Here is an 85935-nt window from a genome sequence, read left to right on the forward strand (position 1 = left end):
GAATACTGCATGTTTTTGCCCTCAGCGGTGTTCGGGCCGGCATCCTGCACAAGCTGCAAGGATTTATCCGTGAGCATCGGCGCAAAAAACGCCATCTGCTCACCGGATGAAAACGAATAGCCGTAATACTCCGGATTTGTGCCGGAAACAATCGTGCCGGTCTCATCAAAAATATGAATTTCATCAAGCTCCAGCAGATTCGCATATTTTTTCAGCTTTAAGGTATCGTTTGTTGCCTCCGGGTCTTTTTGCAGCAGAAAGGCAATGGCTTCGGCATCATGCAAACAGGTCTTATCGTATTTTTCCTTGACCTGCTTCAGTTCATTCTCATTTTCTTCGATAATCTGCTCCAGACGCACAAATGTACCGGCAGCGGTGTCTTCCACGCGGCCCTGTTCAATCAGAATTTCCGCAAAGGCGATTACCACAAGGATCACTAAAGCCATCACGATTGCCGCAGAACGAATATAGCGATTGATAATTTGCTTCAGAGATTTCATAGGTTCACCGCCGTTTCGTTTAAGTTTGAATAAAACCAAATTGGTTTTGAGTACTGTATTTGAAATCAAGTATATCACATATATCGTATTTTGTCCAGAAATACAAAGCGAAACAACAAATTTCACTTGTTTTTTGCATGAATTGACGTGTTTCGCAAGGATATCGCAAAAGCGTCAGCCATCGTTTTAAGGATCTCCCGCCCATTTTACAAATAACGCTTGAATTTTTGTAAAAAGCGCACCGCCCACCCGTAAAGCACGGACAAGCGGTGCGCCCAAAATTGATATTTAGCTTTCTGTACGCTTCAAATTGCTTTCGCCGAAATGCAGCAGTTTTTCTTTATGAATGAAGTAATACACCACGCCTGTAACATCCGCGAGGAACCAACCGATCGGCACCGACCACCAGATGCCTGTAACACCGATGATAGCGGATAAAAGATATGCCAGCACCACGCGCGTACCGAGCGAGATGACCGTCAGCACCACGCTCATACCGGGCTTTGCGACCGCGCGGTACAGCCCGTAGAGCAGGAATAAGCAGCCAATGCCGCAGTAGAACGCGCCCTCAATGTGCAGGTAGCGCACGCCCTCGGCGATAATCTCCGTTTCGCCCGCTTCCACAAACAATAGCATAAGCGGCTTTGCGAACACGAACACCAAGGCGGACACAATCACGCAAAACACAACGGATACAAGAACCGCGCCTTTCAATCCCTTGCGGATGCGTTCCTGCTTGCCCGCACCGTAATTCTGCGCGATGAATGTGGAGAACGCGTTGCCGAAGTCCTGCACAGGCATATACGCGAATGCGTCAATCTTCACCGCCGCCGCAAACGCCGCCATTACCGCCGCGCCGAAGCTGTTCACAAGCCCCTGCACCATCAAAATGCCGAGGTTCATCACGGACTGCTGCACGCAAGTCAAAATGGAATACCCGGCAATCTCCCGGATACGGCTCGCGTGGATGGGCGAGCGGCTGCACAGCGCGCGCAACTGCGGACATTTGATGAGCGCGCAGACCATGATGCCGATGCCGGAAACATACTGCGCGATGACCGTGGCCCCCGCCGCACCCGCAACGCCAAAGTTGAGGCCGATGACGAACCACAAGTCGAGCGCGATATTCAAAACCGCCGAGACCGCCAAAAACACGAGCGGCACGACGGAATTACCCACCGCGCGCAGATAAGACGCGAAGTAATTATATAAAAACGTTGCGAAAATGCCCGCGAATACGATTGCGATATACGCACGCATATCGTCCCAAACGTCGTCCGGCACCTGCAAAAAGCTCTTAATGAGGTCAAGACACGCAAATGCGAGACCGTTTAAAAGCAGCGTCACGCCTAAAATGAGCACGAACGAAGCCCGTACACTTTCTTTTAAGGCAGTTTCATCGCGCTGCCCGAAGCGGATGGAAAACAGCGCACCGCTGCCCATGCACAGCCCAAGCAAGATCGATGTTAAAAATGTCATCAGCGAAAACGACGAGCCGACCGCCGCCAGCGCCGTTTTGCCGAGGAAGCGTCCTACAATGAGCGTGTCCGCAATGTTGTAGCACTGCTGCAATAAATTGCCGAGGATCATCGGCAGCGCAAACCACGGCATAGACCGCATCACCGGCCCCCGGGTCAGATCTTTGTTCATATTAAAACCTCCGCAGCGAGTTTTATACATCAAAAAAGCCCGACACAAAAGTGTCAGGCTTTTGGTGCCGGCGACCGGATTTGAACCGGTACGATGTTTCCATCGAGGGATTTTAAGTCCCTTGCGTCTGCCGATTTCGCCACGCCGGCTTAAATTATCTTAATTATAATAGCACATCCCGGCTATAAAATCAAGCCATTTTATTCCGGCATTTCATATTTTTCTGTTCATCCGCGTAAAAAGGCATCCCCCCGGCTAAGCCAGGTACTCGGAAACCCTGAAAAGGCATATTACGGACAACGCGGTCTGCTTGGCCATTCCTTTGCTCCATTCATAACATCGTTATGAAATATATATCCGTAAAATCAAATGTCAACAGGCGAATTGGAAAACGTACACGCAAGCCCGAATTCTGCGCTTTCACTTTCATTCTATTGCCCACAAAAGGCTGATTTCGCAAAAATCGCAAATTTTTCAACTTTTTGCATTTACAAACATGCGCTTTATATTGTATACTATAGATAAAAGACCGGGCGCAAGGCGTGCCGGAATATTCCATCTATAAGGAGTTCGTATTATGTACTATCTTGGTGTTGACGTAGGCGGCACAAACATTGCCGTCGGTATCGTAGACGAAAACAATGCGATCATCGCAAAGGCTTCCCATCCGACGCCCGTTCCGTGCACGGAAGACGCATTCTGCGATGCGATTCTCGCTGTATGCAACGATGCACTGGCAAAGGCCGGCCTGACCCTCGACGATGTACCGTGGATCGGCATCGGCTGCCCGGGCACCGTTAACCGTGCTACCGGCATCATCGAATTTGCTAACAACCTCTATTTCAAGAACTTCAAGCTCCGCGACATGATGGCAGAGCGCACGAACGGCAAGCTCGTCATTCTGGAGAACGACGCTAACGCAGCAGCTTACGGCGAATATCAGGCAGGCGCACTTGCAGGCGCAGACAATGCGCTGGCTATCACACTTGGCACAGGCGTCGGCGGCGGCATTATCATCAACGGCAAGGTCTACTCCGGCAGCAACTTTGCCGGCGGCGAGCTCGGCCACACCGTCATCGTTGTTGACGGTCGTCCCTGCACTTGCGGCAGACACGGCTGCTGGGAGACCTATGCTTCTGCAACGGGTCTCATCAAAACCACAAAAGAGCACATGAAAGATGCCCCGAAGGACTCTCCGATCTGGACAATTGTTGACGGCGACGAGTCCAAGGTTAACGGCAGAACCGCATTTGACGCTATGCGCGCAGGCGACCCGGTCGGCAAGGCTGTTGTTGACGAGTACATCAAGTACCTCTCCGTCGGCCTCACCGATATGATCAACATCTTCCAGCCGGCTATCCTCTGCATCGGCGGCGGTATCTGCAACGAGGGTGAAACGCTTCTCGCTCCGGTCAGAGCATTCATCGATAGAGAGCAGTATGCTATGAACTCCACGAAGAAGACGAAGGTCTGCAAGGCGCAGCTCGGCAACGACGCCGGCATCATCGGCGCTGCACTGCTCGGTAAGCAGGAGGACTGATTTTCCCCATGTCTCTTACAAAATCCGTGTTCGGCACGTTCCCCTGCGGGAAAACGGCTGACGCTTATACGCTGAAAAACGCGTCAGGCGTGACGCTTGTGCTCACAAACTACGGTTGCCGCATTTTACAGCTTTTAACACCGGACAAGTCCGGTAAGCTCGGCGATGTCGTGCTTGGCCACGCCACGCTCGAGGAATACCTCGGCTCCGACTTTCAGGGCACGTTCGTCGGCCGCTACGCAAATCGCATCGGCGGCGCAACGCTCACCATTGACGGCGTAACGTATGCACTCGATCAAAACGACGGCGCAAACACGCTGCACGGCGGCACAAAAGGCTACCATCAAGTACTGTTTGATGTGAAAAAGACAAACGACGGCGACGAACCGTCTGTCACGTTCACACATGTCAGCCCGGACGGCGACGAAAACTACCCCGGCACACTGACCGTTGAAGTGCAGTACACTTTGACAGCCGACAACGCCGTGGAGATTACCTACCGCGGCAAGACCGACCGTAAGACAGTATTCAACCCGACGAACCACTCGTTCTTCAACCTGAAAGCCGACGGCTCCAAAAACGTGCTTTCCACGCTTGTGACGATTCACGCGTCTGAGGTAACGGCGGTCACAGACGACCTCATTCCCACCGGCGAGTTGCTGCCCGTAAAAGGCACGCCGCTCGATTTCACGGCTGCAAAGCCGCTTGGGCAGGATATGTTCGCGGATGACCACCTCATCCAGCTCTGCGGCGGTTTCGACCACAACTTCTGTGTGGACGGCGAGGGCATGCGCGAGATTGCAGTAGCTTACGAGCCGGAGACCGGCCGCGAAATGACCGTCTATTCCGATATGCCCGGCGTGCAACTGTATACGTTCAATCGCACCTCCGGCCTGAAGAACAAAGACGGCAGCGACATGGTTCCCCACGGGGCACTGTGCCTTGAGACACAGTTCTACCCGGATTCCGTGCATCACGAGAACTTCCCGTTCCGCTATGTCACGCCGGAGAAACCGTTCGAGTCCAAAACAATCTATAAATTCACTGTGAAATAATGTGGGAGGGCTGCCGCAGGGCGGCCCTTTCCGATTTCATCGCCTGCGGTTTTCCGCGGCAAATTGCAAGGAGGTCATTTTTTGAAAAAAGAAATTTCCTGCGGCGCGGTCATTGCGCGGCAAACCGAAAACGGACGTGAAATTCTGCTCATCCGCCATGTAAACGGCGGTCATTGGGCGTTTCCGAAAGGCCATATGGAGGGCAATGAGACCGAAAGCGAGACCGCCTTGCGCGAGATCCGCGAGGAGACCGGCCTTACAGTCACGCTTGATACCGGCTTTCGCGCCGTTGTCACCTACTCCCCGAAGCCGGATGTCATGAAAGATGTCATCTATTTTGCAGCCGAATACATCGGCGGCGAAGCGCACCGGCAGGTAGAGGAAGTCACCGAGCTCTGCTGGGTACCGGCAGAAGAAGCTGCGGCACACATTACGTTTGAAAACGATAAAGATGTGCTGAGGAAGTACAGAGAATATTGCAGAGCATAACAAAAAGAGCGTGCAAACTTTCAACTGCACGCTCTTTCTTTATGCTCATGTAGCTTTAAGCGAAATTACTTAACGATCTCGCCCTCAACGGTGCCGCCGAGTGCCGCTGCGTTGGACTCATCGGTGTCGATGTGCATAGCAGCCGCATACTTCGGGCTGACACGTACAACAACGTCACCGAAAATCACGCTGCGCTCGCCTTCCTTGCCGACCTTAACGGAGACGATCTGCTTGTCTTCCACACCGGCTGCCGCTGCCTCTTCCACGTTGAAGTGGATGTGGCGCTTTGCTGCGATGACGCCCTTTTCAATGACGACTTCGCCTGCCGGGCCCTTCAGCGTACATCCCGGGGTGCCCTCAAGGTCGCCGGACTCACGGATCGGTGCTGCAATGCCGAGCTTGCGTGCGTCGGTCAGTGCAACTTCAACCTGCGTCTCCGGGCGCGTCGGGCCAAGGATGGACATAACAAGGGAACCCTTCGGGCCGATGACCTCTACCTTCTCGTTGGAAGCGTACTGGCCGGGCTGAGAGAGTTCTTTCTTAACGGTAAGCTTTGCGTCTGCGCCAAAAAGCGTCTTCAGATCCGCTTCGGACACGTGAACGTGACGTGCGGAGGTTTCAACCATAACTTTCATTTGAAAATACCTGTCCTTTCCGGATTTTGTATTTCTATTTTACTACGAACCGACAGAAAATACAAGTTTTGGGCTATGTTTTTTCTCCGATTTATGATAAACTTAATGCAGAAAAGACCGTAATTTGAAAAAACGCGAAAAGTCGGTGTGAAATATGTTTGAAAACTGGGAAGAATTGAAAGAAAACTGCCTGAACTGCCGCAAGTGCAGCCTGTGCGAAGTGCGCTCCAATGTCGTGTTCGGCGTGGGTAACTCGCGCGCGAAGGTCATGTTCATCGGTGAAGGCCCGGGCCGAAACGAAGATTTGCAAGGCGAGCCGTTCGTCGGTGCAGGCGGTCAGCTGCTCGATAAATACCTCGCCGCCGTCGACCTCGACCGCCGCACGAATATCTACATTGCAAATATCGTCAAATGCCGCCCGCCGCAAAACCGCGACCCCTTGCAGGAGGAACAGGAAGCCTGCATGGACTGGCTGCGCAATCAAACCGCCCTGCTGCGTCCGAAGATCATCGTATGCCTCGGCCGTATCGCCGCCATGCGCATCATCAAACCCGATTTCAAGATCACACGCGAGCACGGACAGTTTTTCAAAAAAGGCAACATCTACATGACGGCAACCCTCCACCCCGCCGCCCTGCTGCGCAATCCCGCACAAAAGCCCGCCGCGTTCGACGACTTTTTAAAGCTCCGCGATAAGATTGACGAGCTTCAGGCAGACATTTCCAAAACATATTAAACATACAAAAGCTGCTCCGTTTTCACGCGGAACAGCTTTTTTCGTTTTAATTATAAACTTGCATGAACCTTACAGCAGCTTTGCGCGGAGCGCTTCGCCGCTTTCCGGGTGGAGATACGCCGGAGCAACGTCAAAGACGGTCTTGCAGCCCACCTGACCTTCACTGTGCATGCGGTATGCCGCGCGGGCAAACGCTACGAGCACACTGGAAGTGAACTCCGGGTTGGAATCAAGCGTCAGCTTATACTCGATGATGTGCTTGTTTTCGCCATTCAGACCCGTCACACCGGTGCGGAACACCATGCCGCCGTGCGGAATGCCTGAATGGTCGCGGTCAAGCTCTTCCTGGCTGATGAAGTGTACGGTCGTATCGTAATCGGAGAAATAGTTCGGCATCGTGACGATGGCTTCCTCAATGGCAGCCTTGTCCGCACCCTCTTTGGCAACGACAAAGCACTCTCGGGTGTGCTTCTCGCGCGTCGTCAGCTCCGGGTTCTCGCCGCGGCGCACACTTTCAAGCGCGCTCTCCACCGGGATAGTATACTGGCGGGCATCCTGTACGCCGGGAATGCGGCGAATCGCATCGGAGTGACCCTGGCTGACACCCTTGCCCCAGAACGTGTAGTCTTTGCCGTTCGGCAAAATCGCCTGACCATAGAGGCGGTTCAGAGAGAACATACCCGGGTCCCAACCGACGGAAATCATGCCGAGGTGGCCGCTCTTCTTGCAGGCCGCGTCTACGTCCGCAAAATGCTCCGGGATCTTCGCGTGCGTGTCAAAGCTGTCGATGACATTAAAATACTGTGCAAGCTCTGCGGTTTGCTTCGGCAGGTCGTTCGCGCTGCCGCCGCACAGGATCATGACGTCAATCTTATCCGTCATGTTTTTTGCCTGCTCCATAGAATAAACCGGCACGCCGGTCTTCGTCTTCACACTGTCCGGGCTGCGGCGTGTGAAAACGCCCACAAGCTCCATATCTTCCGTGTGGGAAAGCGCACTTTCCACGCCACGGCCAAGATTTCCGTATCCGGCAATGCCGATTCTAATCATTTTTATCGCTCCTTCATGTATCTTTCAAAATCATAACAGCGCAAGTTAGTTTACACTACGATTTCAATTTCTTTATCTATTATACGCAAACGCACGATATTTTGCAAGAGAAAATGCAGGGAAACTTGAAAAAGCCGTCACAAAACAGCTATTCTCTGTCTTGTAACGGCTTTTGTCTTTTTAGTTTTAACGCAAAATCAGCGAATGTTATACACGCTGCGCATATGAATACCGTTCGCATCGCCGCTCACAATGCGGATGCGGCGCTCTTTACCGGCTTCGAGGTCGAAGTAGTTGTCTTCAAGCACCCAGTCCTCGTTCTCGTTCAGTACTTCCACGCTCTTCGCGTATGCCTTTGCGGAAACGATAATCTCATCGCCCACCACACGGCAGGAAAGCTGCGGGTCGATGTAATCGTAATACTTCGGCACGGAGAACAGCACGGTGGATTCGGAGATCATCTCGCCGTTCTGGTAGCACGCATAGTGCACATGGTCGGTGAACATGTTCGCTTCCGGCAGTTCTACGGTATCGAGCCACACGGTGTCCATTGCGGGCACGGTGATTTCCACCTCGCCGCCGTCGCGCAGAACCTCGGAGCGGTTATTGCGCAGCTCCCACTTCACGGTGACCGTCTGCGGCTGCATCGTCTCGTTGGAGACGTTCAGGCGGATGCTCTTTACGGTGTCGGTGTTCAAGTCACGACACTCGCGGTTCGGGTTCGGGTCATCCAAGAAGCCCTTTTCTTCGCAGGAGAGCAGCACCGGCGCGAAGAAGCGCTTTTCATAGTAGTGCAGCGCCTTCCAGCGGCCGAAGTAGTCGATAGACGACCAAGAAGCAACCGGCCAGCAGTCGTTCAGCTGCCACACGATCGCGCCCATGCACTGTCCGCGATGACGGCGCCAGTGCTCTACGCCGTACTTCATCGCCTCGGCGCTCAAAAGCTGCGAGGTATACAGCAGCGTGCCGAGGCCCTCCGTCGGGTAACGGTACGTCTGGCCGAGATACGTCATGATCTTGCTATTCGCCGCGTTGTTGCGCTGGTGCTTCTCCATGACATAGGAGAAAATATTTCTGTCTTCCGGCTCCGTGAAGGATTCGACCGTTTTCAGCGTCGGGAACGCCTGGAAGCCGAACTCGGAAACATAGCGGAAGTTGTGGTTGCGGTAGTCCGTAAACGGCAGGCTACCGTGCCAAACGTCCCAGTAGTGCACATCGCCGCGCGTCTCGTCGGTCGGGTTGTCAAAGTCGCCGCCGGAGGACGGGCTTGAGGGCCAATAGTACGTCTGCGGGTCAAGCGCTTTTACGGTCTTCGGCAGAATGTACTCGTAAAGGCGCGTGTAGTTGCCCTTCTGCTTCGGGGTCAGCTCCCACATCGGCGGGTGGCCCGTCGGGTTGTTCGGCATAAGCGCCAAACCGCCGAAGAATGTGAACATCTCCATCTCGTTGTTGCCGCACCACAGGCCAAGGGAAGCGTGGCTGCGGATGCGTTTGATGTTATCGTTGAACTCCGCACGGAGATTTTCTTCAAACTCGTCGCTCAAATTGTAATGTGCGCAAGCAAACATGAAGTCCTGCCAAATGACGAGGCCCAACTCGTCACATACATCGTAAAATGCATCGCTCGGGTAATGGCCGCCGCCCCATACGCGCACGCAGTTGTGGTTTGCCACCACAGCCTGCTCAAGGAGCTTTCTCGTACGCTCCGGGCTCGTGCGCGGCAGAATGTTGTCCTCCGGGATATAGTCCGCACCCATCGCGAAGAACGTCACGCCGTTCACTTCATGCGCAAAGCTCTCGCCGTACCGGTCTTTCTCGATGTGCATCGTCATCGTGCGCAGACCGATGCGCTTTTCCCACGTATCAACGGTCTCGCCGTCACGCTGTAAATCGACACGCACCGTGTAAAGCGGCTGCTCGCCGAGGCCATGCGGCCACCAAAGCTGCGGGTTTTCCACCGCAATCTCCTTCGGGGAGCCTGTGTAGATCTTCTCCTCGCCGTTCGGCATCGTGAGCGTCACGGTGTAGGTCAACTCCGCGCCGTTTACAGTCTCGATCTCCGGCTCAATGCCGAGCGTCACGGTGTTCTCACCGTGCGTCTGCTTCACGTATGTGCTGATGATGCGGCCGCCGTTCACGCCGCAAAGCATAATGTCGCGCCAAATGCCGGCATCAGGCAGGCGGGGACCCCAGTCCCAGCCGAACATGCAGTGCGCCTTGCGCAGGTTCGGGAAGCCGACCATTGCGTCGTCGCTGCCGCCCGCGTGGCAGATCTTATCCTGCTCTTTGATGTACTTTGTCGGCGAGTGAAACACGATCTCAAGCGTGTTGCCGGTCGTTTTCAGGCTATCTTTTACGTCAAATTCCCACGTGCGGTGCATGTTGCACACGCTCGCGATTTTCTCGCCGTTCAAAACGATGTCGGCAATGGTGTCGAGGCCCTCACAGCGCAGTAGGACGCGCTCGCTGTTCAAAACGTCCGCATTCACGTCGAACGTCGTATTGTAGCGGTAGTCCTCGTCCATCAGCGCCAACGCTTTCATCTCGTTGTCGCGCCAATAAGGGTCTTCCATGCGACCCGCGTTCAGCAGGTCATTGTACACGGAGCCCGGCACGGTCGCAGGAATCGTGTCATTTTTTCCGACGGTCGTCAGCTGCCAGCCGGAATGTAAAAGCTGTTTCTTCATTTCTTTTATCCTCTCGTTTTAATCGGTCTTTATGCAGTATAGCACCGGTTCCACAAATTGTAAAGCGACTGCTGCCCCTTTATTCCGGTAAAGCAAAAAATTCGCAAAATACCGAAAAAAGTATTTCTTTTTCGTGTAGTTTTCATGTTAAAAAGTGCAATATCCTTATTCTAAATAAACCGATTTATAGAACTCCCCATTGCCCATGTGTCCGTCAATCGCACGCCAACGCAGCCTAGCTGCACATATGATCGTCCCGTCATAGTCCTCTATGTCATCTTCCGATACACTTTTCTAAAGCAAATTGAACTCTTTTTCAGTTTCATCATATCATATTCGCCTACACTGCACAAGCAAAATATTTCCGGATATAACAAAAAAGCACCTACAAACGTAAGTGCTTTCTTTCTGGAGGTGACACCCGGATTTGAACCGGGGAATCAGGGTTTTGCAGACCCACGCCTTACCACTTGGCTATGTCACCATTTTGAAAAAGACGCCTTGTCTTCAGCGTCTTTTTCTTTTGGAGCGGACGACGAGGCTCGAACTCGCTACCTCCACCTTGGCAAGGTGGCGCTCTACCAGATGAGCTACGTCCGCATATGGTGCCTCCGATCGGAATCGAACCAATGACACGGGGATTTTCAGTCCCCTGCTCTACCAACTGAGCTACAGAGGCAAATGTGGCGACCCGGAACGGGCTCGAACCGTCGACCTCTAGCGTGACAGGCTAGCGTTCTAACCAGCTGAACTACCGGGCCACATTTGGTGGGGACAATAGGACTCGAACCTATGACCCCCTGCTTGTAAGGCAGGTGCTTCCCTTAGCTCGATTGTAATTATTTGTTTAGGTTCATAAAACTAATTCATTTTCAAACAATATAGTAAATCAGTTGACAAAGATTCAGATAAGTAGTACAATGTACTACAAGGAGATGATTATATGAGTTTTTCCATTAGATTGACTACTGAAGAAAAGAATCTTGCAGAAAGCTATGCACGAATTCACGCAATATCTCTCGGTGAAGCCTTCAAGCAAGCTCTATTTGAAAAAATAGAAGATGAGTATGACCTTACGGTTGCACAAGAAGCTTACGATGAGTATGTAAACGATGGCCGCAAGAGCAGACCTATATCTGAGCTCTGGAAAGAGTTGGATTTATGAGTATTTACGTTATAGAAACGACCTCCAGATTCGATAAAGAATTCAAGAAGCTCGACAGGTATACGCAGCGCATGATTAAAGGTTGGATTGACAAGAATCTTGTTGGCGAAGAAAACCCACGCCGCCACGGAAAAGGCTTGGTCGCTAACCGTAGCGGCCAATGGCGGTATCGAATAGGTGACTATCGCCTTATTTGCGAAATTGATGACGGACGTTTAGTCATTCTCGCACTGTCTGTTGGGCATAGGCGAGAAATATATTAAGAGCTACCCTTTGAAAGCAGGCCAAGAATATGTCGAATGAATTTATCCAAATTTATATCGATCCTGATATAGAAAAGCAAGCAAACGACTTATTCAATCGTTTGGGGCTTGATATGTCGAGTGCAGTGAATGCTTTTCTGAACCAATGCGTTCTTTGTGGAGGTCTTCCCTTTGAAGTAAAACTTCCGGATCATTTAATGAACAATGCTTACCGGGAATAAAACAGAGTGATAACACACACAATCATTTACAGGGAGGTGTAAGCGAGTGAGGTCTTTTAATTACTCTGCAATTAGAAACCAAAAATGGGATTCTGAGATTTTGGGATTGATTGCAGCTATATACAAAGAAGCGGGAAAGCAAGAATTGTATTTGCAGCAGCAACCAGAAGATCTAGAAAAACTTATAGATGTTGCAAAAATACAGAGCACCGAAGCATCGAATGCCATTGAAGGCATCGTAACAACGAACACTCGTATTCGCCAACTTGTTGAAGAAAAGACGACACCTAAAAACCGTAATGAACAGGAAATCGCAGGTTATCGTGATGCTTTGAATATTATTCATGAAAGCTTTGATGCAATTCCCATTACACAAAATTACATTCTACAACTTCACAAAATTCTTTATGGTCATATGAACAACCCTCTTGCAGGCCGTACAAAAACCGTACAAAACTATATCAGCGCTACCTACCCTGACGGACATGTTGAGACACTGTTCACCCCTCTCGCACCGTATGAAACACCAGAAGCATTAGATAGAATTTGTGAGGAATACAACCGAGTGATTGGAAACATGGAACTTGAGCCACTTATTGCGATTTCTGTTTTCATTCATGACTTTCTTTGTATCCATCCGTTTAATGACGGCAACGGTCGAATGAGCCGACTGCTCACCACTCTGTTACTATATCAGAATGAATTTTATGTTGGGAAATACATTTCACTGGAGGCTAAGATAGCAAAAAATAAAGATTTGTACTATAATGCACTTGCCGAATCTCAAACTGGATGGCATACTGGGACAGAAGACGTCTTACCATTTGTTAAGTACATCCTCGGCACTATCCTTTCAGCATACAGAGATTTTGGAGATCGAATAGTCATTGTAGAAAAAAAGCTCACATCACGTGAAATGGTACGGCAAGCTAGCAAACACAAGGTTGGTCGATTTAACAAGCAAGATATTCGAGAGTTTTGCCCAACCCTCAGTGATAGCGCCATCGAAAAGGCATTGCGAGAATTGGTTGCCTTCGGTGAGCTTAAAAGAGAAGGTAACGGAAAAAACACTTGTTACTTTAGACTAAATTAGATTCCCGTATCTTAAATTTCATTCCCGTAAAATATGCGTAATTTTACGGGAATGTGTAAAGAAATAAGGGAATCACATCCCGTACAACCATTTAAGACTAAACGAAGGAGCATCCGAAAGGCTGCTCCTTTGTCATATTCAAAAATTGTTACTCAGCCAAAAACCGGAAGTACTTCCGGTTTTTTCATATTTTACCCGTACAGCAATGCGGAGACTTTATTACAGGAGGACATTTACATGTCAATTAAAATTGCTATCACGAACGAAAAAGGCGGCTGCGGAAAAACCACAAGTGCCGTCAACATCTCGGCCATTCTTGCCGAACGCGGCTACCGTGTGTTGCTTGCGGACGTTGATCCGCAGAGCTACGCAACCATGTACTATGGTCTGTATGATGCCGATGATCCGTCCTTATATGACGCCATCACCGGTGTTTGGCCGGTGAATGCCGCCATAGTGAAAACCGATTTTGGTGTAGATGTATTGAGATCGAACACAAAATCCATGAGGCTCGAAGAAATGCTCACTGAATATAAGCTTCGCGGCAGAGCATACAACGATCTGCTCTCTAAGCTCCTTACACCGATAGAGAGCGACTACGATTACATTATTATAGATTGTCCGCCGCAAGGCTATAAACTTCTCGAAAACGTACAGCGCTATGCAGATTACATCTTGATCCCGATGATCCCGGACGAATTTGCACTGCACAGCTTACGCATCAAAGCCGAAAGTCTCATTGAAATTCGCAGAACGATCAATCCGCACCTCCGGTTACTTGGCGGCTTAATTATCATGGATGAAAAAAATGGAACAAAAGCCATTTACCGCGACGCCCTGCAATCGCAGGACGTCATTCCTTTTTTCAGCGCAACCGTGCGTAAGAACATCACTTTGAGCCGCGCCATCAACGCGCACGAGCCTATCAATACATATGCAAAGCACTGCAACGGTAATATCGATTACCAAGCGGTCGTAAACGAAATCATCGGGAGGGTCGAGAAATGAAAAAGCTAAATCTTGGAAACATCAATGCCGGTTTGAGCACCATTAAGGAACTGGCCAACGAAAATGCCGGTATTGCACGTGATGAGCTGATCGACGTCTCCTTGATCGACTTTGCAAACAAAAACACATACGCCGCAAACGACACGGATGACAGCATCCGCGACTTAGCAGATCAAATTGAAACCGTCGGTTTGCTGAATCCTCTCGGCGTGATCCAGTCCGGCAATCGTTACAAGCTGTTTTCCGGTGAACGCAGATACCGCGCCATCACACAGTACCTACACTGGAACAAAATCCCGTGCAGAATTTTTGAAGGCGTTTCGGCCGGACGTGCACAACTCATGCTGCACATCGCAAACGGCGGACGCGATTACACGGCCGAGCAAAAGCTAACACTTTATGAAGAATACCGAGAGTTGCTGAATGAGCTAAAGGCATCCGGTGAATTTAAAGGTGGCATACAAAAGGGTGTCGCCGAACTGATGCATGTCTCTGACCGGCAAGTCCGCACCTACCGCACAATGTCGGAACAGCTTACCGAGCTCGAAAAGGTTGATCTTGCTGCCGGAACGCTCAAATTTGGCGAAGCACAGAATATCGCAGTCGAGCGAGCCGCCAAAGCAACGCAGCCGACAGTAGCAAACGCCACAAAAAGCGGAAGTACTTCCGCTTTTTCGAACAAGACCGAAAGCACAAAGAGCTCTCTAAGCCCGGAAATGCGCGAAGACCTGCTCCGCAAAGTCATCATGAGTGGGTATATTTGGAACTGCGAAGATCTGTTAGATTATTATGTTGAGATGATGCCTACACCGCAGGAAGCCGTGAAAGATATATTAAAACCCAAATACGGCTATCATGGCGGCACTTTAATTATGAAGCATTTAAATGGCAGTTATGAATGCACATCATCAAAGCTTATTTTACAAAACGGTGCAATGCAGACGATTGCCGCCTACACCTATAACGAGGCAGACACCATGATCCGCAAGCTGTACCGAGACGGAGAGCTTTGCCCGGAAAGGCAGGATGCAAAATGAGAGTTACAAAAGTCGATGTTACTATTCCGAGCAGTGGCTATTACCTTGGCTACGTCAGTTTGGTTCTGGATAATGCGTACACCTTAAACGGTGTGCGCATCACCAGACGAGCAGACGGTGGGTTACAAGTCTTATATCCGCATTTGGCCGAACGCGAAGGCAAGCGCCGCCAAATCTTTGCTTTTAAGCCAATGAACCCCATAGCACACAAACGCATCGAACAAGCTGTGCTATCCGCATATAAAGAAGAACTGAGAAAAACCGGAAGTACTTCCGGTTTTTGAACTTTTGAAGAATTGTATATACTCTCTTGATAGATTTTCATAAAATACAGAAAAGTACTTAAAAACATATAGGATGAGGTCTCTAAATGAACACTAAGCGTTACACCCTATCTGATGCGCACAGCACGCAGTTTTATCAACTCCCGAAATGGCTTGTGGCGCTTCGCGTAGAGGCAGAAATCAGCAACGAAGCAATCCTACTGTATACTTACTTGCGAGATCGCGTACAGCTGAGCATTACAAATAAGTGGATCGACGATAACGGTGAAGCTTACCTCTACTTTAAGCGTGAACAAATGGAAAAGCTGCTCGGGTGCAAAAAGGATAAAGTGCAAAAAATTATTAAGGAGCTCAAATCCGTAAGCCTGCTCGATGAAGTCCGGCAAGGGTTAAATCAGCCAAATCGCCTCTACCTGCGCTACCCCGATAATTCTGAACTCATAGAAATGAGTATCGATTTTGAAGATGAAGACGAAGAAAATGGTGAGCAAGAGCCTGAAAGTCATGAAAAACCCAGTGATTATGCGGAGCGCGGAAAAACCGCACTCCAGAGTACTGAAATTCCGCAGTCCGGACTTCTGAAAAACCGCACTCCGGACTGCGGAAAAGCCGAAGTCAAGAGTGCGGAAATATCGCAGTCAAGAGTACTGAAAAACCGCAGTCTTGACTTCTGTAAAACCGCACCTAATAAAACTGAGTATAATAAGACTGAGTATAATAAGACAGACAGTCAGAGCGACGGCAATTTTGATTTTTTGATGAATGCAGATGTTCCGAAGGATTTTGCGAAAGCCTGCATCTCTTTGATCTGCGAAATTACTACTACTCCCTTATCGACTGTCCGCATCGGTAAGCAAGTGCTTCCGAGCACGCAAGTATGCCAAGCGTTGCACAGCTTAACGCCGGAGCATTTGCAGGCCGTCTACCGCATAACCAAATATTCTAACAATGTACGGAAACCTAAAGAGTATCTGCTTGCATTGCTGTACAATGCCGCCCAAACTGCGCCGGAGAGTAATCTCTACGCGCAGTTTTTTGCTATGCCGGAAGAAAACAAGCCCTCGTACGACCTCAAGATCTACGAGAAATACGATTTTTTCGATCACTTAAACGAAGAAAGGAACCCAGAACATGGAACATGATCTTGAAGCCTATCGTAAGCAATGCGCCGGCATTTGTGCGGCAGTGCCCAAGAATCCGACAAATCTCAAGCTCGTCTTTGACCTTGAGACGACGGGCTTAAACCCCGCTGAAGATGAAATACTTGAAGCCGCAATTGTTACGACGGATGGGGACATTTTGTTTGAGTCCCGGTTTAAACCGGCATGCGTAACCGAATGGCCGAAAGCACAAAATGTCAACGGTATCTCACCGGAAATGGTAGCAGATGCACCGGGTATCATCGACAAAATCGGCGAAATGGCGGCGCTGCTGCAAAATGCCGAAACAATTATCGGTTACAACGGCAAGCACTTCGATATTCCGTTTCTCGAGTGCTACGGTATTCGATTCCGACCGGATGCCATGGTTTCCGACCCCATGCTTGATGGCGCTGTCGTGTACGGAGAGCTGCGCACGAACAATGGCGCACCATCAACCTATAAGTGGAAGAATTTAAAAGCCATGGCCGATTTTTGCGGCTATACAGGCTCAAACTGGCACAATGCAGCTGCCGACTGCATTGCTACCGCCTATGTGTGGCAACGGTTACAAGAGCCGGATATGCGAGAACGATACGAGCAAAACATGCAGGCTCTCAAAGAATTCAACGACTGGGAGCTTGGGGCTATTTCCGAATCGCCTATACCGGATTTCGATATATCTCAAGCTATTTCGTTGTAGAAAGCCTGATTAAACGCAATTCTTCGAAATATATCTTTAAGCCCTCTTATTAAATCTATACTCCTTAATGATGGTACGCGAAAAGATATGAAAATAAAACAAAGCAGCAAAAAGGTTTGTTACCTGTACACACAGGCAGCAAACCTTTTTTCATACATTTTTTACGAAAGGAAAGATTTATTTATGAGCTATGAGCCTTTAGAAAATGTCACCATCGTTTTTAGCACAGCGAATATTACCGTTTGTGCCGATGAGTGGGGCGATTTGTATTACACGACCGAAATTCCGGATGAATTTGTAAATCAGGGTGAGCCGTATCCCCGCTTCAGATGCAAGCCGATTATTGATCTGCCACCCGAACAATTTGATCGTGTGTTGGCAATTTACAAGGAATTGCCGGATGACCTACTTGAGCACTTGATACGCGGAGAGGAGCAAGAAGATGCCTAAAAAAAGAACCTTCTACTCCGAAGAAGAACGTAAAGCACATCATGAAAAGAAGCAAAGAGAAGCAGATTTGCAGATTCAGGAGCTCACAAAGCACTGGGAAAACGATCCCAAGGACATCGCAGAATACCTCGCATTCAGCACTCAGTTTTACAAATATTCTTCACGAAACACAATGCTGATCTACCGGCAGCGTCCTGATTCCGTATTTATTGCCTCATACACACATTGGAAAGAACTGGGGTATTATGTGCAGGAAGGTGAGCATGGTGCTAATATTTATCGGCCGGAAACCACGCGCTATTTCAAGCCAAACGTGCCAAATCCAACATGGGTTCTTTTATCTAAAGCCTCGCCGGAGCAACGCCATGAAGTTGAAATCGGCATGCTCGAAAGCCGTGATTTTACCTATTTCAAACCCTGCACGGTGTTCGATATTTCGCAGACAAATTGTCCGCCAGAAGACTACCCCAAGCTCTGCGGCGTAGGATACAACAGTACGCAGCACAAAGATATTTACAACACTCTTTGCCTTTATTCTGAAGAAATCGGCGTGCCTGTATCCGAAGAAGATTTTGAAGGAATCGGCACACGCGGCACTTATAACCCGCGCAACAAGCACATCCATATTAACCAATTACTCGGCGACACACAGAAGCTCGATACATTGTTGCTCGAAATGTCACACCACCTTATGGGGCATAGTCCTAACATAGAAAAGCCTACCATGCAGCGTGAATTTGAAGCCGACGGTCTCTCCATTATGTTTGGAAAAACGTTCGGAATTGAGCCCAGTAACGCCCGAAAAAGCCACCTTGCAGCCTGCTACCAAGAGTTGCTTAAGGCACAGCCGGAAGTAAAAATCGATGCACTTTTAGCACCGGTTCGCGAAAAATTTCAGCAACATATTGAGACAATGGAACAGGAACTTTCTCTCGCAGGCGTAATACCGCAGCAGATCATTTCTTCCCAAAAAGCTGCTGAACTGAAGCGTGAACAGGCTATGAAAAAGGAGCCGACCGTAACCGTTATATGGACGGAAAGCAAGCGTCTGCACGACGGCCAGACCATGCGATTATCGCGTGCAAACGAACTTTTTAAAGCAATCGATAAGGCGCAACAGAAGTACCCGAACTGCTACCACAAGGCAGCTTTTCGCATTGATTATATGCTGCACGGAGAACCGAGCAGCTATGAAGGCCGACAGAGTTTCGGCACCGGTGAAGGCAGTCTGATCGACCATATCAATCGGCTAAATACGCTGTGCAACGAGAACCCTCAGTGGGAAAATTACTTGTTAGAAACAGGCGGCAGCGATGCACTTTTACAGGACAGACACGAAAAAGAATACATCTTAAACGAGTTCATTCCTTACTTAAATCTGCATGTTACGCTTTCCGAAATCGAACAGAGCGTTTCGGAAAAGCTCGGTGAAACCGATGAGCTCACGCTCGAAAGAAGTGAGCAATTCGCCGCCTTGCAGCAAAATGTGCGTACTGCCCGTGCTATGCTGAACCAAGGTAATTACGATTTTTCCGTGGCACAAATCAATGAACTCTCTCCAAAATTCGCAGAATGGATGCGTCAAATCTCGAAAAAATCCATTCAGCAAAGCTCTGAAAATACGCTTACAAAAGAAGAAATCATACACGATTTTGAGCAAATCGCAACACAAAATCGTGCAGAAATCAGGCAAGAACAGCATGAAGAATTTGAAATCACAATGCTATAAAACCGGAAGTACTTCCGGTTTTTCGGAGGAAAAATGGCAAACCCGGTTTTAATTGCGAAGCTCGCTTTGGTCGCAGCCGACCCCAAAACATGGCAAAAAATCATTATTGCCTGCATCTCTATTTTTATCGTTTCCGCTGCACTGCTCGGCAGCTGCGGTGCAATGACTTTTACCGATTTAGGCTTCGACTGCTCGCAGCTTTTCTCTGCAAAACTGAACGAATACAGCGCTGTTTTTGACTCCGGTGCACGCATAAACGATAAGCTTCTCTATGCTGTGTACGCCAAAATCTTTACGGATAACGACCGATTAAAGAACCAAACCGATGAGCTGATTGACTGCTTTGTTTCAGATGATAAGCTCTCCCCGCTAACCGATTCCGATGAAATTTTTGATAAAATCGAGCACACGTTTGATCTCAAAATCAACGCATACATGCGCTCGCAACTGCTACGGCTTGCAGAGCAAATGCCCACCGGTTATGCCGACCGTTCTACGCTGATCCGTAACTTAAAAAGCAGCGACGGCAAAACAAATATCGGTCTCACCAACTTCGCAATAAACGCTCTGGATGCCGGTTCCGGCTACATCTATGGCGGTTACGGCCAAGACGTAACCATGGCATTTCTTAAGCAGCAGCAGTCCAGATTTTTCACGGATTCCGATGCAAATCTGACCAACAGCGAGGTCAATTTCATCTACGAAACCTACGGCGGAAAGCCTGCTTTTGACTGCATCGGGCTCATAAAAGCGTATGAATGGGTTGATGAAGACACCGGCATTATCCGTTACCAATCCAATGGTTTTCGCGATGTCGGCGCAGACGGAATGTTCCGCAGCGCTGTCATTTTCGGTGAGATTTCCTCTATCCCCGATACACCCGGTTTGGCCGTTTGTATGAGCGGACACATCGGTATTTATATAGGAAACGGTGAGGTAATTGAGGCCAAAAGCAACCACGACGGCGTAGTAAAAACGCAGCTCAGTGAGGGCAGTTGGACGTACTGGATGCAGTTGCCTGGCATTACATATTTGACCGGCGGAACACACCCATACGGCACTAAAAAGGTAACACTGGAGAACGGCAGAATTAAAGAAATCTCCGCCGGAATTGTAGCGGGAAAGGGTGAATTTGAGTGGCCTCTCCCCGCTCCTTACGGTAAAGATTACATCACTTCCGGCTCCGGTTCCCGGTACAATCCGGTCACCGGAATGTACGAAAATTCGCACGGTGCAATCGATATTGGTGCACCGGCAATGACCCCGATTTACGCAGCGGCCGACGGCACAGTTGTGATGAGCACTTGGCATGATTCCTACGGCAATTTCGTAAAAATCGACCACGGAAACGGGTGGTCTACCCTATATGCTCACCAAACAAAACGTGTTGCAAAAGTCGGCGAATCTGTATCTGCCGGTGATCTCATCGGCTACGTCGGAAGCACCGGGGATTCGACCGGAAATCATCTCCATTTCGAAATCAGATACAACGATAATAGGCTCGATCCTTTGCAATTCTTTGAGTGATCCACAATTTTGTGGGTATTCTTTCCTTACTAATAATCGGCACGCCTTGCGTGCCGACGACGAAAATTTTTGAAGAAAAAGAGGTCAAAACAATGAAAAAACTCACCATAAAGCTCAATTTAGATGAGCGAAAATACGATGCACTGCACACCTTTTCAACACAAAAAGGCATCGATATTGACGCAGAATTCGTAGCGTATTTCGAGAAAATGTACAAGAAAATCGTTCCAAAAGCCGTGCGGGAATACATTGAAGGCACAACACTTTCAACCGTTTCTGATCCGGTTTCCGAAGAAAAGGTTATCAACAATGCCCCACAGCTTCAGCCGGAACCGGAGCCCGAAACCAAGTCAAATCCGATCTCAAACCCCGGTGGTTTCTGGTCGTAATATTTTTAAACTGTTTCACATCTTGAAAACGCGCCAAAATCTCTCAAATCGGTGTCTTTTTAGAATGCAGGATAAAGCAGTAGTACCACTTCGTGTTTCTACTGCATCACAAACCCGCACAGTGTGCGGGTTTTCGGGTTTTAAAAAGTGGTACTACTTTTTGAACGGTAGTACCACCTTACCGCCTACTATTTCATAAAACAAACGAAATATTCAGATTTCAAGCCAAATTCCGGTGGTACTACTAGTGGTACTACTGAAATTTGAAGCAAAAGGAGATGCTATAAATTTAAAATGGCTACTGACAAAAAGAGGGTCTCAACGTACCTTGCAGATGACGAAGTCCGTATGTTAGATGCTATTGTTGATCTTTTGCACCTCAATCCACAAAACGGCCGAAGCGAAGCAATTGAAGCAGCTTTGAAATTTTATTTCGCCTATTTGAGTAATCAAATGAACACAGACTACCTTTGCGGCATTTACGGCAGACAAGTCGAAGCACTTGTGCAGCGGGCAACAGATCGCATATCTTCGCAGCTCTTTAAACAAGCTGTTGAAACAAACATGCTAACACGTATCGTCGCATTCGAATACGAACTATCGAAAGATGAGTACGATAAAATGCGTAGCAAAGCTGTTGCAGCCGTAAAACGTTCCACCGGCCGCATTTCTCTGTTCGATACAATGCAGGACAGTGCGGAATAAAGCCTTGAAATGATTTCACGAACACTGTATAATAGGCTCATAGAAATAGAGCTTCATAAAAGTCAGGAGGTGTCGCCATGCACTACACATTGATGCACAAAGAAATACCCGTAGTCGATATTGAACTGGACGATGCGTCCGGCGCGATTACTCGTGTGGATGATGTGCATAATGCTGCGCACATTCCAATCGGCATTGCGTACAAGAACGACATTCTCGACCGCAAGGCACTCAACAAATGGTGGTATGGGCGTTCCATTCCGGCAAGCCGTCAAGGCATCCAACAAGCGCTCGCTATTCTGCGTATCGGCAGCACGCAAGAGCTTATCGATAAAAGCTACGGACTTAGCCTTTCGGATCAGTATTGGATCAAGGAGAAAGGTTCCTCGTTGGAATGGGCTGAGATCAATTTTTTCACAAATGATTTTTCCCGTGACATCGGTGACATTCTTTTTGGCGGTCACAGCTCCAGTGCGAAAATCGATTTGATGTCCCCGGACAACACCTCCGATGGTTGGCTACGCAAAAAGTGGACGATCATCGACGGCAAGCGCTGCCTCATTAAAGGCGGCAGTGGCGTGAACCAACAGGAGCCATACAATGAAGTTATTGCTTCTGAGCTGATGGAAAAGCTCAACATCCCTCATGTTCCCTATCGGATCATTATGCAGGGCGATTATCCTTACAGCGTTTGCGAAGACTTTATCGATGCGGACACGGAACTTATCTCTGCTGACTACATCATGAAGTCTCAAAAGAAAGCAAATCACCTCTCGACATATCAGCATTACCTTAACTGCTGTGCCGCCTTTGGCATCTCTAATGCACAGCAAGCCGTAGACCAAATGATTGTCATCGATTATTTACTCGCCAATACTGACCGTCACTATAATAACTTCGGTGCGATTAGAAACGCCAATTCCTTAGAGTGGATCGGTTCTGCGCCGATCTACGACTCCGGTACATCTCTTTGGTGTAATACACCGACCAAACTCATCCGTCCGCTGGCCTCTGATTTGCCTTCAAAGCCGTTCAAAGAAACGCATGAGGAACAACTTAAACTCGTATCGTCTTTCGATTGGGTCAACTTTGAAGCGTTACAGCACTTTGGAAACCGTGTGTGCGAAATCTTCGCAGAGTCCCCCTATCTCGACTCCGAACGCTGTGTTTGTCTTTCGAGCGCATTAGACCAACGTATCGAACGTCTTGAAGGTTTGGCGCTAACCATGAACCATGAACAGCACCACAGTCCAAAAATTGAAGAAGAATTTGAAATCAAGCTGTAAAACCGGAAGTACTTCCGGTTTTTCCTTTTCTCATTGAAATCAAATTAAAAAGCTATTATAATATTCTATATGAGGAGTGAACGACTATGAAGAAAAAGATCACAGCAATATTGATGGCGGCGGCGCTTACGGTATCGCTTGCGGCGTGTGCGGGCAGCAATACCGAAAGCGCCGTAACGGAGAGCTCCACATCCAGTGCGGTAAGTAGCACGGTATCGGAAAAGAACGATGCGAGCAGCAAACCAGCTGCAAGCTCAAGCACTGCAAGTGCAAAGCCTACGGCGACGCCAGGCGCAAAAACGGAAAGCAGCAAAACCGAGAGCTCGAAGGGAAGCAGCTCGTCTGCCTCGTCTAAAACGGAGAACAGCGCAACGAGCAAGCCGTCGTCTTCAAGTTCTTCCGGCAGCACAGCATCGAAGCCGAGTTCAGCCGCAAAACCGTCTGCCACAACGAAGCCCAGCTCCGGCAGCAATACTGTGAGCAAACCGTCTTCCGGCAGCAGCGCGACTGCAAAACCCTCGGCCACTGCAACGCCGAAACCTACCGTACAGCCGACCGCTGCACCGACAACAAAGCCTACTTCTAAGCCGTCTGCGACTGCAACGGCTAACCCCGCCACGAAACCCACAACCGCTCCGACGGCTAAGCCTACGGCAGCTCCTACATCAAAACCGACTGCTGCGCCCACAGCAACTCCGAAGCCCAAAGAAAAAGTTTGGGTCGTAGATGTTCCTGCAAAGGAAGAAGTTGGCCATTGGGAAGAAGAAGGGTACTGGAAGAGCGATTGGGTGTATCAGTGTAATGCATGTGGAACTCAATTTTCTTCGGTAGAAGATTTTTATGCACATTCAGATGAAGAATGGGATAAAGGAAACGATCATGGTAGTTATACGCAAGTTCCGGGAAATACACGTTGGATTGTGACGGGTCAGCATTGGGTAGTTGATGAGCCTGCGCAAGAAGAACAAGGGCACTGGGAATATAGATAAAAATTGAATATTGCAGCATGAAGCATCCGTTTTCTCGGATGCTTTTTTTACTGCAAAAATTCAAACCGTACTTTTTGAGTGCGGCTTTTTTCATATACAAAAATCTATGAAAGGAATGGCAAAAAATGAAGAAAGCAAAATGGATTTTGGCCGGAACGCTTGCGGCGTTAATGCTTACGATGTCACTGCCGTTAAGTGCTCTGGCGGATGAAGCCGACGTGCTTGCGGAAAGTCCGGGCTTTGAAGTTTCGTTTGATGTAGATACCGGGCAGGAAGAAGTTTCGGAAGCTCCTCCGGCAGATATTGAAGCAACACCGGAGCCTACCCCGGAGCTTACCCCGGAACCTACCGCAGAGCCGACGCAGGAGCCAACGCCTACGCCGGAAAGTACCGCTACACCGGCCCCGACGGCAGAGCCTACCGCAGCTCCTACGGTTACACCCGAAGTTACCGCAACGCCGACAGCAGCGCCTACAAGCACGCCGGAGCCGAGTGCTGCCGCATCTCCTACGCCCGCTGTACCGAGCACATCCCCTGCTGTAACGCCGACGCCTACGCCGTCACCACAGCCGGTGGTGAACCCAGTAAAGCTTGAGCACGACGTATTGGATAATGTAGATAAGGTATGTATCTACCTGTTCCCTGTGCCGAACAGCAGTGAAATCACACAGGAATACAGCGCCGAGCACAAGGCGATAGATATTGCCGCATCAAGCGGATCGCCTGTATATGCGGCAGAGGATGGCACTGTAAGCTATGTGCAGATTTGGGACGGGTCGTATGACACCACCGGCATGATGAGCTATGGTCACATGGTCGAGATCAGGCACGCGGACGGCAATACGACGCTGTATGCACACTTATCTGAGATCAATGTGCAGCAAGGCGAAAAGGTTGTGCGCGGGCAGCGCATCGGGCGTGTCGGCAGCACGGGAAATGCTACCGGCCCGCATTTGCACTTTGAAGTCATCACTTCGGAGGGTAAAGCCGATCCGGCAGAATACCTGTGGACAATGCCGGGCGAGTGGATTATGGGCTATGCCGCCGATACAGAGGCGGGAATATCGCCTACTGCTGTTGGCAATACAGGCAAATCCGTTATACATTATTATTCGCTCGCCAAAGAAACGACGACAACAGTGACCGGCTCATTAGGTCATCTGCCCACAAAGACGATTAAGTCCGGCTCAACTGAATATCCAGCATATTGTCTCGAAAAAGATAAGCTAATTTGGGGCGGCATAGATTTTACATGGTCGTCGTTTACTGTGCCGCAGCAGACGACTATGAAGGCTATCCTGGCGGAAGGCTTTCATGAAACAAATTCTCTGGATAAGTCCGATTGGGGTAATGCACAAGGCAGCGGTTATAAAGGCAATTACGCCAATGAAACTGCAAAATGGCTTGTCACGCAATACCTGATCTGGGCAGCCGAAAAAAACTACATCACCAAGCACAGCAATACAAGCTGGACATGGAAATCGCAGGTCGATACCGACCTTGAAACCGTTGCCAAAAATGCGTATAACCCTACAGTAGTTCGCAGCTACTACGCTGAGGTCAAAGCCAAGCTGCTCAATGCTTATACGATTCCCTCCTTTGCTTCAAGCAGCTCATCCAGCTTTTCGACGACAACAAAACTGTATTGGGATGGCAGCAAGTATACAGCAACCGTCACGGACAGCAAAGCTGTTGCTGCCTATTATACGTACACCTATAACGGTATTACATTCGCGAAAAACGGCAATAAGCTCACAATCTCGACCACAAAAGAGTATCCGTCGGGCGTTGTTGCAACGGGATCGCGTACCATAGGCGATGACAGCAACCTCGCTTGGTGGAAATGCACAGATTCCGCGATTCAGCTCATAGCCACACCACTTGGCAAGACTAAAACGGTACGCAGTTATCTCAAAGTGCAGACGGTTACACCGTCCTATTACATCTATCTAAAAAAGTCCAGTGCTGACACATCTATGACTAATGGTGATAATAGATACAGCCTTAAGGGTGCTGTGTACACCGTTTACAGCGGCAATACAGCAGTAGCGACTATAGCCACGGACGCATCGGGATACGGATACACAAATGTTGCCCTCCAAAACGGACGGTATTCCATCAAGGAAACCACTTCTCCGAAAAACTACTACAAGGACGAAACAACGCATTGGGTAACGATTTCTTACGGAGACGCTGCATTAAATGTATCAGATGTTCCGATACCATTGGAGTATAGTATTAACCTCACGAAGACGAGTGCCAATGTCTCTATCACAAACGGCGACAGTGGATACAGCCTCGCCGGAGCCGTGTATAAAATCTATAACAGTTCAGGTACGGAAGTTGCATCCATCACCACCGATTCGTCGGGTAAGGGAACTTCAAGCGTGAAATTAAAAAACGGCACATATACCGCCGTGGAATCCAAAGCGCCTCCGGGGTATGCCTTGGACACGACAAGGCATACCGTTAGGATCAACAATGCTGACGCAACTCTGAATGTTAGCGATGTGCCTTTGATTAAGACGGTGACACTAACCAAAACGAGCGCTAACACGTCGATCACGGCAGGCAACAGCAATTATAGTCTCGCCGGAGCTGTGTACGATGTGTATGAAGGTAATTCTGCTACGGGTACGCCGGTTGCATCGTTCACAACTAACTCGTCGGGAAAGGCTACATTAAGTAGAACTCTTATTCCAAATACGACCTATACAATTTTGGAACGAACTCCGCCTCCCGGATATGTGAAAGATACGACGCCACATTCGTTCTATCTTGCTTACAACTCGGCAACAATGAATGTGGTGGATGACCCAACGACCATTCGTCTTACGGTTAAGAAAAAGGATTCTGAAACCAATACCAGTGTGGCACAGGGCAACGCTTCGTTAGCGGGAGCGCAGTATAAAGTGACCTATGTCAACGGCACAAAAACCGTTGAAAACATCGTTACGACGAATAGCTCGGGGTCTGCAACGCTTAGAGGTCTTCCGATTGGTGTGACTGTAACTGTACGAGAAATTACAGCCCCAGCAGGATACAAGTTGGATCCCCGTGTGCACACCTACGTTACAACAACCAAAACAGAGAAAATTGAATATGACCTCGAACCCGAAGATTTCACCGAAGATGTCTTTAAAGGACACATCCAGATCACCAAGCAGATTGAAATGCTCGGTGCGGATGCACAGCTTGAACAAGGCGCTGAATATCAGGTGTATCTCAAGAGCGCAGGCAGCTACAATGCAGCAAAGGACACAGAGCGAGATTATCTTGTGACCGGGGCGGATGGCAAGGCAACCACCAAAGACCTGCCTTACGGCACGTATACGCTGCATCAGGTCAAAGGTGTGCCGGGGCGTGAATTGAAAGACATGGATGTTGACGTCCACGAAAACGGCAAAACGTATGAGGTGACGCTCACAAACGAGCTTAAGAAAGCACAGCTGAAGATCGTAAAAACTTCCGAAGACGGCAAGCTCGAAGGATTCACTTTCAAGATCACGAGACTCTCGGATGGGTACAGTAAAACATACACCACAAATGCGGCCGGTGAGATCATTACAGATCAGATGCCTGTATACGTCGATGCAGATGCAACGCAGCTGTATGAGTACAAGGTCGAAGAAATCAACGTGCCGGATAAATATCGCACACCGGATGCACAGACGGTAACGCTTACCTATGGGCAGACGGCAGAGGTTCGTTTTTACAACAAAATCTCACGCGGCACGCTTGAAATCCTTAAAGTAGACCACGACGGTGTGACGCCGCTCGAAGGCGCGAAGTTTGAGATTATAGACGATAACGGTAATGTAATTGCAACCAAAACTTCCGGGCCGGACGGAAAAATCAAGGTAGACTCGATCCTTTACGGAAAATACCACTGGTCAGAGGTGATGGCTCCGAAGGGTTATGAACTTGATGATGCCGTGCATGACTTTGCAATCGAGCACGATGAGCAGATCGTAGAAGTTACGCAGGAAAACACCCCGAGCGTGGGCTCCATTACAGCTAAAAAGGTCGATGCCGATGGCAATGCTATACCGGGCGTAGAGTTTACGCTTGAGTACAGCACCGACGACGGCGCGACATGGACTCCGGTAGAAGCCAGAGCGGAAGACAGCAAGCCTTCCATCGGCGGATGCACAAGTGCAGTCGTTGACGGCGCACTTATAACCGATGAAAACGGCGTCACTACCTTTAATGGGCTACAGGTCGATAACCAGACCGTGACGATTCTTTATCGCTTAACCGAAACCGGCACGAAGTCCGGCAACACATTGCTCGCAGCGCCTTTGTTTATCGGCAGCTTGCCGCAGGTGCTTGATGACGGTACAGAAACCGTTGATGTGGTTGTTACAGTGGTCAACAATCAAAGTTTTGCATTGCCGTCTTCAGGCGGTAACGGCATGATGGGCGTGCCGGTAGGCATTGCTCTCGTACTGATTTCCGCATCCTGCATTTTAATGCTGATGCGAAAAAAGAGATTTTAAGGGGATTCTACAACCCTTGGAATAATAAACGAAGAAAGGAAATGAGTAGAAATGGCAAAATCCAAGTTAATCTCTCGCATTGGTGCTTTGGCTTTAGCAGCAGCTCTGGCTTGCACCTCTCTGATCTCGGCATCTGCGGCAAGTATTGCAGATGCTACGATCGACACCTCAAGGACGGCCAACCTCACGCTGTATAAGTATGATTTTACGAATGCAGCCAAGGATGGCGTGTGGAACGAAGGCAGCTACGTTTCCACCGGCCAGTACGACCAGCGCGTTAACGACACGCTTGGCGGAGCAACGCGCAAAGGCGACACCGATACAACGTCCGATCTCGGCAACGGGCAGACCTCGAACGGCTATGCAATTAAGGGTGTAGAGTACACGTACTTAAAGGTTGCAGACATAACCCAGTTTACGGAGTCCGCAAATGACGGTCAGACATCGGAACACGTTGAAGTGCTATATGCCATCGACAAGACCAAGGGCGCAGATATGCTCGCAGCACTCGGCCTTGAAAACGGCAAAGACAGCTATGCAAACGCGAACAAGCTGGATGATGCAAACTGGTATTATCAGTCCGACGTGCTGATTAAGGCGCTGTCCGACAGCCTGACTGCAAATGCAACGACCACCAAAAACGCTCTTGAAGCATACGTTGCGGCAAACGGCGGTACAAAAATGCTGGAGACCGATGAGGATGGTAAGACCGAGGCAAATGACTTGCCGCTCGGCCTTTATCTGCTCGTTGAAACCAAAGTGCCTGAAATGGTAACGGGCACCACGGATCCGTGCTTTATCTCCCTGCCGATGACGAGCGTTGACGGCGGTATGACCAACGGCGACACGAACGGCAACATTACGACCGGCGGTCACGACTGGCTCTACGACGTGACGATTTACCCGAAGAACACCACCGGCATTGTAACGCTCGAAAAGACCGTTCGTGAAGCCAAGAACGATACCGGCAAGAACAATGCCTCCGATGTTATCACCGACGGCTTTGCACACAATGCAACCGCATCCGCCGGTGACACGGTGGAATACCAGATCATCAGCACGCTGCCGACGATCACGTCTGCGGCCACCAATATCAGCGATTATACCTTTAAGGATGTTCTTGCACGTGGTCTTTCCTACAATGGCGAAGTAACGCTCGAATTCTTCAAGGATGCAGCTTGCACGCAGTCTGCTGCAAAGTGGACGGAAGCTGACAACAAATTCACGGTTGCAAAAGCCGAAAACAGCGATAAGTCCCACACCATGACGATTGCCATGACACCTGCCGGTCTCAAAGAGATCAACACAGCCAATACAGCTGCGAATAACGCGAACGGCGCTCTGTACGCAGGATACAGCAACTACACGCTCCGTATTCGTTACAACGCAAAGCTTAACTCCGACGAATCCCTTGTTTACGGCGATGCCGGCAACGAGAACAATGTTGTCCTCACATGGAAGCGCTCTAACGATAAGTATTTTGACACGCTCATCGATGACTGCCATATCTATACATACGCGATTAACGTTGCCAAGACCTTTAGCGATGGTAAGGCAGAACAGACGATGTTCGATCACGTTCTCTTCAAGGCACAGAACAAGACTGACAGTTATTATGTTATCGCTACGCTGAACGCTGATGAGGGCATCTGGTATGTCACCGGCCACACGGATAAGGAAGCCGAAGCTACTGCGCTGTATCCGGTAACATGGAATAGCAAGCCCGGACAGATCATCCTTAAGGGCGTCGAGGATGACCAGTACATCTGGACAGAGCTCGAAACGGCCAACGGCTACACGCTGCTCAAAAATAACATTGACGTAACGATCAAGTCTGTCGATGATGTAAACCGCCCATGCGACATTTACAGCAAAGATACGCTTGGTGTTATCCAGAACGACCCGCGCTACAACTTCCCGAACAATGAAGATTATAAGCTCGCGAACATCCCGCAGACGCAGCTCGCTCATAACTATCAGACTGCATCTGCAACGGTTGACGGTAACGACGTCACAATGCTCGACGATGAGATGGATACGGGTTCCACCAATGCAATCGCTCCGCTGCAGGTCGTGAACACCAAGGGTTTCGAGACTCCTATGACCGGTGAAAACGGCACATGGGCGCTTGCTATCGGCGGCGTTCTCGTCTTCTGCCTCGGTACTTCCGCATTCATTTTCTTCTTGGTTTTCAAGAAAAGAAAAGAGCAGGAAAATAAGTAAGAGTACACCAAAATTTTGAATTAGGTTTACCTCGCAGGGAGGGCTCAGTGACAGCACTGAGCCCCACCCAAAGCCTGCAACCTGTGTGTAGGCTTTGGGTGAAAAGGAAAAGAGGACGGTTTCCCGTCCTCTAATCAATCATCATAGTGTCCTCTACAAGCAAAGATTATAACTCTCTCATCTTCGACAGCGTAAACAAGTCGATGTTCTTCATCAATTCGCCTACTCCAAAAACCTGTGAGATTTTCTTTTAAAGGTTCAGGTTTTCCGATGCCTTCAAATGGATTACGACTTATATCTTTCAAGAGCTTGTTTATCCTTTTAAGATTTTTCTTGTCCTGCGATTGCCAGTAAAGATAATCTTCCCAAGCATCTAAATCCCATTGTATTACTTTAATTGGCATAATCAATCCTCTATCAACTCGTGTTTTGCAAATTTAAGTGTTCCAGCTTTATACGCTGCCATCTTTTCTTCCAAGTAGCGCATATTGCTTTCCGAGTAAAAAGGATCAACGGAAAGTTCAAACGGGATACGTTTCTCTCGGCTGACTTTCTTGGCAAACACAGTAAATGCTGCTGATAAAGATAATCCCATATCTTTGCAAGCTTGTTCCATACCTCGCTTTGTTTCAGCATCAAGTTTGAAGTTTACATTAACCATATCAGACATTATTCATACCTCCTTTCAACTATATTATATGCAAACATAAAGCAAAAATCAAGTAAAAATAAAGAAGATTTCTTTAAGAAGGTGAAAACATGCCCCAAAAGCGAACGCATAAAGGTGCGCAGATTATAGCCATCATCATCGCGATTTTACTGCTGTGCGTCGCGGGATTTTGCGCGTATCTGCTCATCCATAACCAACAGCAAAAAGCAGAGCAAAAGGAGATGTTTGCAACCATAGCCGAAAAGGTGGACGCAGCTGAAAGTGCGTTGGGAGATTTGGAGCAAATCGGCAATGCGGCACAGTTGCTTGATGTATACCGAGAGCTGCACAGTTATAACTCAGACTTTGTAGGCTGGATACGCGTGCCGGGAACAGAGATCAATTACCCGGTAATGCAGTCGCCGGATAGCCCCAATTATTATTTGCGCCGAAATTTTGAGAAAGAGTACAGCAATTTAGGCACGCCGTATTTGCAGGAAAACTGCGATATACGCACGTGCGATAACTTGATAATTTACGGCCACCACATGCTTGATGGCGGGATGTTCAGCGACCTCGAGCTCTATAAAAAGAGAAAATTCTTTCAGCAACACAAATACGTGCGTTTTGACACATTAGACGAGCTGGGGCTATATGAGATCATGGCGGTCGTCATCACAACGGCCTATCAAGCAGACAGTTTTCAATACTACAACTACGTAGAAAACAACGAATTAACCTTTAATACATACGTCAACGAATGTAAGCAGCGTGCCTTATATGATACAGGCATGGATGCTGAATACGGAGATAAATTAGTTACTCTATCGACATGCGAATACAGCAGCGATAACGGCAGGCTGATCGTCGTCGCCAAAAAGATTGGAGGGATCAAAAAATGAGCAAACGCAAAAACACCATCATCATTATCTGTTTTATAATTGTGATCCTGCTCGGTGCGGGTGCAGCTGCGTACCCGTTAATTGCATCAATTAACAACGAGCACACACAATCGCTCGTACAGACGGAATACGAAGAAAAGCTTCAGCAGATTGACACTTCGGAAATCGATGCAGCGTTGGCGGCAGCACAGGAATATAACAAAACAATCTCTACCGTGCAAATTGAGAACATCGATAAAATCAAAGCCGACCTGCCGCCATACGAAGATCTTCTGAACCTTGCCAATAACGGCATCATGGGCTACATAGAGATACCGGCCATTAACATAGACCTGCCTATATACCACGGCACGACCGGTACGGCGATGGAAAAGGGCGCGGGTCACATGGAAGGCACGTCGCTGCCGGTAGGCGGTATCGGCACACACGCCGTGATCTCCGCACACTCCGGCATGGCGAGCGCAAAGCTTTTTACCGACCTCGATAAGCTTGAGCTTGGAGATATGTTCTTCATCACGGTGTGCAACCAGAAATTAGCTTACGAAGTGGATAACATCGCAGTGGTGGAGCCCACAGACATTGATTTGATCCGTATCGATACGCAGCAAGATTACGTCACATTGCTCACCTGCACACCGTATGGCGTGAATACGCACAGATTGCTTGTGCGCGGCCACCGGGTGGATATGGCCGAAGAAGCCATAGCGGAGGTTGAAGAAAAGGCAGTGCCGGAGGGCAGCACGTGGATAGAAAAATATGCGGAAGGACTTGCAATCGGCCTCATAACTTCCTTTGCGGCGATGCTGTTGCTGCTGTTGATCTTGCTAATCCGCCGCAGACAAAAAAAGAAAACCGGCAACATTGCCGGTTCTGAAAGGAAGTGATAGAATGCCAAACGCTTATATAGAGCTGATTGATAGCCTGATTTTACAGCGGCAAGCACTTAAAATATCGCAGCGCGAATTAGCTTCTGCCGCCGGAGTTTCGTGGACGGAGGTTGCACTCATGGAGCAGAAAAAGCACATGGTACAGCTCCGGGCACTGCTGCGGATAGCAGCCGCGCTAAACTGCAAACTGGTGGCCGTGAGTGTCGAATAAAAACATTGCCATATAAGGTGATTTCTGGTAGAATAAAAACGAACTGCAATATGCGGTTCGGGTGCTGCCATAAAACGGTGGACGGTTTGGCCCTCAGATGCGGATTTTCCGCACCGTACGAGGGAACATTTCTTGGATATGAAAATATCCCTCAATCCAGTACGGAGAGAGGGATGACGCTTATGAAGCTCGAGCTGAACTTTAGCGATTTGTGCCAGTTGGCACTTGTCATCATTGCTCTGATCGAACTATTTCGTAAACGCGAACATAAAAAGAAGTGAGCCGCCCCATGCCAAGGTATCGGCTCAACTTCTTTAAGCTATACTGAGGGCTAACCGTTCATCGGCAGCACTCTTTCTATCTACAAGTATAAACGACCTGTGAGGGAATGTCAAGAATGAACTGTTTCAAAAGTTATACCTTTTGATTCAATGTACATTCATGTGTCAAAAGATATACTTTTGTAGTTTTGAAATGTAGCAAAACTATTTGGTATCTTTTGGCACGTTTTTGGTTAGGGAGGTATTCAATGATTATTTTCTATGCCCGGTGTTCTACCGCAGAGCAAAACGAGGCGCGACAGCTGGGAGATGCACATGCTTGCCATGCAGAGAAGATCTACATAGATAAAGCATCCGGCAAAAACAGAGATCGTCCGCAGCTTGAAGCTATGATAAGCTTCGCCCGGGAAGGTGATAAAGTCGTCTGTTCGGATATATCCAGAATTGCACGCAACACGCGCGATCTACTTACCATTATAGACGAGCTGCAAAAGAAAGGTGTTGCTTTCCAAAGTCTGAAGGAGTCAATCGACACCTCTACCCCGCAAGGTCAATTTATGCTGACCGTATTCGGAGCATTAGCGCAGCTTGAGCGCGATTGCATCCGGCAGCGTACTGAAGAAGGGCGCCGCATTGCGATGCAGGAAGGTCGGATCACCGGGCGGCCGAAAGTGCAAGTCGACAAGAAACAGTTTCTGCAAGTCTGTGTAAAATGGCGTGCTCACGAAATTACAGCCGTAGAGGCACAGAGACTTACAGGACTTACAAGCAGCACGTTTTATCGGCATGTAAAAGAAATGAAAATTTAATTATCACTTGTTATTGAAATGATTTTATGATAGTATTAAAATAACGATAAAGATATATTCAATTTCAGACAAAAGTTGCACTTTATGCAGCTGAAATAAAATCAAAGCGAGAGGAAGTAAAATCATGAAGATGAAAAAAGCGTTTGCGTGTCTTCTGGCCGTTCTGTTGATCTTCGGTATTATGCCGACAGGTGTATTTGCGGATGAGACTTCTGACGGAGAAACCACAGACGAACCGCGTTACAAAGTGGCTATTCAGTTGACTGACTCAGAAACGGATTTCACAAACGGTAATCCGTATTACAGCCTTGAGGGCTCTGTGTACGACATTTACAAGGATGTAGACGACCCGGACAATTATCCGTATTGGGAACACGAGCCATACGCAACAACGCAAGCTACAGATGCAAACGGTTACTGCGAGGTTCCTGGTGGATTGCCGAGCGGAAATTATGTTGCGATTATGCGCACAAGAGCAACGGGGTATCGCTACGATCGGAATCATTACGTTTTTGGAATCACGGATAAGGATGTTCTCTTAACCGCTACAGTAAAGCCCAGTTCGATTACCATGAAAATCTACAAAAACGACCGTGATTACGGCGCAGCAGCCGGTGATGCAACGCTTGGCGGCGCAGTTTATCGCGTATACTATCCGCAGGGTACAGGTGAAACCTATAGCGACATTACGACCGACGAAACCGGTTTTGCTATGGTGGAAAATATGCCTTTCGGACAAATCCGTGTGCAGGAAATCACAGCGCCGACCGGCTACAAGCTGGACCCGATTGTACACACGTATAATATCACAGTCGGCGGTAATGAAGAACCTTTTGTTCTTGACAATTTCAGTCTCAGAGATGAAGTTATCAAAGGTCAGATTGCTATAAAAACGCAGTCTGACATTGCGCTGCTGTCGCTCGATACGCTTGATGCACAGGATCGCAAATTCGAGGTTTACCTTGCATCCGCCGGAAGCTACGACAATGCAAAAGAAACCGAGCGTGACATCGTAACCGTCGATGAGAATGGCACGGCACTTACGAAGCTTCTCCCTTACGGCACATATACCGTGCGTGAGATCGGCGAAGACGGCGAAGTGCTGTCCGATAGCTTCAATGCTTCCATCATCGAAGATAAAAAGACCTATGTATACACGTCCGACGGAGAGCCGGAAGAAAAGCCCGAGAGCACAGCAACACCGGCACCGACAGAAGAGCCGACTGCGACGCCGGAGCCTTCTGGTACTCCCGCACCTACGGCAGCACCCACTGCAACACCTACAGCAGCACCTACGGCAGCACCTACGGCAACACCCACAGCGGTTCCTACAGCAACGCCTACGGCAGCACCCACTGCAACGCCTACACCGGCATCTTCCATGCCGAAAACCGGCAGTGACAACACGGTCGTTTATGCTGCAATCATGATCCTGATGATCTCCGCAGCGGCTATGAGCGTTATTATTTATCGTAAGCACCGCAATGTAAAATAAAATATCTCCCATACGCAGCGTAAGCAGGTGCCGATAATTCAGCACCTGCTTTTTGCATACTTGATTTGAAGAAAGTCTCGCGCTATAATTTAACTGAGGAGCTGATTTACATGAAAAAGAAAATCACAGCTATTTTAATGACAGCAGCATTGATGCTTACCATGGCGGCGTGTGCGGGCAACAGTACAGCGGATACCGGCGTTGAAAGCTCTGCATCCAGTGCAGTGAGCAGCAAGCCGGTTTCGAACACAAGCTCCACGGCCGCAAGCAGCGCCAAGCCGAGTGCATCGGCGAAGCCTACGGCTACTCCCTCTGCCGGTGCTGCGGCAACGGCTAAGCCTACCGCAACGCCGAAGCCGGAGAGCAAAAACGAAAGCAGCACCGCTGTGAAGCCCTCTGCTACGGCTACACCGAAACCGGCAGCAACCGCAAAGCCGAGCAGCTCCAATACTTCCAACAGCAAGCCTTCCGGCAGTGCGGCCAGACCTGCACCCGCACCGACTGCGAAGCCGACAGCTGCACCCACCGCAGCTCCGACAGCTAAGCCTACGGCAGCTCCTACCGCAGCACCAACGGCGGTTCCCACCGCGACGCCGAAGCCCAAAGAAAAGGTTTGGGTCGTGGATGTGCCTGCCAAAGAAGAAGTCGGACACTGGGAAGATGAGTATATATCAAGAAGTGTATGGGTGTATCAATGCAATGGATGTGGGCAGATATTTGACACTGAAGACGGAGCGGCAGATCACAATCTTACAGAATGCTTTGAGGGGAATTACACTTGCGGTAGCTATACGATGGTTGGCGGAGAACCTTATAAAGAATATACAGGAAATAAATTTTGGGTCGTGGACATACCTGCCCAAGAAGAAGTCGGACACTGGGAATATAGATAGGAGAAAATAAAGTGAATATTGCAGACTGAAAGCACTTGATTTTATAATTGAGTGCTTTTTTAATACTCAAATTCAAGCCGTATCCCTGCGATGCGGCTTTTTTCATATAGCAAAATCTTTGAAAGGAAGCAAAAACATGAAAAAGAAACTCAAAAAGTCACTTGCGTGTCTGCTTGCAACGTTGCTGATTTTCAGTACCGTGCCGATGAGCGCTCTTGCCGATGAGGCAGTTGCACCGGTTACAGTCGAAACAGTCGTTGAAGAAGCTGCACCGGGCACGGAGCCAGATGTAGAACCTAAACCGGAAATCACGGCAGAACCGACCGCGACGCCGGAGGCAAGCGCAAAGCCCTCTGCCGAACCGACAGCAGAACCCACACCGGAGATAACAGAGGAACCGACTAAATCGGAGGTCAGTGCAGAGCCGGAAGCAACGGCTGAACCCACTGCCTCCCCTACGCCAAACCCCGAGGATGGAATCAGTCTATTAGCGCTCGGCGATGAGGCGGTTACGCGTTACCGCACGGTAGGCATCAACGGTAATTTCAGTTCTAACTATTTGTATGATCTCGGTCAATACCCGCTCTACGATATCCTGTTCAATGGCACAAGCTATCCGGCCTACTGTTTGCAGCACGGTAAGGGTCGTGTGAACAACGGAGCATACGTGCAAAGAGACAATTATGGCATGACTGAAGCTATGCGCCGCATCGTGGCTTATGGTTTTAACGACACAAACGCTTTGCAGGACGGCAATAACGGTTGGTACAGCGCCGAAACCGCCAAGATGATGGTCACACAGCATCTTGTTTGGCTGGCGTCCGAAGGCTATATTACCGTAGACGGTACAAACTGGTCTTGGGGTTCCGGCATCGATAACGATGTTGAGCGCATGGCAAATCTGGCGTATAACGGTTCTGTTGTGCGCAGCTATTATGCGGAGTTAAAAGATCGTCTTTTGCGGTCGGAAATCGTCCCGTCGTTTGCAGGAAAAAACAGCGACGGCAGCGATGCACAGGAAATCGCTTTGCAGCTTGTGAATGGCAAATATACGGCCACCGTTACCGATACCAACGGCGTGCTGGATTTATTTGATTTTCAAAAAGCAGGCTTTGATATTTCCCGTAACGGCAATACGCTGACAATATCTATGAGCACGCTGCCGGAGCAAGAGACCACAATTATCGGTGCAGGCTACACCGTCGGCGATAAAAACAGCATCGCCGTTTGGGAGGACAGAGACCAGCAGGCCAATATTCAGCACCAAGCGACCTGCCCAGGCACAACGCAGATCATGGCGTACATCAAAATCAAAGGCGAAAAGCCTTCGTATACAATCACGCTCAACAAAACAAGTGCTGATTTGACGACTACTAACGGCAACCCCAATTACAGCCTCGAAGGTGCGGTGTACTATGTTTATGAATATGTCAATACTCCGGATTATCCGTATTGGGATTATGAGCCGTATGCGACCTTTACCACAGACGCAAACGGTCATGCTGAACTTAGTAAAAAGCTCTCTCCGAACGACTATGTAACTTTTGAAGCCGTAGCGCCGAAGGGCTACTGTGCAGACAGCAAAACCCATAAATTCACCGTCACGGGAGAAACAACGCTAAATGTTGTGGATGACCCGGGCACAATCGTATTATCTGTTCATAAGAAAGACAGCGAGACGGATTCGGATCAGGCTTCAGGTAATGCTTCTTTGGCCGGAGCAGTATACCGTGTAAGCTATTTGGTCGATGGCCAAATGGTTTGTAAAGATATTACCACTAACAGCAAGGGCGTTACAGGATTAAATAAAATCCCCCTCGGCCAAATCACGGTTCAGGAAATTACTGCACCGATAGGCTACAAGCTCGATCCGACTGTGCATACGTACAACATCACAACGCTCGGTACCGGTGATGTTTATGAACTCGAACCGAAAGACTTTACGGAAGATGTCTTCAAGGGCAAAATTGCGCTGCACAAGCAGTACGAAACGCTCGACAAACTTGCTGATGAGCAGGGCGCAGAGTTTGACGTTTACCTCAAATCTGCGGGCAGCTTCGATGCAGCCAAAGAGACCGAGCGCAACCATATCACCACCGGCGCGGATGGCATGGCAACCACAAAGGATTTACCTTACGGCACATACGTCGTGCATCAAACAAAGGGCGGCAACGGCCGTCAGCTTGTAGCCGATTTTGATGTTTCAATCTCCGAGGATGGCAAGGTTTACAGCTATGATCTTGTCAACGTACAGAAAAATGCACAGCTCAAAATCGTAAAGACTTCCGAGGATGGCGTAATCGAGGGCATCAAGTTCCGCGTGACGCGCCTTGAGGATAACTATTCCGCAGAGTATGTAACGAATGCCGCAGGCGAAATCCTTACCGAAACACTCCCGATTTACGCGGACAAAGACGGCGCAACCAAGTATCAGTACCGCGTGGAAGAACTCGATACAGAGAAAACCTACGGCTATCAGTTGCCTGACCCGCAGATCGTAGAACTCAGCGAAGGCGAAATTGCTTCTGTAAGCTTCCACAATGTGCCGATTGAAATCGGTACGAAGGCCACCGTTGAGGGAGAAAAAGAAGTTGATCCGCTCGATAAAGTTACGCTGACCGATACGGTATCATACACTGGCCTTGCTCCCGGTAAAGAGTACAAAGTAACCGGCGTACTGATGGATAAAGAAACCGGTGAAAAATTACTTGTGAATGGGAAAGAGATCACCGCTGAAACTACCTTTATCGCAGAAACAAAGAATGGCAGCATAGACGTTACCTTTATCTTTGATGCAACGGGCTTGCATGGCAAAGAGATCGTCGTGTTCGAGGATTTATACCGTGAGAACGTGCTGCTTGCTACCCATGCGGACATCAACGATGAAGGGCAGACGGTAAAGATTAAGAATCCTGAAATCGGAACAAAGGCAACAGCAGACGGCAAAAAGGAAATTACAGCGGATAAGATCACGATTACCGATGTTGTGAGCTATAAGGATTTGACCCCCGGTAAAGAATATAAGCTTACCGGTGTGCTGATGAACAAAGCCACGAACGATAAGCTGCTCATCGATGGTAAAGAAATCACGGCAGAAGCTACCTTTACGCCAAAAGCTACCACCGGCGAAGTTGAGATGACGTTTACTTTCGACGCGCGTGAGCTGACAGCCGAAACTGAGGTCGTAGTTTTTGAAAAGCTTTATCGCGACGGTATTGAAATTGCAGTACATGCAGACATCGAAGATGAGGGTCAGACGGTGAAGATTCTGCCGCTGCATGGCTCCATTATGACCACCAAGGTAAACGCAGACGACCCGACAGATAAAATCTCCGGTGCGACGTTCGGCGTTTACTCTGATGCAGACGGTGACGGCATCTTCAACGCTAAGACCGATAAGCTTGTTGGCACGCTTCAGGAAGGCGACACCGGCGTTTATACGCTGGATTCCCTCCCTTACGGAAAATTCTTCCTACACGAGGACAAGGCTCCTGAGGGCTTCGTACAGGACAACATCTACTATCCGTTTGAGATTAAAGAAGACGGGCAAATCGTAAACTTTGAGACTGTTCCCGGCAAAGATTTCCCGAACAAGCCAATCGAAGGCACTGTTACCACCACAAAGGTGGATGCTACCAACCCGCAGCACAAGCTTTCCGGTGCAGTATTTGAAATCTACCGCGATGCAGACGGTGATGGCCGCTACACAGAGGGTGTAGATACGCTCATCGGCCGTATGGATGAAATAGAAACCGGCTTCTATTCCCTCTCCGACCTTGTTTACGGAAAATACCTGATTTACGAAGCACAGGCTCCGGCAAACTTCGTGCGCGATACGATCTACTACCCGTTCTCTATCACAGAAGACGGCCAGACCGTGACGTTTGAAACGATCCCGGGCAAGGACTTCCCTAATAGCCCTGTTCCTAACCGCCCGAAGACCGGCAGCAGCCGCAGTGTTCTTCCCTACATTGCTTTTGCCGGTTCTGCTTTAGGTTTGACTACCGTACTTCTGGTTCGCCGCAAAAAGAGAAAATAAATTTTGAATAGCATTGCAAAAAGCAAGAGCGCCCGGACCATCCCGAGCGCTCTATGTGCAATGTTAATGAGGAGGTACATCTACTTTATGAGTAAGCAAATAAAAGCTATCATAATGCTACTAATTTTACTAATTTCTTTACGCACACCTGTTATGGCCGCTGATACCGATACCTCAAGCACAAATATTGACTCGACTATCAGTTGCTCTGAAGAAAATCAAGAAACTCAATTTTTGCTTCCGCTTGACCCGGAATCGCAGCTCCGCCATCTCAAATTTGAATTAGTCTGCGCAGCCATAATTGCAATATGTGCAATAGCTGCTGTTGTATCCGCCATTAAGATTATAAAAATCAAGAATTCACCGGCTGCAAAAGAACGATCCATACTTCGCCTTGATTCCAAACACTCACACAAGTATAAACAATAACTCCACCAGAATTATTTTTCGCAATAAGTTCCCCATTCTTTGTTAATTCAGTTCCAGAGTTTTCGCCTCTAAATTTCTCAACTACTTGATATTTTTGTTGGATTCCATCCTTCAAGTCAATATATGCTATATCACCTATTACGCATTCTTTCAATGTCTTGAAGCCTTGATAATTGTGATCTCCAATAAACCAGCCGCCCTTTGACGAACCCCAAAACTTGACAGCAACATCATCTTCATCCATTGCATTTTTCATTTCATTAGCATTCTCTTGGGTAATAAGCTCAAACTCATAGAGACCAACATCAATGTCGACTGCCGGAATTATAAATCTCCCTATATAGTGTTGGCTTTCTTCCGTGAAGTTCCGGCTGATTGGATGTAGCGTAAAATGACGAATAGCCAAAACAGATAAAACACTAGTAATTGAAATTACAAAAACAGCAATAAGCATTACAGATAATTTGTTTTTAGTTTTACTCTGCTTCACGTGTTTATCTCCTATTCTTTTAATATTTTGTATTAACACTATTTAGTCACCAAAGGAATTGTACCATGCACAAATTATTTATATACGCAAAGCTGTTCCATATTGGCCTATTTATTATAAACCTATCTTGCCTCATATTCAACATTTATAAAATCTTCACTCACACTCCAACCAGCAACAGTATTTTCATCTACTTATTAGGAGCTATAATCTGCGCGCTCGGAACACTCATAACTTTCATTCTAATGATTCGGGAATTACTAAAATAAATTCAAACAACGATGCACATAGAATACACAAATCACCCCAAGTGCTCTATACCAGATTTGATTTGTCTTCAATTCAATTTTACCCATGCAGAGCGAAAAAGCCTACTATCGCCGGATAGCAGGTTTTTTTAATGCAGGAAGACCGGTCGCTACCCCGGCAGGGCCTGCTAATTTAGTTTTAAAGGAAGGAACCCCATGGTATCAAAAGAGTTTTTTGAATTTATATCGGCACACTGCGGAAATGTGGTTGCATGGCTTCTAACTTTATGGCCGTTTATACATTTGTTGCTTATGATTTTTCAATTTATTTTTGAACTTCAACGAGAATACAAAAATTTGCTAAAACAACCGAATTATAAGAATATTTCACCAATATGGATAATGGCTTTAGAACTTGCAAGTGCAGATATTTTGCCGCACATAGTTCTTTATTCTTTTTTAACGATTTTTTACTTTGACGCAAAGGTCGGAGCGATTCTATTTATTGTTTCAATCATACTGTTCTTAATCTTTGTTTTAGATTTTACAATAGAATTACAAGTAAGTATAACACCAATGGCTGTTATTACTTTGATAGGAGCAGTTTTATTGATTGAATTACTTTTTTACTTTTTAGGTTTTTGATTATTTAAGAAGCCCATGCAGAGCGAAAAAGCCTACTATTGCCGGATAGCAGGTTTTTTTAATGCAGGAAGACCGGTCGCAACCCCGGCGGGGCAACCTGTAAATTCAAAAGAAAGGATGAGCAAATGCAAAAAAGAAAAAAACTCGCCGTGATCGGCACGCTGCTTATCGTGTTGGTCGCCGGTGGTATTGTATGGCAGGTCGTCGATGTCAATCGCACCGGGCGTTCGCCGGTATCAGCTCTATTTAAAAATGAAGGACAAGAAGCTTCTTCCAATGAACCGTCAGCTGATCCCGTTACAATCGTCTTGCGTGAGGAAGTGCCGACGCCAACACCATCTCCTACCCCATCGCCAACACCTACTTCGGCTCCAACACCGACGTCGACACCTACTTCTGCACCGGCAGAATCGTCAAAAACCGGAAGTACTTCCGGTTTTTCGACTGAAAGTCGGCCATCGGGTTCGCAAGCAGGCAATCAAAACACTGCTGAAGAACCCAAAACAACGCCAAAACCAACGCCAAAGGTCACGCCTACGCCTCGACCGCAGGTCATTGAGGCAACGCCGGAACCCACTCCCGTCCCGGAGGTGCAAAATATCTCGCTTGATACATACAGCATCGATATTTTGCCCGGAGACAGCTGGCGCATCAACATTGCCGCAGCACCTAGTGATTTTTACAGCATGGGCGCGCAGTGGGTGTGCAGCAACTCCGCTGTTGTCTCTCTCTCAGGTTCCGATACTTCCGGCGTCACCATCACGGCCGTAAGCACAGGCTCGGCCACCATCACCGTGTATAGCCGCAGCACCGGTCAATCCGCAAGCTGCACCGTCAACGTAAATTAAGAAAAGAGGTAACTTTATGAACATCTTAAATCAGCTCTATTTTCTCGCTATTTCACATTTACCGGCATCCACCGTCGCCACAATCTCAGGTGCACTCGAAAGTGCTTTTAACAACAATGTTAAGCCGGAAATGAAAGCTATTGGAAATATTATCATGTATATTATCTCCGGCGTGCTCATCATCGCGTTCGTCGTGAAAGGCGTTTTCGTGTGGAGAGACTATCGTCATAACGGCGGAGAAATTCAATGGAACGTACTGCTCGTTCTGTTTATTTGCCTTGTGGTTGTTGTTTCCGCGCCCTCGTGGATGTGGAGCGTCATTGGGTGGTGATGACCTATGTTTGCAAGCTCATCGCTCGAGGAAATTTATCACTATGTGTACTATCAGCTCACCTCTGTTGCCCTCACTATGCTCGATGATGTAAACGGACTATCCATCAACTTCTTCAGCAACGAATTCATACAAGCTATTGTGAATTTCTTTACCCTGTTTGCTTGGGGGCTGGGATTGACCGGCGCAGCCATTGCTATAATGGACTTTGCCGTTTCCTATCAGACCGGTGGAGGCGGCAGCTTTGCCGGAACCGGTATGAACATGCTGCGACTTTTAGTCGCCCTGCTCACTTTTTCAAGTATTCCTATTTTGCTGTTTCAAACAAGCATGGATATTTACGGCACGGTGCGCAGCGTGGTCGTCGGATCAATGGACGGCGCAACCGTCGGCATAACCGATTTGGTCAAAGGCGCTGTGCAAAGTATGTTTAAATCTGTTTATGGCACACTGCCACCGGTTAAAATCGCAAACGGAATTTGGGAATTCCTCAAAAAGCTTACAGACGGCTTCCAAGCCACCGATCCCGCCGATGCCGTACTTTCCTCAAATGCCGACTGGTGGGCGCTTATTCAGCTTATCATTCTTGTGTGGGCAATCTTCAAGATTTTCTTTTCCAACCTCAAACGCGGCGGTATCCTTCTCGTGCAAATTTGTGTAGGATCAATGCACATGCTTGCGCTTGCACGCGGATATACCGACGGCTTCGGAAGTTGGTGCAAACAGGTTGCAGCTTTGTGCTTTACTGCTTTTGTGCAAAACCTGCTCTATCTGCTCGCCATTATCATGATGCAGGATGCAGCCTCCTCAAGCCTGTATTTTTCGCTCGGCCTGCTGCTTGTTGCTGCCGAAGTACCGCGCATTGCGCAAATGTTCGGTCTCGATACTTCCGCAAGGGTCTCACTCGGCAACGCTGCACACAACGTCTCCTCCGTGGTGTCGTTGGTCAAGCAATTCGCATAAGGAGAAAACATATGAACGACGATCAAAACTATTTTTTCTACCCGGAAAATCTCAGTGAAAAGGCATTGTTTTTCGGTTGGACGGGTATAAACCTTGTTATCATCGCAGTGGGGCTTGTGCTCTCTACCCTTATCTTTTTCTTCTCTTTTGTCTGGGTTCCGCTGTTGATAACCCTGCTGTATATGGTGTTGACTTTTACAACCGATAATCAATCACTGCTTAAAGTCATACAGAGATATATCAACTATCTGTTTTTAGACCAGCTCGAGTACTTCTGGGGCGAGCCTAAATATTAAATTGGAGCAAAAAATGAAATCAAACAAGAAAAACGACAAAAAGGAATCGGCAACGCAACAACTGCTGAATCTGAAACAATTTGTACCTCTCCAAATCGGAGATAACGGTGCGGTAGCCATTGAAGGTGAAGACGGTATGCTGTACACCTACATCATGCTGCGGCCGGACAACATCTCTGTTCTTGGCCGCAGTGAGGTGCTTGCAAAAATTCGCAACCTTCAAAATATCCTTTCAGATGTTGCCGAGCTGCAAATGCTGTGCATGTCCTCAGCGCAAAATTACGAGGATAACAAGCGTTACTACCGACATCTCGCAGAAACCACCGAATCCCCCATGGTAAAGCAGCTCTGCTTGCAAGAAATCGCTTATCTGGATGAAATCAACATCGCGATGAGCACAAGCCGCGAGTTTGCAATGATCCTGCGTCACCGTGCAGATCGTCTGGATGACGCTCGGCGCAGCATTATGCAAACCCTTAATCTCATCCGCGAACACCAGTTTCATGCTCGCATCGCAACAAAAGACAGCTTCAAGCGTCTGCTTGCTATTTACTACGTTGGAGACATTTACACAGAGCATGTTCCCGATTTTGACGGAATGCAATATATGGAGGTCAACAATGCCACTGTTTAAGAAAAAGGCTGAAATGCCTACACCGGAGGAAATTGAAGCAGGCAAAGTCAAATCCTACAAAGATTTAATCGCGCCCTCTGTAGTCTCCTTCAGACGTTCGCCGGGGTATTACATTCTCGGCAATACGTATCGCTGCGTTTGGGCGATCCGTTCATACGCAGAAACCGTTGAAAAAGATTCACCGGAAATTGCTTTGCTGCGCGAGCTCGGTGAATCTGACGGTATAACGCTGCATATCTACACACGTCATATGCCGACCGTAGAGCGCGATGAAATCTTTCACCGTGCCCAAAACCGCACAAATATGCAAAAACGCTCATCCTACAAGCTGCATGAACAGATTGAAGCCGATGAGCAGCTTACTACGCTTTCCCGCATGATCCGCGAAACACAGCGCACGAAAGAAACTTTTGTGTACTGCGCCGTTTTCATTGAACTGATTGCAGACAGCCTCGAGCGTTTACAATCGAAGCAGATCGAAACGCAAAGCATTCTGACGCACCATAAAATCTTAGTGGATAAGCTATACCTACGGCAGCTTCAAGGCTTTGAAAGCGTTAAGCCCAACGGCAAAAACGCTTTCGGCACAGAATTTGAGCGTGTTTTCCCAGCAAGCAGCGTTGCAAACCTGTTTCCTTTCTCCTACTCCGGCAAGAATGACAAAAATGGATTTTACATCGGCCGTGACCAGAACGGCAGCAACATCATTGTAGATTTTGACCGGCGCGCCGAAGACAAAACCAACGGACATATCCTAATCCTCGGCAACTCCGGCGAGGGTAAATCCTACTTGATGAAGCTCATCATCACAAACGTCATCATGGCGGGCAAAAAAGTATATATCCTCGACCCGGACAACGAATATGGAGAGTTGGTTAAAAACCTCGGCGGTACGTATCTGGATATGATGGACAGCAAATACTACATCAACGTGCTCGAGCCGAAAACATGGGTTGACCCGACGCAGGAAATCAATGAATTTGATGATTCCCCGGAAGCCTTTAAAAAGCAAAATCGCCTATCGCAGCACATCGCCTATCTGCGAGACTTCTTTTCCGTTTATCAGGACTTTTCCAGTGCGCAGCTCGACATCATCGAGATCATGTTAGAGGAAACCTATAAACGTCGCGGCATCACACCCCGCACGGACTTCACAAAGCTGACCTCTGAGGATTACCCGATTTTGAGCGACCTCTACCGCATCATCGAAGAAAAGCTCGAAAGCTATGATGAAGAAGCCGCACTTGCCGCTAAAGCCGGTCATCCCGTTATGTACAGCCTCGAAATGCTCAAATCCGTCGGTCTCGGCCTGCGCGGTATTTGCATCGGCGCTATGTCTCGATACTTTAACGGGCACACCAACATACCAAATTCAAACTTTATCGATTTCTGCGTCAAAGATGCACTCACCACAAACGACAATCTGAAGAACGCTATGTTCCTGAATATCTTCTCCTATATGAGCCACAAATTCCTGACCGAAGGCAGCTGCGACCTCTTTGTCGATGAGCTTCACGAGTTCGTGAAAAACCGTCTGGCAATCACCTACATCAACAGCTTCATGAAGCGTGGCAGAAAGAAGGAATCCGGCGTTTGCATCGGTTCGCAAAACGTGGAAGATCTTCTGAACCCGAGCGTTATCACATACACAAAACCGCTCATGTCTATTCCGACCCACAGCTTTCTGTTTCACCCCGGTGCAAACTGCGATATTTCGGAGTTTCAGCGCACAATAAACGTGCAGCCGTGGGAATATGAGATCATCCAGACACCGAACCGAGGACATTGCCTCTATAAATGCGGTGCGGAGCGCTATCACCTCTCCGTCCGTGCCCCAGAGCACAAATCTGCACAGTTCGGTAACGCCGGTGGACGCTAAAAAGCGGAAGTACTTCCGCTTTTTGTATCGAATCCTCGGCAAAATCGCCCTTTTTATTTCTATACAAGGAGATGAATGCCTATGGACGGAGCACGTCTTATTCTAAACGCAAGATACTTTCATATCGCCCAGACCGGTGAGAAAGCCACAAAGTACGCCTTTGTCGCCGAAGCCGCAGCCGGACTGGTGAACTACATTGCGACGCGTGAATCCGTCATTTATAACTACGATGAGCATTATAAGGAAGTGAGTGCCACAGAAGCACAGCGCGAAGCTATAAATCAATTTCTTGAGGTATCCCCTGACCTTGAGCTTTCGCGCGAATTCAAAGCCTACGACGAAGACCGCAGCGCCGCAAACGCCAGCGCTCTGATCTCACGTGCCGCACAATATGTCTACGGCATGACAGCAGAAGGTGACGTTAAGCCCTCGGCCCCGGCCACACGTGCTCAGCGAGAACGCATACAGGAGTTTGTAAACAAAGTACCGGCCATCCGTCAAACACCGGAATACAGCGACTACAAGGCCTCCCCTACGCGTGAAAACGCAAGCGAAGTACTCTCTCATGCACTCGAAGTCGGTCTCGCTAATGCTGCCGACCCCGAAACGCTTGAAATCATGCTCAACTACATTGCAGAGCGTCCGGGCGTCGTCCATAACGAAGGCAAAGTGCACGGACTCTTTACCGTAAACGGTGCAGCTGACCTCGCTGCCGAAAAGGAGGCTATTGCCGCACATACCGGCAATATTTACAGCATGGTCTTCTCTTTACGGCGCGAAGATGCCGACCGCCTCGGGTATGACCGACAGGATGCCTGGTCTCAGTTGTTCGCCATTAAGGCGGACAAAATCGCCCAAGCGCTGCGTGTGCCGACCTCTAAGCTGCACTGGGTTGCTGCCGTGCACAACACAAAGCATCACCCGCACGCACACTTTATTGCGTACAGCACTGAACAAAAATCCCGCATATACCTTTCCGAAGATGCCATCGAGCAGTTGAAATCTGAATTCGTTTCGGAGATTTTCGCTGAAGAACGCCATCAGATTTTTGCCCCACGTGAAGAAGCACGTCAACAGCTTGAAGACCGATTGGAGACCTTGTTCACACAGCTCGAGCATAACAGCAATGCTGCCGTTACCGATCTACTCTTGCCGGAAAAGCTTGCAGCGTTACGCAAGTCCATTGAAAGTGCATCCGGTCGGCATGTGTATAAATATCTGCCAAAAGACACTAAAGCTATGGTAGATAAACTGCTCGATGAGATTAGTGAAGTTCCGGAGATCAAAGAGCTGCTTACAGAGTACAACAAGTATCAACAGCAGCTCGAAGCTTATTATAAGATGCCGGACGAGCCTAAGCCCTTATCTGCCGCGACCACGCGCAGCAACTTGTATCCTTTGAAAAATCTCGTCGTACAGTATGCCTTGCAGTTCGAACCTTCACCCCCATTGACTCCCAAAACTGAAAATTCATCTGCAAAAACCGGAAGTACTTCCGGTTTTTCTTATTCTGATGCGTTGGATGAGCCTGAAAATGCACAAATGAATGAACCGTTCAAAGCGACATGGAAAACCAATGACATAAGCAGTTGGAGGGATAACATGAAAGTTCAAAGTTCTTCGCCGCCGTATGACGGAACAGCCGAAGAAAAATACCGGTATGCCCAGTACCTGCGTTACGATGAAAAATGTCCGCAAGACGCTATCCTGTGGTACAACCTTGCGGAGCAGCTCGGTCACACCGAAGCCGCCTATCAGTTAGCGCAGTATTATTTGCAAAAGGGCGAAGATCAAGACGTTGAACTCGGTAACTATTATTTGCTAAAAGCCAAACTCGGGTTTGAAGATACCCTGTTAGATAGCGTCAACGCCATGCAGCTTCAAGCAATCTCGGCTGGCAACACCTATGCAGATGCCATTGCCGATTTTGGGCCACTGGAAGCTGAAGAAAAGAAGCAGCAGTGCGCCATTAGCAGAGCCGCTTATTTCCTCGGCCGTATTTACACAACCGGCATTGAAATCGCAAACATAGACGGCATAGAGTCGGACGATCTTCCCGCACTGCAAGTCGCGACTGATCCGCATAAAGCAGCAGCTTATTTTGAGTTTGCTTATAGAAGTGGGTATAAGCACGCCGCCTATTATCTCGGCAATTTGTATTTCCACGGTAAGCTCTCCCCTGCCGACAAACCGGATTATGAACGTGCCGCCGGTTGGTATATGGCCAATACTGAAAACCCCTATTGCCAATTTGCACTCGCAAAAATGATTGAACACGGGCAAGGCTTTACGCCGAATGTCGAAACCGCCGAAACACTTTACCGTAAGTGCTTAAACGCAAATGATTATTTAACTGCCGAATCCTCTTACGCCATAGCGCAGATGCAGAATAACGAGCAGCTGCCTTTAACCGATATGCAAAAGCTCTACAAAACTGCCGCTGAAATCTGGCTAAAAGACGATCATCCCGAAAACCATATTCACTTGCGCCTTGCACGCATGTATGAATACGGTCTTGGCGTGCCCGAAGATCTTTCACTTGCAATAGACCACTACAAGGCCGCACTGAAAACACCGGAAACCGAATATAAGCTCGGTCAACTCATGCAGCGTATCGACGGAGATGCAACGGAGATTTACGCACACTATGCGGCAGCACGCGTCGGTATGCTATATGCTGAAGAACATCGTCCTACATCGGCAACAGCACAACAAGCCGTGCGCCTCGCAACTATGTATCGCTACGGACTCGGATGCGATGCAGACCATGAAACCGCCGTGCACTGGTATACAGTCGCGGCTGAACGCGGCAGCATTTATGCACAGCAACGCTTAGAAGTCATGGAGATGCAGCGTATCCGTCAAGAGCAGCGTGCAGCAGAATACGCCGAAAAGCAACAGCAGCAACAGAACCTCAGCTTTGCTGCTCGCCTACTCAATACGATAGGCAACGCTTTGCGCCGCCAAACGCTGCGAGATCAACAGTCTGCCACTGCCACTACCGACCGAAAGCAGAGACGTATGCAGCGCAGGCTTAAACGAGCGCTCGGTCAAAAAGAAGACTACGAACAAATTTTCCAGTAATATCTTTAAGGGATCCCTATGAAGAAAAAAAGCAACAAAATCAACTTTAAATCTAATAGTTCACGAGCTATATACAATTATGTTCTCGAAAACAATTACGAAATTACTGTCAAACAAGCTTGTGACGAGCTTGCCGTAACACCGAGTCAGGTTTATAGCTTAATCGGCCTACTGCGAAAAAAAGGCATGAATGTCCGTGTCATCCGAAAATCGGTCGAGAATCAGATCTACCGAGAAGCACGACAGTACATAGAAGAACACAACTGTGAAATTTCTATCGCAAATGCCTGTCGAGATCTTAATGTATCCAGAGAACAGCTCAACAATATGATGCATAAATTCCGTAAAAACGGTATGCAGATTTCCATTATCCAAGCGAGCGACATCATAAAATTGCCGCTGAACAAAAACACTGAAGAAGCCGTATATCAGTATATTGTCGACCATAACTACTCTATTTCATCCAGACAAATGCGCACAGATTTATCCTTGACAAAACAGCAAACAAAGTCCTTTCTCCAAAAATTCCGTCGTAAGGGCATAGAAATTACCGTCGCAGAAAGTAAAAAGAGGAATTCAGATGCGCAGTCACAGTGAATATATTCCTCTGACACAAGATCAGATCGCGCTTGCACAGCACACAGACATTGTCGAATATCTGCGCGAACGCGGTGAAAAGGTACAAAAAGAAGGAAATCATTACATCTGGAAAAAGCACGATAGCTGCGTGATCCACGGCTATAAATGGTATCAAAACAGCACCGGCAAGCACGGCGCTGCCGTAGCTTTTGTGCAAAACTTCTTTCACAAAAGCTTCCCGCACGCTGTGCTTGAGCTCATCGGCAACCGACAGATCACTTTTGATCTCGCCGCCCCTCCTCCCACCAAACGAGAAGCAAAACCCACAGACATGATCCCCGTTGCTTTCTGCCTGCCGCCAGCTGCACCGGATAACCGTCGTCTGTATGCGTATCTCACGCATACACGCAACATCGCACACGAGATTGTCAATACTTTCATTGATGAGCATTTAATTTATCAAGATAAACAAGGCAACATCGTATTTGTATGCTATGACTGCTTCGGCCGCGTAAAATCAGCTCATAAGCGCGGCACGAATTCCGCGCAGCGTTACCGTAGCTTTGTGACCGGCGGCGAATTCAACTGCGGTTTTTCATACGCTAATGATAACGCCACGGTGCTGTATGTATTTGAAGCACCCATCGACTTGATGAGCTTTCTAACACTGCATCGGCATAAACCGTGGCACAGAGCAAGCTACTTATCGCTTGGCGGGCTTTCAGAAGATCCTTTACGCCGATTTCTCAAGGAGCACAAATCTATTCAACGTATCGCTTTCTGCTTTGATAACGATATAAATAAGCCCGAAAATCGAGGGCAAGAAGCCGCCAAACGCTTCATGCGGCAGTTTTCCGGCAAATACATAACCTCTATTCTGTGCCCGTGCAAGAAGGACTGGAACGACGTTTTGAGAGACAAAATTCAGAAAGGAGAGTTTCTATGACCCCACAGCAAATTATATTTTTATCCATCGTCGGTATTGCTTTGGTCGCTTTGATCTTTTTATCCGAGTCACAAAAGCGCTACAATTTGGACTCTATTAAGCGTAAAACCGTCGGCGACGGCCAGTATGGCACTGCCCGTTGGGCAACACAAGATGAGATACAGAGTTCGACTATCCAAGTTCCTTACGAGCCGGAAGCGTGGAGATACAACGAAGAAAGCCGCCCGACTACCGCAGGCATCGTCGTTAATTTGACACAGAACAAAAAACAAATTCTCGCAACCATCGATCCTTCAGACAGCCACACTCTCATGGTTGCCGGAACCGGCGGCGGCAAAACCACCACCTTTATGATTCCGAATATCGAATACGCGCTCGCTTGCGGTACTTCCTTTATCTCAACGGATAGCAAAGGTGACCTGCTCCGTTTATACGGCAAGCTCTGCGAACAATACGGCTATACCTGTTTGAATATCAACTTCCGCACACCGATGAAAAGCGACAGCTATAATTACATGCAGCTCATCAATCTCTACATAGATATGTGGCGCGATGACCCTAAACGTGTAGACTACCACAGCCGCGCCGAGCGCTACGCAAAAGCTCTTGCAAACTCTATTGTCCACACAAAGGGCTTTGACGGCGGCGGTCAGAACTCGTATTTCTACGATTCCTCTGAAGGCTTGATCACCTCCATAATCCTGCTTGTTGCGCAATACTGCAAGCCAGAAGAACGTCATATCGTTTCCGTATTTAAAATACTTCTCGAATTCGTTCAAACCGTTAAATCCGCGAATGATGAGACCGATAGCCAAAGGAAAGTCAAGCAAACAAAGCTGAATGAAATTCTCAGTCTTCTACCTGAAGATGATAAAATCCGTTGGTTTGCAGGCTCCGTACCGGGCAGCGAGGGTATGCAGTATTTATCTGTTATCACAACCTCCATGTCCCGCCTGCTTGCCTTCATCGACTCAGAGTCAGAAAACATTCTCTGCAAGAATTCCAAAATCACAGTCGCAGACATCTACCAGAAAAAAGTTGCCGTATTCATCACATTCCCGGAAGAAGACGCCACAAAACACGTATTGGTCTCCCTTTTTCTTAGCCAGATCATAAATGAAGCCATCGTCTATGCAGATGAATGCACAAAAGAAAACAAGCTTACACGCCGCCTTTATATCTTCGCCGATGAATTCGGCATTTTTCCTTATATGGGCAACATTCTCGGCATGTTCGGCGCTTCGCGATCCCGTAACATTATTATCGTGCCCTGCATCCAGTCACCGGCACAGCTCAGACAGACCTACGGTGCAGACGGCGAAACTATTATTCGAGACTGCTGCCAGACCGTTATTTTCGGTGGCTTTTCCCCCATGTCCGATACCGCCGTTACCTTCAGCAAGCTGCTTGGAAACCAGACTGTCGCTGCCGGTTCCGTTTCAACCAACAACCGGGAAGGCCGCAGCCTTTTTGGTAGTGGATCAAATAGCAGCCGCAGCGTCAACATGATTGCCCGTCCGCTGATGACACCGGACGAATTGCAGCTCCTGCCCTTTGGCAAATGGGTCGTCAACCGGCGAGGCAGTCACCCGTTTATCGCCAATATGCCGCGCTACGATAAATGGGGCATTCGCCTAGAAGCTCCTTATATCTCCGAAACACGAGAGTATGTGGCCACCGCCTACGCCAAGTTGGATGATGTTATACGAACTATAAAAGAAGAAAAATGGCGACAGACTGTACGGGAAAAGCGAGAGTCTGCCAATCCGTCAGAGTCCGTGGGCAGCACCGCAGATTATTAAAAACCGGAAGTACTTCCGTTTTTTAAATCTTTTTTCAAAAAAGTTGAAATATACTGATATTTATGTAATAATGGAGTGGTACAAATGTTTGAGATAATTATTCAATTCTTAATTGGAGTTCTGACACCTATAATTTTTATCGGAGGGATAATAGCTGTGCTTAACGAATTGATTCAATCTTTTGAAAAAAAAGAAGAATACAATCGGAAATTAGAGGAACTCGAAGAAGAAATCAAAGAGTTCTCTTCTCAAAACCAAGCGCTTGTAGAAGATTGTAAAAGTACAATTCGCGAAATTGAACTTGAACATCAAAAAACTATACAGTCCTTGTCCAGATGTTCACAATCACTATACAATGAGGCAAACGCTGTTCTTAAAAACACACATGACCTAATGATTATCAACGGTTTATTGTCCGAGCGAATTCAGACTTTATTAAAATATGCTACTACTTCATTAGAACCAGAACAAGAATCCAAACTGATAGAAGAAATAACATCAGCCATTAATCACATTAAAATGGAAAATGAACAAATCGCTCATCATCGGCAAGATCTCGAAAAGGCTATGAGAGATATAGAGCAACATGATTTAGAAGTGGCTCAAAAACAAGAACTCAAAGAAATACAAGGGCATCATTTTGGAGGATTAAGCATATAATATGACAAAAAAAGAAAAATCTCAACAAAGCAAAGAGCCTCCCAAGTATATCCGTGTATTGAAAATACTATCGATTTTTTCTTTGTGCCTTACTATGCTGTTATTAGGTGTGGTAAATGGAGCTACTTATGTTGCGAAAACCGATATTGGACAGGACATATTAAAAAAAGCAAGCATTGCTCTTCGGCCACACACTCCTACTATTATATGGCTTTGCTTCGCTTTATTGACTATCTATATTTTTGCAAGATTGATAATTAAAAAATGGAACGCTAATGATAAAATAAGCGACATAGACAGAATTACTAACCGTGCAAAAAACGAACGCGATAAAGCTTCCAAAGCCAAAGAAGGAATTTTTAATTTACGAAACAGCATTCTTCTTGAAGACATTCAAACATCAGGTAAAGTAAAAGATGAGCTTTATAATTATAGTAAAGAGATAAGTCATACACGGATTGAACAAGAGCTTGAGTGTCGAAATGCGAAAAGGAATTACAATAAAATACTTAAAGAACTCTATCTTCTGACACTCAAAGCGTACAAAAATCCCTCTGAACAAATAAAACAACTGCACGATGAATTGAATAAGCTATAGCAATGCTGAAAAACCGGAAGTATTTCCGGTTTTTTATCTTTAAATATATCATTTGCCCTATAAAGTTTGCTTTTTCCTCAAATAGAATATATAATACTTTAATAAGGAGTGTAATTTAAATGGCAAACACCTCTGCACTTTATGTTCGTATCGATACTGAAGTGAAAGAAAAAGCCGAAAGCATTCTCACACAGCTCGGCATTTCTCCAACAAGCGCCATTCGAATGTTTTACAGCCAGATTGTTCGTGAAAACGGTCTTCCTCTAAGCTTGCAGCTATCTTCAGCAAGCCCCACAGTCACAGATGATACAAGTCTAGAAGAAATTGACGCTGAACCAACGAAAGAAAGTACTTAAAACAAAAGCCCTACGCATCGGATGAGGCAAGCTTTCCTCGTAAGCCTTAATTTGCCTCAGATTTAGCTCAAAAACCGGAAGTACTTCCGGTTTTTCTTTTATCAAAATCAAAACTCAGAAAGGAGACGCCAGTATGGCAAAGCAAAAGAAAACCGGCTTCGGCACGTACATTACGACACTTGTCGTCGATTCTGATCTCACAACCACCGAAGCCCGCCTGTTTGCATTCATGCAGCTTCATGTCGATTACCGTACCGGTGTTTTCGATCTGAAGCGCAAAACGACCTGCGCAAAGCTTGACATCAACCTCACCACATATACCCGCGCTCTGCGCACCCTTATCGAAAAAGAGCTCGTTTCTGTCAAGCACCGTACTCGCGGCGGGCAGCAGATTACCTCTCATATTCAGCCGCGCATGGAGGGATTCAAGCTGCGCTTCCCGCGTTATTTGATTTCCGAGCTCCGTGATACCGCCTTTTTGGTCTACGTCGAGCTCTTAAACCGCTGCGGTAAGGAGTCCTGGTCTCTGAGCCGTCGTGTGCTCGCCAAGAAATTCCACTGCTCGGCCCTCACAATCAGCCGCGCAATCCGGCAGCTCAAGGAACGCAACTTGATTGATGCTGTACCGGACTATGACCGTCAGGGCATCAATCGTTTCCGTGCCCTCTCCCTGCATGAGCGCGTAGCACGCTTAAAGCGCCAGCATAGCCGCACCATGCTCTTTTTCTATCAGATGCACAAACTCGTGCTCGAACGCAAGAGACAGCGTACAGCTGCCCTGAAGCGCCGTTATGCGTATTCCCTTTTTGCAGCACCCTTATCATCTATGCACCTGCTCTTTCCTATACCCCGTTGTTTTATTAGTAAGGAAAGAAAAAATAAAAGGTTACCATTAGCTAAGAGTAATTCTCTAATGGGACTTTTGCGCCGAAAAGCAATGGATTGTGCACGAAGTCCCATGGTGGAGTTTTCCGGATAGAAAAAAGAAAATGAGCTGTGACCGGGTGAAGGAATCAGCTCATTTTCTCAGGCAAGGTGACACTACAAGTGCCCCTTTTCTGCTTCCAGTATAGGTTTTTTCTCTTCGTTTGTCAAGCAAAAAGCGGAAGTACTTCCGCTTTTTCAATTTTTATTTTCTTTTATAGCTTCTACATTTATCTTCTAGCAACGCAAAATCATTACATCTCCGAGCTAACGAGGTTGAATCACCATTGATCTGCTTGTGTTTATATAACGCAGCAGCATTCTTCTGAATCTTTTTCTGCACGGACTTTATGTAGCGATATTCAGCAAGAAGTAATGATTTGTAATTGGGATCTTTGATCGTTTCAAAATTCACATATACACGTTCACTGTACGGTACAGGGAACATGTTATTCAAATTTATCACTGCATATCTGAGAATTTTGATAAAATCCAATCCCTCTTTCATTTTCTCGTGTTTTGGTTTAAAAGAAGACAAAGGTGCAAAATACTCCATGTCGTTTATCTGAAAAACGATTCCGATATACTTTCTCTGATTGGCTTGTCCCTTTTTACTATTATGAAATAAATGCGGTGCATACGGAGCAAGATAGTCAACATATTTTGCATTGATTTCGTAAAATCTGATATTATCCATTTCCCCTCCAAGATAAAGAAATAGGGCGGACACAAAGCCCGCCCTGCTAGGTTACGTTCGCATTCTGAGCAGCGAAACACTCACTTGTAAATGTCTTGATATAGAGCCAAGAGAAGCTCACGTATTAAATGTCTCACTTATGGGCTGAGATACACCCTCTAAGCGGAGATGCAATATCTCCACTATTATTATATGCAAAACAACTTCCTTTGTCAACAGATTTGCTGCTAAAAAACCGGAAGTACTTCCGGTTTTTTTGCTTTTCATCCTCGCCTTTGTTAGAATTCAAGCACCCTATGTGGGGAATTTTAATAAAGGAAGTAGCAACATGTACGAAACAAACAAAAGGGATTACACACTCGGCGAATGGCTTGATATTTGGCTCGAAGAAATCGCGCCCACAAAGCGAAAGCCCAACACCATAAGCATTTACCGGGACGCCAGACGGCGTCTGCTGACCCATCACCCGGAGGCCGCCGGTATTCTTCTCGTTGAGCTCAATGCTTTACAGGTTGAAGGCTGGCTGAACTCCATGCGGCAGAAGTATGCAAAGTCAACGCTGCGTCATATCCGCGTTATGCTGAATCAAGCATACAAATCCGCAATAAAGGGACATAACTGTGACGATAATCCCGTTAAAGACGCAGCACTTCCCGCCGCGCGAGAAAAAGAAGTTAAAGCGCTTACACAGCGAGAACAGGCCGCATTTGAAGGATGTTTTCACATACTGAAAAAACCGATAGATGAATACATTCTGCGCATGTATTTATTGACCGGTCTGCGCCGGGATGAGCTACGCCTGATGCAATGGCGGCAATACGATCCGCAAAACCGCACGCTCAAAATTCCCGAAAGCAAAACCGAGGCCGGTGTCCGTCTTCTCCCTGTTTTGCCCGAAGCCGCCGCCATACTCTACATGATCCGGTGCAATACCGAGTATAACAAGCCGCATGACTATATATTCAGCGTGGCTGATAACGGGAATAAACCGTTCAGCACATATCATTTGCGCTATATCTGTACACGCGTTTCAAAGGCCGCCGGTATTTGTCATGTTACTCCGCACATGCTACGGCACACCTTTGCTACACGGCTGATAGAAAAAGGCGCCGATCCGAAAAGCGTCTCTATGCTTCTGGGGCACAAAAACGTTGTTTTCACGCTGCAAAAATACGTTTCGCCCGATATTGAGCACCTTGAAACCGAAATTATGCGGCTTTCTCAAATCAAAAAATCCTGAAAAATAAAAAAATTCGAGAAATCTTTCCCGAATTTTTAAAAAAGACTTGAAATTTGCGGCAAAAAGTAGTAAAATATATATTGCAAATGAATAAAGCCCCACTAAATCAAAAAATTGTCTGATAATTTTTTGATTTATTCCGATCAGATGTTACCAGCATCTAAAGGGAACTCGTGAAGCTTATACTCATATTGTGTTTAATACGTATGTATTATAACACATTATAAGTCTGTGTTCAAGAGCCTTTTGCTGTTATATCTGCGGAAGGCTCTCTTTTATTTTGCCCGTACCTTGACAATCGAATGAACCCACAGACGAGAATACCCGGCGCAAATCAGTGTGCATGTGCGCACCTCTGCAAAGGGAAATACTTGAGTATACAGGATTGGACAAACCTAATCTGCCTTAGGAACGGCGTTTGAGGATGGGTCAATAAACCAAATCAGCAAATTTTCTACTAATAGATGTGCTCAGTTCGTTTTCGGATTGAGCACATACATTAGGAGAAAATCTCCTTGTTTGGGAAATGACACAAGGTCATCAAACCAAATAAACAATTTTCTACTAATCGATGAGCTCAGTCCTCTATGAACTGAGCTCATACATTAGGAGAAAATCTCCTTACTCTGGAGGTGACACCCGGATTTGAACCGGGGAATCAGGGTTTTGCAGACCCACGCCTTACCACTTGGCTATGTCACCATTTTGAAAAAGACGCCTTATCTTCAGCGTCTTTTTCTTTTGGAGCGGACGACGAGGCTCGAACTCGCTACCTCCACCTTGGCAAGGTGGCGCTCTACCAGATGAGCTACGTCCGCATATGGTGCCTCCGATCGGAATCGAACCAATGACACGGGGATTTTCAGTCCCCTGCTCTACCAACTGAGCTACAGAGGCAAATGTGGCGACCCGGAACGGGCTCGAACCGTCGACCTCTAGCGTGACAGGCTAGCGTTCTAACCAGCTGAACTACCGGGCCACATTTGGTGGGGACAATAGGACTCGAACCTATGACCCCCTGCTTGTAAGGCAGGTGCTCTAACCAGCTGAGCTATACCCCCAAACAGCATCGCTTTTCAGAAATCTTTCAACAGAACTTGCGGCTCTTTTGAAGTCTTATGTCTTCCAGCGACGTTGTATATATTACCACATGCTTATTAAAAAGTCAATACATTTTCCAAAACTTTTTCAAAAAAGTTATTTCGAGACATTTTTACGCTTTTCGCGCACGCTTTCGGCAAGCTCGTGCAGCTCCTCTTTTGTGAAGTAATACTTGCGGCAGCAGTACGGACACACCGCTTCCACCTTGCCGTCCACAGCCGGCAGCGTATCGATTTCATCCGGTTCCAAGGTCGCAAGGGCATTATAATACTTCTCACGGCTGCATGTGCAGGCGTAGTGCACGGGGATTTCCTCCAGCTTTTCGACTTCAAAGCCCGTGAGCGCCGTGTCGACCATCTGCTCCACGGTCATGCCCTTTGCAAGCATGGTGGTGACAGGCTCCAGCGTCGCGATATTCGCTTCCAGCTTTTCAATGTCCTGCGGCAGTGCGCCGGGCAGCACCTGAATAAGCAAACCGCCTGCAAGCAGCACGCCGTTCGTGTTCGGGTCTACAAGCACGCCGAGTGCGCACACCGTGGGGATCTGCTCGCTCACGGCGTAATAATTCGTGATGTCCTCGGCGATCTCGCCGCTGACGAGCTCTACTTGGCCCATATACGGCTCACCCGTACCGTAACTGCGGATGACACCGAGGCGGCCGTCTGTACCGACTGCGGCGCTGACGTCCAGCTTGCCGTTCGGCTTCAGGGGCACGTCTACGTTTGGATTGTCCACACAGCCGCGCACATTGCCGTGGCTGTCGGAAATTGCCGTGACGGTGCCGATGGGACCGCCGCCGTTTATGCGCAACGTGAGCGTGGCATGCTCTTGCTTTTGCATAGCGCCCATGACGGACGCCGCGGTAAGCAGTCTGCCAAGCGCAGCGGAAGCCGTGGCGCTGAGACCGTGCAGCCTCTGCGCGGTATATACCGTATCGCTTGAATCGATTGCGGAGGCCATGAGCGCACCGTCCGATGTGATGCAGCGAATAATCCTATCCAATGAAATTCTTCCTTTCGGAGCGTTTTACGGAGCAATATCGTCCTTAAAAACGCCGTTTTGTGAGTTTGTGATGTGTGCGGCGAAAATAATGCGCTGCTCCTCCGGCTTCGGCGCGTCGAAAGAGAGGTCGCCGAAGACCTCCACCCTATCAAAGCCGGACTTTTTCAGCATTTCCGTCAGCTTCTCCACGCTGTATGCGTGCTCAAAGAAATGCTCGCTGCTGCGCGTATAGACCTTGCCCTCTTTCTCAAAGAAATCGAGAGAGATCGCCACACTGTGATCCTGCGGATTATAGCGGTTCTGCCATGCGCAGTAAATATCCGCAAGGTCGTAAATATAGGTGTTGTTGCCCAGCACCTTTTCGTGCTTATAGAGCGTGTTTACGTCGAAAATGAACCAGCTGTCGTTATCCATGAAAAACGCCACGCGGTCAAATGCCGCCTGCACCTGCGCTTCGCCGGAGAGGTGGTTGATGCTGTCCAGCGAACAGAACACCGTGTTGACCGTGCCGAACAGGTCGAGCGTCTGCATTTTCTGACAAAGGAACATCACATCGGCTTTCATGTCGTAAGCTTTGTCCTTCGCTTCGGACAGCATGGCGATGGAGCCGTCCACGCCGTACACATCCATGCCAAGCTTATAAAGCTCCAGCGTAAGGCTGCCGGTACCGCAGGCAAGGTCTAAGACGATGCCCGGTTCATGGTGGAGATGCTCGAGCAGCTTCTTTAAATACGCCGCGCGGCCCTTATAATCCACGTTCGCGGTCAACGCATCGTAATAGCGCGCAAAAACGTCGTAGCCGGCCATTAGTCCTCTTTTCCGCCGCCGGTCAACAGGCGCTCAAAAATCAGCGTGTAGCCGTCGCTGCCGTAATTCAAAGAGCGATTGACACGGCTGATGGTCGCGGTGGAAGCGCCGGTCTTATCGACGATGTCGCTGTACACATGGCGCTCGCTGAGCATTTTGGCAACGGCAATGCGCTGCGACATGGCCTTCAGCTCCGGCACGGTACAGAGGTCTTCAAAAAATTTATAGCATTCCTCGCGATTTTTCAGCGTGAGAATAGCATCAAAAAGGAAATCAACGTTTTCATCATGCAGTTTTGTATTCATTGTTTCTGTGTTCCTTTCTTTATGAATTTGCATCCGAAAACGGCGCATTTATGCCATAAAGCACCAAATGCGCCGTCTTTTCGTCAACGAGGTTCTTTACTTTTTTATTTTAACATACAAAAGTACAAAAGTAAACACCGAAATCAAGAAATTTTTGCACAGCAGTGCGTGAAATCACACATCGTTGCGCACGAGGTCTTCATAGGTCTCCCCTTTGATGATGACACGGGATTCTCCGCCGCGAACCATGACGACCGGAGGACGCGTGTTGCGGTTGTAATTCGATGCCATGGAGTAGTTGTACGCGCCGGTGGAGAGCACCGCCAGAATATCGCCGACCTCGGGCTTTTGAATGAGCGTGTTCTCCTGAATGAGGTCGCCGCTTTCGCAGCACTTGCCGGCGATAGTCGCCGTAAAGTTTGCGGGCTCGTTCGCTTTATTTGCGATGAGGCAAGTGTAATCCGACTGATAGAGCGCGTAACGCGGGTTTTCATACATGCCGCCGTCAATAGCCACATATGTACGCACGTTCGGGATGGTCTTGATATCGCCGACGGTGTACAGCGTGAGGCCGGCCTCGCACACGATGGAGCGTCCCGGCTCAATGTAAATATACGGCACCTGAATACCGTACTCCTTGCAGGCAGCATGCACGGCTTCGGAAACGTCGCTCATGTAATCTTCATACGGCACGGCTGCATCGGCTTCCTTGTACTTTACGCCGAAGCCGCCGCCGAGGTTGAGGTGTGTCAGCGTTTTGCCGAGCTCTGTATGGATCTTGTTATAGAACTTCAGCATGACCTGCGCCGCCAGCACGAACGGAGCTTTGTCGAAAATCTGCGAGCCGATGTGGCAGTGCAGACCGATGAGCTCTACATTTTCGCACGCGACGGCTTCCTTTACGGCTTCAAACGCCTCGCCGTTTTCAAGTGCAAAGCCGAACTTGGAATCGATCTGACCCGTGCGGATAAACTCGTGCGTGTGGGCGTCAATGCCGGGCTTGATGCGCATGGAAATGGACGTAACGACGCCTTTTTCCGCAGAGAGCTTTTCAATGCGGTGCAGCTCGTTTAAGTTATCAACGACAATGTCGCCTACGCCGCTTTCAAGCGCATAGCGGAGTTCCTGCATTGTTTTATTGTTGCCATGGAAATGAATGTGTTTTGCATCCACACCCGCTGCAAGGGCGGTATACAGCTCGCCGCCGGAGACGACGTCGAGGTCTAAGCCTTCTTCGGTCACGATACGGCAAATCTCTTTGCAGCAGAACGCCTTACTGGCATACAGCGCGGTGCCGTTTCCATTATAGTGGCGCTCAAACGAAGACTTATAGCGGCGGCAAACGCTGCGGATCTCATCTTCGCTCATCACATACAGCGCGGTGCCGTACTTTTCGGCAAGCTCCACAGTGTCGCAGCCGCTGATCGTCAGGTGGCCTTTTTCATTGACATTGTAACAATCGGATACAAACATATTTTTCATTCCCTTCAAAAAGTGGTGGATCTATACTTCGCAGCTGCTCAGTTACCCAAAACGGCAGCTTCGATGTGCTGTTTCAGCGTCTCCAAACCGAATCCGGTCTGGGAGGAATACGGGATGAACGGGATTTTATGCTCACGGAACAGGTCCTCGAAATACGCGTTCTGCGTGTTGAACTGCGTTTTGTTCAGCTTATCGCTTTTCGTACAGACGACGAGGAACGGCAGGTCACGCTCGATAAGGAAGTTAATCATATCGAAATCGTCCGCAGTCGGCTCATGGCGCATATCGAGAATTTGGATGACGAGCGCCACGTTGCGCTCTGCATCAAAATATCCCTGCATCAGCTTTGCCCAGCGCTGCTTTTCGCTTTGTGAAACCTTGGCGTAGCCGTAGCCCGGCAGGTCTACAAAGCGGCACTCCGGCAGACGGAAAAAGTTGATGGTCGCCGTTTTGCCGGGCGTGGCGCTGACGCGTGCAAGCGCCTTGCGGTTGACGAGCTTATTGATGAGCGAGGATTTGCCCACATTGGATTTACCGGAAAAAACGATCTCCGGCAAGTCCGACTTTTTGAGCTGATCCGCGCGGCCGGCGGCAGCTTCAAATTCTACTGACTGAAAATTCACGGTGTTCCCCTTACTGTCTGAGTGTCTGTACGCCGTGCGCGGGCTCCGGGCAAGGCGTATTCGGCTTGGTTTCTCTGTTTAAAAGCCCGGGCATGGCGATGGGCAACACCTCATCGATACGGCGCACCGGCACAAACTGCACGTTATCCTTGACGACCTGATCGACTTCGGCGAGATCCGCGATGTTCCCGTGCGGGATGATGACGGTCTTCATGCCGTTTTTATACGCCGCCATGGATTTTTCGCGCAGGCCGCCGATGGGCAGCACGCGCCCCTGCAGCGTGATCTCACCCGTCATGGCGATGTCGTGCGCGATAGGCTCTTCGCACAGCGCGGACGTGACGGCGGTCGCCATGGCGATACCGGCAGACGGACCGTCCTTCGGTACGGCGCCCTCCGGCGCGTGGATGTGGATATCCTTTTTCGCGTAGAAATCCGGGCTGATGCCGAGCGTTTCCGCGCGGGTGCGAATGCAGGTGATCGCCGTTGTGGCGGATTCCTTCATCACGTCGCCGAGCGAGCCGGTAAGCTGAATTTTGCCCGTGCCGTTCATCACGGCAACTTCGATGGGCAGCAGCTCACCGCCGACGCTTGTCCACGCAAGACCGTTCACAAGGCCGATCTCGTCGCGGCGCTCTTCTTTATCCTTCGCAAACTTTGCCGGGCCGAGCAGGTCTTCAAGGTCGGCGGGCTTCACGGAATAAGACTTGAAATCTTCCTCCGTGACGATGCGGCGCGCGACTTTGCGGCAAATGGTGCCGATGGTGCGCTCCAATGTGCGCACGCCGGCTTCGCGGGTGTAGTCTTCGATGATTGCGTGCAGTGCCTTCGGTGTGAAGCGCAGCTGCGCCGCCTTGATGCCGTGCTTTTTCAGTTGCTTGGGCACCAAATATTTCGAGGCGATGTGGAACTTTTCCTCCGCCGTGTAGCTGCCGAGCGTAATGACGTCCATGCGGTCATACAGCGGACCCGGAATGGCGGAAGCGTCGTTTGCCGTGGTGACAAACAGCACGTGGCTGAGGTCGAACGGCAAGTCAATGTAATGGTCCTGAAACGCGCTGTTCTGTTCGGGATCGAGCACCTCAAGCAGCGACGCGGACGGATCGCCCTTAAAGCTCTGACCGAGCTTATCTATCTCATCGAGCAGGATGAGGGGGTTATTCGTGCCCGCCTGCTTCACAGCCGCCATGATGCGGCCCGGCATGGAGCCGACGTAGGTGCGGCGGTGGCCCATGATGTCCGCTTCGTCGCGCACGCCGCCGAGGGAAACACGCACGTACTTGCGGCCGGTCGCCTCGGCGATAGAGCGCGCAATGGACGTTTTGCCAACGCCCGGCGGGCCGACAAGGCAAATGATCTGCCCTGTCGCCTGGTCAGAGAGCTTGCGCACGGCGAGCGTCTCCAAAAATCTCGCTTTAACCTTTTCCATGCCGTAATGGTCGCGGTTGAGAATTTTCTCCGCGCGGTCGAGGTCCAAGCGCTCCTTGGAACTCGTGTTCCACGGCAGCTCAAGGCACGTTTCGAGGTACACGCGCATGACAGAGCCCTCATGCGAGCCGTATGGCATTTTGGCGAGGCGATCGCACTCTTTTAAGAGCTTTTCGCGCGCGACCTGCGGCAGGTTTAATTTTTCTATTCTCTGGCGGAATTCGTCGGATTCCTCCTGCGGGTTATCCTCTTCGCCAAGCTCGCTTGCAATGGCGCGCATCTGCTCGCGCAGCATGTAAACGCGCTGATTTTCATCCATTTGCTCCTGCGCCTTTTGCGAAATCTCACGTTCGAGCGATAAGACTTTGATTTCATCGCTCAAAATATCATTGAGTTTTGCAATGCGCTTTTCCGGGTGGAGCTCATCGAGAATGCACTGCTTCTGCTCGAAATCGAGCGAAATGTTCGCTGCGATAAAGTCGGCCAAATCACCGCAGTCCTTCTGCTGCATAACGCCGAGCAGAATATCCGGCGGCACCTGACGGAACCAGCGGATGTACTCTTCAAATCTCTCCTGTGCAATGCGGCTGAGCGCTTCCGTTCTTGCGGTGTGGCGTGCGGCGATCGGCTTGCACACGCACACGCTGCCCGTGAGGTACGGCTCATTTTGCACAACGGACATAATCTCCGCGCGCTCGATGCCTTCCACATGCAGCTTGATGCCGTTATCTGCGGTGTGTACCACCTGCTTGATGCGGGCGATGACACCGATTTTATAGAGGTCTTCCGCCATGGGCTCGCTTTCCGAAAGGTCGGTCTGCGTGACGATGAACAGCTCGCGGCTATCCGTATCCAGCGCCGCTTTGGCGGCCAGAACGGACTTTTTTCTGCCGATATCAAACTGCACGATCATGCCGGGGAACACGACGAGTCCGCGTACGGCGAGTACCGGCAGAACTCTCTCTTCCTCAAGTATGGTTTCTTTCATAAAATTATCAAATCCTTATAAATCAGACAAGGCTGCGCAGCAGGGATCGCTGCACAGCCTGTATGATGATCACTATGATGCCGAATCCTTGCGAGCGCGCCGTTTGGGTTGTGTCATTTTGATCTTTACCGGGACGCGGTCGGGATTGTGCACGATTTCAGGCGCAGCGCCGTTCTCTACCGAATCCTTGGTAACGGTGATCTTTTCGATCGTATAATCGCTCGGGACCTCAAACATCAGGTTCTTCAGCGTATCTTCCATAATGGAACGCAGGCCGCGGGCGCCGGTCTTGCGGGCAATGGTCTTTTCCGCAATGGCGTCAAGCGCTTCGGGTGTGAACTCCAAATCGACCTTATCAAGGTCAAAGAGCTTCTTATACTGGCTGACAAGGCAGTTTTTCGGCTCTGTGAGGATGCGCACAAGTGCGGCTTTGTCGAGGTCGCTCAGCGCGGTGATGACCGGCAGACGACCGACAAGCTCCGGGATGAGGCCGAACTTGACGAGGTCATGCGGGGTAACTTCTTTCATCCACTCCGTGTTATCAAGCTCGTCTTTGCTCTTGATGACCGAGTTAAAGCCCAGCGTCTGCGCTTCGGTGCGGCGCTGAATGACGCTTTTAAGGCCGTCGAACGCACCGCCGCAGATGAAGAGGATGTTCGAGGTATCGATGTTGATGACCTCCTGCTGCGGGTGCTTTCTGCCGCCCTTTGGCGGGACGCCGGCAATGGTGCCCTCCAGAATTTTGAGCAGCGCCTGCTGCACGCCCTCGCCGCTGACGTCACGCGTGATGGACGGGTTTTCGGACTTTCTGGAGATCTTATCGATCTCATCGACATAGATGATGCCGTGCTCGGCACGCTCAATGTCGTAATCTGCTGCCTGAATGAGACGCAGCAGGATGTTTTCGACGTCTTCGCCGACATAGCCGGCTTCCGTCAGAGTCGTTGCGTCCGCAATGGCGAACGGAACGTCCAAAAGCTTTGCAAGCGTCTGCGCAAGATAGGTCTTGCCGACGCCGGTGGGACCAAGCAGCAGCACGTTGCTCTTTGCAATCTCCACGCCGCCGTCTTCACCGCTGAAGAAAATGCGCTTATAGTGGTTATAGACCGCCACCGCGAGCGTCATTTTGGCTTCGTCCTGCCCGATGACGTATTCATCGAGCTGCTTTTTGATCTCCTGCGGCTTCGGCAGCACCATTTCGGCGCGCGGCTTGTTTTTCGGCTGCGGGCGGCCGCGGTGGAGAGAATCTTCATCCGCGATGATGTCCATGCAGAGCTCTACGCATTCGTCACAGATATACACGCCGTTGCCGGAGATCAGGCGCTTTGCCTGCGACTGCGGCTTCCCGCAGAAGGAGCAGCGCACTTCGTTATCATTTCCGAAATTATTCGGCATGAAAGCACGCCCTTTCGTTATTTCGATTTCGTTGCGATGACCTTATCAATAAGGCCGTACTCCATGGCCTGCTGTGCGGTCATGAAGTTATCGCGCTCCGTATCCTTGCAGATGACTTCGTACGGCTGACCCGTACGCTCTGCGAGGATGGTGTTGAGACTCTTCTTCTTTTGAAGAATACGCTCTGCCTGAATCTGGATATCCGTAGCCTGACCCTGTGCACCGCCGGACGGCTGATGGATCATAATCTCGGCGTTCGGCAGCGCATAGCGCTTGCCCTTTGCACCGGCAGCCAGCAGGAACGCACCCATGGAAGCTGCCATGCCCATGCAGATGGTGGAAACATCGCACTTGATGTACTGCATGGTATCATAAATCGCCATGCCGGCCGTGATGACACCGCCGGGGCTGTTGATATACAGGCTGATGTCCTTATCGGGGTCCTGACCCTCGAGATACAGAAGCTGTGCTACGACAAGGCTCGCTGTGGTGTCGTTCACCTCGTCGTTCAGCATAATGATTCTATCGTTGAGAAGACGGGAGAAAATATCGTAGGAACGCTCTCCTCTGCTCGTCTGCTCCACAACATAAGGTACCAAACTCATCGTACAAACTCCTTTCGCGCTTCTTTTGCTTCGCCCGCTGTCCGATGCAGGGACAGCGGGCGAAAGAAGCGATATATGATATGCTGTTACTATAATACTAACCGTAAAGGCGGTAAATTATTCCTCGGTCTTAGCTTCAGCTGTTTCCTCGGTTTTTTCTTCCGCTGCCTTCTTGGTGCTCTTTCTTCTGGTGGTCTTCTTTGCCGGCTTTTCTGCCTTTACGGAAGCGTTTTCCTTAACAAAGTCGATCGCCTTCTGATTTTTGAGGTCTGCTCTGATCTGCGTCTCTGCAACGAGGTTCTTGATCTGCGCGACTTCCATATTGTACTGCTTTGCGAGTTTCTCATACTCTTCCTCAACAGCCTCATCGGAAACTTCGAGGTTCTCAAGCTCAGCAATCTTCTCCAGTGCAAGTCTCAGCTTAAGCTGCTTCTCGGACTGCGGTCTGAACTGCTCCTTGATGGCGTTGACGTCCATGCCGGTGTACTTGAGATAGGTCTCGAGGTTCAGTCCCTGAGACTGGAGGCGGTATGCGAAGTTGTTGATGCTCTCCTCAACTTCCTGCTCGTACATCTCTTCCGGAATCTCGCCCTGTACCTTCTCGATGAGTGCATCAAAGATCTGGTTCTCAACGTTCATCTCTTCCTGCTTCTCGCGGTCGTTCTGCAGCTTCTCGCGGAGGCTGTTCTTGTACTCGTCGAGCGTATCGAACTCGCTTACGTCCTTTGCGAACTCATCGTCGAGGGTCGGGAGCTCCTTGCGCTTGATCTGGTGCAGCTTAATCTTGAAGGTCGCGTCCTTGCCCTTGAGCTCTTCTGCCTGATAGTCCTCCGGGAACTTCACGCTGATCTCGAACTCGTCGCCGACTTCATGGCCGACGATCTGATCTTCAAAGCCCGGGATAAACTGGCCGGAGCCGAGGGAAAGCTCGAATCCTTCCGCTTTGCCGCCCTCGAAAGCCTTGCCGTCGCAGAAGCCCTCGAAATCGATGACTGCAGTGTCGCCCGTAAGCGCGCCTCTGTTATCGACATCGACCATTCTGGAGTTTCTGTCCTGAACCTTTACGAGCTCTGCGCTGACGTCCTCATCCGTAACTTCGACATTCTTCTTCGTAGCTTCGATGCCCTTGTAGCCTTCAATGGTAATCACCGGCTTCACAACAACGGTGAGCTTCAGCTCGATGCCGTTCTCGCGGGAAACGGAGGTAACGTCCGCATTGGAAACCGCGATGACTTCCAGACCGGAAGCTTCGATAGCGTCCTGCATAGCCGGGCGATAGAGCTTGTCCACAGCAGCTTCAAAGAACACGTTTTCGCCGTACATCTTCTCGATGACGGATCTCGGAGCATGACCCTTGCGGAAGCCCGGAACAGACATCTTCTTGCCCTCGGTCTTTGCGACCTCGGAGAGTGCTTTGTTGAAATCTTCAGCGGAGATTTCGACCTCCAGCTCATACTTGTTGGTTTCGGTTTTGTTGGTTGCCTTTAAGTTCATTTCCTTCTATCCTCTCAAAAATAAATTACAATTTTATTTGGAACACGCGGGCGGATATACCCGTAATGCGCGATACCTTTTGACATTATAGCACACCTGTGCCGAATATTCCAGACAAACCTTTGAATTTTTTGATATTTTATAATTTGTTAAAAATTCAGCCGATTTCTGCGTCTTTTCGCACCAATTTCGGGGTGAAACGGATATAATCACACGAGACAAGGTGCATTTTTATGCCCCCATATTCACCAAGCGGCGCTTTTTTTGCGGCGTGATCGCCGTGAATGTGCCCGTAGTAGCACTCCTTTACGCCGTATGTCTGCATCGTATCCAGCAATTCCCGGCACTGTGCGGTATCGTACGCCGGCGGGTAATGCAGGAACACGACGGGTGTGCCGCCGAGGGCTTTTGCGGCGTTTAAGGACGCGATGAGACGCCCGTTTTCGCGCGCGACGATTTTTTTATCCTCTGCCGTTTCGGCGTTATAGAGCCAGCCGCGCGTGCCGCAGACCGTAATGTCCCCCACACGCTCGGCGGAATTGAACACGAGCTGCATCGTTTTGAAGCCCTTTTGCGCAAAGAATGTCTCGATCTTGTTGCGCGTGGACCACCAGTAATCGTGGTTGCCTTTTAACAACAGCTTTTTGCCCGGCAGACTTTCGATGAACGCGAAATCCTTTTCGGTCTCTTCCAGCCGCATGCCCCAGGAAATATCCCCGGCGATGACGACGGTATCCTCTTCGGTAACGAGGGCGCGCCAGTTTTTCTCCAGCCGCTCCACATAGTTTTCCCAGCCGCGGAACACATCCATCGGCTTATCTGTACCAAGGGAAAGGTGCAGATCGGCGATCGCGTACAGCGCCATTTTACACTCTGACCGTTTCGCGCACAAAATCTGCCATATCGGCAGCGGCGCAGGTGTTTTCAAAGCGGACGGGCTTCGTCCTTAACGCTGTGATTGGCGCAGGGATCTTTGTGTTTGAAAGCTTCGCGAGCAGCTCGGCCTCCGCAAACGGATCTGCGGACTTTTCGCAATCGAACGCGTCGAGCACGCTGTCCGGGAATTTATACGGGCTTGCAGTGGAAGCAATGACGGCGGGCGTGTTGTCGCCGGTCTCTTTCAGATACTGCTCGTAAACGCCGACCGCGACCGCCGTATGCGTATCGCACAGGTAGCCGTCTTTTTCAAACGTATTGCGGATGACTTCAACGGTTTCCTTATCATCGCAGCAGCCGCCGTAGAACAGCGCGCGTACGGCATCGGCCGTTGCGGCGTCCACTGTGTATGCGCCGCCGCTTTGCAGGGCGTTCATCCAGCCCGTGAGCTTTTCGGTGTCTTCGCCGCACAAGTGGTAGAGCAGTCTTTCCAGATTGCTGGAGACCAGAATATCCATGGACGGCGAAATGGTGGTATAAAACGCGCGCTTTTTGTCGTACGTACCGGTGCGGATAAAATCCGTCAGCACGTTGTTGCTGTTCGACGCGCAGATAAACTTGTGTACCGGCAGACCCATGCGCTTTGCATAATAGGAAGCGAGAATGTTGCCGAAGTTGCCCGTGGGCACGACGACGTTGATTGCATCGCCCATCTTAATTTTCTTCGCATTCACAAGGTCGAGGTACGCGGAGAAATAGTAGACGATCTGCGGCAGCAAGCGACCCCAATTGATAGAGTTCGCACTGGAGAACATCTTGTTGTGCTGCGCAAGCTCGGCTTTGAGCGCGGGATCGGTGAAAATTTTCTTCACACCGGTCTGTGCGTCGTCAAAGTTGCCGTGGATAGCGCACACGCAGACGTTTTCGCCCTCCTGCGTGTTCATCTGGCGCTTCTGCATGGGGCTGACGCCGTTTTCGGGATAGAACACGATCATCTCCGTGCCCGCGACGTCCTTAAATCCCTCGAGCGCCGCCTTGCCGGTATCGCCGGATGTTGCGACCAGTATGACCGCCGTTTTTCCGTCCGCCGTCTTTTTAAGCGAGCGGGTCAAAAGGTGCGGCAGAATTTGCAGCGCCATGTCTTTAAACGCGCAGGTTGGGCCGTGCCACAGCTCTAAAATATGTTTATTTTCGCCGTGTTTATCGAGAGACACGACCGGTGCAGGGGTGTTATCGTCAAACTTACCGCCGCCGTAAGCGCTTTCGGCGCACGCTTTAATCTCCTCTGGGGTGAAATCCGTCAGAAAGCGCGAGAGCACGTACTCGGCACGACCGATATAGTCGAGTCCGAGCATGTCGTTTAAGTCCGCTTTCGGGAAGCTCTGCGGAACAAAAAGGCCCCCCTCCTCGGAGATACCCTGTGCGATGGCCTGCGCCGCCGTCACCTGAAGCGCGGCGTTTCGTGTGCTGTTGTAATTCATGGCATCCGCCTCCTAAATCAAGTCAGTCGTATTATACTGTATTCAGGCGTTCCTGTCAAAGCGTTTGAAGAAAGACGCCGCATTTTCAAAGAAAATTTTATCCACAAGCGCTTCCGGCAGGTTGTGACGCAGGAAAACGTTTGCAATGTCCTCTACGGATTCGAGACCTGTGATGCCATGCGGCATGTCGGAGCCGTCAAAATCGCTGCCCATGGCGATGACGTCCGCGCCGCCGAGAGACAGGAAGTGCTCTGCGTGCGCGAACAGGTCCTCAACGTCTGCCTTTTCCGGGTCATCGTTCAAAAACGCTTTGAAGTAGTTGAGACCCACAAGGCCGCCACGGCTGCAGATGATGCGGAACTGGTCGTCCGTGAGGTTTCTCGGGTGCTTGCAAAGCGCCTTGGAGTTCGAGTGCGTCGCGATGAACGGGCGTTCGGTGTTTTCGGCCACATCATAGAAGAGTGCTTCGGAAGCGTGAGAAACGTCAATAACGATGCCCTCTTTTTCCATTTCCTTCACGGCAAGCTTGCCGAACGGCGTAAGGCCGAATTTATCGCCGGACATGACGCCGCTGCCGATCTCATTGCTGCCGTTCCATGTGAGCGTCATAACACGCACGCCGTTTTCGCGCAGGTGGTGAATATTCTTGAGATCGCCGGCAACGGCAGAGCCGCCCTCTACGGTCAAAATAAACGCTGTACCCTGTTTGTTGCCGAGCTTTTCGAGGTCTTCGCCGGTCTCGAGCACGGTAAACGCGCCGGTCTCGGCCATTTTGCGGAAATAGGCCGCGTGGCGGTCAAAATACTGCAAAGCCGCAGCGCCGCGCACCGAATCGGGCAGCCACACGGCGGCGCACTGCACATACGGCGCAAAGCGGTCGCCCTTCTTTACGCTGACGTGCAGGTCGTTGTCGATCAAAGATTTGTTTTGGTCAAGGCACGCTACAAGCGTGTCACAGTGCAGGTCAAAATAGCGCATGAAAAGCACCCTTTCGTCATTTTTCGCCTTTTAGGCGATGGTTAAATTTAGTAAAAAGCGTTTTCGAGGTATTCAATCTTGACTAACGCTCCGTTTTCGGTAAACACGGCAGCGGCGTCAAAGCGCGGCTGCAAATTCGTTTCGTGGCTGATGAGATAATACTGTGCCGTTTTGATGACCTTCGCGCGCTTAGAGGGCGTAATGGCTTCAAACGGGTGGCTGAGGCCGTCTGCGCTGCGGGTCTTCACCTCCACAAACGCAAGGTAACGGTCATTCTGCGCGATGACATCGATCTCGCCGAAGCGGCACTTGAAGTTGCGCTCCACGATCTCGTAGCCTTTTTCTTCCAGATATTCCGCCGTCAGCTGCTCGCCGAGGCGGCCGGAACCGGTGTTTGGCATACGCACACCTCCTCAGCCCAGAATTTTCTTTAAAAACGTCTTGCGGTGGATGGGGCACGGGCCGAATTCGTGCAGTGCTTCCACATGCACTTTGGTGCCGTAGCCCTTGTGCTTCTCGAAATGATATCCGGGATATAGCTTTGCGTATTCCAGCATCACGCGGTCTCGGCTGACTTTCGCTAAAATTGATGCTGCCGCGATGCTGGGGCTTTTTGCATCGCCCTTGACGATGGTCTCGCCCGGCACGGGCATGGGCGGCATACGGTTGCCGTCGATGAGCACATAATCGCACGCTTTCTGCATATTGTCATACGCACGGCGCATGGCGAGATATGTCGCCTGTAAAATGTTGATCACATCGATCTCTTTTTCGTCCGCAAAGCCGATACCGTAAGCGACGGCATTTTCTTTAATGACGTCAAAGAGCGCCTCACGCTTTTTTTCGCTCAGCTTTTTGGAATCATTGAGGCCGTCGATGACAAGCCCCTCCGGAAGCCACACGGCAGCTGCGTAAACGGGGCCGGCAAGCGGACCGCGGCCGGCTTCATCGATACCGCAGACGGCGGTATAGCCTTTTAAATAGGCTTCATGTTCAAAGGAATAATCCATGGAATTTTCCTTTCCGATATTACTTTAACGGGCGGCCGACAGGCTCTAATGTGATGCGCCCGAGCTTACCGCCGCGGTATTCGTCCAACACGTTCACGGCTGCGCGCTCGGTATCGATTTCGCCGCCGGAAATGAGCATACCGCGCTTTCTGCCGATGCGCTCCAGAATTTCGTGGCCCTTAAGTTCTTCTTCGGGACGAATATCCGTTTTATAGCGCGTGTTGACGGCTTCGGGATATAAGTCCTGCAAAAGCTCCAACAGGCGGTAAGAAAGTCCCTCAATGTCGAGAATTTCGTCGCGCACGGCACCGGTGAACGCCAAATGTTCGCCGACGACCGGATCTTCAAACTTCGGCCACAGCACGCCCGGTGTATCGAGCAGCTCGAGACCCTTGCCAATCGTGAACCACTGGTTGCGGCGCGTCACGCCCGGTTTATCCTGCACGGCAGCTTTGCCTGCGTTGCCGCCCTTACAAAGGCGGTTGATGAGCGACGATTTGCCAACATTCGGCACACCGACGACCATGATGCGGATGGGTCTGCCCACCATGCCCTTGCGTTCCCACGCAGCAATCTGCTCACGCAGGATGTTTTTGATTTCCGGCAGCAGGCGGTTTAGGCCCTTGCCGGTCTTGCAGTCGATCGGGATGGCGACAGTTTTATGCTGTTTAAAATAATCCACCCACTCCGCCGTGCGGGCGGGATCTGCCATATCGGATTTATTCAGCAGCACGATTTTGGGCTTATTGCCGATGATACTTTTCAGCACCGGGTTGCGGCTGCTGACGGGGATGCGGGCATCGATAAGCTCCGCGACAATATCCACAAGCTTTAAGCTGCTTTGGATGGCGCGGCGCGTTTTCGCCATGTGGCCCGGAAACCACTGTACCGATTGTACTTCACTCATACTGTATCCTCTCTGGGTATCTTGTTTTCTTAGTTGTTTTCATTCGTTTTCACAAAACCGAAGCGATCGAACGGGTAAAGCGTGAACACGGCTTCGCCCATGATATGGCGCGTGTCGATCATGCCGATCTCCGCATAACGGCTGTCCCTTGATACGGTTCGGTTATCGCCCAAAACGAACACGCAGCCCTTCGGCACGGTCTGCGGGAACACGAGCGCTTCATATCCGTCATACGGGTGGAACGTGATGCCGTTTTCAATGCCGAACTGCGTTTCGTTCAGCGCTTCGCCGTCGATATACACGGTGCCGGTGTCATAATCGATATCGACCGTTTGCCCCTCCGTTGCGATGACGCGCTTGATGATGGGCTCCTCCAAAACGTTCGTGACAACGACCACGGTGCCCTGCTCGATGTCGTGCCCGAGGTTCGTGACGACGACCTTTTCGCCCTCTACAAAATTCGGCAGCATCGACTTGCCCGTGACGGTAACAACACGGAACAGGAATGTGAACACAAGGATAACGGCCACAAGCGCAAAGACGATCTCCTCCAACCATTCGTACATGGAGCGGACGCCTTTAGACGCGGTTTTGATGTTTTTTTCCATGCAGCTTTCACCAATTTCTGTTTTTACAGTGTATTATTTCTATATAAAGTAAAAAAGGGACAAAGCATTGCCCCTTTTACTCCGTTTGCTATTCGATTTAGCGAACCTGGCTCTTGACCTTAGCAGCCTTACCGACGCGGTCACGCAGATAGTAGAGCTTTGCGCGGCGAACACGGCCCTTACGGACAACCGTGATGTTCTTTACGTTCGGGGAATGCAGCGGGAATACACGCTCCACGCCTACGCCGTAGGAAACGCGGCGAACCGTGAAGGTCTCGCCTACACCGGAACCCTTGCGGGCAATAACTGTGCCTTCGAACTGCTGAATTCTTTCACGCTCACCCTCGCGGATGTTTACGTCGATACGGATGGTATCGCCAACGTTGAACTCAGGTGCCTGCTCCTTAACGGAATCGGCAGCAATAAGCTTTAATGCGTCCATTTGATCTTCCTCCTGATAATTTTTCAGACATTCATGCGGTACGCGCCGCAGAGGACTGTCCGCTTCAATGACGCGGTTTGCACCGTGCATTGATCCCCATTGGCAGCGTTTGAGGGCCAACGGATTTCAAATGCTTAAATAGTTTATCACAACATGCGGAAAAAAGCAAGTGTTTTTTAACGGAAACCCGCACAAAGATCGCGAAAAAATGCAGATAAACTGCGCATTACGCGAAAAACAGACGTGATTTTCCGCCGTTTTACTTAAATTCGCGGAACGCGCTGTCGAAAAGCCGTGTGCGCTCCACGCGGACAAGCAACTCGCGGTTCAATACGCGCTCTGCGGCGTCCACAAAGAGCGTCGGGTTAATACCGCCCTGGTTGCCCGCGGGCAGGCGCACCGTCATTTCAAGGCAGTTTGGTTTTTCTTCAAACGTCATGTTTTCAAAGTACGGCTTGATATCGACGATCTTTTCGCCCTTTTTGGAGTGCTTCTTTACCGTAAGCTCCGGCTCGGCAAGCACGCGCTGCATCTCGCTTTTTTCAAACGCCGGGTCTTCGCACTCCAGACGCAGGATGTACTCGGCGTTTGCGACATCGTTGCCCTTCATTTCGGGTTCCGTCACCGCCCACACGCGGATATCATGCGGCAAGCCAGCGTTCAATTTTTCGATGAGCTCCGGATACGGCATGTCCTCGATGAGGCGAATGTCCATTGATTCGTGACGGCCTTCAAAGCCGAGCGAAAGCGGGGCCGCGAACGTCAAGAACACGTGCGGGTTAAAGCCCTCCGTGTACCACAGCGGCAGCTTTGCTTTGTGGAACGCGCGGGACATGCAGCGGTTTAAATCCAGGTGCGAAATGTACCGTGCCGTGCCGGTTTTGGAAAACCAGACTCTAACATCTTTTCTCAACGCAAAGACCTCCTTTAAAGCAGGCTGCACCGCAAGCAGAGCATTTTTCGCGGCAGTTCGGCGTCGTCTCAGACGCATAGGCACGCTTACATTCCTCGATGAGAAATTCCTTTTTAATGCCGTAATCGAGGTGATCCCATGGGAAGACCTCATCAAAGCTGCGCCGGCGGTTTGCGTAAAACGCGGGGTCTATGCCGAGATCTTTAAAGACCTGCATCCACGCGTCAAAATCGAAGCAGTCCGCCCAGCCGTCAAAGCGCATGCCGCGCTTATGGGCCTCCAGAATAACGGCGTTCAGTTTGCGGTCACCGCGCGCGAACACGGCTTCGAGAAAACTTGTTTCCGCGCCGTGGTAGTTGACTGTAAGCTTACGGGAGAATGTGGACTCGCGCAGGAGCTTCTGCTTTCTCTCGAGCATTTCGATGGTATCCTGCCCGAACCACTGGAACGGCGTGAACGGCTTCGGCACGAATGCCGCGGCGCTGACCGTAACGGCGACCTTTCTGCCTTTCTGACGGTTTTCCGTCTCGTAGTACCAATCGACAACCTTCTGACCGAGACCCGGAATGCCCACGACGTCTTCATCGGTCTCGGTCGGCAGGCCGATCATAAAATAGAGCTTCACCTTCGACCAACCGTTGTTGAACGCAATCTGCACGGTGCGCTTGAGCTCTTCTTCCGTGACGTTTTTGTTGATGACGTCACGCATGCGCTGCGTGCCGGCTTCCGGCGCGAACGTCAGACCGCTTTTGCGCACGGACGCAATTTTATCGATGAGCTCCGTGGAGAAGTTATCGACGCGCAGGGACGGCAGAGAAACGCTGACACGCTCGTCCTCCGACCACGTGTGCAGCGTGTCGAGCAGCTCGAAAAGTCGGCTGTAATCGCTGGTGCTGAGCGAGGAAAGGGAGATTTCATCGTAGCCGGTCGTTTCACACAACCGCTTTGCCTGCCGGTTGATGGTTTCCACGCTCTTTTCGCGGAACGGGCGATAGAGGAAGCCTGCCTGGCAGAAGCGGCAGCCGCGAATGCACCCGCGCAGCACTTCAACGACGGCGCGGTCGTGCACGATGTCGAGAAACGGCACAACGAAATTTTCCGGGAAATACATGTTGTCCACATCGTTGCAGACGCGCTTGCGAATAGTCTTCGGCACGCCGGCGTGCGGGATATAGGCTTTCACGGTGCCGTCTTCGTTGTATTCCACATCGTAAAGCGACGGCACGTACACGCCTTCAATCTGCGCCGCTTCCATTAAGAATTCCTGCTTCGTTTTGCCCTCTTTGCGGCACTTGCGGAACAGCTCAATGACCTCCAAATCCACCTCTTCGCCATCACCGAGGAACAGAATGTCAAAGAAATCCGCGATGGGCTCCGGGTTGCAGGCGCACGGGCCGCCGCCGACCACGATGTTTTTGAGTTCCGTGCGGTCGCGGCTCAAAAGCGGCACGCCGGAAAGCTTTAACATATTGAGGATGTTTGTGAAGCTCAGCTCATATTGCAGCGTAAAGCCGATGAAATCGAACTCGCTGACGGAGTCGCCGCTCTCTAAGCCGTAGAGCGGAATGTCGTTTTCGATCATCGCCTGCTCCATGTCGATCCACGGCGCAAACACGCGCTCGCACCAAATGTAATCGACGTTATTGAAGATCGAATACAGAATCTTGATGCCGAGGTGTGACATGCCGATCTCATACGTATCGGGAAAGCAGAACGCAAAGCGTACGTCCACGTCCTCTTTATTTTTAATGACCGAATTCAGCTCGCCGCCGACGTAACGTCCCGGCTTCTGCACCTTCGGCAGGATCTTGTCCAGTTTTTTATTCAGCATAAAATTACCTTTCGTTTTGACCTTTGCATAACTTATCTATTTTATTATAACCGAACAGCGGGGGAATTTCAACACATGTTCCCCCGCTGTTTCAGAATTAAGTAAAATAAGATGTAAACCGCCAAAAACAAAAGCGTAAAGTTGTAGCCCGTAGAAATCAAAACCGAAAACCCGAGCGTGCCGAAGGTAAGCGCCAGAAGGACGGACGACACGGTTATTGTGCGCTCGGCCGTTTTTTCACTAAATGTGCCGCGCAGCAGACAGTAAAGCGCGGTGCCGCCGTCCAACGGTACGGCGGGCAGCACGTGGAACGCGAACAGCGTGAGCTGCACGGCAGAATAGACGCGCGGCAGCGGCAAAAGCAGCAGGAAGCTAAGTAGATTTGCAAGCGGTCCCGCAAGCGACACGACGGCGCGGCGAAAATCGCCGACGCTTGCCGTCTCCCCCGCCATGTGAATGCCGAGCGCGCCGAACGTGACCGATTTGATCTGCATGCCGCACAGCTTTGCTGCCAGAATGTGCCCTGTCTCATGCACCGCCACCGCCAAAAGCGCGGGCAGCACATGCACACTGCCGTCTAATGTGAGCAGCACGGCCAGCGCCGCAAAAAAGCCGAAGCGCAGCGTGAGTACCGTATTATGAATGCGGAACGTCATCCTGCAAAATCAAAACAGAGCGGTTCAGCTCCGCATCGTATTTGGCACGCAGCTCGCCGTATAGCTCCGGCAGAAAGCCGCGCAGAAAAAACGCCGCAAGCAAAATGAGCACGCACACAAGCGTTTGGAACACGGTAAGGCAAAAGCCGCCGCTTATGGCTTTCTTTGCGGCGGCTCTGTCCTTCGGCACTTGCGCTTCTGTTTCGGCAGGTATCGGCTCGGACGGCTTTTCCTCGTCGTTTGGCGTAGGCGCTTCGTAAAACTGCATGGTTCCCTCCGCTACAAAATGATGCAGATAAGCCCGTTGCAGCCATCGTTGATGATGCGCTCAATGGTCTCTCGCACCTTGCCGCGCGCATCCTCCGGCATTCGGGCGAGCTTATTGTGCATGCCCTCGTTCACAAGCTCATGCAGCGATTTGCCGAAAATGTTGGAGCCCCAGATCTGCGACGGATTTTCCTCAAATTCTTTCAGCAAGTACAGCACAAGATCTTCGGACTGCTGCTCCGAGCCGACGATGGGCGTAACCTCCGTGCGGATGCATGTGCGCATCATATGGATGGACGGTGCGGCCGCTTTCAGGCGAATGCCGAACTTGCCGTTCTGCTTGATGATCTCCGGCTCCTCGAGCGTCAGCTCCTCCATATCGGGCATGACGATGCCGTAACCCGTCTGCATCACGTCGTCGTAGGCGCTTTGCAGCTTTGCGAATTTCTTTTTGATCTCGTTCATCTCGATGAGCTTTGTGAGCAGGGCGGTTTCGTCTGCAACCTCCATGCCGGTCTTTTCGCCGAGAATTTTGAAAAACAGCGACGGCATGGGGGTAAGCTCCAGCACGCACGCGCCGCTGCCGAGATCCATGCGCGCGCAACGGGCGGTTTTGAGGTCCTCGCATGCGGCGAGACTACCCGAGACCTGCTGCACCTCGCAGACCCTATGGATATCGCATGCGCCTTTCAGGGTATCGAAAATCTCTTTTTTGAGCCAGTGGTCATCGTCAAGATCGATGATCCAGCCGGGAATGTCGAGTCGAATTTCCCGTACGGGGAACTGATATAAAAGCTTCCCCAAAATGCCCTGAATGTCCTGCTCCGTGATGTCCATACAGTTCACGGGCAGAACCGGCACGTTATAACGCTCGGAAAGCTCGTTTGCAAGCGCACGGGCTTCGTTCGTATTCGGGTAAACGCAGTTTAAAAGCACAATGTACGGGCGGTTCGTGGACTTTAATTCTGCAATGACACGCGCTTCCGCTTCCTCGTATTCCTCGCGCGGTATGTCGCTGATGCTTCCGTCCGTCGTGATGACGAGCCCGATGGTCGAATGCTCCGTGATCACCTTCTGCGTACCGATCTCCGCCGCCATGTTGAACGGGATGGGGTCTTCAAACCACGGTGTGCGCACCATGCGCGGCTGCTCCTCTTCTATGTATCCAAGGGCGCTCGGCACGATGAAGCCCACGCAGTCGATGAGCCGCACCTTAAACTCCGCCGTATCATCCATTTTTACGGTGACGGCCTGCTCAGGGATAAACTTTGGCTCGGTCGTCATGATGGTTCGGCCCGAGGCGGACTGCGGCAACTCGTCGACGGCACGGTCGCGCGCGGCCTCATCTTCGATGTTCGGGATGACCGTCGTATCCATAAATTTCTTGATGAAGGTCGATTTGCCCGTGCGCACAGGACCGACGACGCCGATATAAATTTCGCCGTTCGTGCGCGACTGCATATCTTTATATACGCTGAATGCTTCCATAGCCATATCCTTTCCGCTGTCTTATTTTCGGCAGATGATCACGGGGCGGTCTTCGCTCAAAACGTCTTCCATACAGTCGTTATGCGTGCGGATGGCGCTGACGCGGGCGTGATAGCGTTTTGCGATGTCCCAGACCTTTTCGCCGCTTGAAGCATAATACACCGCCGCGCAGCAGGGCTCCGGCTCGGTGGTCTCATCGAGCTCCGCGCTTTCGAGTGACCGCGCGGCGTATACCACGCGCACCTGTTCTTCCATGCGCAGCTCTGCGGTGCACTCCACCGTGCTGCTGTCCGTAATGACATACTGCACAGATGTAATCTCGCCGCGCACACTGCGGCGTCCGACGATTTCTGCGGTATGGACATCGGTGAAATCGAGCATGCGCTCCGTGTAGGCAATCTGCTTCTCTTTCGTGCGGTATAAAAGGCACACGGTGAATTTGCCGCGCACGGCAGCGTTTTCTTTTTCGGTAAACGCCGTCAGCGTGAGGCCCTCACACCAAATGTCGAGCACCTGCTCGAGGTCGTTTTCGGGAACGGGTACGTTCTCCTTCACGCGCACGCTGCGCGGCGGCAGCACCTCACAGCGCTCCAGCGAGAGATTCTTGTATTTCGCCGCCCACGCGCCCTTTATGGAATACGCGTCGCACACGGTGCGCACGGTACACGACTTTGTAAACTGCACGCAGAATGTGGGCTTTAGGTAAAGATTCAGCACGGTATACTCGCCCACGCTGTCCTCACGCGGCTGTACGGTGCATTCGCCGCCAAGCACGGAGATTTGTACGGTGCAGTCCTCCCCCGCGCCGGCGCACTCCACTGTCTGCGTAAACGGCAATATACACGAAAAGCGCTCCGGCATGGCGGTATCGGAAAACGTGCGGTATAAGATTTCCACACACGCCTTTCCCGTGACGACCGCGCCGCCCGCCTGTGGCTGCACCGTATCGATCTGATACCGCACACTGCAGCGCAAAACGGTCTCAATAGGCGACTTACCGTTTGGCAGCTCTGCGTTCTGCTCCAAAATAAATGCGTGCATCACGCAGCCTACGGCGCGGGTAACATCGTATTCTTCGCACTTTGTTTCCACACGGTCATCCGAAATGCAGTCTGCAATTTCAAGCTGCCGCACGGCGTAAGCGCGCACGGAAAGTCCCAAAGTGATGTGCAGATCGACCCTGCGGGCGTTCATGGCGCGGCAGGTCATGTGCTGCACGAACGGCTCCGCTTCCGCCGTCACGTTTTCCGCCTGTGCACGCAGCCGCACCGAACAGGTGAACTCTTTTTTCGTATCAAATCCGCGCACGCAGCCGCCTTTTGCATCAAGATATAAAACATGCATGGAAGCGCAGCCGTCGATCGTAAGGCTGTCCCCTGCCGTCGAAACGGACGTGACCTCCGGTGTGACGATACACTTTAAAATCTTCTGGATATCCGCACAGTAATCCGGCAGGGTGTATTCCGTATCTACGGGACACTCCTGCACGCCGTCAAAAATCTGTTCAAAGCCCTCATAGCGCTCTGTGTTTGTTTCCATCCGCATAAGCTCTGTAACCTTCCTTTCGCTGCCCTTTGTTTCGCTACATTGTATGAGCGGAAAGCGGACAATATGACCGCCCCTTTAAACGGAAAGTTCACAGTCTGTTCCTTGAAATTAAGGACCTTTCGTGGTATATTCGTGTAGAAGAAAGAAAAAACTGCCGGAGGTTTGCTATGTCTCAGGTCACAAAGCGTGCGCTTGTCGCTTCGCTTAAAAATCAGTTGCTTAAAAAGCCGCTCGATAAAGTCACCATCAGCGATATTACAGATGACTGCGGCATCAGCCGCATGACGTTTTACTATCACTTTAAGGATATTTACGACCTCATTGAATGGGCATTTGAGGAAGAAGCCAGTCGCATTTTGGAGGGCAAAAAGGACTACGATACTTGGCAGCAAGGCTACCTGCGCATTTTTGAAGATTTGAACGCAAACAAACCGTTCATCATGAATGTTTACCGTTCCATCAGCCGTGAAAAGGTGGAAAACTACCTGTACCGCATCACCTATGATCTTCTTATACACGTGATAAACGAAAAAGCCAAAGGCATGAACGTGCGCGACGAAGACAGGAAATTCCTTGCAAATTTCTATAAATATGCCTTTGTGGGGCTTGTGTTGGACTGGATCAAGCACGACATGAAGGATGACCCAAATATAATCGTCGCCGATCTTTCCGTTGCAATACACGGCAGTGTCTCTGCCGCGCTGGAACGGTACAGAAACGCTTAAATTTGAAATCATACGGGCAGCGCTGTTTGAGAATATGGCGCTGCCCTTTTTTATCAAAACGCCGTTCGTGATAAAAATTTATACGCATTTGCCGCCGTGTTTAAAAACTGAACACGGCGGCTTTTCTGTATATTGTTTCGCACAAAAAGACATGCTAAGATGTAGACACAAAAACAAAAGAAACACTTTAGGAGGTTTTTTATATGTATTATGCAAGCGGCAACTATGAAGCATTTGCAAGACCGAAGAAGCCGGAGGGCGTAGACCAAAAATCGGCGTATATCGTCGGCAGCGGTCTGGCAGCCCTTACAGCAGCGTGCTACCTGGTGCGCGACGGCCAGATGAAAGGCGAGCATGTGCACATCCTCGAAAAAGAGCAGCTCGCAGGCGGTGCATGCGACGGCTGGAAGTTTGAAAACGTCGGCTACGTGATGCGTGGCGGCCGTGAAATGGACAACCACTTTGAAGTCATGTGGGACCTGTTCCGTTCCATTCCGTCCATGGAGACCGAGGGCGTTTCCGTTTTGGACGAATACTATTGGCTTAACAAAGAAGACCCGAACTACTCCCTGTGCCGCGCGACCGTGAACCGCGGCGAGGACGCCCACACGGACGGTAAGTTTGATATTTCCGATAAGGGCGCTATGGAGATCATGAAGCTGTTCTTCACGCCGAACGAAGACTTGCAGGACAAGCGCATTACGGACGTATTCGACGACGAGGTGCTGAACTCCAACTTCTGGCTCTACTGGCGCACGATGTTCGCCTTTGAAAACTGGCACTCCGCACTCGAAATGAAGCTGTACATTCAGCGCTTTATCCACCACATCGGCGGTCTGCCGGATTTCAAGGCACTGCGCTTTACAAAGTACAACCAGTATGAGTCCATGATTCTGCCGATGGTGAAGTATCTTGAAAGCTACGGCGTGCAGTTTCACTTCGGCGTGAAGGTCACAAACGTCGAGTTTGACTGTAACGAACAGCGCAAGCTTGCAACGCGCATCGACACGCTGCGCGACGGCAAGGAAGAGCACATCGACCTCACCGAAAACGACCTTGTGTTCATCACGAACGGCGGCTGCGTGGAGAATTCCTCTATCGGTGACCAGAACACGCCGGCTAAGTTCAATACCGAAATCCGCGAGAGCGGCGGCTGGGATATGTGGCGCAAAATTGCCGCGCAAGACTCCTCTTTCGGTCACCCGGATAAGTTCTGCAGCGATCCTGAGCAGACGAACTGGATGAGCGCCACCGTTGAGACGCTTGACGACCGCATCATTCCGTATATCAAGAACATCTGCAAGCGCGACCCGTTCACCGGCAAGGTCGTCACCGGCGGCATTGTTTCCGTAAAGGACTCCTCCTGGCTTTTAAGCTGGACCATCAACCGCCAGCCGCAGTTCAAAGCACAGCCGAAGGGTCACTGCCTTGTGTGGGTCTATGGCCTGTTCTCCGACAAGCCCGGCGATTACGTCAAAAAGCCGATGCGCGAGTGCACCGGCAAGGAGATCTACATGGAATGGCTGTATCACATCGGTGTACCGGAGGATCAGATTGAAGAGCTTGCGGAGACAAGCGCCAACACCGTGCCGTGCATGATGCCGTATATCACCGCATTCTTCATGCCTCGCGCATACGGTGACCGCCCGGACGTTGTGCCTGCGGGCGCTGTGAACTTCGCGTTCCTCGGTCAGTTCGCCGAAACGAAGCGCGACACCATTTTCACGACGGAATATTCCATGCGTACCGGCATGGAGGCCGTATACACGCTACTGAACGTAGACCGTGGCGTGCCGGAGGTCTGGGGCAGCGTATACGATTTACGCGCACTGCTTGATGCCACCGTTAAACTCCGCGACGGCAAGAAAGTGACCGATATGGACCTCGGCCTCATCGAGCGCCTTGTTCTGAAAGAAGCGCTGAAGAAAATTGAGCATACGGACATTGAAAAGCTGCTCAAGGAATATAACGTGATCTAAGCTTTCCTAAGGCAGCACCGCACAATTGCTGAGGCAAGCGCTGTCGAATCACCCATCAGGCAGGAAACCATAGGCTTCCCGGCGCATTTCTTCGCGAGAGCGCACAACTTCAAGCCGCCAGGCAGGGCC

The 85935-nt window shown here is 49.7% G+C and carries 81 protein-coding genes and 10 tRNA genes (1 of these 91 only partly in view); 46 read left to right on the top strand and 45 right to left on the bottom strand.

The features are described 5' to 3' along the window. From R2K26_RS06295 to R2K26_RS06305, 3 genes are all read right to left on the bottom strand, one after another. On the bottom strand, positions 1 to 500 hold the beginning of the coding sequence (locus R2K26_RS06295) for a sensor domain-containing diguanylate cyclase (RefSeq protein ID WP_316519261.1). 1432 nt of this gene lie to the left of the window's left edge; only the first 500 of its 1932 coding nucleotides appear in the window; the start codon lies at positions 498 to 500; the stop codon falls past the left edge of the window. Positions 501 to 788: 288 nt separating this feature from the next. Continuing rightward, positions 789 to 2150, bottom strand: a complete 1362-nt coding sequence (locus R2K26_RS06300; RefSeq protein ID WP_316519262.1) for an MATE family efflux transporter — start codon at positions 2148 to 2150, stop codon at positions 789 to 791. A 62-nt stretch (positions 2151 to 2212) separates the two neighbouring features. Next, a tRNA-Leu gene (locus tag R2K26_RS06305) sits at positions 2213 to 2299 on the bottom strand. A gap of 428 nt (positions 2300 to 2727) precedes the next feature. Here R2K26_RS06305 and R2K26_RS06310 point away from each other — a divergent pair. The 3 genes from R2K26_RS06310 (at position 2728) to R2K26_RS06320 (ending at position 5234) form a co-directional block, all read left to right on the top strand. Further along, the gene (locus R2K26_RS06310; protein ID WP_316519263.1) at positions 2728 to 3690 is read left to right on the top strand and encodes an ROK family glucokinase; all 963 of its coding nucleotides are present in this window, start codon (positions 2728 to 2730) and stop codon (positions 3688 to 3690) included. An 8-nt stretch (positions 3691 to 3698) separates the two neighbouring features. After that, positions 3699 to 4745, top strand: a complete 1047-nt coding sequence (locus tag R2K26_RS06315) for an aldose epimerase family protein (protein ID WP_316519264.1) — start codon at positions 3699 to 3701, stop codon at positions 4743 to 4745. Between the two features lie 81 nt (positions 4746 to 4826). Beyond that, complete coding sequence (locus R2K26_RS06320) at positions 4827 to 5234, top strand: NUDIX domain-containing protein (protein WP_316519265.1); 408 nt, start codon at positions 4827 to 4829, stop codon at positions 5232 to 5234. 65 nt (positions 5235 to 5299) lie between these two features. On the opposite strand, the gene pduL is transcribed toward R2K26_RS06320, so the two are convergent. After that, positions 5300 to 5869, bottom strand: a complete 570-nt coding sequence (gene pduL, locus R2K26_RS06325; RefSeq protein WP_316519266.1) for a phosphate propanoyltransferase — start codon at positions 5867 to 5869, stop codon at positions 5300 to 5302. Positions 5870 to 6023: 154 nt separating this feature from the next. Here pduL and R2K26_RS06330 point away from each other — a divergent pair, with 154 nt between their 5' ends. Beyond that, positions 6024 to 6605, top strand: coding sequence for a uracil-DNA glycosylase (locus R2K26_RS06330; protein ID WP_316519267.1), 582 nt, complete (start codon positions 6024 to 6026; stop codon positions 6603 to 6605). Positions 6606 to 6674: 69 nt separating this feature from the next. Here the strand turns inward: R2K26_RS06330 and R2K26_RS06335 are convergent, their stop codons facing one another. The 6 genes from R2K26_RS06335 to R2K26_RS06360 all read right to left on the bottom strand — a co-directional run bounded on the left by R2K26_RS06335 (position 6675) and on the right by R2K26_RS06360 (position 11103). Continuing rightward, positions 6675 to 7655: a diaminopimelate dehydrogenase gene (locus R2K26_RS06335; protein WP_308450024.1), complete on the bottom strand. Its 981-nt coding sequence runs from the start codon at positions 7653 to 7655 to the stop codon at positions 6675 to 6677. Between the two features lie 197 nt (positions 7656 to 7852). Beyond that, positions 7853 to 10342 (bottom strand): glycosyl hydrolase 2 galactose-binding domain-containing protein, encoded by a 2490-nt coding sequence (locus tag R2K26_RS06340; RefSeq protein ID WP_316519268.1) that lies wholly within the window; start codon positions 10340 to 10342, stop codon positions 7853 to 7855. A 409-nt stretch (positions 10343 to 10751) separates the two neighbouring features. After that, positions 10752 to 10826: transfer RNA gene (locus R2K26_RS06345), tRNA-Cys, on the bottom strand. A gap of 40 nt (positions 10827 to 10866) precedes the next feature. Beyond that, positions 10867 to 10942, bottom strand: a tRNA-Gly gene (locus R2K26_RS06350). Positions 10943 to 10945: 3 nt separating this feature from the next. After that, positions 10946 to 11021, bottom strand: a tRNA-Phe gene (locus tag R2K26_RS06355). A gap of 5 nt (positions 11022 to 11026) precedes the next feature. Further along, positions 11027 to 11103 (bottom strand) — tRNA-Asp (locus tag R2K26_RS06360). 182 nt (positions 11104 to 11285) lie between these two features. Here R2K26_RS06360 and relB point away from each other — a divergent pair. The 15 genes from relB (at position 11286) to R2K26_RS06435 (ending at position 23341) form a co-directional block, all read left to right on the top strand. Continuing rightward, complete coding sequence (relB, locus tag R2K26_RS06365; protein WP_177715785.1) at positions 11286 to 11507, top strand: type II toxin-antitoxin system RelB family antitoxin; 222 nt, start codon at positions 11286 to 11288, stop codon at positions 11505 to 11507. Next, entirely contained in the window at positions 11504 to 11770 is a 267-nt protein-coding gene (locus tag R2K26_RS06370; RefSeq protein ID WP_316519269.1) for a type II toxin-antitoxin system RelE/ParE family toxin, read from the top strand. The genes relB and R2K26_RS06370 overlap by 4 nt, the downstream gene beginning before the upstream one ends. Positions 11771 to 11799: 29 nt before the next feature. Then, a complete protein-coding gene (locus R2K26_RS06375) occupies positions 11800 to 11991 on the top strand; it encodes a type II toxin-antitoxin system RelB/DinJ family antitoxin (protein WP_316519270.1) in 192 nt (63 codons plus the stop codon). A 46-nt stretch (positions 11992 to 12037) separates the two neighbouring features. Further along, positions 12038 to 13084, top strand: coding sequence for a Fic family protein (locus tag R2K26_RS06380; RefSeq protein WP_316519271.1), 1047 nt, complete (start codon positions 12038 to 12040; stop codon positions 13082 to 13084). A gap of 237 nt (positions 13085 to 13321) precedes the next feature. Further along, positions 13322 to 14092 (top strand): ParA family protein, encoded by a 771-nt coding sequence (locus R2K26_RS06385; protein WP_316519272.1) that lies wholly within the window; start codon positions 13322 to 13324, stop codon positions 14090 to 14092. Continuing rightward, complete coding sequence (locus tag R2K26_RS06390) at positions 14089 to 15129, top strand: ParB/RepB/Spo0J family partition protein (protein WP_316519273.1); 1041 nt, start codon at positions 14089 to 14091, stop codon at positions 15127 to 15129. The genes R2K26_RS06385 and R2K26_RS06390 overlap by 4 nt, the downstream gene beginning before the upstream one ends. Then, entirely contained in the window at positions 15126 to 15413 is a 288-nt protein-coding gene (locus R2K26_RS06395) for a septation protein SpoVG family protein (RefSeq protein WP_316519274.1), read from the top strand. The genes R2K26_RS06390 and R2K26_RS06395 overlap by 4 nt, the downstream gene beginning before the upstream one ends. 86 nt (positions 15414 to 15499) lie before the next feature. Beyond that, positions 15500 to 16555 (top strand): replication initiator protein A, encoded by a 1056-nt coding sequence (locus tag R2K26_RS06400; protein ID WP_316519275.1) that lies wholly within the window; start codon positions 15500 to 15502, stop codon positions 16553 to 16555. After that, a complete protein-coding gene (locus tag R2K26_RS06405) occupies positions 16545 to 17255 on the top strand; it encodes a 3'-5' exonuclease (protein WP_316519276.1) in 711 nt (236 codons plus the stop codon). Before R2K26_RS06400 ends, R2K26_RS06405 begins: the two co-directional genes overlap by 11 nt. Positions 17256 to 17438: 183 nt before the next feature. Beyond that, entirely contained in the window at positions 17439 to 17705 is a 267-nt protein-coding gene (locus R2K26_RS06410) for a hypothetical protein (RefSeq protein WP_316519277.1), read from the top strand. Then, complete coding sequence (locus R2K26_RS06415) at positions 17698 to 19434, top strand: LPD25 domain-containing protein (RefSeq protein WP_316519278.1); 1737 nt, start codon at positions 17698 to 17700, stop codon at positions 19432 to 19434. Before R2K26_RS06410 ends, R2K26_RS06415 begins: the two co-directional genes overlap by 8 nt. A gap of 33 nt (positions 19435 to 19467) precedes the next feature. Next, positions 19468 to 20961, top strand: coding sequence for a peptidoglycan DD-metalloendopeptidase family protein (locus R2K26_RS06420; RefSeq protein WP_316519279.1), 1494 nt, complete (start codon positions 19468 to 19470; stop codon positions 20959 to 20961). Positions 20962 to 21053: 92 nt separating this feature from the next. After that, a complete protein-coding gene (locus tag R2K26_RS06425) occupies positions 21054 to 21350 on the top strand; it encodes a hypothetical protein (protein ID WP_308449912.1) in 297 nt (98 codons plus the stop codon). 294 nt (positions 21351 to 21644) lie between these two features. Next, a complete protein-coding gene (locus tag R2K26_RS06430) occupies positions 21645 to 22055 on the top strand; it encodes a hypothetical protein (RefSeq protein ID WP_316519280.1) in 411 nt (136 codons plus the stop codon). Positions 22056 to 22132: 77 nt separating this feature from the next. Next, a complete protein-coding gene (locus R2K26_RS06435) occupies positions 22133 to 23341 on the top strand; it encodes a HipA domain-containing protein (RefSeq protein WP_316519281.1) in 1209 nt (402 codons plus the stop codon). 55 nt (positions 23342 to 23396) lie between these two features. On the opposite strand, the gene R2K26_RS06440 is transcribed toward R2K26_RS06435, so the two are convergent. Both R2K26_RS06440 and R2K26_RS06445 read right to left on the bottom strand, forming a co-directional pair. Then, positions 23397 to 23960, bottom strand: a complete 564-nt coding sequence (locus tag R2K26_RS06440) for a hypothetical protein (protein ID WP_316519282.1) — start codon at positions 23958 to 23960, stop codon at positions 23397 to 23399. Between the two features lie 41 nt (positions 23961 to 24001). Further along, positions 24002 to 24424, bottom strand: coding sequence for a hypothetical protein (locus R2K26_RS06445; RefSeq protein WP_316519283.1), 423 nt, complete (start codon positions 24422 to 24424; stop codon positions 24002 to 24004). Between the two features lie 31 nt (positions 24425 to 24455). On the opposite strand from R2K26_RS06445, the gene R2K26_RS06450 reads away from it, so the two are divergent. Together R2K26_RS06450 and R2K26_RS06455 are read left to right on the top strand one after the other, a co-directional pair. Further along, positions 24456 to 28829: a SpaA isopeptide-forming pilin-related protein gene (locus R2K26_RS06450; RefSeq protein WP_316519284.1), complete on the top strand. Its 4374-nt coding sequence runs from the start codon at positions 24456 to 24458 to the stop codon at positions 28827 to 28829. Positions 28830 to 28880: 51 nt separating this feature from the next. Then, positions 28881 to 31052, top strand: coding sequence for a SpaH/EbpB family LPXTG-anchored major pilin (locus R2K26_RS06455; RefSeq protein WP_316519285.1), 2172 nt, complete (start codon positions 28881 to 28883; stop codon positions 31050 to 31052). 134 nt (positions 31053 to 31186) lie between these two features. Here R2K26_RS06455 and R2K26_RS06460 read toward each other — a convergent pair whose 3' ends face one another. Both R2K26_RS06460 and R2K26_RS06465 read right to left on the bottom strand, forming a co-directional pair. Continuing rightward, a complete protein-coding gene (locus tag R2K26_RS06460; RefSeq protein WP_316519286.1) occupies positions 31187 to 31456 on the bottom strand; it encodes a Txe/YoeB family addiction module toxin in 270 nt (89 codons plus the stop codon). Between the two features lie 2 nt (positions 31457 to 31458). Then, the gene (locus R2K26_RS06465; RefSeq protein ID WP_316519287.1) at positions 31459 to 31722 is read right to left on the bottom strand and encodes a type II toxin-antitoxin system RelB/DinJ family antitoxin; all 264 of its coding nucleotides are present in this window, start codon (positions 31720 to 31722) and stop codon (positions 31459 to 31461) included. 89 nt (positions 31723 to 31811) lie between these two features. Here R2K26_RS06465 and srtB point away from each other — a divergent pair, with 89 nt between their 5' ends. The 5 genes from srtB to R2K26_RS06490 all read left to right on the top strand — a co-directional run bounded on the left by srtB (position 31812) and on the right by R2K26_RS06490 (position 36286). Next, positions 31812 to 32603 carry a class B sortase gene (srtB, locus tag R2K26_RS06470; protein WP_316519288.1) on the top strand — a complete coding sequence of 264 codons (792 nt, stop codon included), beginning with the start codon at positions 31812 to 31814 and terminating at the stop codon, positions 32601 to 32603. Continuing rightward, complete coding sequence (locus R2K26_RS06475; RefSeq protein ID WP_316519289.1) at positions 32600 to 33487, top strand: class C sortase; 888 nt, start codon at positions 32600 to 32602, stop codon at positions 33485 to 33487. The genes srtB and R2K26_RS06475 overlap by 4 nt, the downstream gene beginning before the upstream one ends. Before the next feature lie 4 nt (positions 33488 to 33491). Beyond that, on the top strand, positions 33492 to 33701 hold the full coding sequence (locus tag R2K26_RS06480) for a helix-turn-helix transcriptional regulator (RefSeq protein WP_308450017.1): 210 nt from the start codon (positions 33492 to 33494) through the stop codon (positions 33699 to 33701). 529 nt (positions 33702 to 34230) lie between these two features. Then, positions 34231 to 34791 (top strand): recombinase family protein, encoded by a 561-nt coding sequence (locus tag R2K26_RS06485; protein ID WP_316519290.1) that lies wholly within the window; start codon positions 34231 to 34233, stop codon positions 34789 to 34791. Between the two features lie 124 nt (positions 34792 to 34915). Then, positions 34916 to 36286, top strand: a complete 1371-nt coding sequence (locus tag R2K26_RS06490) for a SpaA isopeptide-forming pilin-related protein (RefSeq protein ID WP_316519291.1) — start codon at positions 34916 to 34918, stop codon at positions 36284 to 36286. Between the two features lie 106 nt (positions 36287 to 36392). Here the strand turns inward: R2K26_RS06490 and R2K26_RS06495 are convergent, their stop codons facing one another. Continuing rightward, positions 36393 to 36923, bottom strand: coding sequence for a hypothetical protein (locus tag R2K26_RS06495; RefSeq protein ID WP_316519292.1), 531 nt, complete (start codon positions 36921 to 36923; stop codon positions 36393 to 36395). Here R2K26_RS06495 and R2K26_RS06500 point away from each other — a divergent pair. Continuing rightward, a complete protein-coding gene (locus R2K26_RS06500; RefSeq protein WP_316519293.1) occupies positions 36913 to 37179 on the top strand; it encodes a hypothetical protein in 267 nt (88 codons plus the stop codon). The genes R2K26_RS06495 and R2K26_RS06500 overlap by 11 nt on opposite strands. Positions 37180 to 37315: 136 nt before the next feature. Further along, complete coding sequence (locus tag R2K26_RS06505) at positions 37316 to 41218, top strand: VaFE repeat-containing surface-anchored protein (RefSeq protein ID WP_316519294.1); 3903 nt, start codon at positions 37316 to 37318, stop codon at positions 41216 to 41218. Positions 41219 to 41570: 352 nt separating this feature from the next. Here the strand turns inward: R2K26_RS06505 and R2K26_RS06510 are convergent, their stop codons facing one another. Further along, positions 41571 to 42137 carry a hypothetical protein gene (locus R2K26_RS06510; RefSeq protein WP_316519295.1) on the bottom strand — a complete coding sequence of 189 codons (567 nt, stop codon included), beginning with the start codon at positions 42135 to 42137 and terminating at the stop codon, positions 41571 to 41573. A gap of 464 nt (positions 42138 to 42601) precedes the next feature. Here R2K26_RS06510 and R2K26_RS06515 point away from each other — a divergent pair, with 464 nt between their 5' ends. From R2K26_RS06515 to R2K26_RS06585, 15 genes are all read left to right on the top strand, one after another. After that, positions 42602 to 43030: a hypothetical protein gene (locus R2K26_RS06515; protein WP_316519296.1), complete on the top strand. Its 429-nt coding sequence runs from the start codon at positions 42602 to 42604 to the stop codon at positions 43028 to 43030. A 125-nt stretch (positions 43031 to 43155) separates the two neighbouring features. Then, positions 43156 to 43878: an Ig-like domain-containing protein gene (locus R2K26_RS06520; RefSeq protein WP_316519297.1), complete on the top strand. Its 723-nt coding sequence runs from the start codon at positions 43156 to 43158 to the stop codon at positions 43876 to 43878. 16 nt (positions 43879 to 43894) lie between these two features. Beyond that, a complete protein-coding gene (locus R2K26_RS06525) occupies positions 43895 to 44209 on the top strand; it encodes a DUF3852 family protein (RefSeq protein WP_177714061.1) in 315 nt (104 codons plus the stop codon). Positions 44210 to 44215: 6 nt separating this feature from the next. After that, positions 44216 to 45172, top strand: coding sequence for a conjugal transfer protein TrbL family protein (locus tag R2K26_RS06530; RefSeq protein ID WP_316519298.1), 957 nt, complete (start codon positions 44216 to 44218; stop codon positions 45170 to 45172). 11 nt (positions 45173 to 45183) lie between these two features. Further along, complete coding sequence (locus R2K26_RS06535; RefSeq protein WP_308449922.1) at positions 45184 to 45468, top strand: hypothetical protein; 285 nt, start codon at positions 45184 to 45186, stop codon at positions 45466 to 45468. Positions 45469 to 45481: 13 nt separating this feature from the next. Further along, positions 45482 to 46102: a hypothetical protein gene (locus R2K26_RS06540; RefSeq protein WP_308449923.1), complete on the top strand. Its 621-nt coding sequence runs from the start codon at positions 45482 to 45484 to the stop codon at positions 46100 to 46102. After that, positions 46089 to 47981: an ATP-binding protein gene (locus R2K26_RS06545; protein WP_316519299.1), complete on the top strand. Its 1893-nt coding sequence runs from the start codon at positions 46089 to 46091 to the stop codon at positions 47979 to 47981. Before R2K26_RS06540 ends, R2K26_RS06545 begins: the two co-directional genes overlap by 14 nt. A gap of 186 nt (positions 47982 to 48167) precedes the next feature. Next, on the top strand, positions 48168 to 51065 hold the full coding sequence (mobP3, locus tag R2K26_RS06550; RefSeq protein ID WP_316519300.1) for a MobP3 family relaxase: 2898 nt from the start codon (positions 48168 to 48170) through the stop codon (positions 51063 to 51065). 18 nt (positions 51066 to 51083) lie between these two features. Beyond that, positions 51084 to 51662 (top strand): hypothetical protein, encoded by a 579-nt coding sequence (locus R2K26_RS06555; RefSeq protein WP_316519301.1) that lies wholly within the window; start codon positions 51084 to 51086, stop codon positions 51660 to 51662. Further along, on the top strand, positions 51646 to 52590 hold the full coding sequence (locus R2K26_RS06560; RefSeq protein ID WP_316519302.1) for a DUF3991 and TOPRIM domain-containing protein: 945 nt from the start codon (positions 51646 to 51648) through the stop codon (positions 52588 to 52590). The genes R2K26_RS06555 and R2K26_RS06560 overlap by 17 nt, the downstream gene beginning before the upstream one ends. After that, the gene (locus R2K26_RS06565) at positions 52587 to 54392 is read left to right on the top strand and encodes a type IV secretory system conjugative DNA transfer family protein (protein ID WP_316519303.1); all 1806 of its coding nucleotides are present in this window, start codon (positions 52587 to 52589) and stop codon (positions 54390 to 54392) included. Before R2K26_RS06560 ends, R2K26_RS06565 begins: the two co-directional genes overlap by 4 nt. Positions 54393 to 54476: 84 nt before the next feature. Further along, positions 54477 to 55052, top strand: coding sequence for a hypothetical protein (locus R2K26_RS06570; RefSeq protein ID WP_316519304.1), 576 nt, complete (start codon positions 54477 to 54479; stop codon positions 55050 to 55052). A 1-nt stretch (position 55053) separates the two neighbouring features. Beyond that, complete coding sequence (locus R2K26_RS06575; protein WP_316519305.1) at positions 55054 to 55650, top strand: hypothetical protein; 597 nt, start codon at positions 55054 to 55056, stop codon at positions 55648 to 55650. Positions 55651 to 55769: 119 nt separating this feature from the next. Continuing rightward, positions 55770 to 56006: a type II toxin-antitoxin system RelB/DinJ family antitoxin gene (locus R2K26_RS06580; RefSeq protein WP_316519306.1), complete on the top strand. Its 237-nt coding sequence runs from the start codon at positions 55770 to 55772 to the stop codon at positions 56004 to 56006. Between the two features lie 133 nt (positions 56007 to 56139). After that, a complete protein-coding gene (locus R2K26_RS06585; protein WP_316519307.1) occupies positions 56140 to 56985 on the top strand; it encodes a helix-turn-helix domain-containing protein in 846 nt (281 codons plus the stop codon). Positions 56986 to 57135: 150 nt separating this feature from the next. Here R2K26_RS06585 and R2K26_RS06590 read toward each other — a convergent pair whose 3' ends face one another. After that, complete coding sequence (locus tag R2K26_RS06590; RefSeq protein ID WP_177714046.1) at positions 57136 to 57627, bottom strand: type III toxin-antitoxin system ToxN/AbiQ family toxin; 492 nt, start codon at positions 57625 to 57627, stop codon at positions 57136 to 57138. Between the two features lie 328 nt (positions 57628 to 57955). On the opposite strand from R2K26_RS06590, the gene R2K26_RS06595 reads away from it, so the two are divergent. Then, positions 57956 to 58867 carry a tyrosine-type recombinase/integrase gene (locus tag R2K26_RS06595; protein WP_316519308.1) on the top strand — a complete coding sequence of 304 codons (912 nt, stop codon included), beginning with the start codon at positions 57956 to 57958 and terminating at the stop codon, positions 58865 to 58867. Between the two features lie 627 nt (positions 58868 to 59494). Here the strand turns inward: R2K26_RS06595 and R2K26_RS06600 are convergent. The 28 genes from R2K26_RS06600 to R2K26_RS06735 all read right to left on the bottom strand — a co-directional run bounded on the left by R2K26_RS06600 (position 59495) and on the right by R2K26_RS06735 (position 83099). Next, positions 59495 to 59569 (bottom strand) — tRNA-Cys (locus R2K26_RS06600). 40 nt (positions 59570 to 59609) lie between these two features. Then, positions 59610 to 59685, bottom strand: a tRNA-Gly gene (locus R2K26_RS06605). A gap of 3 nt (positions 59686 to 59688) precedes the next feature. Beyond that, positions 59689 to 59764 (bottom strand) — tRNA-Phe (locus R2K26_RS06610). A gap of 5 nt (positions 59765 to 59769) precedes the next feature. After that, positions 59770 to 59846 (bottom strand) — tRNA-Asp (locus R2K26_RS06615). A 5-nt stretch (positions 59847 to 59851) separates the two neighbouring features. Further along, positions 59852 to 59928: transfer RNA gene (locus R2K26_RS06620), tRNA-Val, on the bottom strand. Positions 59929 to 60064: 136 nt separating this feature from the next. Then, positions 60065 to 60970 carry an Hsp33 family molecular chaperone HslO gene (hslO, locus tag R2K26_RS06625; RefSeq protein ID WP_316519309.1) on the bottom strand — a complete coding sequence of 302 codons (906 nt, stop codon included), beginning with the start codon at positions 60968 to 60970 and terminating at the stop codon, positions 60065 to 60067. A 24-nt stretch (positions 60971 to 60994) separates the two neighbouring features. Next, the gene (locus R2K26_RS06630; RefSeq protein ID WP_316519310.1) at positions 60995 to 61777 is read right to left on the bottom strand and encodes a methyltransferase domain-containing protein; all 783 of its coding nucleotides are present in this window, start codon (positions 61775 to 61777) and stop codon (positions 60995 to 60997) included. After that, complete coding sequence (locus R2K26_RS06635) at positions 61777 to 62082, bottom strand: YerC/YecD family TrpR-related protein (protein WP_176821390.1); 306 nt, start codon at positions 62080 to 62082, stop codon at positions 61777 to 61779. The genes R2K26_RS06630 and R2K26_RS06635 overlap by 1 nt, the downstream gene beginning before the upstream one ends. Positions 62083 to 62256: 174 nt before the next feature. Continuing rightward, positions 62257 to 63555: a diaminopimelate decarboxylase gene (gene lysA / locus R2K26_RS06640; RefSeq protein ID WP_316519311.1), complete on the bottom strand. Its 1299-nt coding sequence runs from the start codon at positions 63553 to 63555 to the stop codon at positions 62257 to 62259. Positions 63556 to 63602: 47 nt separating this feature from the next. Further along, entirely contained in the window at positions 63603 to 64187 is a 585-nt protein-coding gene (gene yihA / locus R2K26_RS06645) for a ribosome biogenesis GTP-binding protein YihA/YsxC (protein ID WP_316519312.1), read from the bottom strand. 10 nt (positions 64188 to 64197) lie between these two features. Continuing rightward, positions 64198 to 66603 carry an endopeptidase La gene (gene lon, locus R2K26_RS06650; protein WP_316519313.1) on the bottom strand — a complete coding sequence of 802 codons (2406 nt, stop codon included), beginning with the start codon at positions 66601 to 66603 and terminating at the stop codon, positions 64198 to 64200. Between the two features lie 72 nt (positions 66604 to 66675). Next, positions 66676 to 67998, bottom strand: a complete 1323-nt coding sequence (clpX, locus tag R2K26_RS06655) for an ATP-dependent Clp protease ATP-binding subunit ClpX (RefSeq protein ID WP_316519314.1) — start codon at positions 67996 to 67998, stop codon at positions 66676 to 66678. Between the two features lie 17 nt (positions 67999 to 68015). Then, on the bottom strand, positions 68016 to 68603 hold the full coding sequence (gene clpP / locus R2K26_RS06660; protein WP_316519315.1) for an ATP-dependent Clp endopeptidase proteolytic subunit ClpP: 588 nt from the start codon (positions 68601 to 68603) through the stop codon (positions 68016 to 68018). 117 nt (positions 68604 to 68720) lie between these two features. After that, complete coding sequence (tig, locus tag R2K26_RS06665) at positions 68721 to 70097, bottom strand: trigger factor (RefSeq protein WP_316519316.1); 1377 nt, start codon at positions 70095 to 70097, stop codon at positions 68721 to 68723. 157 nt (positions 70098 to 70254) lie between these two features. After that, positions 70255 to 70962, bottom strand: coding sequence for a metallophosphoesterase (locus tag R2K26_RS06670; RefSeq protein ID WP_316519317.1), 708 nt, complete (start codon positions 70960 to 70962; stop codon positions 70255 to 70257). Between the two features lies 1 nt (position 70963). Beyond that, positions 70964 to 72454, bottom strand: a complete 1491-nt coding sequence (thrC, locus tag R2K26_RS06675) for a threonine synthase (RefSeq protein WP_316519318.1) — start codon at positions 72452 to 72454, stop codon at positions 70964 to 70966. Positions 72455 to 72496: 42 nt separating this feature from the next. Beyond that, positions 72497 to 73432 (bottom strand): membrane dipeptidase, encoded by a 936-nt coding sequence (locus tag R2K26_RS06680; protein WP_316519319.1) that lies wholly within the window; start codon positions 73430 to 73432, stop codon positions 72497 to 72499. A 47-nt stretch (positions 73433 to 73479) separates the two neighbouring features. After that, complete coding sequence (locus tag R2K26_RS06685) at positions 73480 to 73833, bottom strand: YraN family protein (RefSeq protein WP_316519320.1); 354 nt, start codon at positions 73831 to 73833, stop codon at positions 73480 to 73482. A gap of 12 nt (positions 73834 to 73845) precedes the next feature. Next, the gene (locus tag R2K26_RS06690; RefSeq protein WP_316519321.1) at positions 73846 to 74442 is read right to left on the bottom strand and encodes a ribonuclease HII; all 597 of its coding nucleotides are present in this window, start codon (positions 74440 to 74442) and stop codon (positions 73846 to 73848) included. Between the two features lie 19 nt (positions 74443 to 74461). Further along, positions 74462 to 75349: a ribosome biogenesis GTPase YlqF gene (ylqF, locus tag R2K26_RS06695; protein WP_316519322.1), complete on the bottom strand. Its 888-nt coding sequence runs from the start codon at positions 75347 to 75349 to the stop codon at positions 74462 to 74464. Between the two features lie 29 nt (positions 75350 to 75378). Further along, positions 75379 to 75915: a signal peptidase I gene (gene lepB / locus R2K26_RS06700; RefSeq protein WP_316519323.1), complete on the bottom strand. Its 537-nt coding sequence runs from the start codon at positions 75913 to 75915 to the stop codon at positions 75379 to 75381. 139 nt (positions 75916 to 76054) lie between these two features. Further along, positions 76055 to 76399, bottom strand: coding sequence for a 50S ribosomal protein L19 (rplS, locus tag R2K26_RS06705; RefSeq protein ID WP_316519324.1), 345 nt, complete (start codon positions 76397 to 76399; stop codon positions 76055 to 76057). Positions 76400 to 76658: 259 nt separating this feature from the next. After that, positions 76659 to 77312, bottom strand: a complete 654-nt coding sequence (locus R2K26_RS06710; protein ID WP_176821376.1) for a TIGR03936 family radical SAM-associated protein — start codon at positions 77310 to 77312, stop codon at positions 76659 to 76661. After that, positions 77296 to 79143, bottom strand: coding sequence for a TIGR03960 family B12-binding radical SAM protein (locus R2K26_RS06715; RefSeq protein ID WP_316519325.1), 1848 nt, complete (start codon positions 79141 to 79143; stop codon positions 77296 to 77298). The genes R2K26_RS06710 and R2K26_RS06715 overlap by 17 nt, the downstream gene beginning before the upstream one ends. Before the next feature lie 68 nt (positions 79144 to 79211). Then, positions 79212 to 79799 (bottom strand): M50 family metallopeptidase, encoded by a 588-nt coding sequence (locus R2K26_RS06720; protein WP_316519326.1) that lies wholly within the window; start codon positions 79797 to 79799, stop codon positions 79212 to 79214. Then, the gene (locus R2K26_RS06725) at positions 79780 to 80067 is read right to left on the bottom strand and encodes a hypothetical protein (protein ID WP_316519327.1); all 288 of its coding nucleotides are present in this window, start codon (positions 80065 to 80067) and stop codon (positions 79780 to 79782) included. The genes R2K26_RS06720 and R2K26_RS06725 overlap by 20 nt, the downstream gene beginning before the upstream one ends. An 11-nt stretch (positions 80068 to 80078) precedes the next feature. Continuing rightward, positions 80079 to 81554: a stage IV sporulation protein A gene (spoIVA, locus tag R2K26_RS06730; protein ID WP_316519337.1), complete on the bottom strand. Its 1476-nt coding sequence runs from the start codon at positions 81552 to 81554 to the stop codon at positions 80079 to 80081. A 21-nt stretch (positions 81555 to 81575) separates the two neighbouring features. Next, positions 81576 to 83099: a DUF3794 domain-containing protein gene (locus R2K26_RS06735; protein ID WP_316519328.1), complete on the bottom strand. Its 1524-nt coding sequence runs from the start codon at positions 83097 to 83099 to the stop codon at positions 81576 to 81578. Positions 83100 to 83269: 170 nt separating this feature from the next. Here R2K26_RS06735 and R2K26_RS06740 point away from each other — a divergent pair, with 170 nt between their 5' ends. Together R2K26_RS06740 and R2K26_RS06745 are read left to right on the top strand one after the other, a co-directional pair. Then, positions 83270 to 83827 (top strand): TetR/AcrR family transcriptional regulator C-terminal domain-containing protein, encoded by a 558-nt coding sequence (locus R2K26_RS06740; protein ID WP_316519329.1) that lies wholly within the window; start codon positions 83270 to 83272, stop codon positions 83825 to 83827. Positions 83828 to 84030: 203 nt separating this feature from the next. After that, complete coding sequence (locus R2K26_RS06745) at positions 84031 to 85806, top strand: oleate hydratase (RefSeq protein ID WP_316519330.1); 1776 nt, start codon at positions 84031 to 84033, stop codon at positions 85804 to 85806. Positions 85807 to 85935 lie beyond the last annotated feature (129 nt).

It is taken from the genome of Neglectibacter sp. CSJ-5 (assembly GCF_032490475.1).
GTDB lineage: Bacteria > Bacillota > Clostridia > Oscillospirales > Acutalibacteraceae > Hominenteromicrobium > Hominenteromicrobium mulieris.

Coding starts and splice junctions, on each gene's coding strand:
- lysA (WP_316519311.1), bottom strand. CDS start 63,555: ATGTTTGTATCCGATTGTTACAATGTCAATGAAAAAGGCCACCTGACG.
- R2K26_RS06485 (WP_316519290.1), top strand. CDS start 34,231: ATGATTATTTTCTATGCCCGGTGTTCTACCGCAGAGCAAAACGAGGCG.
- R2K26_RS06335 (WP_308450024.1), bottom strand. CDS start 7,655: ATGATTAGAATCGGCATTGCCGGATACGGAAATCTTGGCCGTGGCGTG.
- R2K26_RS06575 (WP_316519305.1), top strand. CDS start 55,054: ATGACAAAAAAAGAAAAATCTCAACAAAGCAAAGAGCCTCCCAAGTAT.
- ylqF (WP_316519322.1), bottom strand. CDS start 75,349: ATGAGTGAAGTACAATCGGTACAGTGGTTTCCGGGCCACATGGCGAAA.
- R2K26_RS06680 (WP_316519319.1), bottom strand. CDS start 73,432: ATGCGCTATTTTGACCTGCACTGTGACACGCTTGTAGCGTGCCTTGAC.
- R2K26_RS06515 (WP_316519296.1), top strand. CDS start 42,602: ATGGTATCAAAAGAGTTTTTTGAATTTATATCGGCACACTGCGGAAAT.
- R2K26_RS06460 (WP_316519286.1), bottom strand. CDS start 31,456: ATGCCAATTAAAGTAATACAATGGGATTTAGATGCTTGGGAAGATTAT.
- R2K26_RS06435 (WP_316519281.1), top strand. CDS start 22,133: ATGCACTACACATTGATGCACAAAGAAATACCCGTAGTCGATATTGAA.
- R2K26_RS06385 (WP_316519272.1), top strand. CDS start 13,322: ATGTCAATTAAAATTGCTATCACGAACGAAAAAGGCGGCTGCGGAAAA.
- spoIVA (WP_316519337.1), bottom strand. CDS start 81,554: ATGGAAGCATTCAGCGTATATAAAGATATGCAGTCGCGCACGAACGGC.
- relB (WP_177715785.1), top strand. CDS start 11,286: ATGAGTTTTTCCATTAGATTGACTACTGAAGAAAAGAATCTTGCAGAA.
- pduL (WP_316519266.1), bottom strand. CDS start 5,869: ATGAAAGTTATGGTTGAAACCTCCGCACGTCACGTTCACGTGTCCGAA.
- R2K26_RS06315 (WP_316519264.1), top strand. CDS start 3,699: ATGTCTCTTACAAAATCCGTGTTCGGCACGTTCCCCTGCGGGAAAACG.
- R2K26_RS06390 (WP_316519273.1), top strand. CDS start 14,089: ATGAAAAAGCTAAATCTTGGAAACATCAATGCCGGTTTGAGCACCATT.
- R2K26_RS06395 (WP_316519274.1), top strand. CDS start 15,126: ATGAGAGTTACAAAAGTCGATGTTACTATTCCGAGCAGTGGCTATTAC.
- R2K26_RS06535 (WP_308449922.1), top strand. CDS start 45,184: ATGAACGACGATCAAAACTATTTTTTCTACCCGGAAAATCTCAGTGAA.
- R2K26_RS06430 (WP_316519280.1), top strand. CDS start 21,645: ATGGCTACTGACAAAAAGAGGGTCTCAACGTACCTTGCAGATGACGAA.
- R2K26_RS06735 (WP_316519328.1), bottom strand. CDS start 83,099: ATGCGGATGGAAACAAACACAGAGCGCTATGAGGGCTTTGAACAGATT.
- R2K26_RS06580 (WP_316519306.1), top strand. CDS start 55,770: ATGGCAAACACCTCTGCACTTTATGTTCGTATCGATACTGAAGTGAAA.
- R2K26_RS06685 (WP_316519320.1), bottom strand. CDS start 73,833: ATGCCAAACACCGGTTCCGGCCGCCTCGGCGAGCAGCTGACGGCGGAA.
- R2K26_RS06520 (WP_316519297.1), top strand. CDS start 43,156: ATGCAAAAAAGAAAAAAACTCGCCGTGATCGGCACGCTGCTTATCGTG.
- R2K26_RS06540 (WP_308449923.1), top strand. CDS start 45,482: ATGAAATCAAACAAGAAAAACGACAAAAAGGAATCGGCAACGCAACAA.
- R2K26_RS06725 (WP_316519327.1), bottom strand. CDS start 80,067: ATGCAGTTTTACGAAGCGCCTACGCCAAACGACGAGGAAAAGCCGTCC.
- clpX (WP_316519314.1), bottom strand. CDS start 67,998: ATGCCGAATAATTTCGGAAATGATAACGAAGTGCGCTGCTCCTTCTGC.
- R2K26_RS06410 (WP_316519277.1), top strand. CDS start 17,439: ATGAGCTATGAGCCTTTAGAAAATGTCACCATCGTTTTTAGCACAGCG.
- tig (WP_316519316.1), bottom strand. CDS start 70,097: ATGAACTTAAAGGCAACCAACAAAACCGAAACCAACAAGTATGAGCTG.
- R2K26_RS06720 (WP_316519326.1), bottom strand. CDS start 79,799: ATGACGTTCCGCATTCATAATACGGTACTCACGCTGCGCTTCGGCTTT.
- R2K26_RS06635 (WP_176821390.1), bottom strand. CDS start 62,082: ATGAATACAAAACTGCATGATGAAAACGTTGATTTCCTTTTTGATGCT.
- R2K26_RS06490 (WP_316519291.1), top strand. CDS start 34,916: ATGAAGATGAAAAAAGCGTTTGCGTGTCTTCTGGCCGTTCTGTTGATC.
- R2K26_RS06405 (WP_316519276.1), top strand. CDS start 16,545: ATGGAACATGATCTTGAAGCCTATCGTAAGCAATGCGCCGGCATTTGT.
- R2K26_RS06415 (WP_316519278.1), top strand. CDS start 17,698: ATGCCTAAAAAAAGAACCTTCTACTCCGAAGAAGAACGTAAAGCACAT.
- R2K26_RS06690 (WP_316519321.1), bottom strand. CDS start 74,442: ATGGATTATTCCTTTGAACATGAAGCCTATTTAAAAGGCTATACCGCC.
- thrC (WP_316519318.1), bottom strand. CDS start 72,454: ATGAATTACAACAGCACACGAAACGCCGCGCTTCAGGTGACGGCGGCG.
- lepB (WP_316519323.1), bottom strand. CDS start 75,915: ATGTACGAATGGTTGGAGGAGATCGTCTTTGCGCTTGTGGCCGTTATC.
- R2K26_RS06375 (WP_316519270.1), top strand. CDS start 11,800: ATGTCGAATGAATTTATCCAAATTTATATCGATCCTGATATAGAAAAG.
- R2K26_RS06590 (WP_177714046.1), bottom strand. CDS start 57,627: ATGGATAATATCAGATTTTACGAAATCAATGCAAAATATGTTGACTAT.
- R2K26_RS06465 (WP_316519287.1), bottom strand. CDS start 31,722: ATGTCTGATATGGTTAATGTAAACTTCAAACTTGATGCTGAAACAAAG.
- R2K26_RS06370 (WP_316519269.1), top strand. CDS start 11,504: ATGAGTATTTACGTTATAGAAACGACCTCCAGATTCGATAAAGAATTC.
- R2K26_RS06505 (WP_316519294.1), top strand. CDS start 37,316: ATGAAAAAGAAACTCAAAAAGTCACTTGCGTGTCTGCTTGCAACGTTG.
- R2K26_RS06425 (WP_308449912.1), top strand. CDS start 21,054: ATGAAAAAACTCACCATAAAGCTCAATTTAGATGAGCGAAAATACGAT.
- R2K26_RS06560 (WP_316519302.1), top strand. CDS start 51,646: ATGCGCAGTCACAGTGAATATATTCCTCTGACACAAGATCAGATCGCG.
- clpP (WP_316519315.1), bottom strand. CDS start 68,603: ATGAGTTTGGTACCTTATGTTGTGGAGCAGACGAGCAGAGGAGAGCGT.
- R2K26_RS06630 (WP_316519310.1), bottom strand. CDS start 61,777: ATGGCCGGCTACGACGTTTTTGCGCGCTATTACGATGCGTTGACCGCG.
- R2K26_RS06745 (WP_316519330.1), top strand. CDS start 84,031: ATGTATTATGCAAGCGGCAACTATGAAGCATTTGCAAGACCGAAGAAG.
- R2K26_RS06300 (WP_316519262.1), bottom strand. CDS start 2,150: ATGAACAAAGATCTGACCCGGGGGCCGGTGATGCGGTCTATGCCGTGG.
- R2K26_RS06555 (WP_316519301.1), top strand. CDS start 51,084: ATGAAGAAAAAAAGCAACAAAATCAACTTTAAATCTAATAGTTCACGA.
- R2K26_RS06445 (WP_316519283.1), bottom strand. CDS start 24,424: ATGAAAAAAGCCGCACTCAAAAAGTACGGTTTGAATTTTTGCAGTAAA.
- R2K26_RS06595 (WP_316519308.1), top strand. CDS start 57,956: ATGTACGAAACAAACAAAAGGGATTACACACTCGGCGAATGGCTTGAT.
- R2K26_RS06455 (WP_316519285.1), top strand. CDS start 28,881: ATGGCAAAATCCAAGTTAATCTCTCGCATTGGTGCTTTGGCTTTAGCA.
- rplS (WP_316519324.1), bottom strand. CDS start 76,399: ATGGACGCATTAAAGCTTATTGCTGCCGATTCCGTTAAGGAGCAGGCA.
- R2K26_RS06450 (WP_316519284.1), top strand. CDS start 24,456: ATGAAGAAAGCAAAATGGATTTTGGCCGGAACGCTTGCGGCGTTAATG.
- srtB (WP_316519288.1), top strand. CDS start 31,812: ATGCCCCAAAAGCGAACGCATAAAGGTGCGCAGATTATAGCCATCATC.
- R2K26_RS06330 (WP_316519267.1), top strand. CDS start 6,024: ATGTTTGAAAACTGGGAAGAATTGAAAGAAAACTGCCTGAACTGCCGC.
- R2K26_RS06565 (WP_316519303.1), top strand. CDS start 52,587: ATGACCCCACAGCAAATTATATTTTTATCCATCGTCGGTATTGCTTTG.
- R2K26_RS06480 (WP_308450017.1), top strand. CDS start 33,492: ATGCCAAACGCTTATATAGAGCTGATTGATAGCCTGATTTTACAGCGG.
- R2K26_RS06530 (WP_316519298.1), top strand. CDS start 44,216: ATGTTTGCAAGCTCATCGCTCGAGGAAATTTATCACTATGTGTACTAT.
- lon (WP_316519313.1), bottom strand. CDS start 66,603: ATGAAAGAAACCATACTTGAGGAAGAGAGAGTTCTGCCGGTACTCGCC.
- R2K26_RS06715 (WP_316519325.1), bottom strand. CDS start 79,143: ATGCTGAATAAAAAACTGGACAAGATCCTGCCGAAGGTGCAGAAGCCG.
- R2K26_RS06585 (WP_316519307.1), top strand. CDS start 56,140: ATGGCAAAGCAAAAGAAAACCGGCTTCGGCACGTACATTACGACACTT.
- R2K26_RS06340 (WP_316519268.1), bottom strand. CDS start 10,342: ATGAAGAAACAGCTTTTACATTCCGGCTGGCAGCTGACGACCGTCGGA.
- R2K26_RS06400 (WP_316519275.1), top strand. CDS start 15,500: ATGAACACTAAGCGTTACACCCTATCTGATGCGCACAGCACGCAGTTT.
- R2K26_RS06570 (WP_316519304.1), top strand. CDS start 54,477: ATGTTTGAGATAATTATTCAATTCTTAATTGGAGTTCTGACACCTATA.
- R2K26_RS06545 (WP_316519299.1), top strand. CDS start 46,089: ATGCCACTGTTTAAGAAAAAGGCTGAAATGCCTACACCGGAGGAAATT.
- R2K26_RS06525 (WP_177714061.1), top strand. CDS start 43,895: ATGAACATCTTAAATCAGCTCTATTTTCTCGCTATTTCACATTTACCG.
- R2K26_RS06310 (WP_316519263.1), top strand. CDS start 2,728: ATGTACTATCTTGGTGTTGACGTAGGCGGCACAAACATTGCCGTCGGT.
- R2K26_RS06670 (WP_316519317.1), bottom strand. CDS start 70,962: ATGGCGCTGTACGCGATCGCCGATCTGCACCTTTCCCTTGGTACAGAT.
- R2K26_RS06740 (WP_316519329.1), top strand. CDS start 83,270: ATGTCTCAGGTCACAAAGCGTGCGCTTGTCGCTTCGCTTAAAAATCAG.
- R2K26_RS06475 (WP_316519289.1), top strand. CDS start 32,600: ATGAGCAAACGCAAAAACACCATCATCATTATCTGTTTTATAATTGTG.
- R2K26_RS06420 (WP_316519279.1), top strand. CDS start 19,468: ATGGCAAACCCGGTTTTAATTGCGAAGCTCGCTTTGGTCGCAGCCGAC.